The sequence below is a fragment of the Saccharopolyspora spinosa NRRL 18395 genome, assembly GCF_000194155.1.
GTDB lineage: Bacteria > Actinomycetota > Actinomycetes > Mycobacteriales > Pseudonocardiaceae > Saccharopolyspora > Saccharopolyspora spinosa.
This window is the reverse complement of the sequence record NZ_GL877878.1, coordinates 2,606,783-2,722,125: the sequence shown is the minus strand read 5'-3', so window position 1 is coordinate 2,722,125 and position 115,343 is coordinate 2,606,783. Positions and strand designations below refer to the sequence as shown.

Here is a 115,343-nt window from a genome sequence, read left to right as displayed (position 1 = left end):
CGGTGACTTCGCGTCGTGCGCGAAGAGCCGGAAGCCGAGCTGCGCATAGAGCTGGCGGTTCGGCTAGCTCAACGATGGCTGGGCGATCATCAGCTTCTCCGCAGCCCTCGTGAAGTTCGCGGGTTTCGGCGACGGCCACGAAAGCCCGCAGATTCCGGAGCTCCACATTCATGGGCGACAGTCATGAAGTATACGGATTCCGGGCTTTCTGCGGGCAGCCCCAGCGCTCCTACGCTAGGCGCGCAACGAGGAATGCCGTGACGAGCATCGTGACCCCGCTGACTGGTCGCCACGCCCTCGGGCGCGAAGCCCTGCTCCACGAGCCGCGTGGCGGCGACCCGGACAAGCTCACCCTGGTGCGGGCGCTTGGCTCGCCGGTGTGGGAGGAGCACGGCTGCGAGTACATCGACTGCACCGCGCAAGCCTGGTCCAACAACCTCGGTGCGGGCCACTCGCGCTTGATCGAGGCAGTCATCGAGCAAACCCGCGCGATCGCCCACGCGCGACCGACGTTCCACACCCCAGCCCTGCCAGCACTGTGTGACGAACTGGACATCATGTTGATCACGCTCGCCGCGGTTCAGCCGATCCTCGACGACGACCTGCCCGCCGTCGCCGCGCACGGCCGGTACGCGACCGAGCGGCTGCGCGAGATGCAGACCCGCCACCCGCTGATCGGCGAGGTCCGTTCGTCCGGCCTCATGGTGACCATCGAGCTGGTCCGCGACCGCGCCACGAAAGAGCCGGCGGTCACCGAAGCCCACGAGGTCTTCCTGCGAGCACAGGAAAAGGGCTTGATTTTCAGCGAAAGCCGCTATGCCAACCTCGGCAGCCTGATTAAGATTAAGCCGCCGTTCGACATCCCCCAGGCGCTGCTCTCGCGGGCCCCTGGACGTGCTCGACGAAACGCTCACCGAAGTCGAGGCCGGGATGAGGGTAAGATGAGTAAGCCGATCACCACGCGTCCACTATCGGACGCCGACGACCTCGCCACCCTGGGCTACCGCCAGCGGCTACGCCGTCCGATGAGCCCTTTCATGGCGTTCGCGCTGGCCTTCTCGATGGTGTCGATCAACACCGGGATCGTCACGCTCTTCACCGACCCCTACAAGTACCTCGGTGGCTCGGCGGTGTTCCGCTGGCTGCCGGTGCTGCTGCTCGTGGTCACGCTCGTCGCCGTGTACGCCCGCCTCGCCGGCCGAATGCCCATCACCGGCTACGCCTACCAGTGGTCAAGCCGGCTAGTCGGGCCGAGCTTCGGCTGGTGCACCGGTTGGATCGCGCTCATCTCGGTCCTCGCAGGCACGGCGGGCACAGCCACGGCCATCGGCACCGTATTCGCGCCGAAGGTCAGGGCGGACCCGACTCCGCGGCAAGTACAGGTTCTGTCCATCGGCTGCACCATGGTGGTCGTGATCCTCAACGTCGTCGGCGTCAGGGTGGCCACGCGGATCAACAACGTTGGCGCGTCGATCGAACTGATCGGCACCGTGGTAGTCGGCGTCGTGCTGATCGCGGGGCTGCTGGTGTTCTTCGGCCACACCGGCCCGCCGGTCCTCACCGACACCCGCGCGCTGAGCGGGGAAACCGTTTCGCTTACAGGGTTTTCACCAGCAGCGAGCTATCGTTCGCCTCCGATCCTCTGGAGCAGCTTCAAAAGCTGAAATCTGACCGGATGGATGATCAGATCTGTTCGGTCGGACCACTGACTTGGGAGAGGGCCTGAGCGGTGGCGTGGTGCCAGTCGCCTCGGCTTCAGCATGGTCCACAAGAAATGAATGCTGTATCGCCACCACCGCAACAACCGGTCCCGCCAGGCCCTGGGACTGATCGACCCTCTCCGTTAGCGCTCCCAGTAAGCGACGAATGTCAAGGATTGATGCTCAGCGCCTGCGTTGTGGAAGGGCGCTGACGCAGGAGGTACCACGATGGAGACTGCAACGATGACAAAGATCCGCGTAGCGATTGTTAGCGCGGACGCCATGACTCGCGCCGGGCTTCAACACTACCTGCACAGCGACCGGTGCCTGGTGGAAACCAGCATCGATCGACGGGATGCCGACATCGTGGTGATGGCAGTGGACACGATCAATTCGTCCACAATGGACCTCATTGGGGAACTGTCACCCGGCAATTCGACCCGATTCCTGCTCATCGTGGACAAGCATGGGCATGCCGACTTCCACCTAGCTGTTGAGCGTGGTGTCCGGGGAGTGCTGCGACGGCACCAGTGCTCCCGGGACGCATTTGTGCAGGCATTGTTAGCCATCGCCGACGGGGCCGGGTTCCTGCCCCCGTCGCTGCAAGGGGTGTTGATGGATCAGGTCCGGCGGATGACTCGTGAGGTCCTTGTCCCGAGGGGGCTTACGGTGCCCGAACTGGCCGATAGGGAAGTCGATGTCCTGCGACTGCTGTCCTACGGTTTCAATGTTCAGGAAATATCCAATAAGCTTTCCTACTCCGAGCGGACTATCAAGAACATCATCCACTCCGTCATGAAGAACCACAACTTCCGGAACCGGACGCATGCAGTTTCCTTCGCACTGCGGTCAGGCCTCATCTGATGGATATTTTCATCAGGCACCCGTGGTGGCCATCTATAGTTGACTTCGCCGAGTTGGAGAACAGGCCTACACCCAACGCGCTCACCGATGCCGATATCTACGCCATGATCGAGCTAGACGAGTTCGCTACGACCCGGCCGATTCGAGTCGCCGAAACACTATTCACCGGGCGAGCCGGGTAAAAAGACCATCTTCTACGTGGCTTGACGCTGACCTGGGAAAACGCCGGTCGCACCCGGTCCGACCGGCGGTTGATGCCGACGACCGGCACGCTTTCCCGGCTGCTTACCCCTTGATCAATGAGCCGGAAGTATTCCTCCCGCTCACGGCTCAGCTTCCTGCGTCCCTGCGGTGTACGGATCTTGCGGATCTCGAAGCCCATCGCGTCCCCGAACCTCGGGTGTTACGACGACCGCTAGAACTCAAGACCCGTGTTGCTGCTCGCTTCGCGAATGCGGGTGCGTGTTGGGGCGCTTCTGCGCGTCCGGGTCTCTGATCATGCCGGGGGTGCCTGACAATCCCGCCTGATTCCGTCCGGGACTCGACCCCGGGGCGAGGGCTCGACGTCGGGTTCGCGTCGCGTTCGCGGAAGCCTTTCTTTTTGTCGTTTTCGCTGTGGGAAGCGCTGACCACGTCATTGGTTGCCGGCGTAGTTCTGCGGGCCTGCGGATGTTGAGGCTTCTCGGGATGCTGCTTTGAGCCAGGGTTTCACCGATTCGTCGTTCGAGTGGTTGACCGCCATTGCTTGGGCCACGACCACGTAGCGGTGGTTCTGCTGGACGAACTGCCACTTGGCGGCCGATTCGGGATTTCCCGCGCATGCCTGCGAGCCGGCGCCGTTGTTCGGGTCCCAGCAGCCGAGGTCCAGGAAATCGAGGGGATCCAGGTCGGAGTATGCGCTGCTCGCGCTGTCGTAGTCGGCGAACGGGTACACCCAGACCGTGACCATCACCGCGTTGTTGTTCGAGAGGAAGTTGCCCACGAGCATTTCCGGGCAGCCATTGCCGTTCAGCGCCGTTCGGATGGCACTGGACGACACGGCTTTCGTGCAGTCGTCCCACGTGCCACTTGCGACGAGCCGGTATCGCACGTCTTTGCCGTCGACGAAGTCCTGCGGCAGCAGAGCGCCCGTGGTGAAGGGGGTTTCGTCGGTCGAGGCGTCGTTGAGGGTGTCCGGGTCGAAGGCCGTCGTGGTCGGTTCCGCCGGTTCTTCGCTGGTCGTGGTCGGCTCGTGGTCGGTGGTCGTCGAGGTGTCCGAGTCGTAGGTGCTGTCCGGGTAGTCGTCGGTGGTGGTCGCCGATGTCGTTGGCTGCTCGGCGAGCGAGTCGGACTCGTCCGAACCGCTGTTGGCGAAGATGATGATCAACAGCACCACCAGGGCGAGCCCGCCGAACACCCAGCCGTTCCCGCCGCCGGGCCCTTGCCCCTGAGCAGGCGGAGGCGTGGGGGGATCATCAGGCGTGTTTCCGCGTGCGCCGGCGCTGTTATTGCGCGGGATGGGATCTGGCATTGGCGGCCTCTGCTGCGGCATTCGACGCGACCGAGAATTCCCGCGGCGATTCGGCGGCCTGCAGCGGCGCCAGGTCCGCGACCCCGGCGACACCGTCGACGCCGCAGGTCGGGCAGTCCGGCCGGTCTGGTTCCGACGCGGCGAACGCCTTCTGCGCCGTCCCGTCGTAGATCACCAGCCTCGGCACCTCGCGGCCCGGCGTCGGCCCCAGGATCCGCACCGCCTCGGCCACCTGCATGGACCCGACGATGCCGTTGAGGAAGATCACCGACGGCGCCGGTTCCTCGGTCCCGTACCCGTGCGCGCGCTCGTACGCCCGCGTTTCCGGCGTCGCGAGGTCGAATGCCGCGCGTCGCGGGTCGATGAAACCGCGGCATTCCAGGCAGCCGGTGCCGGGCACCACGAGTTGCACCTGTCCGCCGAAGTGCGCGCCTTCCGGCGCGAGCCGGACCCCGGTTCCGGCGTCGAGGAACGGGATGAGGTACCGGACGGCCAGGTGGTTCAGCGTGAGGCGGGCGCCGTGGTTGTCGACGCAGCCCAGCAGCAGGTCGACGGCCTTCAGCTGTTCGAGGGCGTCGGGCGCCAGCATCGGCGCGGTCACCGCATCGATGGCCGTGGCGGGTGCCGCCCGTTCGAGGACCTCGCGGAAGACGTCCACCTTGGGGCGGCCCACATCGTCGTGCCGGGCACCGATCAACCGGTTGAGGTTGTGCTCCTCCACCCGATCGGGGTCGACGAGGACGAGCCGGCCGACGCCCAGGTACGCGAGCTCCGACGCGACGAAGGAACCGAGCCCGCCCAACCCGACGACCGCCACCGCGGCCTTCGCCAGCGCGTCCTGGACCTCCGCACCGAGGAGCGGAAGCTGGCGCGCATGGCGTTCGTCCGGCCGCGCCGGGCGCGGCGCCGGCTGGCTCGTCACCGCATGGTGCCGGAGGAGCGGGCTCCCGTCGGAGGCGTCGCCGACGACCGTGACGCGCTCGATCGGCGCTATCGTCTCCGATTCACGCTCGTAGTAGTGGGCGTCGAGGCTCCGCTGCCCGACGACCATCGTCGCGTGCTGGAACGGCGCGGGGAGCATGGCCGCCAGCTGCGGCATCTTGGCCCGGTCGTTGCCCCAGTCGATGCTGCTGAACGTGCTCGCGTCGCTGGCGTCGAACGGGTGGGAGTGCACCTCGATGAGGCTCCATCCCTCCTGCCTGCACCGGGTCAGGGCGCGCGCGACGAACTCCGCGGTCGGTCCGATCCCGACCGGTGACTGGTGCGCCAGGTCGCCCGGCCCCGCGGCGATGATCTCGCGGGCGACCATCCGGACGCGCCGCCTGGAAACGTTGTGCGACGCCAGCACGAACGCGAGTTGCTCGTTGCCGTCCGGGCCGATCAGGTGGCCGTGCAGCTCTCGCCACAGGCCGGCGCCGAAGACGATGTCCTGAATTCGCGCCATGCCGTCACCGCCCGCCCAAGGTGCGGTGGTCGTGGAAGATCGCGCCGATCAGGTTCAGGTAGGTGATGAGGCTGTGGCCGTTGAGCAGGTTGGCGCCGTTGGACGGGCGCCACTTGTCCAGGTGGACGCAGAAGTGTCCCCACCCCTGGTCGAGGTAGCGCTCGTCCTCGCGGCCGAGGCCCTGGGCGAAGAAGTGGCCGATGGACCGGCCGTCGTCCGTCCGGAGGTCGTGGTCTACCCAGAACCATTGCGGCGCCACCGACGGATAGCCGGGCGTGCCGTGCGGGACGTCGATCAGGATCTCGACCTGCGTCTTGTTCCAGCCGGGAGGAATCGGGAACTTCTCGACGTGCAGCCAAGATCCGTCGGTGCTGTCGTACGCGACCCGGCCGTAGCGCTGGGTGAGCAGCAGGACTTCGGACTTCAGGCGGCTGAGCCGCCGCCGGCGCTCGAGGTCGTCAGCCATCGCAGACCTCGGGCTCCGCCAGGCCGTAGGTGAACGGGGTGACGATCGAGTAGTCGACGGCGTTGGCGGGCAGCGGATCCCTGTCGTCCAGCTTGACGACCTCGCCGCCGGGCATGTTCGCCATGACCCAGTCGCCCGGCACGCTCTGTGTCTGGGCCTTGAGCTGCTTCGCCGTCGGCTGATCCTCTCGAACGTCGATGACCTCACCGTTGACGATGTACCGTCCCAACTCGATCTCCTCTGCAACGAGGGAACGCCGGCGGCCGGCGCTCGTGGCGTTCCAACGGCTGAAGCGGCTCGCGGGCACCGGCGCAGCCCGAGAGCGGTCGTCCCCTTGATCAGTCCCCAGAAAAATGAGTGTGACCCAGAGCACCAGATCGCGGGGCCGGAATCGTCCGCAAGATTGCTGATTCGCTCCACGCTCACCCTGGTGGCCGAATGCCGTGTCGTTCCCGGCGTTTCCCGGCTGGATGATGGGGGCGTGGATGTTGGTCAGCGGGATGAGGTTCTCGGGGTTGCTGAGTCGCTTGAGCGGCTTGCCGCCGTTTCGACGCCGGGTGATTGGCGGGTTGGTGGTTTGCTCGCCACTCGGCCGGAGGTCGTCGCTCACCTCGATGGCGGGGGTACCGAGCACGTTGCCGAGGCTCGGGCCGGGAGCGCTCGGTGGATCGCTGCTCTTTCGCCTGCTCTCGCGGGGCCGCTCGCCGCGTGGTTGCGGTCGGCCGCAGGGGAGGAGGAGGTCGATGCGGCGGCCCTGTCGTTCGCTCGGGCTCTCCGGCAGCGACTTCCCGAGTGATCGTCAACTTGAGGTTGACGATTTTCTGGCGTCAACTTATGGTTGACGTATGGCTGATTCAGTTGAGTTCTCCGGTCAGGTTCGGCTCGACGACCTGATCCAATCCATCAAGAAGGCGCACGGCGACGCCCTCGACCAGCTCACCGACGCCGTCATCGCGGCCGAGCACCTCGGGGAGGTCGCGGACCACCTGATCGGGCACTTCGTCGACCAGGCCCGGCGTTCGGGCGCTTCCTGGACCGAAATCGGGAAGAGCATGGGCGTCTCGAAGCAGGCCGCGCAGAAGCGGTTCGTGCCGAAGGGCGACGCGGCGGGTTTCGACCCCAGCCAGGGATTCGGCAAGTTCACCCCTCGGGCCCGCAGCGTCGTGGTGCTGGCGCAGAACGCGGCGCGCGACGCGGGCAACGTCGAGATCCTGCCCGAGCACCTAGTGCTGGGGCTGCTCGGCGAGCCTGATGGGATCGCCGCGAAGGTGATCGTCGCGCAAGGGGTGACGCTGGAGACCGTCCAGGAGGCCGTGACCGCCGCCCTGCCGCCGGCGGCCGACGAGGCCCCGCAGATCCTCCCGTTCGACGGGTCGGCGCGGAAGGTACTGGAGCTCACCTTCCGGGAGGCCCTGCGGCTCGGGCACAACTACATCGGCACCGAGCACATCTTGCTCGCGCTGCTGGAGAACGAGGACGGCGACGGCGTCCTCTCCGGGCTCGGCATCGACAAGGCCACCGCTGAGGCCAGCATCGCAGCCGCGCTCGCCGCCGTCGTTGCCCAGAAGAAGAAATGATCCACCGGCCCAGCCGCCGGTTTCGTGTCGCCCCGGCTCGGGCATCCGCTGAAGACGGCAGTTCGGTAGGCGGTCGTCTCCGGGCGGAAGGATCGAGTCATGGGTGGCGAGGAATCGGCGGTGGGTCGGGCTCGGTTGACCGAGGAGATCCGCACGTTGCGCGCTCGGCGGCAGCAGCTGGTCGACGAGTTGAGGCGCAGCGACACCCCCGGGGACCGTGGCGACGCCGCGCAGGAGTTGCAGGGCGGCGATGAGCTCGTCGCGATCGACGACCGCATCGCAGAGCTGGCGGGGCTGCTGGCCGGTGGGCAGCCCGACGTCGGGGGACTGGCGCCCGGTACCGAAGTGAGCTTGCGGCTGCCCGACGGCACGACGCAGGACTTCCGGGTGGTGGCCATCCCGGAGGAGATCCCACCGGGCGCGGAGGACGCCTCGCTGACCTCCGACAGTCCGCTGGGGCTGGCGCTGGCCGGCAGCCACCCGGGGGAGACGGTCGATTTCCCGGCCCCGGAAGGGAAAACCCGGGTCGAGGTGATCAGCATCCGGCCGCCGAGCTGACCTGCTCCGCGACTTGCCATTGTGGACAGTCGCAGGCGGGTTCCGCCACCGCAGTGGCGCGCCCGATGCGCTGGGCAGCGCCACCGCGGAATCGGGGGAGTCTCGTGCCGGGCAGGAGACTCCCCTTCTCACGATGCGGCGCCTACCGGCCTCGCCTCCAGGGACTTCAGCAGTTCCGACTGGCGTTCGCGGTAGGCCGCGACATTCGCGAGCTTGATCTCCTCGTAGCCGCGGACCATGTCCGGGAGCTCCGCGAGTTCCAGGAGCGCCGGGTGGTCCGGCGTTGCCAGCGCTTCCGAGATCATCTTCCGGTACTCGTCGATCAGTTCTCGCTCGACGCGGCGGACCTTGGCGTAGCCGAACGGGTCCAGGCGGGTGCCGCGGACCTTCCGCGCCGCGCGCAGCAGGCGCAGCACGTGGCGGAACCAGGGGCCGAGACTGATCTTCCGGTTCATGCCGAGCGCGCGCAGCACCGGCGGGTGCAGCCGGAAGGCGAACCGGGAGCCCGCACCGAACTGGGCTTCGACGTCGGCCAGCAGCTTCTCGTCGAGCGAGAGCCGGGCGACCTCGTACTCGTCCTTGTAAGCCATCAGCTTGTAGAGGTTGCGTGCTACGGCTTCGGTCACCTCATCGACTCCGCGCCCGCGCACCTCCTCGACGAACTCCGCGTACGTCCGCGCGTAGTCCTCGTCGTGGTAGTCGACTAGGTCCTGGATCCGGATGTCCAGCAGCCGCGCCAGTTCCGAGCCCTCCGTGGCCTTGACCAGCACCCGCACCCGGCGCGCCGCGGTGCTGGGCTCGCGGGGCTTCGCCGGCGGCGGGGTGATCTCGGCCTGCAGCGCGGCTGGGTCCGCGATCGCCTGGCGGCCGCGGCGGAACGCCTGGATGTTGGCCGCCACCGCCGTTGCGTTCAGCTCGATCGCCCGCTCGATGCTCTCCGCCGACAGCTGCAGCGAACCTGTCTGGTACGCCGCGCCGAGCTGCAGGATGTTGGCGAACTGGCCGTCGTCGAACAGCTTCTCGGCGAGACCGCGCGCATCCAGGTAGAACGCCCGCGCGGTCGCGTCGTCGAGGGCGGACCGGATGCTCGACTGCACCGGGAACGAGACGGCGGTGTCCACGACCATCCGGCCGGTCGGGACTTCGGTGGTCGACACCACCGCCGTCGTCCGGCCGGCGTCGGCCGCGGCGAGGTGCACTGGGTCGGCCGCCACCAGCAGGTCGCAACCCAGGTACAGGTCGCATTCGCCGGCGGCCAGTTTCGGCGCCTGCGCAACGGGTTCCAGGGTGATCTTGAGGTCGGAGACGACCGCGCCGCCCTTCTGCGCGAGGCCGATCTGGTCGAGCGTGCGGACCTGCCGACCGTCGATCACCGCCGCCGTCGCGAGGATCTGCGTGACGGTGACGACGCCGGTGCCGCCGATGCCGGCGATGCGGACGGTGAAGTCGCCCGCGCCGTGCTCCGGCCTGGGCAGTTCGCCAGCGCTGACCTCGCTGATCTCGCGGCGGGCCGTGCGGCCGCTGGGCACCACGGTCAGAAACGACGGGCAGTCGCCGGCCAGGCAGGAGTAGTCGACGTTGCACGAGGACTGGTGGATCTGGGTCTTGCGGCCGAACTCGGTGGCGACGGGCTGCACGGAAAGGCAGTTGGACTTGGCACCGCAATCCCCGCAGCCCTCGCACACCCGCTCGTTGATCAGCACCTTCTGCGCCGGCGTGGGCTGCTTGCCCCGGCGGCGCTTGCGGCGCTTCTCCGCCGCGCATTCCTGGTCGTGGACGAGCACCGTGACCCCGGGTACCGCGGCCAGTTCTTCCTGTGCGCGCAGCAGGTCATCGCGGTGCCGGATCTCGACTCCCCGGGGAAGCTTGCCGCTCAACCGCTTGGGCGCGTCGCTGGTGACGATGACCTTGGCGACACCTTCCAGCAGCAGCACCTCGACCAGCCGCGCCAACGGGAGCGCGCCCACCGCGTCCTGGCCGCCGGTCATCGCCACCGCGGAGTTGTGCAGCAGCTTGTAGGTGATGTTGACCCCGGCGGCGACCGCCGCGCGCACGGCGAGGCTGCCGGAGTGCGTGAAGGTGCCGTCGCCGATGTTCTGCACGAAGTGCTCGGTGCCGACGAACGGCGACATGCCGATCCACTGGGCGCCCTCGCCGCCCATCTGCGTGATGCCGACGACGTCGCCGACCTGGTCGGCGTCCATGAACAGCGCCATCGTGTGGCAGCCGATCCCGGCACCGACCACGCTGCCTTCCGGCACCTTCGTCGACGAGTTGTGCGGGCAGCCCGAGCAGAAGTACGGCGTGCGCGCCAGCAGCGGCACGGCGATGCGTTCGCGGCGGCGGCGCTGCCGCCAGGCGTTGATCGGCTCCACCTCGCCGTGCGCGGTCAGGCGCCCGGCCAGGCCCTTGGCGATGCGATCCGGGTCGAGCTCGCCGAGCTCGGTGAACAGGGTGCCGCCGGCCGGCCCCTTCTTGCCGTGGACGGCCGGGGCGTCTGGGCGGCCGTAGAGGATCTCCTTGATCGCCGTTTCGAGGAACGAGCGCTTCTCCTCGACCACCACGATCTCGCTCAATCCGGTCGCGAAGTCCCGGACCAGCTGCGGGTCGAGCGGGTAGATCGCGCCGAGCTTGAGTAGCCGGATCCCGTACCGGGCCAGGCCCGCGTCGTCGAGGCCGAGCGCGCGCAGCGCCTGCCGGATGTCCAAATAGGACTTCCCGGCCGCCGCGATGCCGATCCGGTCCGCCGGGCCAGAGCGCACCACCTGGTTGACGCCGCTGCGCCGGAGGTACTCGACCGCCAGCGGCAGGCGGAGGTTGTGCAGGCTTTGCTCCATCCCGGCTAGCTCGGGGCCGAGCAGGCGGGCGTTGGGGCGGTGCGAGTACGGCTTCAACTCGGCCGGGATCTCGGGTGCGGTCCAGGTCGGCGCCACGACCGCTGTCCCGGCCGCGTCCGCCACGTTCGCGACGACCTTCAGCGACGTCCACAACCCGCTGGCCCGCGACAGCTCCACCGCGTGCAGCCCGAAATCGAGCAGGTCTTGCGAGTCCGCCGGGAAGAACACCGGCATCGCCAGGTCCGCGAGCGCCGCCTCCGAGGCCGCCGGAACCGTCGAGGACTTCGCGTTCGGGTCGTCGCCGACGAGCGCGACCGCGCCGCCGCGCGGGTTCGCGCCCGCGAGGTTGGCGTGGCGCAGCGCGTCGCTGGCCCGGTCCAGGCCCGGCGCCTTGCCGTACCAGACGCCCACCACCCCGTCGGGGCGCTGCGTGCCGAGGCCTTCGGTGAGCTGGCTGCCCATCACCGACGTCGCGGCCAGCTCCTCGTTCAGGCCCGGCCGGTGGACCACGTCGTGGTCGGCGAGCAGCTTCGAGCGGCGGGCCAGCTCCAGGTCGAAGCCGGCCAGTGGCGAGCCCTCGTAACCGGAGACGAATGCCGCGGTGCGCTGCCCGGCGCGGCGGTCGTGGCGGATCCGGTCGAACAGCAGCCGCACCAGGGCCTGCACCCCGGTCACGTAGACGGTGCCCGATTCCTGGAGGTAGCGGTCGTCCAGGGTGAAGGCGGCCATGTCGAACTCCTTTGTCGCGGGCCCGAGGGCCGTGATCGACGCCACTCCAACCGAAGGCGGGCGTGGCGCACAACACCGCAACCCGAAACGGTAGTCAGCACGCAAACATCGGCGGTCCAGGGGCTTTTGCGCGCCCGAATTTTGCGTACCATCGCTGCTCATGGCCGAAGTGACGCTCGATGCGACAGATCACGAAATCCTGGGCCTGCTGCGCGAGGACGCGCGGCGGACGCTGTCGGACATCGCGACCCGGGTGACGCTGTCGACGGCGGCCGTGAAGCGGCGGATCGACCGGCTGCAGGAGATCGGGGTGATCCTCGGCTACACCGTGCAGGTGGATCACGCGAAGCTTGGTTGGGGCGTGGAAGCCTTCATCGAGCTGCGGTTCCTGGGCACCAGCGGCGTGGACGAAATCATCCAGACGACAACCCGGATGCCCGAGGCGCAGGCGGTGTTCACCATCGCGGGCGACCCCGACGCGCTGGTGTGGCTGCGCATCCGCGACATGGCGCACCTGCAACGCACCATCGACGAGATCCGCCGCAGCCACCGGGTCACCAGCACCAAGACCCTGATCGCGCTCGACTCCTGGCAACGCGGTCGCCGCTGAAGACCGGTTCCAGGCTCGTTTTGCGTGGCGGTGCGGGTGGCGGAACCGCAGCCGCCGCCTGGACTAGAACAACCTCCAGCGCAGTTTCTGGGGGAAGCGTGGCCGCAACCGGCAACAGCTGCGGTCAGCTCGCGACCGGTGGCCGGGTCAGGTCGTGGTGGGTGGTGCCGTAGGTGCCCTCGCCGAGGGTCCGTTCCGCGAGACTCCAGCGGAGTTCCCCGCGGTTGCGGCGACCGGCCTGGCGGAGCAGCTGGTCCAGGCGCTCTTGCGCGTCGTCGAAGCTGGCGTGCAGCGAGATGTGCCGGCGTTGCCCGTCAAACAGCGGGACGCGCGTGCCTTCGCCGTCCACCACGAGCACCCACACCGCCGCCGCGGCCCGGTCGGCGTTCATCCGGGCGCGGACCTCGGTGGTACTGCCCGGCGCGGCACCGAGGTGCTCGACGACCTCGGTCACCGACGCGGCCAAGCCGAGACGGCAGAGTTGCCGCGCCACCTGGAAATCCGAAGCGCGCAGCTGGTCCGCGAGCGCTGGCAGGAACGTTCGCCGCCGCCAGCCCGCGATGAGCTCGCGTTCGTCGGTCGCGGTCCAGTACCGCCGTTCCTCGGCGGCGTAGTTCCGCAGCGCGACGGCACGCCAGTCGTAGTCGGGTTCGTTAGCGAGCTTCGCGCGCAACCAGCTTTCCCGAGCCCGCGCGCCGCGCACGGCATCGCCCGGGATCAGGTACTTGAGCCTGCCCTCGACAGCGCCGACACTGCGCTGCAACTCCGCGGCGATGTCCCCCAGCTCGTCACCTTGCCGCAACGCGTCGATCAACTGGGCGTAGTCACTGTCGAACCAGTACTCCTGCTCGCGCCCGCCCGCCTGCGGTAATTCGCTCATGCATTCGAAGCTAGCTTCCGCGAAGCGCGTCGAGTAAGGCCCAACAGTGCGACGAGATACCGCTGATCAGGCGTTTCTGCGTTGCGCCCACTGGGGTACCGGAGCGGATCAGGAAGCCGAGCAGCACCAGGCCCAGCAGCAATGCGCCGCCATCGGTGATGACGGACCGCAGCACACCGGCGTCTTCCCGTGGCGGTACCCGCCGCCCGCAAATTGCCGGTCATGTGTGGGTTTCCATCGGGCTCGTTTTCCGTCGCCCGCAACTCGGGGAGGACGTCGTGGCCTCAACGAGGTCGGTGCGGCTGCACGCCGGAGGCGCTTGGCCCACCCTCGCAGCTTGCGCTGCCGTGGAACCGCAGATGTCGCCTGAGGTTCCGCTACCCGTACCGCCGCGCGGAAACGCGTTTGGAAACAGTCCCTGCAGATCAGGCGGGCTCGAGGAGCGCGTGGACCGGCAGGTGGTCGGACGGGAAGTAGCCGTCCTTGCGGTAGGTGTTGATCGCCGCCTTCAGCACCCGGACGCGATCGTTGTGCAGCAGCCAGTCGATCCGCTCCTTGCCCTCGACCGGCTCCTTGTAGCCGGCGAAGGTGCCCCATGCGGGGGTGACCCGCTCGGCGGCGGTCGCCCAGCTGTCGGCCAGGCCGCCGCCGGTCAGGATCCGGTACGACTCCGACGTCTCGGCCGCGGTGTTGAAGTCGCCGGTGAGCACCACCGGCAGCGCCGGGTCGAAACCGGCGATGCGGTCGCGCACCAACTGGGCGCTGCGCTGCCGCGATGGCTCCGACTGGTGGTCGAAGTGCGTGTTGGCGTGGACGAATTCGCGGCCGCTCCGGCGGTCCAGGAATCGCACCCAGGTGACCATCCGGACCACGTTGTTGCCCCAGCTCTTCGAACCGATCACGTTCGGGGTGTCGGAGAGCCAGAAATGGTCGTAGTCCAGCGGCTCCACCCGGCGGGTGTCGTAGTAAATCGACATGAACTCGCCTCGACCGCCGCCTTCCCGGCCTAGCCCGATCCAGTCGTAGTGCCGCGGAACGTCCGACAGTACCTCCTTGACCTGGCTGTACAACGCTTCCTGCACGCCGAGCAGGGTGGGCTGCTCGGCGTTTAACAGCTCGGCGAGGATCGGGCGGCGGGTAGTCCAGGCGTCGGGGCTGGGCGGGGCGGCCTTGGTGTCGACGCGGATGTTGAAGGTCATCACGTGCAGCGAATTGCCGCGCGCGGGACCGATCAACGCGTTGCCGCTCGGCCGCTCTGCCGCCGCACCGGTGCCGAACACGCCTGCCGCGCCGGCCACTGCCGCGGCTCCGGCCATGCCGAGAACTCCCCGTCGGGTAAATCCGGACACATCTGCCTCCTCGATTGACGCGTCAAGATCCTCACGCGCAGCAGCACGGGAGTGGTTGACCGCCATGCGAACATTGCCGGAATTTCGCAACGGGCCGGATGTGACCTGGTCGGCGGCGGCGGCGCGGTGTCGGTGCCCGTGGCTAGGCTCCGTTCCCATGAGCGATCGTCGCCTGCTGCTGGTTCACGCCCACCCCGATGACGAGTCCACCGCCACCGGCGCCACGATGGCCCGTTACTGCGCGGACGGCGCATCGGTGTCGTTGGTGACCTGCACCAGTGGGGAGCTCGGCGAGGTCATCGCCGATGATCTGGCGCACCTGCGCGGAAATCCCGACGCGCTGGGAGAGTACCGGCGCGGGGAGATCGGCGCGGCGCTGGCCGAGTACGGCGACGTCCGGCACCACTGGCTCGGCGGCCCGGGGCGCTGGCGCGACAGCGGCATGGCCGGCGAGGCGGGCAACGGCGTGGACGGGGCCTTCGCGAAGGCCGACCCGGCCGAGGTCACCGGTGCGATGGTCGAGATCCTTCGCGCGGAACGGCCCCACGTGGTGATCACCTACGACGAATTCGGCGGCTACGGCCACCCGGACCACATCGGCGCGCACCGCGCGGTGATGACCTCCCTCGACCCGGCGGCGGACCCCGGCTACGCGCCGGAACTCGGCGAGCCGTGGCAGGTGCCGAAGGTGTACTGGACGACCCTGCCGCGCTCGGTCCTCAAGCGCATCGAGGAGGCGGGTGTCGAGGGCTTCGAGCCGTACACGGTGCCCGACGAGGAGCTGACCGCGATGGTCGACGGCCGTGCCTTCCACGCCGCCAAGATCGCCGCGCTGCGGCACTACCGCAGCCAGGTCAACCTCGATGACGGCGGGTTTTTCGCCCAGATGGTGGCCCGCCCGGAGTTCGCGATGGAGCACTACCTGCTGGTCCGCGGCGACCGGGGCCGCGGAACCGGCCCCTACGACTGGGAATCCGACCTGTTCGCGGGCCTCGTCTGACCCGACCGGTCAACGGACGGACAGGCGCTGTTCGTCCGGGATCGGCGTGGGGTGGGCGGGCCAGGGCAGGAGGTCCGGGAGCGCACCGGTCGGGATCCGCTGCGGCGTCCGGCCGGCGAGCCAGGCCGCTAGGTCGCGGGCCCGGCCGGTGATCTCGATGCCGTCGACGTCGGCTGGCCACCGGCGCGGGCCGTCGGTCTGCCGCAGCGTGATGCCGTCCGGCAGCCGGGGCAGCAGGAAATCGACGGCGTGGCAGGAGAATTCGTCGCTCCATTCCTGCGGGCCGACGCCGAGGTCGAGGTCGACCAGGTGGATCCAGACCTCCCGCCACCGCATGTGCACGAGCCCGCTGAGGTCGCCGTTGCGGAACCGCACCGGCCGTTCCCAATCGTCGGCGGCGGCCTGCGACCACACCGCTTCCAGGGCGGCCGAGTGCCGGGCGATGGAGTCGCGGTGCTCGTCGGCGCTGCGGTCGGCGAGCCCTTCGATGATCGCGTCGCGCTCGGTCTGCCCGCCTTCGTAGGCGTCGACCAGTTCGCCGCGCAACGCGAGCGCGGACACCCGGGCGAAGGCACGGGCGTTGTCGGTCAGGTGAGCCAGCACGTGGCCCCGGCTCCAGCCGGGCAGCAGCGACGGCTCGGCGACGTGATCGTCGGTCAGCGCGGAAAGCACCTCTAGAAGTCGCCGATGGCCCTGCGCAACAACATTCAACGGAGGCATCACGCGCCAGGATCCTAGACCCACGCCACCCGGCCCCACTCCGGGATGCCGAATGCGGGGTTTCAATGAAACCAGCGAGTTGATTTCCGTGGAGTCTCTTCATCCTGGATGATCCGCAGCCGCGACGCCTGAAGTCCTGCGGTACGGGGCTATCCGCAAGCGGCGTAGCGGCCTTGGCCCACCCGCGCAGCTCGCACCGCCACGGGTTCTCAGCCGTCTTCCCGCGAGGACAGCCCGGACGCCGCGTATTTGGTCATGCACAAGTCGGGGATTCCGGAGTCGAGAAGGCCGTTGAGGTTCCGCTAGCCGCACCGCAACGCAAGAAGAGGGGTTCGGAAACGCTCATTGAAATCGCCACCCGGCCCGATCAACCCGTGTTGTAGGTCCGGTATGCCGCGACGAGCTGGGTCTCGGCGGCGTCGAAGTACTCGTCGAGGCGTTCGGCCGCCGCGTCCATCGAGCCGTTGGTGATCAGGTCCGCGATCTCCCGGTTGAGCTCCAGGTACGGCTCGTGGAACTCCCGGGGGCGCGACATCACGTGGAACGCCAGGCGCAGCTCGGCCAGCAGCTGCCGCATCGTCTCGTTCACCCGGGGGCTGGCGGCCAGCGCCGCGAGCGCCTCGTGGAAGCGCATGTTCGCGGTGCCGACGTCTCCCCAGCGCTCGTTCTCGGCCGCGCGCTCGCCGTCGGCCACCGCGCCGTCCACGGCCGCCACCAGCTCCGGTGCGGCCTCGCCTGCCCGGCGCACTGCGCTGGTCTCCAGCAGCCGGCGGACGCGGTAGAGGTCGATCACGTCGTCGGCGCTGAGCACCCGGACGAACACGCCGCGGTGGAACTCGTGCGCCAGCAGCCGCTCATGCACCAGCAGCCGGAAGGCCTCGCGCAGCGTGTTGCGGGAGACCGCCAACGCCTTGCCCGCGCTTTCCTCGGACAGCCGGGTGCCGGGGGCGAGTGCGCCATCGATGACGCGCTGTCGCAGCACATCGGCGACGCGCTCGGCCGTGCTCGTGCGGTCCAGGAGCGCCCGGTCGGCCGTGAGCAGGTCCACCCACGGATCCGAGGTGGTCAATCGAGCTCCTAACAACGTGCAGCAGTTGATCGCAGTCTAACGAGAAAGGTGCGCGTGGGGTATTGCAGAATTGTTCAACAATTCACTATGTTGGCCAGAACCGCTCAACGGCCCGATCCTGCCGGTCGGTTTCGGGGTGCTGCTGTTCGTGGCGGCCAAGCGGCGGGACCTGCTCGGCAGGTGCCGGTACCCGAGCTGGTTGCCGATCGTGGGTGTGGCCGCCTGGTTGCTGACATTGGACTTGGGATACAACTCGCTCGGCGGCATCGCCGCGCTGTGGAAGTGAGGTGGGCATGGATCTCAACTCGGACCTCGCGGAAGGCTTCGGGCGCTGGGAGCTCAGCGACGACGAGGCGCTGCTGCGCATCGTCACCAGCGCCAACGTGGCCTGCGGATACCACGCGGGCGACGCCACGGTGATCCGCCAGGCCGTCGAGCGGGCCGCGAAGCTGGGCGTCGTGGTCGGCGCCCAGGTCAGCTACCGGGACCTGGCCGGGTTCGGCCGCCGGTTCATCGACGTGCCGCCGGTGGAGCTGGCCAACGACGTGATCTACCAGATCGGCGCGCTGGCCGGCTTCGCCAGCGTCGCGGGCACCGAGGTCGGCTATGTCAAGCCGCACGGAGCGCTGTACAACGCGATCGTGCACCACGCCGAACAGGCGTCCGCCGTGGTCGAGGCGGTGCGCAGCTACGATCCGGCGCTGGCCGTGCTCGGTCTGGCGGGCTCCGAGTGGCTGACCCAGGCCGAGCGGGCCGGGCTGCAGGTGTTCCGCGAGGCCTTCGCCGACCGCGCCTACACCCCGGAGGGCACCCTCGTGTCGCGCCGCGAGCCCGGCGCGGTGCTGCACGACCCGGAGGTCATCGCTGACCGCTGTCTGAAGCTGGCCGCAGGAGAGCCGATCGAGGCCGTCGACGGGTCCAAGATCAAGATCGACGCCCCCGACTCGATCTGCGTGCACGGGGACAGCCCAGGCGCGGTGGCCATCGCCGAGGCCGTGCGGGCCCGGCTGGTGGCCGGGGGAGTGGCGCTGGAGCCGTTCACCTCGCGAGGCCTGTGATGCGTTTCCTGCGGTGCGCCGACTCCGGGCTGCTCATCGAGCTGGCCGATCTCGAAGCTGTGCAAGCGCTTTACGCGGTGCTCGCCGAGGATCCGCCGGAGGGCGTCACGGACCTCGTCCCGGCTGCCCGCACGTTGCTGCTGCACTTGGGCCCGCGCGCCAATGCTGGGGCGGTCGAGGCGGCGGTGCGTGCGGTCGAGCCGCGCGACGGCGCACGCGCCAGCGGCGACCTGCTGCGGGTGCCAGTGGTCTACGACGGCGCGGATCTGGCTGAGGTTGCGGCCCTGACCGGGCTGACCGAGCGCGAGGTCGTGCACCGGCACACGGGGGCGGAGTGGACGGTCGCCTTCGGCGGGTTCGCCCCCGGTTTCGGCTACCTCGTCGGCGGCCCGCCGGAGCTGGTGGTGCCGCGCCGCACCGAGTCGCGGACCAAGGTGCCGCCCGGCTCCGTCGGCCTCGCCGGTGCGTTCAGCGGCATCTACCCGCGCGAATCGCCCGGCGGCTGGCAGCTGATCGGGCGCACGGACCTGGAGATCTGGCGGGTCGACCGGGAACCGCCGGCGCTGCTGCGGCCCGGCGTGCGGGTGCAGTTCCGGGAGGTCCCATGAGCTGCCTGGAAGTCCTCGCCGCGGGTCCGCTGTCGACGATTCAGGACCTGGGCCGGCCAGGCCTGGCCGGGATCGGCGTGGGTCGCTCCGGTGCGGCCGACGTCGGCGCGTTCCGGCTGGCCAACCGGCTGGTCGGCAACGACGAGGCAGCGGCGGCCATCGAGGTCACGCTGGGCGGGCTCGCGGTCCGCGCGACCCGCGACCTCACCGCCGCGGTGACCGGCGCCCCCTGTCCGACCACTGTGGATGGTCGGGTGGTGGCGGTGAACTCGGTGCTGCGGATCCGGGCCGGTGCCGAGCTGAGGTTGGGCGTGCCCGGCTGCGGACTCCGCAGTTACCTCGCGGTGCGCGGCGGCATCGCCGTGCCACCGGTGCTCGGTTCCCGAGCCACCGACGTGCTCGCCGGACTTGGCCCGGAGCCGCTGACCCCCGGCGCGCTGTTGCCGGTCGGCCCGGCACCAGCGCGGTTCCCGCTGGTGGACCTGGCACCGGTGGCGATGTGCGCGGCCGCCGTGATCGTGCTGCGCGTGGAGCCCGGACCGCGCCACGACTGGTTCGCCGACGACGCCCTGGCCACCCTGGTCAGCCGTCCGTACGAGGTCACCCCGGACAGCAACCGGATCGGCATGCGGCTGGACGGACCGGCGTTGGAGCGCAGCCGCACCGAGGAACTGCCCAGCGAAGGCATGGTCGCCGGTGCGGTGCAGGTTCCGCCGTCGGCGCGCCCCACGCTGTTCCTCGCCGACCACCCGGTGACCGGCGGCTACCCGGTGATCGCGGTGGTCACCGCGACGGACGTGGACAAGGCGGCGCAGGCCAGGCCGGGCCAGCGAATCCGCTTCCGGTTGAAAAACGGCTTCCAAGCTCGTTCCGCATAGCAGGACCGCAGACACCGCCCGGTGCGCTGGATCCCGGATCGTGCGGTGCGCGTCGCGGGGGCGGCTGAGCTGCTGCGCCGTCGTCAGAACAAAAGAGCAGATCGGCTTCAACAGCAGAGGTAGGGAGATTTCGATGACGCAGCCGAAAGCGATGTCGCCGGAGCAGGCCCGCGCAGCGTTTCGCGCCGGACTGCGCGTGCCCACCTCGGGTTACAGCGCGGGTTGGACCCAGGCGAACCTCATCGCGCTGCCCCGCGAGTACGCCTACGACTTCTTGCTGTTCGCGCAACGCAATCCGCGCTCGTGCCCGGTGCTCGACGTGACCGAGCCCGGCGAGACCAGCGCCTCGATCTTCGCCGGCGACCTGCGCACCGACCTGCCCGCCTACACGGTCTACCGGGACGGCGAGCTGGCCGGGGAGCGCGCCGAGGTCACTGACCTGTGGCGGGACGACCTGGTGTCGTTCCTTGTGGGCTGCAGCTTCACCTTCGAGGCGGCGCTGCTGGAGGCCGAGGTCCCGGTGCGCCACGTCGAGGCGGGCAGCAACGTGCCGATGTACCGGTCGAATCGGGAATGCCGCCCAGCCGGCCGGTTGTCGGGGCCGATGGTGGTGTCGATGCGGCCGATTCCGGCGGACCTGGTGTCCACCGCGGTTCGCGTGACCTCCCGGTACCCGGCGGTGCACGGTGCCCCGGTGCACGTCGGCGCACCAGAAGCGTTGGGGATCCAGGACATCGCCCGGCCCGACTTCGGCGACGCGGTGGAGATCCGGCCCGGCGAGGTCCCGGTGTTCTGGGCCTGCGGGGTGACGCCGCAGGCGGCCGTGATGCAGTCCAAGCCGCCGTTCGCCATCGGCCACGCGCCCGGCTACATGGCGATCACCGACGCCCGCGACAGCCGCTTCCTCGTCCCGTAAGAAGCCTCCCGGACTCGGAGAAGTGCCGATTTCGCGTACCCGGTTACGGTTTTTACACGCAAGTCGGGATAGATCGTAGGTCTCAGACCACGGCCGTCCGGCCAGTATCTGACCAGGCCGGAGGCCACCCGAAGACCAGGCGTAGGACCCTCGCCGGACCGCCCGGGGTAACGGTCAGGTTATGCAAGAACGCGGGTAGAACCTTGTCCGTGCCGATCAGCTGGCCGAAGCTGTGACCATGAAGCTACGCAAGGTGTCCGGCTGTGAGGACAAGACCTGTCCGGCCGTCTACGTGTCCGGCCGAGGGACGGCCGTTGTCCAGGGGGACCACGTGCACGCCGAGGGGCTGATGCTTGGAGAGGGGGAAACAGCCGTCGAATTGCCCCTGAGGTCGTCCTAAACGCGGTTTCCGCACTAGTCGAGTCCGGTGGTGCTAGCCCGGACACCGTTCAGCGGATCAGGGCGGCTCGGAATTATTCCTGACCGGGGACCAGTTCGGCGATCGGTTCAACGACTGCCAGCGATCCGCATGGCGCTTCGAGTGCCAACCGTCGTACGCCATGCCAAGGGAAATCGGCATCCGGGGTACCCCCGAGATCCGGCGCTTAGTCCGAAAGCAGACCTCTTGTCCTGGAGGTTCGTGCATTCTGCGGTGTCCTCCCTCCTCTTCGGACTGTTGACTCCAGCTCGGAGTTTTCAGGCGAAGCGAGGAGGTTCGGGTGGGGGCGCTTTCCGGGCGGTTAGGCCGAGCGTTGGCCATCGCGTCGAGTGCACTGGTCGCGGGTACGGCGGTGGTGGCGGGAACTCCGGCGGTGGCAGAACCGTCCAGGGCCGCGCCGGTTTCCTGGGGCAAGTGCGACGAGGACGTGCTGAACGGGGTGCCGGTCACCGAGCGGCACCTCTATCGGTGCGCGATGTATCCGGTGCCGATCGATCACGACGACCCGGGCAGGGGCGCCGTCGAACTGGCGATGATGCGCCGGGCGGCGGCCGATCCGAACGCGAAGATCGGTTCGTTGTTCCTGAATCCGGGTGGGCCAGGTGGCGCGGGGTTCAGGCGGCCGGTGACCGCGCTCAGCATGTTCGAGCCGGAGGTGCTGAACCGCTTCGACATCATCGGCTTCGACCCGCGCGGGGTGGCCCGGAGCACGCCGCTGCGCTGCTTCAAGTCCGCTGAGCAGGCCGAGGAGGTGCTGGGCCGGATCTCGTCGGTACCGGTGACCGACCAGCAGATCGGCACCACGATGGCCGCCTACGCGGAGTACGGCGAGGCCTGCGACAAGAACGCGGGCGAGCTGCTGGGCCACCTGTCCACGAAAGACGTCGCGCGGGACCTCGACCTGATGCGCCAGGGCGTGGGCGACGAACAGCTCAACTACGTCGGCTTCTCCTACGGAACGCTGCTCGGCGCGACCTACGTGAACCTGTTCCCGGAGCGCAGCCGCGCGATCATCCTGGACGGCAACGTGGATCCGGCGCTGCGGACCGCCAACGGCGTCCAGTACGACCGGGAGCGGGCGCGGGGCTTCGAGCTGGCGTTGGACTCGTTCCTCAAGCTCTGCGCCGAGAAGGCGCAGGGGTGCGCCTTCGGCGAGGGCGACCCGCGGGCGAAGTTCGACGAGATCCGGGACCGCCTGCGGCCGGGCCCGATCGCGATGCCGGGCGGTTCGCAGATCACGCTCGACCAGTTCACCGTCAGCGTGAGCAGCGCGCTGTACTCCCCGGACCGGTTCCGGCAGCTCGCCACCGACCTCCAGTCGCTGCACCGCCAGTTGCACCCCGAGCCGGGGTTGGCCCCGGAACTGCTGGGACTGCTGGGCAGGCCGACCTCGATCGGCCGATTTGACGCCCCGGCCGACGCCGCGGCGTCGACCTACGTGGACGACAGTTACTTCGGGGTGAACTGCTCGGACAAGCCGATCCCCAAGGAACCCGCGAAGGTGCCGGGCATCGCCGCGCAGTGGGAGGCGGAGTCGCCGACCTTCGGCCGCTCGCAGGCGTTCAGCGACGTGGCCGGGTGCTCGACCTGGCCGTCGATCGACCCGGACGTGCACGCCGGCCCGTGGCAGAACCGGGCGGCCAACCCGGTCCTGCTGTTCGGCAACTTCTACGACCCGGCAACCCAGTACGAGTTCTCCCGCCGGATGGAGCAGGAGCTGGGCAACGCCCGGCTGGTGAGCGTCGATTCGTTCGGCCACTGCATCCTGGGCAACAGCTCGTGCACCGACAAGATCGCGGCCGATTTCCTGACGGACCTGAAGGTCCCGGAACCAGGCCAGGTCTGCCAGCCGGACAAACAACCCTTCGCCTAGCCACCGCGTTCGAGGCTCACCCTTCTCAGTGGTGCGGGTGGCGGGACCTCACAGGCCTTCTCGACTCCGGATCCCCGGCGCACATAAGACGAGTACGTCGCGTCGGGGCGGCCCTCGCGAGAAAGGCTTGGGGTGCAGGGTGTCCCCGGCTAAGCGGCTGCGCTGCTTGCAGCGGCTCGGGACGGCCAGATTTGGCTGGCGCGGTGGCTGTTTCGAACGCGGAGCAAAGGCCCAAGAGACGAAATGACCCTCGCCCCGAGGAGAGGGGCGGGGGTCCGTTTCGCTTGGCGGCCGATGCGCCGGTCGCCTCTGCGGCGAATGGCGCGACGCGGCTCCAGCCGAACGGTATTCCGCGAAGGCGGTGATTGAGGCCCGGGGGACACGGGCGCACCGACCGGATTGTTCAACGTCCGGACCCGAGGCGGTGTTCCGGCTTCCGGTATGCGTCACACCTCACTCGATCGAGAAATCGTCCCGACACGCGTCGGTTCGATGCTTGACTCCCGGGATTCGGCCGCCGCGGCTCTTAGCTTCGGGGCATGGATTTCAGCAACGAAGTACGAGTCGGACAACACACCTACGGAGTCACCGCCAAGGGCGAACCGGGCATTGCGGACCAGCCGGCCACCGTCGCGATGGAGTTCACCGGAGCGGACGCCGACGGCCGCGTCGTGGCCGAAGGCAACCTACTGATCGCCGTCGACGGACTGGGCGACGTGAACGCGTTCCTGGCCCAGACCTTGGGCGGGCTGGCCGCACTGCACGCGCCTTGGACGCCCGGGCGCGGGCGGAGCCGACCACGCCCGCCCAACGCCGGTCGACCGTGGACCGAAACCGACGGTGAGCGGCTCCGGGAGCGGTGGCTGGGTTCGGTGGGTGAGACCGCGAACCGGCTGATCGGGGAATTGGCCGAGGAGTTCGGCCGCACCCGCGGAGCGGTCCGCGCACAGTTGCCCCGACTGGGCTGCGACCCGGACGTCCCGGGCCGGGTGCTCGCCGAGACCTGACCCGCGACCCGGTGCGGCGATCGGTGGGAATGGCGAATCGACGTTCGCCGGGTGCCGAAGAATTGGTTGAACCTGGAATCGATTCCCGCTCGATGCGCGGTCGCGGGAATTGCCGTTCTGTAGAAATTGGGAGGTGGGTTCGCGGGGTGAGAAGGCGAGTGGTTCCGATATCGCAGTTGTTTCGCCCGCGCCAGTCGGCAAAAAGAAGGCACCGCCTCGCCGGAGGGCCCCGAATGCACGCTGTCGGGGAGGTCCGCGCGAGGCGGTGCAGGGGGGATCTGCAGGATCGTCGCCGGGTATCGTCCTCCGGCTGTCCCGTTCAGATCCGGGTCAGCACTTCTCGAAGGTGCTCGTCGGGGAGTGGGCGATTGCGCCGGTGGAGCTGATCGTCTCGGTGTGCACCTTGACGGTCGCGCCGGAGTTGCACGGTGCCTTCGTGGCCAGGTTGATCTCGGTGCCGCTCTGCGCCAGCTCGCCGATCACCCTGGGCGTCGCGTCTTTCTGCTCGACGACGATCCGCACGGTGACCGTCGCGCTGTTCAGGCAACCGGTGCGCCCGCCGGTGGCGGTCAGGGTGTTGCCCTCGCGCGTGGGCTGATAGGCGAACAGCGCGCACGCCGGGGCGGACGCGGTGGCGACCGCGGGGGCGGCGGGCGCGACCGCGAACGCCGCGAGCGTCAACGCGGTGCTGAACAGGACGGGCGAGTGGCGCATTCGGGGCCTTCTTCCGTGTACCGAATTGCTGACGGATACAACGCGGAGTCGATCACCCGCCACGATGGCTGTCAATTTGGAATTGGTCGGAGCGCAGTTTTTCACCCGGGTGAGGCTCGTTATTAGTAGTTGTTCAGAGGATGGAGGTTTGCCCCGCCGGCTTGGCCGGACGCCAGGAGAGGAGGATGGATTGGACGCTTTTCTGAACGCGATTTGAGGTCGGTTCGCGGCGTCCGGGTGATCTCCGACGGGCAACCGTCGCGCGTTCCTGCAATATTTGCAATGCCTCTGTTAATATCGCAGCCCGATCGAGGGAGTGTGGATGTCGAAGACGGTTGCCAAGGCGGTCCACGTGCTCGAAACCCTCGCCAGCGCGCCCAAAACCGTCGCGGAGCTGGCGCGCGAGCTCGGGGTGCACGGCTCGACCGCGCTGCGGATGCTGCAGCCGCTAGCCGACGGCGGCCTGATCACCCGCGGACCGGACGGCCGCTACCGCCTCGGGTTCCGGCTGGTCGAGCTCGGCCAGCAGGTGCTGGACGAGATGGACCTGCGCGCGGTCGCCAGGCCGCACCTGACCTCGCTCGCGGACGCCACGCGCTTGACGGTGCACCTGGCGCAGCTGGTGGACGACCAGATCGTCTACGTCGACAAGATCGAGGGCGCCGCGTCGATCCGCACCTGGTCGCGGATCGGACGGGCGGTGCCGCTGCACACCGCCGCCGCCAGCAAGGTGATCCTGGCCGCGCTGCCGGCTGATCACCGGGATCGTCTGCTGTCCGCGCACGCCTTCACCCGCTACACCGAGCGCACCATCACCGGCGAAGCCGAGTTCCGGGCCCACCTGGTCGAGGTCGCGCGGCTCGGCTACGCCACCGACCAGGCCGAATTCGAGCGGCTGGTGCACTGCATCGGCGTCGGGATCCCGGACGTCACCGGGCAGCTTCTGGCGGCCGTGTCGCTGACGACAGTGCGCGCCGACACCGATCTGCCCGAGCTCGGCTGCCTCCTCGGCCAGGTCCGGGACACGGCCACCGCGATCGCCGTTGCCCTAGGCCACCAGGCGAGTTGAAGACCGGTCGGGGTGTGCCGGGTCCGCAGGGGGCCGCGGCTTTCCTGGTTCGCGATGTCGGGTGATCGGAACAACGCGGGGCAACCCGTGACCGTTCCCAGCGGTGTTCGTTACCAGGATGTTCGGTGTTACCCGGGAGGATCGCGATGACCTGGATGATCTACGGAGCGAGCGGCTACACGGGTCGGCTGGTCGCCGACCTGGCGCTCGACCGCGGGGAGCGGCCGGTGCTGGCCGGTCGTTCCCCGGCGAAGATCGCGGCCTTCGCCACGCCCAGGGGCCTGCCGTACCGGGTCTTCGACCTCGGCGACCCCGACGCGGTCGCCGAGGGGCTGCGGGGCATCGACGTAGTCGCGCACTGCGCCGGTCCGTTTTCCGTGACGTCGGCGCCGATGGTCGAAGGCTGCCTCCGAGCCGGCGCGCACTACCTCGACATCACCGGCGAAATCGACGTTTTCGAGGCGGTCTTCGCGCGCCACGAGGACGCTCGCCGCGCCGGTGTGGTGCTCCTGCCGGGCTCGGGCTTCGACGTGGTGCCCACCGACTGCCTGGCCGCGATGGTCGCGGCCGGCCTGCCCACCGCGACCCACCTGGACCTCGCCTTCCACACCAGCGGCGGGATCAGCGGCGGAACATTGAAGAGCGCGCTGGAGGGTGCCGCGCTGGGCGGCCGGGCGCGCGTGGACGGCGAGGTGTGCGCCGTGCCGCTGGCGTGGCGTCGGCGTGAGATCCCGTTCCCGTCCGGGCCGCGACGGGTCACCTCGCTGCCCTGGGGTGATGTCAGCACGGCCTACCGCAGCACCGGGATCGGCAACATCACCACCTTCGCCCAGCTACCCGGACTCGACCGGACCGGTCGTCGTTCGACCCGGTTGTCGCAGGTCGTGATGGGGTCGCACGTCGTGCAGCGGCTCGGGAAGGCGGCGATCGGCGCGGTCGTGCGCGGCCCCGGCCGGGTCACCCGCTCGCGCAGCTGGGTCGAGGTCTACGCGGAGGCGACGGCACCGGACGGCACGAACGTGACGGCGGCCCTGATCGGCCCGGACACCTACGACCTCACGGCGGACGCGGTGCTCCGGGCGGTCCACTCCCTGAGCGCGGAACCCCCGACGCCTGGTGCTCACACCCCGTCCACGGCGTTCGGCGCGGACTTCGTCCGCCGCCTCCACGGGGTCAAGATCATCGAGCCGACCCGCCGCTGACACCATCCACAATGCACGAAAGTTGACAAGATCGAGGGCACCACGAGGGAACCGGCGGCACGGCGCGAGGCATCAGTTCGCCCAGGACCGGTGCGGAGAACTGAGCATGGCGCATGCATGTTCTGGGTGGAACCGGCATGCTTGACAGCCCGCTCCGCAAGGTGGAATCGGAACATCCACTGTGGAGTCCTGCACCGGCGCGAGGACTTGCTAGCCGAGGCCCCGAGGGGTTACTCCACGAGGACGCGGAGCATGCCTTCCGGTCCGGACTCGCTCTCCAGGAACTCCAGGAACGGCCCTTCGCCGGACGGCGGGCGCAGCGACGCGAACTCGGAACGTTCGCCCGCCAGTTCCATACCGGTCGCCGTCGCCATAGTCCGGGCGTCCGAGCGCGGGTCCGAGGTGTCGATCACGACTGCGGCGACCGGCCCGGTGTCGGCGTACACCTTCCGGGGTTCCAGCACGCACAGCTCGTTGCCCTCGACGTCGGCCATTACCACCCACGGCACGTCGCTGCTCTGGTCGATGTCGGCGAACCGGGCGCCGGCGTTGAACAACCTCTCCACGATCGTGTTCTGGTCGTCGTGCGACTCGCTGCGCAGGTCCAGGTGCACGCCGTTCTTCCGGGCCTTGGCGCGGGCGCTCACGACGAACCGCAGCGGCACTCCGGGGCCGGTCGGCTGGACGACGGTCCCGGAGCGCGTGTCGAGGTGCCATCCGAGCACGTCGGCCCACCACCGCGCGAGCCGCTCCGGCTCCTGCGCCGAGAACTCCACGACGACCGATGCCATGCCGCGAAAGTACGGGCACCCCACCGGTGCGCACAACTGCACAACTTCGCCTCGGCAGCCAACGGCCAGGTGACGAACATGTACCAGCAGTTCTGAAACCGTGGCCTCTCACGGCTGCGTGCCGGTGCTGGCCCAGTGTTCGTTGATCCGGTTGATGGCCTGCTCCTTGGTCATGGCCATGACCTCGTTCTCCGGCACGCCCACGCGGTTGATCAACAGGTATACGAGGTCGGTCGGAAGCGAGTCGGTGGCGCTCTTTCGGACCCCGCGATCAGGCGTGATGTTGTCACGTACGCAGGCCCAGAACCCCGCATCCGTGATCTGAAGGTGGTCGCGGATGACGTGCTGCCAAAGGCTCGGACCGTAGCTGGTGTGATCGGGTGGGTGCGAGATGCGGGTTCTCAGGATGCGGCCGTCAGGAAGCGCGAGCTCGTAGGTGATGTGATGAGTCCCGGTCCGACCGCGTGCGGTCCTAACTGTCCAGCCTTCAAGTGCGCAGAACCGCTCGTGATCTTTGCGCGTCGGCTGCGGGTGTGTCACTCGGCGGCTCCGATCAGCCATTCGCGGAGTAGTTCATCGCTGCTGAGCTCGATCAACTGGACCAGGCCCCAGTTTTCGCGGTGGTTCGGTGTGGCGCGCAGGCGGTCCTGCCAATCCTCCGCGTACTCGCGCAGCGCCATCACCATCTCGTCGATCGCGTCGTCGAAGTCTGGGCCGTCGGCCGCGACCGGGACGCCGGGCAGGAAGATCGACCAACCACCTGCCTCTGAGACGACCTGCGCTTGCAGTGCCCTGGTGCCAGCGAGGAAGTGCCGCAGCCGCTCACTGTCGACGACCGCCGCGGTGCTCGTGTCGCGTCGAATGGTCGCAGCCTGTCCGTTGGCTGCTGCGTCGAGCAGTTCTTTCAGATGCGCGCGTGCCTCTGTGTAGCTGTCGAAATGCACTGCGGACATGGGTGGCTCCCCTCGTTGAAGCCAGCTTCCCGGGTGGTTTAAGTACGTCAAGTACTTGACGTACTTAACCCGGTGCGGAGGTCGCTCAGGAGGGTGGGGAGGACCGCTTCCTCTTCGATGGCTCTGGCCGTCGTGGCCATCAGCTCCGCAAGCTGGGGATCCCAGGGGGTTTCGAGCGGGGTGCCGACGAGGTTCGGCAGGTCGGTGCGGGTTGCCGTGGCCTGGTCGAGGGCTTCGCGGTAGTCGGCGGCGGACATCCGCCAAGGACGCGCGTTGTGGTGCGTCAAGAGAGATCGGGTGATGCCGATGCCGGGCCAGTCGAAATCGCCGTGGTAGTGCAGCGTGGCGCCGCAGTCGGTGAGGCGCTGCAGCAGCGTCACGGCAACCGTTGTGGGATGGCCGGACACGCACACCACGGGGTGCGCGATGCGTTCTTCCACCGCCGATTCGAGGACTCGCGGGTTCTCGCACACGGCGATCGTCGTGCCCGCCTCGACGAGCGCGGACGGGGCGGCGCGCAGGTCGAGGTGGGTAAGGTGCGTCGGCAGACCCAGCGCGGTGCGCTGCCGGACGCCGCGCGACCAGTCGTCCGAGCCGACCAGTGGCAAGGCCCAGCACAGAACGGTCGCGGACACGGCATCGAGCGTGACTCCGCAGCGCTCCCACAAGGCCCGGCGCTCGCGCTCGTTTCCTGGTGTCTCGGCCCCGTGCGCCAGCGCAGCGGCCTTGAGCACAACCCGGCTCAACGCCGTGCCGTTGTCGAGCTGATGCGCGCCGCCAACGCTCGCCGCGAGCTCGCTACGCGACGTCCACGCCTCCGGCGGCTCCGCCAGCGCTAGCGCGCTCAGAGCCTTCGCCGCGCGCCGCGCGACGTCCGGGAGCTCGTCGTCGCCGACTCGCCCGTACTGCTGAAGCCACTGCGTCCACGGCTCCGCCCATGCGGCCGTCGCGAGTCCTCGCTCGGCCAGCGCCGCTCGCAGCGTCCCTGCGGTCCGCTCGCGCCGTTCGTCCCGCTCCGCGGTTTGGCGCCGCACCAGCGGCCGCTCGTGCAGAATCTCCAGAACTTCCGCCAGCCCCAACGCGAACCGGCTGCGCCGGACCGCTTCGTCCAATTTGGACACGCTGATCCGCGTGCCCTGGCCCCACATCGGACGGCCGTAGAGCTCGCCGACGGCTCGCTGGGTCTCGGCATCGGGCAGCTCCAACCGGAACGTCTCCGGGGGCTTCGCGGCCTCCAGCGCGTCCCGCGCCTGCGCCCACAAACCGCGCAGCGGCTCAACGCCCCACACGGCACGGACGTCGTCCTCGACACCCACGTCAGATCGTCCCCATTCGCTCAGAAGTGTGCCGCGTGAAAAGGCACCTTTCAGCAGCGCAGTTGGCAAGAGATGGCCTCCAGTCTCGCACTTGATGCTGAGCTGGGAAACGCTGGTCCAGGATAGACGCCGCTGATCCCTGGTCCCGCCATCCCAGCAACCCGACGACTTGGGGGGACGGACCGTTGCCCAAACGAACGTTTGCACCGAACTACACAGTCCTGTGGCGATGTTCTGCCACGCGGTGCCTGTTCTCCCACCTGCGCAGGGACATCGTCGCGCAGCATGAACACGACGCTCACGGCCCGGCGCGCATGGCGGAAAGCAGCGTCACGACCCGCGAGGCGGTGACCGGAAGGTGGGCACGGCGATGACCACCGCCAAGGTTCTGAAACTGGTCCCCGGCAACAACGTTGCCCACTACGTCCAGCATGGCGCGGATGCCGCGTTGTGCGGTGTTCCCTTGGGCTCTTTGGCCGAGATTGATCCGTGCCGGCGTGTTCCCGCACCGTGTTCGCTCTGCCCATCCGAGCTGGCACGCCTGAAGAAAAGGGTGGTGCTTGCCGGATGAGTGCCACCGCGACGGCGGCCGGCATGTGGTTCGCCGACACAACCACCGACTTCAGCACCGACCACGCCGACACGTGGATTGATCACCATCGGGTAGCCCATGAGCGTGACCCTGGCGACGGCCTAGGACTCGGTGGCCGTGTCGCTGCACAGCACCTTGCCCCCCGAGCGGCACGGCCACCGGCTTCCAGTTTTGCCGCGATCGATGAAGGGAGGTGAACACGCAAATGTCGCTGGTCGAAACCAACCGGGAAATCCAAGGACCGCACCGAGGTGCACGCCTCTGACGGGTCTGTCGGTGACGGTTCGGAGGGGCAAGGTCACTAAGGCGAAAGATCACGTGCACCGCGCACCACTCGCTCACCACCGTCTCCACGTCGCCGAACCCGGACGTGATCAGCCGCGTAATGCGCTCCTGCGTCAACAGCGCAGTGTGCTGAGTGGCTGAGTGGTCCGGGCGATGCGCGCGAAGTGCGTTCATCGAGTGGTTGAACGTCTCCCACCATGTCGCCCAAGCACAGGCATGGCCCCTACTCCCGCCCCGGTCGGACACCGGACGAGTAGTGATCAGCTCAGTCTCGTCCGCCCGCCACGGAGGCGTCACGGGCGCGGCCCCCGGTAGCGACGGCGAAGCAACGCCAAGAACCGGCAATTTTCTAGCCTCGCAAGGATGAATCCTTGATCGAAATCTTGGGATACACCCGCACGTCGAGTTCCCAGACCGTTCCCCAGACAGATCCCCAGTTTCAACGCTAGCGATGAAATGGGTCTCGCCACGGCCGGACCTGATCGCAAACGAGGTGGCCGATTCCGCGTAGCCTATTTGATCATGGTGTTGAGCTGGGTTTCTGTGGATATCTCCGGAAAGATCACGTGTCGGCGCGGTCGAGGGCTGCGCCGTCCCACGTCGTGTGGGTGCAGGCGATGCCGTGGCCGCTGCGGGGCCGGAGCACGTCGTAGATGTGCATCTTCGGGATCTTCGGGGACACGCCCCAGCCGCTGGGCCAGGTGATCAGCCAGTCCATGTCGAGGTCCACCAGCAGGCCGAGCATCCGCGCGATCGTCGGATCGTCCAGCCGCTCGAACGCCTCGTCCAGCAGCACCAACCGCAGCGGCCCGCGCCCGTCCGACGACACGCTGACCGCGTCGTAGAACGCCGCCGCCGCCGCGAACAGCGTCACGTACGAGATCAGCCGCGTCTCGCCGGAGGACAGCTGCCGCAGGCGGCGCACGCGGGGCTTGCCGTCCGGTCCGGTGTCGCGGACCCGCACGGTGAACGCGAACCACGACCGGTAGTCCAGCGCTCGCGCCAGGATTTCCGCGTAGCCGCCCGAGGTGCTGTCCCGCTCGGACTCGATCAGATCGGTGAACACCCGGCGCAGCAGCGCGTCCTGGTCGTCGCTGCGGTTGGCGAACGGGGTGCGGACCAGCTCGATGGCCTGCTTGATGTCGTCGCCGAGCGCCGCCGACGGCTGCCATTCCAGCTGGACGTGCACGCCCTGGCTGGAGCGGGCACCGTCGAGCACCTCGTTCATCCGCTTGCACAGGTCCCCGGCGATGCCGACCTGGCCGCGCAGCCGCTCCGCGAGGTCGCGGATCAGGTAGTCGGCGAAGATCGACTGGTAGCGCTCGTTGAGATAACCGCGCTGCTCGGCAAGCCGTTCGCCGACCCGGCGCGCGGCCTCGGCCACCGGCTGCGGGCCTTCCTCGCCGGTGACGGTCACGGTGAGCAGGCCGTGCTGGTCGGCGGCCGTGATGTCGTAGTTGCCGCTCAACGAGTGCTGAAGGGTTTGCAGGCGGTTGAGCACCGTGGATTCCGTCGAGCCCCGGCGGTCCGCCTCGGCGAGCATGCCCGTCGCCTCGTCGAGGTCCTCCGGCGTGGTGTCGGCGATGCCCGCGGCCGACCACAGGCCAGGGATGCGCAGTACCTGCCGGAACGTGTCGGCCGCCGCCGTCGCGTCATGCTCCCGGGCCGCGAGCTGGGACTGCTTGTGCTCCAGCTGGGTTTCCAGTCGCGCCGAAGACTCCCGCAGCGAGCTGATCTTTTCCCGCGCCTGCGGCAACTCCTTGCGCAGGTCGGCGCGCTCCCGCTCGAAAGCGCCGACCTTGTCGGCGATCTGCTGCGCCTCGCCGCCGACGGCGGAGGTGAGCTCCGCGAGCCCGGTGGCCTGCTCCGCGTACTCGGCGCAGCGCCGCTCGGCCTGCGCCTCGGCCTCCATCCGATCGGCCACCGCCGCGTCGTGATGCAGCGAGAGATCCCGCAGGTCCGTGAGGGTCGGCAGACAGCGCGATTCGATCGCCTCGCGCAGCGCATCGATGCCAGCGCGGGCGTCAACGGTAGCCCGGTGGGCGGTGTCGAGCGCCTGCGTCTCGGCCGGCAGGTCGGCCTCGCCCGCGGCGCGCACCAGTTCGGCCTGCGACGCCTGCCAGCGCTGATCGGCGCTCTTGTGCTGCTCGCGCAGCTGCACGGCCTTCTGGTCGGCATCCGCCGCGGCCTCGATCGCCGTGGCCAGCTTGGCGTGCGAGGTCAGCAGGTCGCTGTCGTCCGGGTACGACTCGAGGTGCTGATCGAGGGCCGCTGCGTGCTCGCCCGCTTCGCGGTGTCGCCGCTCGGCTTCGCCGATCTCGGCGCGCAGCCGCGAAAGATCCTCCTCCAGCTCCGCGATGCGCCGGGCTCGGGCCGCTTCGCGGGCCCCCGCGCCGACGTACTCCGCCGTCTCCTTGCGCCAGGCTCCGGACAGCACCCCGGCGCTCCATGCACCGGTGACCGACACCGAGAGTCCGGCGCCGCCGTCGATCGACACAGAGGCCAGCAGGGCGGCAACCCGCTCCGGCGGTACCGGGCAGTCGGCCTCGGCGGCTGGGGACAGCAGCTCGGCCAGCGTGCCGCCGGAGCCGGACTCGGCGGGGGCGGCCAGGAGGTCGGCGAGGCCGGGCACTGCGCCGTCGGCGGTGACCCAGGCGTTGAGCAGCCCGCTGGCCTGCAGCGCCGCCTCCAGCCCGGCCCGGTCGGCTTCGCCCAGCGACGGCTGGAAGTCCACCAGCTCGTAGAAGGCCCGTCCCTGGCTGGTGTCCCGCTCGGCGTCGGCCCAGGTGGGGCGGCTCGGGGTCTGCTCGTGCCCGGCGCGGAGCTCGGCGAGTTCCTGTTCGCGGGACCGGGATCGCTCGCGCAGCTCGGCGATTTCCTGCTCGACCTCGGACACCTGCCGACGAGCCTCGTGCAGCTGCGGTTTCGCCCAGCGGCGTGCCTGTTCGCGTGCCTGCCGGATCGCCGAGCGGCCCCCGACCAGCTCCTCGGCAGCGGGCGGCTCCGGCAGCAGGTCATCCACAGTGGACGGCCACTCGGTGGCCCACTTCTGCGCGCGTTCCACCCACACCGCTGCGGCGTCGGAGAGTTCCTGCTGCGCCTGGTTGCGCCGCCCGGCCGCTTCCGTCGAGGTCAGCTGTGCCTGCCGCGCCTGCCGCTGGAGCTCGGTGACCTTGTCCTGCTCCGCGTCCAGCTCCCGGGACTGCTGGTGCAGCGCGAGCGTCAGCGCCGAACGCTGCCGGGCGACCGACGAGACCTGCTCTGAAGTTCGCACCGCCGCGCGGAATTCCGCGGCGAGCGCATCGGTGTCCAGTTGGGGCGCGGCGGAGCGCTCCACGGGCACCGGCTCAGCGTCCGGTTCCGGCGAGGTGCGCACCCGCTCCTGCTCTGCCTGCACCTCGGCGGCCGGAATCACCGGTGGTCGCGGCACCAGCGACCCGTCCAGCCCAGCCGTCGAAAGCTGCTGCGCCGCGCGGGCCGCGGCCTGCTCGGCCGCCTCGGTGTCACCGGTCAACCGGCGCAGCATGCCCACCACCGACTCCGTCGAGCGGTGCTCCTGCGCGCGGTGCTTTTCCGCCGTGTCGAGCGCGGAAACCGCTGCGGTGCGGGAGCTTTCCACCAGCCGCTCGCGGTCGCGCAGGTTCTGCAGCTCGGAATACGCCGGGTGGGAGCGCAACGCGTCGATGCTGGATTCCAGCTCGGCCTCGCGCTGTTCTAGTTCGGCGATCGTCTGCTGCGCGGTCTCGCGATCGTGCCGCTTGCCGGCCACCTGCTTCTCCAGGCCGGTCAGCTCCTTGCGCAGCGCCCGAAGCTTCTCCTGCGCGGTGCGCATCGCCTCGGCGCGGTCGCGCAGCGCGCCGAACGCGTAGCCGGAATAGGTGGACAGGAACGCGGTGAGCGCCTTGTCCGCGCCGGTCAACCGGACGATGTTCTCCCGGATCGACTCCAGGTCGTCGAACGAGGTCGCCAGCCGCTCGATCAGGCCCGGGTCCAGCGGCGGCAGCGCGTCCGACAGGATCTGCTCCAGCTGCCCTTCCAGGACCTTCAGGCCGACGTCGGGGTTGCGCAGCGTCCGCTGCAGGTGCAGCAGGTCGCCGTAGCGCGCGGCGGGCACGCCGTAGACCGAGGCGGCGACCTTCACGCGGAACGCCTGGTCGTCGAGGACGCAGTCGGCGCCGAGCAGCTCGCGCAGCTGCGCCGAACCCAGCGGCACCCGGTCCGTGCCGACCAAGTGGAGGTTGATGCCGACCCGGCGGCCGGTGATGAACCGCCACGAATCGCTGATCGACTGCGAGGTCTTGGACGCCTTCACCCCGATGCCGCAGGTGAGGAATTCCTCGCCGCCGCCCGGGGTTTCGCGGTGCAGCTCGATCCAGGCGTAGCCGATCCGGTTCGGCCCGCCCGGGTACTCGTCGAGCATCAGGCGCCGGATGCTGACCGTGTCGAAGCCCTTCGAACCCAGCTGCCGCAGGTCGCCGTCCAGGCAAAGCGGCAGCAGCAGCTCCAGGGTGCGGGACTTGCCAGAACCGTTGGTGCCCTGGAAGATCGCCCGGCCGCCGCCCAGGTCGAAGGTCGTCTCGGCGTACTGCCAGATGTTGACGATCCCGCCGCGGTGCAGCCGCCAGCGGTTGGCGGTGGGCACCGATGCCGTGCTGTCTGCGCTCACCGTGGACCGTCCTCTTGCATCTCGTCGAACACCGTCATCTCGTCAAACAACGACCAGCCCGGTGGCTCCGGGGCCGGTTCCGGTTCCCGGCCCGGGGCCGGGGTGGCGTCCGGCTGCGGCAGCCAGCGGTGCGCCGCCGGGCTGAGCAGCCATCGGCCGTCGTGGTCCTGCAGCAGGCCGAGCCGGCGGAGCAGCGCGACGACCGAGTGCACCAGGTCCTGGTGGTCGTCGGTGGCCTGCCGGGACCACGCGGCAGGGTAGGAGTCGACCAGGTCCTGGCAGACGTCAGTGAAGTCCTGCCAGGTCACCGGGTGCTTGCCGGACCCGTCCGGTTCCGCGTGGCCGAGCAGTTCCGGCAGCGCCAGCAGCGCGATGCGCGCGACCGTGCCGGGACCGGGGAAGACCAGGTCGGTGAGATAGTCCTCCGGATCGCAGACCACCACGCCCTCCGCGCGGCACTCGCCGACCAAGCCGAAGAACTTCTCCAGCAGCCGGGATTCATTCGTCACGTGCTCGCGCAGCCAGGCGGCCTGCTCGGTCGGCAGGTCGTCGTAGAGCACGACCGGATCCTCGACGAGCCGACGCCGCACCGCGTGCTCCAGGTGCCGCGGCCCGGCCGCGGCGGCCAGCTCGACCAGCTGCTCGGGGCTGCCAGCCTCGGCGAGCGGCCCGGCGATGAGCTGGCCGAGCAGATCGGTGTCGATGGTGATCAGTGCCTCGGCGGTGGACTCAGCGGTCACCGAGCCCTCGGTTTCGGTGATCACACCGAGCGCCACCAGCTGCCGCAGCGCCGCCGTGAGCGCGCGCCGATCCGCCGGGTCGTCGACCACCTGGACATCGGCCTCCACGGCGGCTGCGCGGACGTCGCTCACCAGCCGCGACAGCAGGACCTGGCGGCCGATGCCGGTCAGCGCGGCCAGCGTAAGCGCCAGGTACGCGTAGCCGCGGGGTGACAGCGACGCCTCGCCGCGGGTGGCGTCCGGGCCCGGCCCGGACTTGTAGAGCCGTGCGAAACGCCGCTCCACCACCAGGCGGTATCCCAGCAGCGAGGAGAACAACTCCTGGAGCACGACTCGCTGGCGGTAGATCATCGGCAGCAGGTCGCCATCCGGTCCGCCGGGGCGCAGCAGCGGCCGACGCAGCAGCACGCGCGCGCAGCGAACCACGTTCGCCGCGTCGATGTCGGGGAGTTCTTCGAAGGTTGCGATCATCGAGCGGCTCCCCGCACGTTTTCCGGGGTTTCGGGGATGGCTCCGTCGCCGGAAACCTCCAGCACGGTATCGCGCAGCGTCAAAGTGCCTGCGGCGCTGGAGATCCTGGTTTCCCGACCGGCCTCGGGGCGCACCGTGACGCGCAGCCGGTGCACCGGGTCGAGCGCCGTGCCAGAGTCGTCGGAACCTTCGCGCTGCGCCATCGCCAGCGTCAACAGCTCGCACAGCACGCCGAGCGCATCGCCAGAAAGCTTCCGCTCGGCCAGTTGCGAACTCGCCGCGGCCAGCTCGGCGACCGCTGCGGAGCGCCGCTCGTCGGCCTGACGTGCTTGCGCCAGCAGGGTTTCCTCGGTCATCGGGTCGTCGAGCACCCGTGAAGTCCGGCCGCGCGCCCCGCGATCACCCCGGCTGCGCACGCTGACCGTCACGTCGAGGACCGGGCCGTCGCGCCACGCGACCTTGTCGTTGTCGCTGTCGTAATCCGGCGCGGGCAGCAGGTGCCGCGCGGAATGCAGGCCGAATGCGGCCGAATAGACCTGGTGGGCGGTGGTTTCATCGGCCCCATCGAACCACTTCGCCAGCTTCAGCAGCTCGCCCCGGCGCCCCGGCACCAGCCCACCGCCGGAGGTGGCGCGCTTGACGCTGGCCAGCAGCGAGCCGATCGCGCGGGCGGTGGCCTCGCGCAGCGCGGCGACCTGGCTCGGCCGACCCGGCGAGTCGACGAACCAGTCGGTCAGCTCCTGCCAGTCCGCGATGGTGCGGCCCCGGGCGCGCTCCACGTCGACGCCCAACTGGTCGGCCGGGCCAAGCAGCCGGAGCAGCTCGCTGCGGACCCCGGCCAGCCCGGCCAGCGAACCGGCGATCGTCGCGGTGTGCCGCAGCACGTCCTCTACGACCATCTGGATGTACTCGACCAGCAGGTTCCGGAACCCGGAGATCTCGTCGGGCGCCAGCTGGTGGCGGGTCACGACCTGGCCCAGGTACGCGTAGAAGTCGCGGACGGTGGCGGCGAGCTCGGCGTGCTGCAGGAACACCGTGGTGACCTGCTCGGCGAGCCGTTCCCGGGCCTTCCGGGCGGGTTTCGCCTTCGGGTCGCGGCGTTCCACTGCCAACGCCTCCGAAAGCGCCACGCCGATCCCGGACAACCCGCGGTCGATGGCGGGCAGCAACTCGCGCGAGACCTCGCGGGCGCCCTCGGGAACCCGCAGGAGCGCGTCGACGTCCCGCTGCACCCGGACCGCGAGCTTGCTGACCTGGTAGCGGACGCTGCCGTGCTGGAACTCGGCGATGCTCGACGCGATCGTCTCGCGGCGGCCCGCCACCAGGTTGCCCCACTTGACCAGCTGCTTTAGTCGGTCGATGACGGTGTCCACATCGGACTCTCCGGCCGCCACCCGGCCCTCGCGCTCGGCCGCGGCCAGCGCCGCGCCGACCTCGCCGGCGGACAGGTCGGCGAGCAGCGTCGAGGTGAACAACCGCATGATCGCAAGATAGGTGCGGTGCTCGGGTGCCTGCAGGTAGGCGAAGAGCTGCAGGCGCTGCCCGCCGTCGCGGGTCTGCTCGGGAGCCTGCGTGGCCGGCACGTCCGTCGCGGTGGTTCCCGCGACGCCCGCGCGCAGCACGTCGGCATCGTGGTCCGGGGCCGTCACGGTCCGCCACGATATCCGGTCGTGCCGACACGGCCGGTCACCTGGCATGCGGTGGCCGGTCCGACCGGCCCCACGGGTAGCGTGCCGGGGAGATTTGCGAGGTGCGAGGGGCACCTACGAACCCTTGGTGCGTCCGGACCCGGGAGTCGCCCGGGCGGTGGTATCCGCTCGACGACTCACGGCCGATCACCAGGGAGAACGCCTATCTGATGGGGATGTTGCCGCGGGCTTCCGGAGAGGTTCGCTCGCACCAGATCGATTTGGAGGAAGGGCACCGGTGAGCGCGGGACGGGCGGTCGGACTGCTACTCGGAGTGGCCGCGGACGCGGCGATCGGCGACCCGAAGCGCGGGCACCCGGTCGCGATCTTCGGCAAGGTCGCGCAGGCCGCCGAGCGGGCGCTGCACCGGGACCAGCGGATCGCCGGCGTCGCCTACACCGGCCTCCTGGTCGGCGGCACGGTCGGGATCGGGGTCCTCGCGCAGCGGCTGTCGCGGTGCAGCCCCGTGCTGGAAGCCGCAGTCACCGGCCTGGCCACCTGGGCGGTGCTCGGCGGCTCGTCGCTGGCCGACGAGGGCACCGCGATGGCCCGGATGCTCGACGCCGGGGAGATCGACGCGGCGCGAGCGCGGCTGCGCAACCTGTGCGGGCGAGACTCGGCGGTGCTGGACGGGCAAGGCCTGGCCCGCGCCACCGTCGAATCAGTGGCCGAGAACACCTCCGACGCGGTGGTCGCGCCGCTGGTGTGGGGAGCGATCGCCGGGATCCCAGGCCTGATCGGCTACCGCGCGGCCAACACCCTCGACGCGATGGTCGGACACCGCTCACCGCGCTACCGCGACTTCGGTTGGGCCTCGGCGCGCCTGGACGACGTGCTGAACCTGGTGCCGTCCCGGCTCGCGGCGGTGCTGACCGCGGCGTGCGCGCCGGTGGTCGGCGGATCGGCGAGCGGGGCGTGGCGGACGTGGCGGCAGGACGCCTCGGCGCACCCGAGCCCGAATGCCGGGCAGGTCGAGGCGGCGTTCGCTGGCGCCCTGCAGATCCGCCTGGGCGGCCGGACGGTGTACGGCCACGTGGTGGAGCAGCGCCCAGTGCTGGGAGAGGGCCGCACAGCGGACGCGGGCGACGTGACCCGAAGCGTCGAGCTCTCGCGGGTGATCGGCACGGTGACGGGAGTCCTGACGGCGGCCTTCGCCCTAATCCGAGCCCTCCGCCGAGACCGCCGCTCCCGCTGAACCCCGGACCCCACCCGGGCTCGCACGCGACGCATCCGGGGCGACGCCAGCACCCCCAACGCCTCGCGGCCCGAACGACCGGAAGCGCCACACGCCCGAACAACCGGAAGCGCCACCGCCAGACCAGTCTGCGGCCAACCGTCCCACGCCGCTCACACCCACCATTCGCCCCAAAATCCCTGGTCAGCTATTGGGCGCTATAGATGCTGCCCGGGATGTGGTGGTGTGGCACCGCGGTGGGGCCGCTGGCGCCTTCGAAAGCGCCGAGGCCCTTACCGCGACCTCACGCGGGCCAGGGTGCCCGACTTACCGGGGCAAGGCCCGCCGCTTGCTGAATGAGGTGAACGGCCCGTTTGTGCCGTCTTTTGGCGTGGATGGTCCGTTCGCTTCACATTGGTTGTTTGGTGTGTGGGTGGGCTGAATGAGGTGAACGGCCCGTTTGTGCCGTCTATTGGCGTGGATGGTCCGTTCGCTCCACACCAGCGACGTACAGATGGACCACCGCCGCAGAGAGAGCTCCCGAACGGCCTCTATCGCCCGCAAAAATGCACTCATGGATCTTGACCAGCGGTAACGCAATCTCCTGGGCTGGGAAGATCGCGGTGAGGCTTCCGGCGCAGTGGCCAGCTCAAGGCCGGAGTGCTGTTTTCCCTGGTCAGTGCCCATTAGTCTTTTGGGCTGCGATAGCGAACCAAAGACTTTCGGCCTTGGGCGGCTGGAACGTGGGGCCGCGGAGTTGGCTGCGAGTGGAACTCCTGCGGGTTCGCAACCTCGGGGAGCTCCGAAGTCCTGGTCAGTGCCTGTGAGGGTTTTGAGCGCCATAGCGCGCCATAGCGCCTGAAGCGTGCGCGGCTATTGACCGAGTTTGGTGGGTTTGCCGGTGCGTACGGTGGCTGGGCCGGAACTTGGGCCACGGCGGGACCGATCTCGGTCGCGGGGCGTTCCCAATGCCTAGGCGACATTGGGGCGCGTTGCTCGTGGCAGGGCTTCCCGGCTGGGGGGAGCCGGGGACCGGGCTGACGCCGCGTCTTGGGTCAGGCTTGGCGGGTTGATTCGGTTTTGGGGGCTTCGCCGCTGGTGGTGGCGGTTTCGCCAGCCGTCTCGCCGGATTCTCGGGCCGCTGCTTCTTCGCGTTCGCGGCGTTCTTCCTCCGCGATCGCCTCGGCCACCGACACCTTGCGGCGGCCGCTCCTCTTGCCCCGGCCACCCGGTGCCGGTCCGTCGGCGGGCTCGTCCGCCGTGCTATCCGCGTCGGTCCGGTTTCGCCAGGCCGGGCGGGCATCGGTGCGCAGCTCCGAGTAAACCAGGTAGCCGATCGCGATGATCGCCATGATGCCGAACGCGATCCACTGCAGCGCGTACGAGAAGTACGGTCCCGACTCCAGACGCGGCAGCGGCAATGGCTCCAGCACGCCCGGCTGGCCCTCGTTGAGCGCGAGGTAGCCCGGCCGCAGTGCGATTCCGGTGCCGTTCGCGATGGTCTCCGCGTTCACCGCGTAGGCCCAGCGGTGCCCGTCGTGGTCGAACATCGGGCGCTGCTTGCTGTCCTGCTCGTCGGTGCGGACTCGGGCGGTGAGCGTGAGGTCACCGGCCGGCGCGGCCGCGTAGTCCGGCGCCTGGGTGCCGTTGACGGGGCGGATGAAGCCCCGGTCGACCAGCACCGTCGTGCCGTCGTCGAGCCGGAACGGCGTCAGCACTTCGAAGGCGGGCTCGCCGAGCACCGTGCGCTGCCAGGCCAGCGTCTCGCCCTCCGCCAGGTACCGGCCGTGCATCACGACCTGCGACCACTCGGTCCGCTGGTCCGGCACCTGCCCAATGGGCAGCACCTCCGCCAGCGGTTTCGGGGACGCGTGGAACGACTCGGAGATGGCGTTGTTGCGCGCCTGGGCCTCGTCGCTGCGGCTGAACTGCCAGGGAGCAAGCAGCGTGAAGCAGAGCGACGCGAACACCACGACCAGCGCGATCAGGCCGAGCCAACCGGGGCGTAGCAAGAACTTCAGGCGCACCCTTCTACGGTAAGCGGCCAGCCCGGAGCCCCGCCGCCACCCCCACCGCCACACTGGCCGCTCCTGGCCAGCGCGATCACCAACCGTCACCTGGGCGAACCTCATTCGCGCGAGAAGCCGCAGCTGCCTTGAGCGCCGGGAGGTTTGTGCAGGTTGTCACCTTCGTGTGGTTCAGACGTCTAGGGCGGAGCGGGCCGCGGCGACTGCCTGGGACGCGTAGCCCCCGCCGAAGAGCACCGTGTGCACCAGCAGCGGGAAGAGCTGGTGGAGTCCGATCCGCTGCCGCCAGCCGTCGGCCAGCGAACTGACCTCCTGGTACGCCGCCAGGACGCGGTCCAGGTGGGGGCAGCCGAAGAGATGCAGCATCGCGAGGTCGGTCTCGCGGTGCCCGCCGTGCGCGGCCGGGTCGATCAACCAGGCCCGCTGCGTGCCCCAGTGCACGTTGCCGCTCCACAGGTCGCCGTGCAGCCGGGCGGGCGGCTCGGCAGGCCCGGCGAGATCGTCGATCTGCGCGCACACCCGCGAGATCACCGCGCTGGCCTCGGCGCTGAGCGTTCCGGAGTCGACGGCACGCCGCAGGTACGGCTCGACCCGGTGCCGGGCGTAGAAGGACGGCCACTGCTGCCCGCTCGGTTCGTTGCGCATCGGGGCGAGGCCGATCCACGCGTCCGCGGGGCCACCCGGAGGCGCTGCGCCGAAGGCAGGTGCGCCAGCCGCGTGCAGCGCGGCGAGCTCGCGGCCAAGCCGCTCGGCGGCCCCCGGGCTCGGAGCCGCCTCTGGAACGTGCTCGGTGACCAGCCAGCTCTCGGTATGCCCGCGCAGGGCGGGTACGGCGACCGCGCCGGGCTCGGCGAGCCAGGCCAGTGATGCCGCCTCGGCCTCGATGGCGCCGGACATCGTCGCGGGCGCGGTCTTGGCGAAGACCGTCTCGCCGTTGTCGAGGCGCACCGCGAACGCGGCAGCGGTGTCGCCACCGCCGAGTCGGCGCACATCATCCGCTGCACGGCCGGTGATCTCCGCGACAGCCGCCCGGACTTGATCGAGCATCGTCGTCACAACCGTTCGCGGACCCAGTCGAGCAGACCCGGTGTGGCGGCCTCGACCATCGCCAGCACATCGTCGAACCCGTTCGGGCCTCCGTAGTACGGGTCCGGGACCTCGGCGCCGTCGGCGGAGTCCGGGTCGAAGGAACGCAGCAGCCGCACCTCGGCCGAGCTGTCGACGAGGCGGCGCACCGCCCGGAGGTGCCCGGCGTCCATTGCGATCAGCAGGTCGGCGGCCAGGTGCTCGTCGTCGATCTGGGCGGCGACATGCTCGGTGGGGTAGCCGTGGTCGGCGAGCACCTTCGTGGTGCGCGGGTCGGCTGGTTCGCCGACGTGCCACGGCCCGGTTCCGGCACTGGTGACCTCGACCTGACCGTCCAACCCGGCCCGCCGCAGCTGCTCGCGGAACACCAGCGCGGCCATCGGGGAACGGCAGATGTTGCCGGTACAGACGAAAGAGATGTGCACGTTTCCCGAGGGTACGGCCCAACCTGCCTCGCCTCCGGGCGCGGGGAGGGGAGCGAACGGACTGTTCGTCTCACCTACCGAGGCGAACAGGCCGTTCGCATCGAACTGCGGTTGACGCGAACGGACCGTTGACTCCGCCTGGTGGGGTGAGTAGTTCGTTCGCGTCGCTTGGGGGCGGCCGGTTGTTTCGTGCGGGCGGGTTTTGGAGCGAATGGGCCGTTCGTTCCTGCTTGCTGGCGTGAACGGGCCGTTCGCTTCGAACAGCGGTTGACGCGAACGGACCGTTGACGCCACCTAGTGGGATGAGCGGTCCGTTCACTTCGGCGGGACGCGGGGCAGCTGGTTTTGCTCGGTGTGAACGGGGGCGTTCGCGCGTTCTGGTGAGGCCGTGGTCCGGCTCGACATCACGAGGGGGTCACCGCGGCCCTTCGCGGCGCACGGGCCGGGCTCCGCCCTGGTTAGACTGCCCGGGATGAACAGCGGGCACGATCAGGATTCGTTGCGGCACCACGGCGATGTCGACGCCGAGCACGGCCTGCTCGACTTCGCGGTCAACGTCCGCCTGGACCGCCCGCCGGCGTGGCTCCGCCACCGCCTCACGGCGGCGCTCGACCGCCTCGGCCGCTACCCGTCCGCCGCCGACAACCTCGCCGCTCGGGCGGCTGCCGCCGCCCGCCACGGCCGCGACGCCTCCGAGGTGCTGCTGCTGGCCGGCGCGGCGGAAGGCTTCGCGCTCCTGCCGTCGCTGCGCCCCCGCCTCGCGGCGCTGGTGCACCCCTCGTTCACCGAGCCTGAGTTGGCGCTTCGCACCGCTGATGTTGAGGTGGCGCGGGTGCAGCTGGATCCGGCGGACGGCTTTCGGCTGGACGCGGGCGCGGTGCCGGAGCAGGCGGACTTGGTGGTGCTCGGCAATCCGACCAACCCGACGTCGGTGCTGCACCAGGCGGCGGAGATCCGGCGGCTGCTTCGGCCCGGCCGGGTGGTGGTCGTCGATGAGGCGTTCAGCGACACCGTGCCCGGCGAGCCGGAGTCGCTGGCCGGGTGCCGGGAACCGGGGCTGCTGGTGTTCCGCAGCCTGACGAAGATGTGGGGCCTTCCCGGGTTGCGCGCCGGGTATGCGCTGGGCGACCCGGACCTGTTGCGGCGGCTGGGCCGGTACCGTCCACATTGGCCGATCAACGCGCTGGTTCTGGAGGCCGTGGTCGCCTGCTGCGAGCCGGATGCGTTGGCCGAGTCGGAGCAGGCGGCGGTCGAGTTCGAGGAGCACCGCGCCGGGTTGGTCGCGGAGCTGGACGGGATTGCCGGGATACAGGTCGCGATGCCCGCACGTGCCCCGTTCCTGCTGCTTCGGGTGGATGGCGGGGCCGAGGTGCGGGATGCGTTGCGGCAGCACGGTATCGCGGTCCGCCGGGGCGACACGTTCCCCGGTCTGGGGCCGGATCATTTGCGGGTCGCCGTGCGCGATCCGGCGCAGAACGCTTTGCTGGTAAAGGCTTTACGCGACATTTTGGGATGGGGGTGAGCCGGTGGTGGTTCGGCTTAAAGAGGTGATCGGCGCGTTGGAAGTGGCATATCCGACCGATCTGGCGGAGAGCTGGGACGCGGTCGGCCTGGTGTGCGGCGATCCCGAGTCGGTCGTGCAGCGGGTGCTGTTCTGCGTGGACCCAGTTGAGGCCACTGTGGACGAAGCGGTGGATTTCGGCGCGCAGCTGGTGGTTTCGCACCACCCGTTGCTGCTGCGCGGGGTGCACGGCGTGCCCGCCGACGATCCCAAGGGGCGGATCGTGCACCGGCTGATCCGTTCCGGGATCGGCTTGTACTGCGCGCACACCAACGCCGACAGCGCTGTGCAGGGCGTGTCGGATGCGCTGGCCGAGGCCATCGGCCTCACCGTGACCGGGCCGCTGGTCCCGCACGCGGAAGGCGCCCGAACCGGGCTAGGGCGCGTCGGCGAGCTGTCCGAGACCGAGCCGTTCCACGAGTTCGTGCGCCGCGTCGCGCACAACCTGCCCACCACGGCCTGGGGGGTGCGCGGTGCCGGTGATCCGGACCGCCCGATCCGCACGGTCGCGGTGTGCGGCGGCGCCGGCGACTCCTACCTGGCGACCGCGGCGGCCGCTGGTGTTGACGCCTACGTGACCGCAGACCTGCGGCATCACCCGGCCGGCGAGCACCTGGCCCGGGCCGCCGTCCCCGGCGCCGAGGTGCCGGCCCTGGTGGACGTGGCGCACTGGGCCAGCGAATGGCCGTGGTGCCAACAGGCCGCGGACACCGTCGCCGCCGCGTTGCCGGATACAGTCGAAGTCCTCGTTTCCACCCGCCGCACCGACCCGTGGACCGTTCACGCTGGCGCGGCATCAGACCCAGGGAGGGCGCTCGCGTGAAAGCCGACCCCGCCGTTCAGCGACGGCTGCTCGATCTCGCGGAGGCGGACGCGGAACTCAACCGCGTCGAGCACCGCCGACGCACGCTGCCCGAGCTGGAGCAGATCGGCCGGGCCGAGGGCGAGGCGCGGGCCAAGCGCGACGAGCTGGTGGTCGCCCAGACCGCGTTCAGCGACCTGGACCGCGAGGTCAAGCGGCTGGAAAACGAGGTCGACCAGGTGCGCGCCCGGGAGCAGCGGGACCGCGATTTGATGGCCGCCGGGGCGTCCGCGAAGCAGCTCGAAGACCTGGAACACGAACTGCAGACGCTTTCCCGCCGACAGGGCATCCTCGAAGACGAGCAGCTCGAGGTCATGGAGCAGCGCGAGGCACTCGAAACGAACGTGACGAAGTCGCGAGAGGCCCTCGCCGCGGCAGAGGAGCGGCTCGCGGACATCCAGTCGCGCCGCGACGAGGCGCTCGCCGACCTCGAAGTGGCGGAGGCGCGCCGCCGGGGCGAGCGGGACCTGATTGTCAAGGCGTTGCCGGCGGACCTCGCCGCTCTCTACGACCGGATCCGAGCGCAGCGCGGTGTCGCCGCCGGGCTGCTGCAGGGCGCCCGGTGCAGCGCGTGCCGGATCGAGCTGGACCGCACCGCGTTGACCGAGGTGCGCGAGGCGGCGGCCGATGACGTGGTCCGCTGCGAGGAGTGCGGCGCGATCCTGGTGCGGGCAGGGGACAGCCGGTGAGTTTGCGGGTTGTCGTCGAGGCCGATGGTGGGTCGCGGGGCAACCCCGGCCCGGCCGGATGCGGTGCCGTGGTCCGCGACGCCGGGTCCGGGGAGGTGCTCGCGGAGCGCTCGATCGGTCTGGGCGTCACGACCAACAATGTGGCCGAGTATCAGGGCGTGATCGCGGGCCTGCTGGCGGCGGCAGAGCTCGGGGCTGCCGCGGTCGAGGTGCGGATGGACTCCAAGCTGATCATCGAGCAGCTGGCCGGCCGCTGGAAGGTCAAGCACGCGAACCTGCAGCCGCTGGCTGCCGAGGCGAGGCAGCTGATCGCCGGATTCGAGCAGGTGAGCCTGGAGTGGGTGCCCCGCGCCCAGAACGCCCACGCCGACCGCCTGGCCAACGAGGCGATGGACCAGCAGGCGAGCGGCGACCAGTCCGGCGGCGGTGCCCGGCCGGTCGGGGATCCCGCTGCCGGGGAGGGGTCCGGCGGCGAAGCGGATGCGGCGCGATCCAGTGGCGCCGGTAGCGATGCCGGGGCGAGCAGCGCGCGGATCCGCCCGTCCGGGTGGCTCGGCGCCAACGGCACGCCGACGAAGATGCTGTTGCTGCGCCACGGCCAGACCCCGATGTCGGTGGACCGGCGCTATTCCGGGCGGGGCGATGTCGCGCTGACCCCGCTGGGGGAACGCCAGGTGCGCGCGGCGGGCAAGCGGGTGGCCGCGATGGACGGGGTGATCACCCCGGATGGCGTCGCGCCGGTGATCGCCTCGCCGCTGACCCGGACCCGGCAGACCGCGCAGGCGGTGGTCGACGCCATCGGCGGCGAACTGCACTTCCACGACGGCCTGCTGGAAACCGACTTCGGTGACTGGGAGGGCCTCACCTTCGGCGAGGCCTCCGAGCAGTACCCGCAGCTGCACCGCAAGTGGCTCGGCGACCCGAGCGTCCTGCCGCCGGGCGGCGAAAGCCTCGACGAGGTCTACCAGCGGGTCACGCGGGCCCGCGATGATCTCCTGGAGCAGTACGCGGGTCAGACGATCATCGTGGTCAGCCATGTGACCCCGATCAAGGCCTTGCTGCGGCTGGGCTTGGACGTCGGCCCGTCGATGTTCTACCGCCTCCACCTGGACCTGGCATCGCTGTCCATCGTGGAGTTCTACCCGGACGGCAACGCCTCGGTCCGCCTGGTGAACGACATCTCCCACTGGTCCTGACGCCCGTTCGGGCTTCGAGTGAAGGGCACCATCGACCGGCACGGTCGACAACCGGCATGGTCGGTCAAGGGTGCCCTTCACCTGTGTTCGCTGGCTTGATCGGGGTTCAGGTGAGGGGCACTTTTTGCCGAGCACGGCGGGGAAGGGTGTCCGTCGCCTGAACAGATCCGTCTGGTGTGGACGTTTTCGGCGTCTCCGATGCAGCGGCTTGGGGCGGCCTGGGTGGCGCCGCGAGGTGCTCGCGGTGCTGGGTTGGTCGGGCGTTCGGATCGGGTTTGGTGCGGACGTTGGATTCGCTGGTTCAGACCATTGGCGTGTGTGAGGTGGGTGACTAGCTTGCCCTGAAACCGTATGCAGAGTTAACGAATAGCGGTTTCGGTGGCGCGGGAAGTGGGGGCGGCTCGGGACGGAACAAGCGTCAGCGCGAAATCGAGCCAGACGCCCCGGACGATCATCACCCACATCATCACTGCACGAAATCGCCATCCCGCTGCTGCTCGGGCGACCACCCGGGTTGCGGGAGGCGTGCACGGACTAGAATCAGATCGGCGGATGAGCCGGCTGGGTGACTGCGGCGGGAGCGATCCCGTCGAGGAAAGTCCGGACTCCACAGAGCAGGGTGGTTGTCAACGGCAACCCGGGGCGACCCGCGGGACAGTGCCACAGAGAACAGACCGCCCGGCGAACTTTCGCCGGGTAAGGGTGAAACGGTGGTGTAAGAGACCACCAGCACCCCGGGTGACCGGGGTGGCTAGGTAAACCCCACCCGGAGCAAGGCCAAGAGGACGCCGTTCAGGCGTCTGCGCGGACGTTCGAGGGCTGCTCGCCCGAGGTCCGCGGGTAGGCCGCACGAGCCTGTCGGCGACGGCAGGCCCAGATGGATGGTCACCGACCGGGAAGGCCGCAAGGCCCCCGAGAACAGAATCCGGCTTACAGGCCGACTCATCCGCCCTTCTTGCTTCCAGGTTCGTTAGCGGACGTCGTCTGGTCTGGTGATCGGCCCGGAGATGGTCTGGTGCGCCGCACGGGCTAATCTCTTCATACGCACGATGGGCGTTTTGTGAGGTTTCTCAGCGTGTGCGTTCAGTTGCGGAGGGTGACGTCGTTGGGTTCTTGAGGTCGGGGCGATCGGTGCCGGGAGGCATCGGTTTCTCAGGAGTCCGCAACGCCGCGCCGATCTTCGCCGCCGCCGGTCGGCAACTTCTTTCTTCCTGCGCGTTGAAACGCGCTGATCCACCTTCGGAGCCAGAATGACGAGATTCGTGGCGCCCAGCGCCGACGAACACGACGAGTTACCCGCCGAAACCCCGGGCGAGCGAACCACCGCGGCGGCGGTCGCGGACGGTTCGCGATCTGCCGGATGTCCCTTCCGGGACGCCGCCGCGTGGTCGATCGGCGGGCTGTCGTTCCTCGTCAGCGCGTTGTTCCTGGTCGTGAACCTGGCTTACAACCAGTGGAACTTCATCCCCCCGGTCGACGACGCCTACATCCACCTCCAGTACGCGCGCCAGCTCGGTACCGGGCACTTCCTGCAGTACAACACCGGTGACCCGATCAGCACCGGCGCGAGCAGCCTCCTCTACGTGCTGATCCTCGGCGGCGCCTACGCGCTGGGCGTCCAGGGCGCGGCCTTCCTGCCGTTCGCGATGACGTTCGGCGCGCTGTGCCTGGCGTTGACCGCCGCAGGCACCTACCGGCTCGGCGCCCGGCTCGTCGGCCGCCAGGTCGGCATCTTCGCCGGGCTGCTTGTCTCGCTCAGCGGCCCGCTGGCCTGGGGAGCCACCAGCGGCATGGAGATCGCGTTCGTCGCCTTCCTGCTCGTCTCGCTGCTGCTGGTGTTCACCGGCGAGCGCACGCAGAGCCGGTTCGTGTGGACTCCGCTGGTCGCGGTGGCGGCCGCGCTGACCCGGACCGAAGCGCTGCTGTTCGCCGCGATGCTCGGCCTGGCGATGATCTGGCATGTGATCGCGCACGCCCGCGGCACCCGCGCCGCCTGGCCGCGCGTGATCGGCCGGATCCTCTGGATCGGCCTGCCGGTGTACGCCGCCGGGGCCCAGTATCTGTATTACTGGTCCGCGACGGGTTCGGCGGAGCAGAACGGCGTGCTGGCCAAGTCGCTGCTGCACATGCCAGCGGTGTACCCGCTGGAAGTCGCGGACAAGGTGCTCAGCAATTTCCGCATCTTCCTAAGCGCTTTCGCCGGACTGTCCACTCAGGACTACATCTTCCCCGGCGCGCTGCTGCTCGCGGTGGCGGGCGTGATCGGGCTGTTCCGGCGGTTCCCGCAGTGGCGCGGCCTGGCGCTGGCCGCCGGGGTTGGGGTCGTGCTGGTGCTCGCTTCGGTGTCGACGCTGGAGTACTCCGACATCCACCACATGCGCTACGTGCAGCCGCTGATGCCGATCCTGCTGCTGTTCGGCGTCGTCGGGATCCACTCGGCGGCGCAGCTGTTCACCGGTGGCGCGCGGCGGTCCGTGCTGGTCGGCGGGGTCGTGGTGGCCTTGCTGTTCACCGTCTCCCAACTGCCGGCATGGAGCCTGCGGCAGGCTCAGCAGGCCGCCGGGATCCGGGACCAGCAGGTGACCATCAGCCACTGGATCAAGGGGCACCTGCCGCGCGGGGCGAGCGTCGCGGTCAACGACGTCGGCGCGATCGCCTACTTCTCGGACCGCTACGTGGTCGACCTGATCGGGCTGGCCACCACCGGGTTCGCCACCCCGAACCTGCACGGTGCGGGCAGCCTCTACGAGGAATTGCGGCACCTGCCGCAGCAGCGGCGACCGGACTACTTCGCCATCTTCGACTCGTGGAGCGTGCACGGCCTCGGTGAGGGCGGGCTGTTCGGCCGCGAGCTGATCACCTTCGAGCTGAAGTCGCCGACCTTCTCGTACACCACGATCGGCGGGCTGTCGGCGTGCCAGGCGGCGCGGACTTGCAACAAGGTGACCATCTACCAGGCCGACTGGAACGCGCTGGGTTCCGGCGACGAGCCGCTGCAGGCGCCGAGCGGGCAGATCCGCGACCGCCTCAACGTCGCCGACCTGCGCGACGAGGAAACGCATGACTACCAGGTGATCCCGGCGCACCAGGGCTTCCAGCCGGAAACCCACGTCAAGACCGTCACCGGGCCCGACGGCGGCGACGTGGTCGACAGCGGTCGGCACGTCATCGGCGGCGAGAGCTTCACCTTCCACGACCTGATCCCGCACCAGCCGCTGACGATCACGGCGCGCATCGACGCGACCGAGCCGGAGGCCGCCGAGCTGACCGGTTCCCGGGCCGTCCAGGTCGAGGTGAACGGGGAGGTCGCGGGAATCTGGCAGTTCGACGCCGATCCGCGCGGCTGGGTGGAGACCACCTTCGAGATCCCGGCCGAGTTGGTCACCGATTCGGCCCTGACCATCGAACTAGGCCCGTTGCAGGAATTCCTCGGCCCCTATCCGGATTACCAGTCCTACGCCTACTGGGCGAGCCAGTGACCGCTCCAGTCCCGAATACCCCGGCCGATGCCGGGCGTTCGGCTTTCCGGGCCGCCCGCCGGAATCACGGATCGTCCACTGTGCACCAGGTCGGTCTCCGTCGGGGGACGGCCCTGCCCGCCGGTCGCTGTACCCGAACCGCTACCCTGAGTTGGCGCGCCAAGATCACCTTGTTCCGATCCGGCCTCGCGATTTCACATTCGCGTGATCCGGTCGGGTGCATCATGACGCGATGTGCGGAAATCCACTGGCTCACCGGAAACGTGCACGGTGTGTTACGAAGGGGCTCGCAAGCGGGTGAACAGCCACACTGATCCAGACCAGAATCGGCCTGGTGAGCGTCTTTTTCCCGGTGGTGTGCCGAAAGTGGCTTGCCCGAACGGCCTATTCACGGCGTGACGGCGACAGCTCCGCGCGACCGATTCCGCCACACCGGAACTGGCAACCACTACTTCTGGTGACCATGTCATGTTCTACTCGTACCTGCGTGCCGGGGCCGGCCCGGAACGCTGAGGTACCGACCCGACCACACTCCGCGCAATCAGGGGTAAAGAGATGACCGCCATGCCACTGGAAACACTGGCGCAACTGGACGTACTGGCGCAGCAGACACAGGTGGGCACGGGAGGCATTCAGGGCTGGATCCTCGAAAACCTGCTCCCGCTGCTGCTGCTCACCGTCGCGATCCTGCTGCTGTGGCTGGGCGGTGGCAAGGGCGACAACGCGGGCGTCATGCGCCGCGTCGGTGGGGTGATCGTCGCGCTCGCGATCATCGGTCTTGCCGTCAACGGGGCGGGCGTCAACATCGGCACGTTCATCGCTGGCCTGTTCAGCACCAGCGGCGGGTGATTCGGCGTGCGAATACGGACCGACGACGAGATCTACCGGGTCGACGCCGTCTGGCTCGGCCCACCCAAGGCGACCTTCCCGTGGCGGGCCCGCTACGTCGCCTGGGGCGTGGGGCTCGTGGTGTTCCTGATCGTGCTCGCGGTGGAGCGCCGGATGAACATCGGCTTCGGCTTCTTCTCCACCGGGTGGGCAGTGGTCACCACGGTCGTCGTCACCCGGATCATCTGCTCCCGGATCGGGCACGAACGCCCGCTGGGTGCGGTGCTGGTGATGTGGCTCCGCGAGCTCACCGCGCCCCGCGAGAAGACGTCCGGCACGGGCGGCGCCGCCAGCGCGGCGCGGATCAGGGTGAAGGCGCAGCGGCCTCGGCCCAGGAAGAAGTCCAAGCGGGTTCGCCCGCAGCAGCCGCAGCAGCCGCAGCAGCGGCCCGCCCGGTCCAGGCAGCCAGCGGCCCGCGGCACGGTTACCAGCAGGCGCACGCGTAGCAAGGAGGTTCGCGGTGTTCGGTCGCCGGCGAGGCCGTGAGCGCAACACGCACCAGGTTCCGGGTCCCCGCGGTTCGAACGGCAAGGTCCGCAGTGCCAGCGGCAAGCAGGCCAAACGCACCCGCGGCCCCGGCGACGAGCAGTCCATCCCGAACTACACGCCGTCGATCGCCGTGCGGTCGATCGAAGGCCACGTGCTGCGCACCGGCCAGGACGTGTTCGCCTGGTACCGGCTTTCGCCGCAGCGCTGGTCCTTCCGCTCCGATTCGCAGCGCCAGGATCTGATCGCCGCGATCGCCGGCCAGTACGCCGAGCTGCAGGGCCGCTGGATGCACCTGCGCGTGACGAACCGGCCCTACCCGATCCGGATGTGGGCCGAGGCGCACGTGTACAACGCGCGCAACCCCATGCCGGACACGCCCGGTGCGCTGTCCTTCGACGACTACATGGTCGGCGAGCAGCAGCAGCTGATGGGCCGCTCAATGGCGGAGAAAGAGGTCTACCTGGGTGTCCAGGTGCAGACCCGCAACGTGGTGGACCGCGCCGTTGAACGCGCCGCGCCGCTGCTGCGCCGGGTGTTCCCGGAAGCGGTGGACGCCGAACTCATCGCGCTGGACAGCGAGATCGAGCACCTGGACCAGGTGATCGGCTCGGCCGGGCTGGACGGGCGTCCGGTGACCGCCGAGGAGATCTCCTGGCTGATGCACCGTTCGTGCTCGCTGGGCCTGCCCGCGCCGCGCAACCTGCCCGCGGTGCCCGGCGCTCCGTGGGAACCGGAGGATCTCGCGTCCTTCACCGACGCCTCCGACATGCACCAGGACCCGTACGCGCCGACCGTGACGGTGCGCGGCCGCACCGGCTCGAACGCGGGCGTCACCCGGCACCTCGCGGTGCTCACCGTCGGGCAGACCCACGGCCTGCAGATCCCGGAGATCGACGACCCCTGGGTGCAGCACTCCGACCGGCTGCCCGCGCCCGTCGAGTGGTCCGCGCGGATCTACGTGCGGCGCCCCGAAGACGTCGGCGGCGAGCTGCAGCGGCAGATGAACAAGGTGCGCTCCCAGGTGCGGCACTACACCGAGGAGCACGGCCTGGAGCCGCCGACCTCGCTGGCCCGGCAGGCGGGCCGGGTGCTGGAGGTCGACGACGAGATGACCTCCGGCTTCACCGCGCTGGCCACCCGGGTCAAGTCCTGGTGGCGGCTGGCGGTTTCCGGCCCCACCGAGCGGGATGCGCTGCGGTTGGCGCAGCAGATCCTCGACCTGTACAAGCCGAAGATCGCCATCGAGCACCCCGAAGCGCAGTACGCGATGGCCCGCGAATTCATCCCCGGCGAGCCGCTGGCCAACAGCGCCTACCTGCGCCGCGGATCGGTGGTCTGGGCCGCTTCCGCGGTGCCGCAGGCGACCGCGGAGGTCGGTGACCGGCGCGGCGTCCTGCTCGGCGAGACCTGCACCGCGACCCGCCGCCCGGTGGCCTGGGATCCGTGGATGGCGCAGGAAATCCGCGACGCCTCCGGCCTGACCGCAATAGTCGCCGGGTTGGGCGGGGGCAAGGCGCTTGCCCTCGACACCCCGCTGCCCACACCGACTGGCTGGACCACGATGGGTGAGGTCAAGGTCGGCGATCAACTGCTGGGAATGAATGGCCAGCCGACTCGCGTGATCGCGGCGACCGACGTTTTGCTCGACCGTCCGTGTTATGACGTGGTGTTCTCGGATGGATCCGTGATCCGCGCCGACGCGCAGCATCAATGGCTGACCCGGACTAGGAAGGACTGGAAGGCCCAGAACCGTCTAGCGGAACGACTCCGCCGGGCCGCTGCCACGATGCCGAGCCCGGAACCGCCTCCGGGTAGCTGCGCCTGCGGCTGTGGCCAGCCGACGAAGATGTGGACTTACCGGCGTACCCCTGACGCCCGAAGCGACGGCACGGTCTACTATTCGCGTTTCGTTCGCGGGCACCAGCGCCGTGGTGAGATCTCGCTGGAGATCAATCAGCGCCCCACGATCCATACGACCGCTGAGATCGCTGCGACGCTAAGTTCCGGCAGGCAGCGAAACCACGCGGTTCCGGTCGCAGCGGCGTTCGACCTGCCGGAAGCCGACTTGCCCGTCGAGCCGTACCTACTTGGGGCGTGGCTCGGCGACGGAACCTCCTGCGGAGCGGCCATCACGGTCTTCGATCGTGAGCTCATCGACGAGATCGAGGCTGCTGGCCAGGAATGCGCTGGCCAGGAATGCCGGTATCGCCCGTCGCAACGGGATTACAGCTTGCCGGTTGCGGTGCAGCAGAATTTGCGGCGGATGGGGCTGCTGGACAACAAGCACATCCCGGCCGGCTATCTACGAGCGTCCGAAGGGCAACGCCGCGCGTTGCTCGCCGGTCTGCTCGATACGGATGGGTACTGCAAGCCGTCGGGTGGCATCGAATTCTCCGTGACGAGCCAGAGACTGGCCCGGGATGTTCACGAGTTGGTGCTGGGACTGGGATATCAGGCTCGGTTGCGCACGAAGCAGGTAAAGGGGCGGCATCCGCACACCTCGACCGCCTACATCATCTCGTTTACCACCTCGGACAAGGTGTTCCGGCTCACGCGGAAGCTGGCGCAGCTCAATCCGAGCATTCGGGACACGAACCGCTATCGCTACATCGCCGATGTAGTGCCAGTGGAATCTGTTCCGGTGCGTTGTGTCCAGGTGGATAACGCGGACCACATGTATCTGGCCGGGGAGACGTGCATCCCCACGCACAACTCCTTCCTCGGCGGCGGCACCGTCTACAAGACGCTGCGCTCCGGGGCGCACTGGACGTTGCTGGACCCGTCCGGTCCACTGGCCGCGCTGTGCACCCTGCCCGAGCTGCGGCCCTACGCCCGGCCGATCAACCTGCTCAACGCCCAGCCCGGCATCCTCAACCCGTACCGGGTGGTCGCCGAGCCGGAACTGGAGCACTTCGTCGACGAGGAAGACCCGGAGCGCAGCTGGCGCCGCGAGCGCGCGCTGGCCGCGGCCACCCGCCGCCGCCTGGTGCTCGACGTGCTGACCGGTCTGCTGCCGTACGAGGTGGCGCGGCTGCCGCAGACCCGGATCGTGCTGCTGCGCGCGGTCCGCGCCGTCGGCGGCCGACCCGACGCCCACCCGGGCATGGTCTTCGAGGCGCTGCGCCGCGACGCGAGCGAACACCACGAGCACGCCGTGGTGGTGGCCGACTTCCTCGACGAGATCCGGGAGCGGATGTCGCTGCTGATCCCCGAGATCAACGCCGACCCGTACTCCGAGCGCCGCGAGGACCGGCTCACAGTGTTGACTATGGCGGGCCTGACGCTGCCGAAGGACGGCGTCGGCCGGGAGCACTGGACCGACGCGGAGGCGCTTGGCGTCGAGATGCTCAACCTGGCCGCGTGGCTGACGCAGCGGTCGATCTACGAGCGGCCCAAGAACGAGCGCAAGGGCGTGTGGATCGACGAGGCGTTCTTCCTCTCCGAGGTGCCGACCGGCCGGGTGCTGATGAACCGGTTCGCCCGCGACTCCCGTAAGTGGAACGTCCGAGTCCTGCTGTCCAGCCAAATCCCGGCGGACTTCCTGCGCATCCAGGGCTTCGTTTCCCTGCTGGACTCGGTGTTCATCGGGCGGCTGGACGACGAGCAGGCGCAGGCCGACGCGCTGCGGCTGCTCAAGGTGCCCGTCGGCGCCGGGTACGAGCAGGTGGTGGCGGCGCTGGGCCGCCGCCCCGGCCCGGCCCGCAACGCCACCGAGCGGGACCGTTCGCCGCGCCAGTTCATCTTCGGCGACGGGGCCGGCGGGGTGGAGAAGATCCGCATCGACTTCTCCGGCCCGCACCTGGACCACCTGCGCGACGCGCTGAACACCACCCCGGCCGCCGACGACCACGTCGAACGCCGGGCCCTGCAGCCGGTCGACAACGGCGCGAACTCCGATTCCAGCGTCCCGGCGCTGCGCTCGGCCGAGGAGTACGCGGACGACTTCGAATCGTTCGACGAATTCGAGCTCGAAACGGTCGGCATCGGCTACACCGATGACGGCAGCGAGCGCTCGACCGGTCGGCCGGGCGAGCGGGGTGGGGAAGACGCGCGGTGAGCGGCGCAGTTCTGGTGACCGTGCTGGCCGCGGTGATCGTCATGGCCCTGCGAAGTCGGCGGCGACGTGAGGCCCGAACGCAATTTCGGACCTTCGATTTCCATTGAAATTGCGCACCGCACCCAAGCGCACCGCACCCAAGCGCCGCGCTTTCGCGCTCGTCGCCGGGCTGATCGCGATCCAGGCGTTGATCGGCGCCCCGGCCTGGGGTCAGGGCTTCGACTGCAAGGAAGCGCCCAACCCTGAGCGACCGGGCTCGGGCATGGTCGGAGCGCTGGACCCCGCGCCGATGGGCGTCGGGAACCCGGGCAGCGCCTACGACGAGGTCGGCTACGCCGGGCTGGTCTGGCACACCTACGACCTCGGCTGCGGCCCGCAGGGCGTGACCAATCCGAACGCGCTGGTCGACACGTGGCTCGGCAACGAGATGTTCAACGTCGCCAAGAACCTCGTCGGCGCCACCAACGGCCTGCACTACGCGCTGCTCAACGGCGACCTGATGGACCCGCTCGACGACGTCATCGCCACCGGCACCGTCGCGCTCTACGACAGCGTGTTCACCCCGTGGTTCGGGCTGGTCGCGCTGGTGCTGGCGGTAGTGCTGTTCCGCTACATCTGGCAGGGCGACCTGGCCACGATCGGCAAGCGGGGCATGTGGGCGCTGGCGGGGCTCTGGTTCGCCTCCGCGACCTACCTGACGCCGCTGGTCTACACGCACGCGCTGGACGACGTGGTGATCACCGGGACCTCGGCTGTGCAGGCGGGGTTCCTGCGGGAGGTCGGCGTCGACGAGGCCAACGCGCTGCCGACGCTGCTGCACGACCAGGTCATCTACCGCAACTGGCTGCGCGGCGAGTTCGGCTCGCCCGACTCCCCGCAGGCCCAGCAGCTCGGCCGGGACCTGCTGCGCGCGCAGGCGTGGACGAAGCAGGAGGTCAACGACGCGGCCGATGCCGGTTCACCGGAGCCGAAGAAGCAGGCTTTCGAGGACGTCGCCGGCAAGATGGGCAGTTCCTACGGCTACTTCCAGGGTGTCGACGGCAGCCGCGTCGGCGGTGGCGTGCTGGCGCTGGTGCAGGGCCTGTCCTACGCGGCGTTCCAGCTGCTGGCGAAAGCGACGATCCTGCTCGCCCAGGTGTTGCTTCGGGTGCTGATCCTGGCCGGGCCGCTGATCGGGCTCGTTGCGCTGATCTACCACCAGGTGCTGCGCGTCATCGGCCGGGTGGCCGGTGCCGCAGTGCTCAACGTGGTCATGATCTCGGCGCTGGCTGGACTGCACACCCTGATCCTGACCTGGATCTTCGACCCGCTGCGCGGATTCTCGGCGCTGACCCAGATCCTGCTCGCCGCGCTGGTCACGGTGGTGTTCCTGCTGGTCGCCAAGCCGGTCCGGCGGATCGGCCAGATGGTCCAGCTGTCGGTGGGCACCGTCGGCCGCGCCATGCCGCGCGCCCCGCAGGGCTTGTTCGCCAAGTTCCGCGGGCGCGGGCGGTCGGAGGAAGAGGGCGGCAACTTCTGGGACCAGGTGCGCGACTCGGATCCCGACGACGAGTACGCGACGCCGCAGCGCGGCCGCCGGCGGAGCCGGCCGGAGGCGCAGCACATGTCGGTCCGGACGCGGGAACCGCGCTGCCTGCCGGCGGCGCGGCGCGCCGACCTGGCGGCGCGGCGGCGCTGCCGGAGGCGCGGAGCACAAGCCGAGTGGTCGATACCAACCCGGTGGCGGATGCCAAATGGGATGGAATGGACGAAGATCCGGTGCTGGTCCCGTCGCGCACGGCCGGTTCCCCGGTCCCCGGACCGCCGGAACAACCGGCACCGCGCCGAGCGGAGATGGAGGTCGTGGCCGGCCGTCCGGTCTACGTGGTGTACCGGCCTTCCCGAGGGCTGGAGGTAGCCGATGGCTGAGCGGAAGAGGGGTAGCTGATGCCGATCCGGACGCATCGCGGGCGGGCCGCGGTGTACCGCAGGCTGTGGGGCTGGCCGTTGCGCTCGCCGAAGCACCTTGCGACTGCGGTGATCGTGCTCGCCGTGGTGGCTACAGCCATCGGTTTCCTGCTGCCCGAGCCGCCGCCGACCCAGAACATGGCCGCCCCCCGCACCTCGGCGCCCCGGCACTCGGCAGTGGTGCCGCCGCTGACCCGGACGAAGTCGCCGCCGACGATCTCGGTGCCACAGGCCGTCCCGACACCGGTCGCCCCGGACCCGGCCGGGCTGGCCGTTGTCGAGCAGTGGGGCAAGGCGTGGGTGGACCACCCGGTCGGCGCCGACCGCCAGCAGTGGCTGGACAAGCTGCGCCCGTACACGACTGACGAGTTCCTCACCGAGATGGCGTCGGTGGACCCGAGCAACGCGGGCAACGTGATCACCGGTGCGACCACCGCGGTCAGTTCCACCGCGGGCTCGATGGTGGTGCGGTTGCCGACCGACGTCGGCGCGCTCTCGGTGACCGTGAACAAGACCCCTGCCGGTTGGCGAGTCGCCCAGTACGACAAGGAAGGTTGACATGCGGAAGCTCGTGGTTGCCTTCGTCGTGCTCGCGGGTTTCGCAGGTCTGATCGGCGTCGGCGCGGTGACCGCCCTGCTGGTCGGCAGCGGTGGGCGGGGTGCGGGTTGGTCCAACTGCAGCGCAGACCTGGGGCCGTGGGGCGATGGCGCGGGCCGCGGCGAGCGGGACGCCGTGACGCTGTCCGCCGAATCGGTCGCCATCGCCAAGCGCATCATCGAAATCGGCGAGCAGCGCGGCCTGCCGCCGCGGGCCTGGCAGATCGCGATCCAGGCGGGCAAAACCGAGTCGAACCTGGTCAACGTGTTCCACGGCGACCGGGACTCGCTGGGCATCTTCCAGATGCGGCCGTCGATGGGCTGGGGTTCGGTCCAGCAGGTCACCGACGTGGACTACGCGATCAACAAGTTCTACGACGTGCTGCTCGCGGTGCCTCGCTGGGAGGAGATGCGACCCGGCGACGCCGCCCAGCGGGTGGAGCGGTCGGCGTTCCCGCTGCGCTACCACAAGTGGGAGCCGATGGCCGCGCACCTGGTGAGCGTGGAGGGCAACGTCGAGGGCGTCAGCGCCTGCCAGGAGCTGCCCAGCGCCGGCGTGCTGGCCAGCCAGGCGATCCAGTACGCCCAGAGCCAGCTCGGCAAGCCGTACGTGTGGGGCGCGGCGGGGCCGAACGCCTTCGACTGCTCGGGCTTGACGCAGCAGGCCTGGAAGGCGGCCGGGGTGGAGATCCCGAAGTACTCGCAGACCCAGTACTCCCAGGGCGGCGTGCACGTCCCGCTGGCCCAGGCGCAGCCCGGTGACCTCGTGTTCTGGGGTTACGGCCGGGATCCGAACGGAATCCACCACGTGGCGCTGTACCTGGGCGACAACGAGGTCCTGCACGCGCCGCAGCCTGGCGAGTCCGTCGAGACGACGAAGCTGTGGGACGGCGGCCAGCTGCTGCCCACGGTGGTCCGCCCGGCCGCCGATCCGGCGCAGTCGAGCGGGGCTGGATCTTCGACGAGCGAGCCCGCCCCGCCTGCTGGGATCGCGCCGCGCGAGCCCGGTGCGCCCGCCGACACGCCGTCGCCGGGCGCGCCCGCTCCTGCCGCTTGGGGTGCGCGGTAGGTAAGAATGGCGGCGGCTTGCTGACCTTCGGAAAGGGTTGATCATGTTCACGCCGGACCCGATTCCGCGGCCATCTCGTCCGCCCGCATCGAGCACGCCGCTCGGGGACTACCTGACCCGGCAGCCCCTGCCCGGGGTGGACGGCGGGTACGCGGTGCTGCCGCGATCGCTGGCCGAGGCCATGCCGCTGCCGTGGCAGCAGCAGATGAGCAACCTGCTGGCGGAGTTCCACCAGGCCTTCGGGCACCTGCAGTGGCCCGTGTACCGGGTGGTGCCGTCCCGCTACGAGCGCCTGGTGGACCTCGACGACGACCAGCTCGCCGAGGTCGGATGCACTGTGGAGGTCGGCGACAACGGCGACCTGGAGTACCGGATGCGGGATGGTCGCCGCATCGACAACCCGGAGACCCATCAGGTGCTGGTGTCCTGCTTGGACCCGATCCCGCGGCAGGACCCCGGCGGCCAGCAGCCGATGCCGGCCGCGCCGCCCCCACCGGCCTGGTGAGGTTGGGACATACCGGTCGTGTCGCGACCCGGCGCGTGACAGGTGCGCGCTGTCGTGCGAGGCTCGAGGCATGGGCGGCGGAAGTTGGTACTTCTGTTTGACGCATCGGCAGGTGGAGCCGAAGGCTGGTTGCCGGGCTGCTGAGCGCCTGGGGCCGTACCCGGATCGGGAGACCGCGGCTCGTGCGCTGGAGATAGCCGAGGAGCGGACCAAAGCGGCCGACGACGCCGACCGGCGCTGGAACAGCGAGGACTGAGCTCGTGGCGGCGGCGGGGATCCCACCGGGTGGCACCGGAGCTGCCGCCGCCTTACCGACCGGTCGGAGTCGGCCGGAACTGGGCTTGGACTTCTCGGCGATCCGCGCCGAGCTCGGGCTGCCTGTCGACTATCCGACCGCCGCGCTCGTCGAGGTGGAGCAGACCGTCGCGCAGCCGGTGCCCAACGGGGCGCGGGTGGACGCCACCGACCTGCCGCTGGTGACGGTCGACCCGCCCGGCTCCAAGGACCTCGACCAAGCGGTGCTGGTCCGCCGTCGGCGCAACGGCTTCCGCATCCACTACGCGATCGCCGATGTCGCCGCTTTCGTGCTGCCCGGTGGCGCGCTGGACATCGAGGCGCGGCGACGTGGGCAGACCCTCTACCTGCCGGACGGCAACGTTCCGCTGCACCCGACGCGGTTGTCCGAAGACGCCGCGAGTCTGTTGCCGGACCAGGTGCGCGCGGCCGTGCTGTGGACGATCGACCTGGATTCCGACGGGCTGCCGGTGCGCGTCGACGTCCGGCGGGCGCTGGTGCGGTCGGTCGCGCAGCTGGACTACGACGGAGTGCAGCGTTCGCTGCGGCTCGGCGACCCGCATCCTTCGATCGCGCTGCTTCCCGAGGTCGGGCGGCTGCGCCGGGAGCAGGCGGTGCTGCGCGGCGCGATAGAGCTCGGCCTGCCGGAGCAGCAGGTGGAATCCGACGGTGCGGGCGGCTGGCGGCTGGTGCTGCGGCCGCGCCTCGTGGTCGAGGAGTGGAACGCGGAGATCTCCCTGCTCACCGGCATGTGCGCGGCGGAGATGATGCTGTCGGCCGGGATCGGTGTGCTGCGCACGGTGCCCGACCCGGAGCCCGAAACGGTCGCCGGGCTGCGCCGATCGGCGACCAGGCTTGGCGTGCACTGGCCGATGGACACCCCACCCGCAGCCGCGCTCGCGAGGCTCAACCCGATCAAGCCGGAGGCGCTGGCCGTGCACGTGGCTGCGACCCGCTTGCTGCGCGGCGCGGGCTACACGGCCTTCGGCGACGGGGCGCCTGCGAAGGCCAACCACGCGGGCATCGGAGCCTCGTACGCGCACGTGACGGCCCCGCTGCGACGGTTGGTCGACCGCTACAGCGCCGAGGTGTGCCTGGCGGTGGCATCGGACCGGGAAGTACCGGAATGGGTGCGGGTGGCGTTGGCGGAACTGCCGTCGGCGATGGGCAGCTCTGACCGGATGGCCGGGCAGGTGGAGCGCGCCTGCATCGCCCAGGCGCAGGCCTGGTCGCTGGCGTCGCGGGTCGGTGAGGAGTTCGCCGCGACGGTGCTGCGCGTGCCCAACGGTTCGGCGGGCGAGGTGTTCGTGGCCGATCCGCCGGTCATCGCGCGGTGCACCGGTACCGGGCTCGGCGAGGGCCAGCAGGTCAGGGTGCGGCTCGTCGAGGCCGACCCGGCGCGCCGCGACGTCGCGTTCGAAGTGGCTTGACGCACATGCCGTGGCGCTTTTCTGTCTCCGGGTCGATTGTGGAATTCGCATGGTCGACGGAGACGAAAGGGGTCCGGCGTGGCTGAGGTGCGGGAGATGACGGTCGGGGTGCTGGGCGGCACCGGCGCGCAGGGGCGTGGGCTGGCGATCCGGTGGGCGAAGGCGGGCCTGAAGGTCGTGATCGGCTCGCGCAACGCCGAGCGGGCCCAGCAGGCGGCGGCCGAGATCGTCGAGATCGCTGGTGGCGACGTTTCGGGCCAGGACAACGCCAGGTGCGCGGCGGCCTCGGACATCGTGCTGGCCGCGGTGCCCTGGGAGGGCCACGCGGACCTGCTCAAGTCCCTGCAGGCGGAGCTTGCCGGCAAGATCGTGATCGACTGTGTCAACCCGCTCGGCTTCGACAAGACGGGCCCGTACGCGCTGCCGGTGCTGGAAGGCAGCGCGGCGCAGCAGGCGGCGCAGCTGCTGCCGGAGTCGCGGGTGACGGCGGCGTTCCACCACGTCTCCGCGGTGATCCTGGCCGATCTCGCGGTCAGCCACGTGGACTTGGACGTCCTGGTGCTCGGCGACGACCGCGAGGCCACCGACGTGGTCCGCGAGTTGGCCCGCGTGATTCCGGGCGTGCGCGGCATCTACGGCGGACGCCTGCGCAACGCCCACCAAGTGGAGGCGTTCACGGCGAACCTGATCGCGATCAACCGCCGCTACAGGGCCCACGCGGGCCTCCGCATCACCGACGTGTGAGCCGTTCGGGAGCGGATTCTCCGGTAGCGCTGGGCGTTGGTCCTCGCGAAATTGTCCCCAGCGCCCCACGGCGGCACCCTGAGCGGCGGAGGTGGTCGTTGTGCTGCCGGACGAGGCGAGCAGTTGGAGCGATGACGAGCGAGAGAGGGCGGATGCCCTGCTCGACGGGCATGCCGTCGTGGTCAACGTGCGCATGGGCGGCCCGCACAAGCACCTGGTGCCGTGGCTGGAGGAGCAGGGCCTGCTGACCTACGTCGGGCACGCTGGGCCGCGGCACCACTGGCCGGCTTCAGAGTTCGCCAGCCCGTTCTTGAAGGAGGCCAAGGTCGATCGCGAGGCGATGGTCCGGCACTACGAGAAGTGGCTGGACGAGCAGCCGAACCTGCTCGCGAAGCTGCGCGAGGGTGAGTTGAGCGGGCGCGCGCTGGGCTGCTGGTGCGCGCCCAAGCCCTGCCACGCCGACGTCCTCGCCCGACGCGCGGGCTGAGCAGGGCTCGGCGAGGAGCGAGCGGCGATTTCACGCGGGCGCGTGCCCGCTCGGTTGGCCTTTCACCTAGGTCAAGGCCTAACTTCGGCCGACTTTGTCGTACAAGGGTCGGAGATCGCCGGAACCAGGCTGACCGCAATTTCAATTGAAACTGCGCGGGAACCCCGCTGACCGTGCTCGTCCATTTGCTGGGAAACCCCAGTTTCAATTGAAACTGGGCTTCTCGCCGGGCCTACGGTGGGGGTATGGCCGAAGCACAGTTCGGGGCGGAGACCTCGACGCGGGGCGCGTGGGTGCGGCAGGTGAACCGGTTCACCGAGCGGATCACCGCGGACGGCTCGTCCGGGTGGAAGGTGCAGCCGGACCGGTACCGGCTGGTGGTGAGCCTGGCCTGCCCGTGGGCGCACCGGTCGGTGATCGTCCGCCGCCTGCTGGGGCTGGAGGACGTGCTGTCGCTGGGGGTCGTCGATCCGATCCGCGACGAACGCGGCTGGCGCTTCACCCTCGACCCGCAGGGCGTGGACCCGGTGACCGGGATTGCCTTCCTGTCCGAGGCGTACCTGGCCGCCGATCCCGAGTTCATCAGCCGCTACACGGTTCCTGCCGTCCTGGACGTCGCCGAGCGCAAGGTCGTCACCAACGACTACCCGCAGCTCACCCTCGACCTGTTCACGGAATGGGCCGCGTACCACCGCGACGGCGCACCGCAGCTGTACCCGGAGCACCTGCGCGCGGAGATCGACGAGGTCAACGCGGTGGTGTACGCCGATGTCAACAACGGCGTCTACCGCTGCGGTTTCGCTACCTCGCAGCAGGCGTATGAGGAGGCCTTCGAGCGGCTCTTCGCCCGCCTGGACTGGCTTTCCGAGCGCTTGGCGGACCGCCGCTACCTGGTCGGCGACGCGATCACCGAGGCCGACGTCCGGTTGTTCACCACGCTGGTCCGCTTCGACGCCGCCTACCACGGTCACTTCAAGTGCAACCGCCAGAAACTCACCGAGATGCCGGTCCTGTGGGCGTACGCGCGGGACCTGTTCCAGACGCCGGGGTTCGGCGACACGGTCGACTTCGACCACATCAAGCGCCACTATTACGCGACACACCACCAGATCAACCCAACCGGAATCGTTCCGGTAGGCCCGGATCTCGCGGGCTGGGGCACCCCGCACGGCCGAGAGGCCCTGGGGGGCAAGCCGTTCGGCAACGGCACCGCGCCTGCCTAGCGGCCGATCGAGGTGATCTGGAGCCCGGATACCGGTTCGCGGCCATTCTGCGGTCGAGAACGTGCCCGGGCAAAGCACCGGGCACCCCGCTTCGATCTTGCTGCGCGAGTCTTCAGAGCACGGGCTGGAGGTGCGCGTGAGCCCAGGCGGCAAGAGTGGTCGGCGTTACTCCGAACGCGGCGTCGAGCCCTACGGAATGGCTGTCCGGCACCCTCGCCACGGTCGGCGTGCCTTGCACCATCGAAGCTCCGCCCGAGCTCATCAGCTACTCGCGGACGCTGGCCGATCGCATCTCCCGGGCCGCCGCCGGCTGACCCTTTCCGGCAAGCGGCGATTTCGCGCGAAATCGCCGCTCGCCCGCTCCCCGGTGACACGCCCGATCTGCGCGCCCCTGCTAGTCGAAGGAGTGCTCTGCGGCCGGGAAGGTGTGGCCGCGAACCTCATCCGCGAAGCGGCTGGCCGCATCGGCTAGGACCCCGCCGACGTTGGCGTAGCGCTTCACGAACTTCGCCGTGCGACCGGTGTTCATGCCCGCCATATCGGTCCAGACCAGCACCTGGGCGTCGCAGTCCGGTCCAGCCCCGATGCCGACAGTCGGGATCCGCAGCTCCCCGGTCACCCGCTTCGCCGCCTCCGCCGACACCATTTCCAGCACCACCGAGAACGCGCCCGCCTCCTGGACCGCGAGCGCGTCCGCCAGCAGTTCGTCGGCCTTGTCGCCGCGACCCTGCACCCGGTAGCCGCCGAGGCCGTGCTCGCTCTGCGGTGTGAAGCCGATGTGGGCCATCACCGGGATGCCCGCCGACACCAGCGCCTCGATCTGCGGGGCGTAGCGGCGGCCGCCTTCGAGCTTGACGGCGTGCGCGCGGCCTTCCTTCATGAACCGCGTCGCGGTGGCCAGCGCCTGCTCCGGCGACGCCTGGTAGGAGCCGAACGGCAGGTCGGCCACGACCAGCGCCTGCTCGACGGACCGGGTCACGGCGCGGACCAGCGGCAGCAGTTCGTCCACGGTCACCGGCAGTGACGACTCGTAGCCGTAGACGTTGTTGGCGGCCGAGTCGCCGACCAGCAGCACCGGGATTCCGGCCTGGTCGAAGATCCGCGCGGTGTACATGTCGTACGAGGTGAGCATCGGCCAGGGCTCGCCGCGCTCCTTCAGCTGCTGGAGGTGGTGGATACGGACTCGTCGCTTGGTCGGCGTGGAGCCGTACGGCGCGGCCGTCTCGCCCTGATTTTGCGCAGAAATCATCGTTGACCGTCCTATTCCTCGAAGCCCGCATCGCAGGTCCCCGGGTCGTAACGGATGGTTGCGCAGGAAAGCGTCGCATGCGCTCAACTCCGCCGACACACTTCGAGGGCCAACATCACAGTTCCAGGTCAGCCAATCCAGGGCTCGGCGATGCGCGCGTAGGTGCCGTCGTGCAGCGCGAGGCTCAGCCACTGGTTCACGTACTGCTGGAACACCACGTCGCCCTTGGGCAGCAGGTACGCCTTCTCGCTGAAGGTGAACGGCTGCTCCGGGTGCACCGAGCACAACTCGGGGTGCTGCCTGGCCTGCCACTTGGTCTCGGCGGCGTCGGTCATCATCAGGTCGGCCTTGCCGTCGAGGATCTGCTGGAAGATCGTGTTGTTGTCCGGGTGCTCGACGATGGTGGCCTGCTTGAGGTTCTGCTTGGCGAACTGCTCGTTGGTGCCGCCGGGGTTGACGATGGCGCGGACGCCGGGCTGGTCGATCTGCTGCAACGTCTGGAACCGCGCCGCGTGCTCGCAGCGGGTGATCGGGGTCTTGCCGTCGACCACGTAGGCGGCGCTGAAGAACGTCTGCTTCGCGCGCTCCAGAGTGATCGACACGCCTCCGACGGCGATGTCGCACTTCGCGTTGAAGTCGGTGACCAGCGTCTTCCACGTGGTGGGGACGATCGTCGCCTTGACGCCGAGCTTGCTGGCGAGGTCGTGCGCCATGTCGATGTCGATCCCGCTCCAGGCACCCGCCGCGTTCCGGTAGGTGAACGGCCGGTAGTCCCCGGTGCTGCAAACCCGCAGCTCACCGCGCTGAACGACGTCGTCCACCCGGCTTGCCGCGGCCTTCGGGGGCTCGACCAGTGGCGCGGCGCACGCCGCACTCAGCGCGACGACACCCGCCGCGACCAACCCGAAGCCGAACTTCTTCCAATGCATGCCGCCTGCCTTTCGATCTTCGCGGAACATGCATATCCGCTCGAACCAGGGAAGGCCAGAGCGATGAGTTTCCGGGCCGCCAGCGGTCTGCACGTTCAGGAGGCGGTTCGCGAGAGGAGGCGACTATGGACGAGCAGTTCGACGCGACGCTGCAGAAGAGCCCCAACCGGGGCGGCTGGACCTACGTGGTCTGGCCGAGGTCGGTCGAGTACTTCGGCACCCGGGGCCTGGTGAAGGTCCGGGGGACGATCGACGGCCACCCGTTCCGGAGCTCATTCATGGCCCTGGGCGATGGCACCCACAAGCTGCCGGTGAAGGCGGATGTCCGCAAAGCGATCGGAAAGGAAGCCGGCGCCGAAGTGACCGTCCGCCTGTTGGAGCGGATCGTCGACTGATGCGGGTCGGTGCAACCGCACCGAGCCGCGCGTCCCGGCAACTCGACTGCGGAACAGCAGAGAAGACCGGTGAAGATCGGCCTGGGCCTGCGCGGGATTCGTGACGCTCGGGCATTCCCGGTGGAGATCGTGATGGTTTGGTACGACCTACAAGCCGTTGGCCGCTTGTGGCGGAAGTGAAACCTCGTCGAGGCCAGCGGCAGGGTCGTGATCACGTTCATCGTGCTGCCGTTGGCGCTGCTGCTGTACTTCGCCGTGCTGCCGATCTGCGCGGCGCTGTTCGCCGGCTGCCGTTGCGTCGCCGCGACGCTGATGGTCGAGAAGCAGTGGCGCGATGGCGCGGTGCTGGGATTGGTGATCCCGGTCGGCGGCGGTGCTCGCATTGGTCGTTGTCATCGCGTTGCGAAAGCCCAGATCCCGCCCGGACCTGCAGCGAATTCGGCAACGGCGGTGCCTGAGCCTCGACCTCCGGCAATAACGGGAAAACAACGAAGCAACCAAACGGCGTCCCGGGCGTCTAATAACCGGGAGCGCGTGGGAGCGCGGGAGGGGGGCAACTGGGGGTGTCCCCCTCCCGTCAGCCGACGGCCACTCCGGGGAGAAGGGGATACTGCCCCGGTGACTGCCTTCTACCACGTGTGCTTCGTCGTGCCCGACCTCGAGAAGGCGATGCTCGATTTCGAGGGGACGCGGGCGTCGAGTGGAACGAACCGCAGACCAGCCGACTCGCGCCGCCTGGCGGACCGGGGCCTGCCGGAGGTCTTCTCCGGCTGGCCCTACGGCCGAGCGTTCGCATACCACCGGATGGACTCGATCGGAGCCCGAATAGAACTGGTCAACTAGTCCCGCCAGTCCCATTTCCTGCAAACCTGGAATTCGGGCGGCGCGTCGATGCCCGCAATACCGGAACAAACCAACTGATCTCCGACGATGAGGGGCCGATCGCTGCGAGCGAGCGTCAGGAGGTGACGGGTGGGGATAGTCGCGTGCCAGCCCGGTTTCCGGCATGAGCCCGGGTCGAAGGCGTTGGCCTGGCCGTGATATTTCGACCACGCTGCCGCCGCGCCAGCTCGTATGCGATGTGGATGTTCGCCAGCGCGAGTGTCTCTCGTTGCTGTGGCACCCAAAACCGATCACGGGCTGAGCAGGCCGAACGCCTGCCCCGGGTGTTCGCATGGTGTTCGGCGGTGGGACAGCGGATCGCGGCTTGGTGATCTTCTCGTTCCGGCCTTAGCCGCCCACCCCAAGGCGCCCGCCATGCAAATCGCCCGCGCAGGTATGACCGCCGCAGCCGTAGCCGTTTGCGTCGGCCTGCTGGTGTCCGCCGCGCGATGACCTGCGGATGAACCAGATCCAGTTCATCTTCCCGGCACCGGGTCTGGCGGCCCGCTACGGCGCCGACTACGTCGCAGACCTCGGCGCCCCGGTGCACTGCACCCCGGTGAACGCGCCCCGATCCCGCCGGTCCGACCACCTGGACCGGTAACCGGGCGAACGGCTGAATCCGGCACGAACGGCCCGTTCGTGCCGTCTATCGAGGTGAACGGTCCGTTCGCAGCAGTTGTGGTGTGTTTCGGGGTTTGGAGCGAACGGCCCGTTCGTGCCGTCTATTGCGGTGGACGGTCCGTTCGCGGCAGTTGTGGTGTGTTTCGGGGTTTGGAGTGAACGGCCTGTTTGTGCCGTCTATTGCGGTGGACGGTCCGTTCGCGCCATCGCCCGGTAGGCGGGGCGCAGGAACTCGACGGCGGATTCGCCCTGGATCTTCACCGGCAGCGGCTCGAGCTCGTCGAGCAGCGCGTCCGGCGGGGTCGGTTCCGGGGCGGGCGTGGCCGACGCCGCCGGGGATTCCGGGGCGGTCCAGAATGTTCCCAAGCATTCCGACAGCGGTGCGGCATCGTCGGGTTCCTCCGCCGCCGAGGCCGACACGTTGCCACGCAACGCCCGCAACCCGTCCAGCAGCTCCTCGCGCCCCCGGCCGCGCCAGGCGAGGATCTGGAACGGGTCCTCGTCGAAGGATTCGGCCAGCAGGTAGCAGGCCGCCGCCAGGTGCTTGCACGGGATTTCCCAGTCTGGGCAGGAACAATCCATCGTCAGTTCCCGCATCGTCGTCGGGAACAGTTGCAATCCGAGCTCGTCGAAGACCCGCTCGATGTCCGTCGGCATCTCCCCGGCCAGCAGCTTCGCCGCGTACAGCGCCTGCCCGGCCAGTGCCCGCTCGATCCGCTCCCAGTCGGCCGCGGGGAACGCCTTGATCGCGATCCGCGCCCGGTACGGCTCCGGGCGCGAACCCTGCACCAGCCCGATCGCCAGGCTGGTCGACAGCGTCAGGCTGAGCACCTGCCCGGCTCGCGCATAGCGCTTGCCGCGCTGCAGCCGGCCGCCCATGCCGAACGACTCCAGGACCTCGATGAACCGCCGCGACCACCAGGTCTGCGCGATTTCGCCGCGCTTGCTGCGCGCCTTGATGCCGCCCTCGACCCGGATCGGCTTCGCGGACGGGGGGAATCCGCGCCACTCATTCACCGATGGCCTCCGCTTCCAGGGAGACCAGGTCACGTAGCTCGCGGGTGGACAACTCGGTCAGCCAGTTCTCGCCGGAGCCGACCACCAGCTGAGCCAACGCCTTCTTGTCCTCGATCATCCGGTCGATCTTCTCCTCCAGGGTGCCGATGCAGGTCAGCTTGCGGACCTGCACGTCCCGGCGTTGGCCGATGCGGAACGCCCGGTCGGTGGCCTGGTCCTCGACCGCCGGGTTCCACCACCGGTCCAGGTGGATGACGTGGTTGGCGGCGGTGAGCGTCAGCCCGGTGCCGCCGGCCTTCAGCGACAGCAGGAAGATCGACGGCCCGTCCTCGGACTGGAACCGCCGGACCATCTCGTCGCGGGCCTTCTTCGTCGTGCCGCCGTGCAGGAACTGCACCTCGGTGTCGAACCGCGCCGACAGGTGCGGAACCAGCATCCCGCCGAACCCGGCGAATTGCGTGAAGCACAGTGCCTTGTCGCCGTCGGCCAGCACCGATTCGAGGATTTCTTCCAGCCGCAGCAACTTCCCGGACCGGCCGGGCAGCGGGGAGCCGTCGCCGAGCAGCTGCGCAGGGTGGTTGCACACCTGCTTCAGCTTGGACATCGTCGCCAGCACCAGCCCGCGGCGCTCCATGCCTTCGCTGTTGTCGATGCGCGCCAGCATGTCGTCGACGACCGCCTGGTAAAGCGAAGCCTGCTCGGCGGTGAGGTTGCACAGCTGCTTCATCTCGATCTTGTCCGGCAGATCGCTGATGATCGCCGGATCGGTCTTCACCCGGCGCAGCACGAAAGGACCGGTGATGCGCCGCAATCGGGCCGCCGCGTCGGTGTCGGCGTCGCGTTCCACCGGCACCGCGAACCGCGCGCGGAACGTGCTCAGCGAGCCCAGCACACCGGGATTCGCGAAGTCCATGATGGACCAGAGCTCGGCGAGCCGGTTCTCCACCGGCGTGCCGGTCAGCGCGATCCGCTGCCGGGCCGGCAGACCGCGCACCGCCTTCGCCTGGCGGGAGGCGCTGTTCTTGATGTTCTGCGCTTCGTCGAGCACTACCCGGTCCCAGCGGATCTCCCGCAGCACGGCGGAATCCCGCGCGGCCAGCGGATAGGTCGTGATGACCAGGTCGTGCCCGCCGACCTCTTCCATGAGGTCCTCACCGATGAGCCGACCGCCGCCGTGGTGGACGTGCACCTTCAGCGTTGGCGCGAACCGGGCCGCCTCCCGTTGCCAGTTGCCGACCACCGACATCGGGCAGATCAGCAGCGTCGGGGCGCGCGAACCGTGCGATCGGGCCAGCGCCTCCAACGCCAGCAGCTGCACGGTCTTGCCCAGACCCATGTCGTCGGCGAGGCATGCGCCCAGCCCCAGCCGGTCCAGGAACGCCAGCCAGGCCAGGCCGCGGCGCTGGTACGGGCGCAGCGTCGCGGTGAATCCCTCCGGCGGATCCACCGGCTCCAGGTACTGCTCGGCCTGCCCGGAGAGCAGATCCCCGAGCCACCCGTGCCCGCTGACCTCGACCACCGGCAGCGGCCGGTCGCCGTCCTCGGGGTGCACCCCGGCCTGCAGCAGCACTTCGCCGGCGGTCATCTGCCCGGTCCCGGAGCGCTCCAAATAGGCCAGTCCGGCGGCCAGCCGCTTGCGGTCGACCTGGACCCACTTGCCGCGCAGTCGAACCAGCGGAACCTTCGCGGCGGCAAGCTCCGCCAGCTCTGACTCGGTCAGCCGCTCGTTGCCGAGCGCGAGGTCCCAGCGGTAGTCGACCACGGCGTCCATGCCGAGCCCGGACTTCTTGGCCACCGTGCCCGCGGTGCCGGAACTGGTGGCTGTCAGCTTCAACCCGAGCTGCTGGGTGCGTCCCCACCAGGACGGCAGCAGCACCCCGAACCCGGCCTGGTCCAGCAGCGCCGCATGGGTGAGGAATTCGTACGCGCCGTCGGCGTCCAGGAACAACTCCGTGGGATGCGGTACGAGCAGCGCCGCATCGAGCGCCGGGAAGACCCGGCCCGCCTTCCCGAGGTCGGCGAGCAGCAACTCCTGCGGTTGCGCGACCCAGCGCTGCAGTACCCGGCTCTCCTCCCGCCACACCTCGTTCGCGGACACCAGAACGCTCGGGTCGTCCACGGCCTGCAGCATGAACTCCAGCCGCCAGTCCGCGTCGTCGCCCGCCGGTTCGTGCAGCCGGAAGCAGGTGCGCACGGGGCTCTCACCTGCGCCGCTGGCGCGCCAGGCGTCCAACTGCCCGGCCAGCTTCCGCGTCTTCTTGGGATCGCCGTCGAACCGCGGCTCGTGGGCCAGCGCGTTGAGCCACGCCGCGGCCGCGGTCCGGCCGCCGGGCATCTTGACGTCTGCGACCCGGGCGCGGGCGATGCCGTCGACCAGCGTGTCCAGCGCCGCGCGCAGGACCTCGGCGGGCGGGTCGCCGCGCTCGCAGCGGAAGGCCGGCGGCATGGATTCGCGCAGCGCCACGAACCGAGCCGAATCAGTGCCGGACAACGACGGCCGCCAGCGCGCCGTCGGCCGGTCCGCCTCGAAGACCAGCGAGGGCAGCACCCGCCCCTGCGACACCACCTGCTCGGCGAATCCGGCGACGCTGCGCAGGAAATGCGCGGATGCGCCCAACCGACATCCGGGCACGCCTTCATCGAGCAGGGCGATCACGGCTGCGGGGCTGCAAGACACGGCAGGTACCAGCCATTCGCGCAGCCGAAGCTTGCCGCGTGGCGCCGGCCCCGCGGTCAGCGGATCCCGCACCAGTTCGGGCGATGCGGCGGGAGCGGAGGGGTGGGAGGGCAGCTGGAGGCGTACGGAGTCGGCTTTCAGCTGCTCACCCGCCAGGGCGTCCCGAAGAGCCTCACCCGGCACGGCGAAGGGGTGCGACACGGGACCGCGCGGAGCACGCCCGGCCACGCGAGCCGGGAGCTCGGAATCTTCCGCCCACAGCACCAGACGCCCGTCCACAGCGCACAATCCGTGCACGGCCCACACGGCCGAACCTCCTTCGGTGGTCGCGCGCGAGTACTCAGACCACGACCACAGTTTCAATTGAAGCTGTGCTCAGGACCCAGGGGGTCCCAGTTTCAATTGAAACTGGGACCCGCCGCTCCTCACGGCGCGATCTCGCGCCACCGGTTGGTCAGCGGCAGCCGCCGGTCCCGGCCGAACGCCTTGAACGTGATCTTGGTACCCGGCGGGTACTGCCGACGCTTGTACTCGGCGCGGTCCACCATCTGCAGCACCCGCTCGACCAGCGTGGCGTCGAACCCGTCCGCGATCAGGTCCGCGTAACTGCGGTCGCCCTCCACGTAGCCGTCCAGCACCACGTCCAGGACGTCGTACTCCGGCAGCGAATCCTGGTCCACCTGGTCCGGCCGCAGCTCCGCCGATGGAGCCTTGGTGATCGAGTTCTCCGGGATCGGCGGCACCTCGCCGCGTTTCTCCGCATCGGCGTTGCGCCATTTCGCCAGCTTCCACACCAGCGTCTTCGGCACGTCCTTGATCGGCGCGAACGCGCCCACCGCGTCGCCGTAGATCGTCGAGTACCCCACTGCCAGCTCGGTCTTGTTCCCAGTGGCCAGCACCAGGTGCCCGCGCTGGTTCGACAACGCCATCAGCAGCACGCCCCGGGCGCGGGCCTGCACGTTCTCCTCGGCCAGCCCGGTCAGCTCCAGCTGCCGCACGTACACGTCGACCATGTCAGCGATCGGGTGAACCTCGAAGTGGCAACCGATCCGCCGCGCCAGCTCAGCGGCGTCCGACCGCGAGTGCTCCGACGAGTAGTTCGACGGCATCGACACGCCGTGCACCGCGTCCGCGCCGAGCGCGTCGGCAGCCAGCGCGGCACACACCGCCGAGTCGATGCCGCCGGAGAGGCCGAAAGTCACCGACCGGAACCCATTCTTCTGCACGTAGTCGCGCAGCCCGGTGACCAGCGCCGACCACACCTCGGCCACGTCGTCCAGCGGCTCCGCCGGTGGCAGCGCGGACACCGGCTCGTAGCGCGGCTGCGGCTCCGGCTGCAGCACGATCCGCTGCACGTCGAAGGCGGGCAGCCGCATCGGGCCCGGCTCGGCGGTCACCGTGGTCGAGGTGTGCCCACCCGCGGTCAGGTCCATGTCCAGCACCACCAGGTGCTCGGTGAACTGTGGTGCTCGTGCGAGGATCTCGCCGTCCGGCGTGGCAACCGTGGAGTCGCCGTCGAAGACCAGCTCGTCCTGCGCGCCGACCAGGTTCACGTAAGCCATCGGCGCACCCGCCTCGGCGGCCCGCCGGATGACGAGCGGGGTGCGCACGTCGTCCTTGGCGCGCTCGTACGGCGAACCGTTGATGCACACCACGAGATCGACGCCGACCTCGCCCAACGCAGCCACCGGGCCGCCGTTTTGCCAGATGTCCTCGCAGATGACCACCCCGACATCCAAGCCGTGCAACCGCACGATCGGCAGGTCGAAGCCCGGCGCGAAGTAGCGCGCCTCGTCGAACACGCCGTAGTTCGGCAGGTGGTGCTTGTGGTAGGTCGTGACGACCTCGCCGCCGTAGAGCAGCGACGCGGAGTTGCGCGGGCCTGCGTCGTCGCGGCCGAGGTGCCCGACCACGACCAGTGCGTCACCGCAGCCGTTGTCCTGCAATCGCCGCGCCAGCGCGTCCAGCTCGGCGAGGTTCGCGGCGGCGAACGACTTGCGCAGCGCGAGGTCCTCGACCGGATAGCCGGAGAGCACCATCTCCGGGAAGGCCACGAGGTGAGCGCCGTCCTGTACGGCGCGGCGGGTCCAGTCCAGGATCATCGAACTGTTGCCGGCGACGTCGCCGACGCATGCGTTTACCTGTGCGAGTGCGATGCGCAGCTGGGGCATGCACCCATCTTCGCGCACACCACAGGCGTACGTCGTTTCTGCCCGGCGTGAGCCGCGCCTCTCCGCTCGTGTCACGATTCGTGAGTGACCCGTCTACTGACCGTGCTGTTCGCGGTGGCCCTGCTGGGCGCGACCGCGTGCAGCGCGCCGACGCGAGAGGCGGCGCCGCTGCAGCCGCACACCGAGCACAAGGGCCCGGTCGGGCCGGTTCCAGCAGGTCTGGAGCGGTTCTACGGGCAAGCGCTGGCCTGGGGGCCGTGCGGACCGTACGCGACGACCGACAGCGATCGCGATGCGTACCAGAAGGCAGGCCTGGAATGCGCGCGCCTGGAGGTCCCGATGGACTACGCCGACCCCCAGGGGCAGACGATCACCCTCGGGCTCCTCCGCAAACCGGTGACCGACCCGGTACAGCGGATCGGTTCGCTGGTGGTGAACCCGGGTGGCCCGGGCGCATCCGGCATGAGCACGGCCGCGAGCCTCGCCTCGTCGGTCTCGGACAGCGCGCTGGGCCAGCGGTTCGACCTCGTCGGCTTCGACCCGCGCGGAGTCGGCGCCTCCGAACCAGCCGTGCACTGCCTGACCGGCCCGGAACGCGACGCCGAGCGGCTGGACTCCGACGCGGACACCTCGCCCGCCGGGGTCGCTCAGACCGAGCAGGAAGAACGCGACCACGTGGCGAAGTGCTCGGAGCGCACCGGCCTCAAGATGCTGGCCAACGTCGGCACCCGCGAGGTCGCCAGGGACATGGACGTGCTGCGTTCGGCGCTCGGCGACGAGAAGCTGAACTACCTCGGCTACTCCTACGGCACCCTGATCGGCGCGGAGTACGCGGAGACCTTCCCCACCAACGTGCGGACGATGGTGCTCGACGGCGCGATCGACCCCGGGCAGTCCACGGTCGACCAGCTGGTCGCCCAAGGCGCCGGTTTCCAACGCGCCTTCAACGACTTCGCGGCCTGGTGCGCCAAGCGCCAGCGGTGCGCACTGGGCACCGACCCTTCGCACGCGGTCGTCGCGTTCCAACAGCTCACTCGCCCGTTGGTGGACCACCCGGCCCCGGCGGGCGACAGCCGCGAACTGTCGTACAAGGACGCCTCCATCGCAGCGATCCAGGCGTTGTACACGCCCAGCCTCTGGGAGAACCTGGACAGCGGGCTGGCCGAGCTCCGGCAGGGCAGTGGCCGCACGCTGCTGGCCCTCGCCGACAACTACTACAACCGCGACGGCGGCGGCCAGTACAGCAACACCAGCGACGCGTTCGACGCTGTGCACTGCGTCGACGACCAGCGCGTCGAGGACCCGAACATCGTCCGCGAGGCGGACCGCCGCTACCGCGAGGCGGCGCCGTTCCTGGACAGCGGGCACCCGCCGAGCGCGGCGCGGGATAAGTGCGCGTTCTGGCCGGTCCCGGTCACGGGCGAGACCACCGAACCGGAGGTGGGCGCGCTGCCGCCGATCCTGGTCATCTCCACCACCGGCGACCCCGCCACGCCCTACCAGGCCGGGGTGCGGCTCGCGCAGGCCCTGCACGGCCGCCTGCTGACCTTCGAGGGCACCCAGCACACGGTCTTCCTGCAGGGCGTCTCCTGCGTGGACGACGCGACCACGAAGTACCTGGTGGACCTGACGCTCCCGCCCGAAGGCAAACGCTGCACCGCGAGCTGAACACCACCAGGTGAAGGGCACCTCCGAGCTTCCCACCCGTCGCCCGGCGGTGCCCTCCCGCGTTCATCCGGTGGGGGAGTCCAGGTCCGGGTGGTGCCGGCTTCATGGACCAGTTACGCAGTTGGTCGGTGGAACTCTTAGGCTGCGTGCATGAACCGCCAGCAGGAGTTCGTGCTCCGCACCTTGGAGGAACGTGACATCCGCTTCGTGCGGCTGTGGTTCACCGACGTCCTTGGCATGCTCAAGTCGGTGGCGATCTCGCCCGCCGAACTCGAAGGCGCCTTCGCCGAAGGCATCGGGTTCGACGGCTCGGCCATCGAGGGCTTCGCCCGGGTCTACGAATCGGACATGGTCGCCAAGCCGGACCCCGCCACCTTCCAGGTGCTGCCCTGGGAGACCCCCGACGGCGAGCACTACTCGGCACGGATGCTTTGCGACATCCACATGCCCGACGGCTCGCCCTGCTGGGCCGACCCGCGGCACGTGCTGCGCCGCACCCTGGCCCGCGCCACCGAGTCCGGCTTCACCTGCTACGTGCACCCCGAGATCGAGTTCTTCCTGCTTTGGGGTGCCGCACTTCCGGCGCAACGCCATCGAGCGAGCCGGTGCCCGCCGACTCCGGCGGCTACTTCGACCAGGCCAGTCACGACGCGGCGCCGCACTTCCGGCGCAACGCCATCGAGACCCTGGAGGCGATGGGGATCTCGGTGGAGTTCAGCCACCACGAGGGCGCCCCCGGCCAGCAGGAGATCGACCTGCGCTACGCCGACGCGCTGACTATGGCCGACAACGTGATGACGTTCCGGTACGTGGTCAAGGAGGTCGCGATCACGCAGGGCGTGCGCGCCTCGTTCATGCCGAAGCCGTTCAGCGCGCAGCCCGGCTCGGGCATGCACACCCACTTCAGCCTGTTCGAGGGCGACCAGAACGCCTTCTACCACCCGGAGAACCCGTTCGAGCTGTCCGATATCGGCCGGGCGTTCGTGGCCGGGATCCTGCATCATGCCCGCGAGATCAGCGCCGTGACGAACCAGTGGGTGAACTCCTACAAGCGGCTGGTCGTCGGCGGCGAGGCCCCGACCGCGGTCTGCTGGGGCCACGCAAACCGGTCCGCCCTGGTCCGGGTGCCGATGTACTCGCCGGGCAAGGCCTCGTCCCGCCGAGTCGAGGTCCGAAACCTCGACTCGGCCTGCAACCCGTACTTGGCGTACGCGGTGATCCTCGCGGCCGGGCTGCGCGGTGTGCAGAAGGGCTACGAGCTGCCGCCTGCCACCGAGGACGACGTGTGGGGCCTGACGGAGCGGGAGCGGAAGGCAGCCGGCTACGCCAACCTGCCGCAGAACCTCAACGAGGCGCTGTCCGAGATGGAGTCCTCCGAGCTGGTCGCGGAAACCCTCGGCGAGCACGTGTTCGACTTCTTCCTGCGCAACAAGCGCGAGGAGTGGAACGCCTACCGGAGCCACGTCACCCCGTACGAGCTCCGCACCCTCATGCCGATGCTCTGAGCCCGGGCGTTCGGCCTGGTCAGGCCCCGTGAGCACGTTGGGGCGCTGCCGCGTCTCAACGTGCTCGCGGCCGTTGACGTGCGAAAACACCCGCCCAGTCCGCATCGATCGGGGTCGGGGGGCTAAGGCGGCACGTCCCGGCCCGCGCACTCATGGGGTTGGGCGTGTCGCTGTGGCGCGTGGAGCGATAGGTTTCGCCCGTGACTGATTCGCAGGCGCAGCCCGAACCCGTGGCAGCCGGGAGTTCCGACGGCGAGGCCGCCGCGGAATCCACCTTGCAGTCCGGCGTGCTGGCGCAATCGGCCAAGCTGTTCGGCGAGCCGGAGTGGCCGGCGGAAACCCCGGAAAACCTCGGTGCCCGCACCCTGCTCGGCTGCACGCTCGCGTGCCGCAACCAGCTCCCGGCCGCCCGCGTCTTACGCGAAACGTTCCGCCGCCACCACCCGAACGCGCAGTTCGCGCTGCTCGTGGTCGACCTGCCCGGCGCGGCCCGTTCGGAGCCGGACGGCCTGACCTTCGCCGACATCGGGCTCGACGAGCAGGAGTACGCCCGGCTGGCGATGGGCTGCACCGCGGAGCAGTTGCGCAACGTGCTGCGCCCCAGGTTCCTGCAGCACCTGCTGAAGTCCGGCTCGACGGTGCTGTACTTCGAACCGGCTGTGCAGATCTTCGGCCGCTTCGACGACCTCGTCGCGGGCCTGACCCACGAGCGCCCGGTCGCCCTGGTGCCGCGGGTGCTGCGCCCGCTGGCCGTGGACGGCCTGCGCCCGAGCCCCTCCGACCTCGCCGAATCGGGCACCTTCGACGCCAGCGCGTTCGCCGTCCGCCCGGGCGCCGAGCAGCTCCTCGCCACGTGGGTGGAGCAGCTGCGCGCCGACCCCGGCGCGGCGACGCCGGTGCTGGACGGGGCGCCCGCGCTGGTCGATCACCAAGTGATCCGCGACCCCGGTGTGGGGCTGTCGGTGTGGAACGCGGCCCAGCGCGAGCTGGTGGTGGCGGGCGACGGTCGGCACACGGTGGACGGCGCCGCGCTGCGCAGTGTCCATTTCGACGGCTTCCAACCGCAGCGGCCCTGGCTGCTGTCCACGGACTACGCCGACCGGCCGCGGATACTGCTCTCCGAGAACCCGGCGTTCGCCGGGCTGTGCGCGGGCTACCGGAACGCGCTGGTCGGAGCCGGATACACCCGCGAACAGCCGCACCCGTTCGACGTCCTGCCCGACGGCATCGTGCTGCCCGAGACGCTGCGACGCGAGTACCTCGACGCCTGGCTCGCGGATGGAGAACCACCGCCGAGCCCCTTCGAACCGGATGGCCCGCTGGCGGAGTTCCGGGAGTGGTCGTGCGTCCCGGCCGACGGCAGGCAACGCGCGGCCGGCGGCTCCCGCTGGACCGCGGCCGTGTGGGCGGATGACCCGATCCTGCAGTGCGACTACCCGGACCCGTTCGGCAGCAATGCTGAGGCCTTCCACGAGTGGTGCGTCGGCGTCGGCGTGGCCAGCGGCCGAGTCCCCGCCGAGGCGGTGCACCGCAGGATCGACAACCGGGCGGCCCTTGTCGATCAGCTCGGTGTCGCGGTGCTCGGCGACGGGCAACTCGCAGAGCTGATGCGCACCGCCGTGGGAGCGTCCGGGCTGCCCTCGGCCGATACCGCGTACTACCCGGTCGTCCTGCGCTGCGAACCGGGCCTGTCGGTGCCCGCAGGCAGGTACGTGATCGACATCCACACCGGCACCCCCGACACCGTCGACGTGGCGGAGACCTGGGCGTTGTCGGAGAGCGGCCGCGCCGCAGCCCGCCGGAGCGGCACGAAGACACGGGTCGTCGCGCTGCCCGCACCGGAGCGCAGCCGGGTCGATTTGCCGACCAGGAAGGGCGCACGGGCCAGGTTCGGGCTGTCCGACGAGTTCGTGTTCGGAACGTTCGTGGACCACGCGGCCGAGCGCGGGGACAACGCGCTGGGCGTGGTCAGCGCGTTCCTGGCGGCATTCCCGGGACGCGATGAGGTGCGCCTGCTCGTCGGCGTCGTCGGTGCGGTCGAGCACCCGGAGGCCGCCGAGCGCCTGCGCTTGGCGACCGCGACGGATCACCGCATCCTGCTGGTCGAAGAGGACCTCGACATCAATCCGCTGCTGTCCGCATCGGACGGCTTCGTGTCGCTGCACCGCGGCGAAGCCGGTGATGGCCACGTCCTGCGGCTACTCGAAGTGGCGGCGCACGGAGTTCCGGTGATCGCGGGGGAGCACGGCGCGGTCGCCGAGTTCTTCGGCGACGAAGCGGCACGCCTCGTGCCCTGCACGGGGCCTGGCGAACCGGACATCGACTCGGCCGCAGAACTCCTGCGGGCCGCTGCCGACGACCCGGAAGGCACGGCGGCTTTCGGCGCAGCAGCGAGGGAGAACCTGCTTGCGGCGCACACCGTCGCGCGGGCGGGCGCGCGCCTGCGCGAGCGCGTCGAGCAGGCCTACCGGAACTGGCGCACGAAGTGGTCGCGGGACAGCCACGGCCAGTTCGACGACCCGCTGCGCCCGCTGCTGGTGGCACGTCACGCGTTGCACCGGACGCCGGAGGTGGGGGCGAGCAGCCGGAACTCGATGGCACCGGCGCTGCGCAAGGCCGTCCTCAAAGCGCTGAGCCACTACGACGAGCACATCCGCGACGTGATGCGCTCGCTGGTCGACGGCGTCGAGCAGACCGCCTCCGAACTGCTCCGCCGCCAGTACGAGGCGGACGGCGAAGGCGACCTGGAGGCGATGCGGGCGGAACTCGTCCAGCTGATCCGCCGCCAGGACCAGCTCGGTGCCCAGCTGCTGGGCACCGACGACGGCATGGTCCGAGCCCGGGCGGACCTGGCCGAACAGCACCGCAGGCTCCTGAAGCTCGAAGACGGCGGGGTCGGCGATCAACGGGTGGACGCCCTGGCGGAACGCCTGGATAGCCTGACCGGAGCTGTCGAGCGAATCCTCGACCGAATGGACTCCCTGGAGCAAAGCCAGGGAAGTGATCGCGGGGTTGAGGCGGGCCTGCGCGCAGCGTCCCTCGATGCCGCGAACGCCTTGCAGCGCACCGACGTCCTGCAACGCATCCTGCTGAGGGAGCACGAGCGCAACACCGGTGGTGGGGACGGCACGACGACGCCCGTGCTCTGCGATGCCGGACTGCTGCGACTGCCGGCGGACGACAGCTTCATGCTCCCGTGGCTGTCGTCGCACCCCAACTGGGACGTCGACGTGTCGACGCTGATCGACTCCTTGCTAGAACCTGACGGCGTATTCATGGATGTCGGTGCCTACGTGGGCTACCAGACCGTGCGCGTCCTGAACAGGCTGGGCAACACCGGCGCGGTCGTCGCGGTCGAACCGTGCCCGCGAAGCGGCGCACTGCTCAAGCACAACGTGGAAGTCAACGTGCCCGCTGCATGGGGCCACCGGCTCGTGGTGGTGGAAGGCGCGGCGTGGGACGGGTCCTGTCAATTAGCAGCCGAATCGTCGCTCGCAGGTGGGCTGTCGGTCAGCCCTGCGGATGGCGGGAAAGCGCCGTCCGTGCGCGGAGTCCGGCTCGACCGCGAGCTGGAGAACCACGACGCGCTGCAAAGCCTGAAGCTCTCGGTCGTGCACGTGGACGTGGGCGGGCGTGTGCATCGGGTGCTCGGTGGCCTGGTCCGGCTCCTGCGCCGCGACCGTCCTTCGATCGTGTGCTCTTTCACACCGGATGCGATCCGGCAGCTGGGTGACGATCCGGCGGCGGCGCTGAGGGAGTTCGGCACGTGGGGTTACGACCTGGTCCCGATCGGCCGAACCCATGCGGTCACCGCCTCTGACCTGCTGGAAGCGATCGACGCGGCGGGTTCGGCGAGCACCGTGAAGCTCTGGCTGCGGCCGAAGCAGAAGTGACCCAAGATCCCCCGAAGGAGCGCCGTCAAGAGTTTGACCAGGCGATTTGACTTTCACGTAGGGTGTGCGTAACTTTCCCTTCGCCGCATGGAAAGCCGGACGAAACAGGACACAAGAGCCTGACGAGGACGGCCTGGGGAGCGCCCCGGAGATCGGAAACGAACTCCGCGGAGCGCACACCAACCGGGGCACGCGGTTTGACACCGCGAAGTGCACCGGGTAACGTAAAGCGGTCGCCAAGTAGACGTCAAGGCTACGAGGCGCGTTGATAACTCAAGCAACGGGCTCGATCTTCGGAGCGATCAGCGCGGGGTTGACCCCCCTGAAAACGCCGAAATGAGCGCCTGCTACAGTTACCGACACAAGAAAGCGAAGAGGAAATGCTCCCCCGGTAGCTAAGCTCCCCAGCGCTGATGGTACTGCACTCGACAGGGTGTGGGAGAGTAAGACACCGCCGACACACTATTTGAAGGGGCCCCTTCTTCCATTCCGGAAGAAGGGGCCCCTTCCCATTTCCAAGGCGATCCGTCGGGTCGGCCTGCAGAAGTCGGTGGGCGTTCGGATTGCCGGCACGTACCCTCACAGGCATGGGTGGTGTGCGGATTCTCGTTGTCCAGCCGTCGAAGTTGGATTCCCCGGGCGAGCTCGGCGAATGGCTTCTCGCCGCGGGTGCGGAACTCGACGTTGTGCTTCCGTCGGAGCAGCAGCTCCCGGACGGCTTCGACGGCCATCAGGGCGTGGTCGTGCTCGGCAGTGAAATCGGTGCGTACGACGACGCGGAACACCCTTGGCTGGCTGGCGTTCGCGCGTTGCTGAGCAAGGCCGTGGGCGAGCGAGTTCCGGTGTTGGCGATCTGCTTGGGCGCGCAGTTGCTCGCCGCCGCTACCGGTGGCCAGGTTCGAGCCGCTCGGAAGGGGCCGGAGGTCGGCACCCTGTTGGTGGCGAAGCGGGATGCCGCGGCCGAGGATCCGCTACTCGGCCCAGCGCCGCTGACGCCTGACGTGTTGCAGTTCCACACCGACGAGATCACGGCCCTGCCGCCGTCTGCGCGGCTGCTCGCTTCCTCGCCAAAGTGCGACAACCAGGCCTTCCGGGTCGGGGACTGCGCGTACGGATTGCAGTTCCACATCGAGACCACCCCGGAAATGGTGTTGGAGTGGGCCAGGTTGTCGCCGGATGTCGCCGCCGCAGCCCGTCCGGGGCAGCTGGAACCCGAGCACCTGCGGGAGTTCCATGCCGATCTCGCCGAGACGTGGCAGCCGGTCGCCGAACGCTTCGTGCGGATGGTCGCCACTCCCCCGGAGGAGCGCAGTACCAGCAGGTTCTTGCCCCTGGCGTGATTGTCGTCAGGTTGGGTCTTCACCGGCATCGGATGCGGACTACGGTTCGGACATGGCGAACAGCAACTCGTCCCGATCGGGTTCGGTGCCGTCCACCGCGCGTTACGGGTTCAGCGACGCGTCACGTGCCGAGGCCCAGCTGAGGCGAGTCGGCTGGTGGTCGGATGCCGGCCCGGCGCAAGCGGAGCCGATCGTCGCCGCGCTTTCCCGCGCACCGGATCCGGATCTCGCGCTGCTCGCCATCGACCGCTTCCAGGAGTTCGCAGGCCCTGCCTGGACGGAGTTGTCGCAGGCACTCGCGGACGACGTGGGGCTGCGCGGGCGCTTGTTCGGTGTGCTCGGCGATTCCACGGCGTTCGCCGATCACCTGGTGGCGAATCCGGCGGACTGGCGTCGGCTGCGGTCGGATGCCGTCCAGCCGAGCACCCTGGAGGAGCGCACTTCGGTGCTGCTGGCTTCGGTCGGAGCGGACGGCGACGGGGTGCCGGGCACACCGGGAGGCCCGGTTGCGGAGCTGCGCGGACCCGACGCGGTTAGCGCTCTGCGGAGCACCTACCGGGGGTTGTTGCTGGACGTCGCCGGCAACGACATGGCTAGCGTTGCGGAGCCGTCGTTGCCGACGATGTCGTATGAGGGCGTTGCTGCCGACCTGTCCGACGTGGCGGTCGCGGCGCTGCGGGCGGCGCTGGCGGTCGCCGTCGCGGAGCTGAAGCGGTCCGGCGTGGACGAGGTGCCGGTCCTCGCGGTGATAGCGATGGGCAAGTGCGGTGGGCAGGAGCTGAATTACGTCAGCGACGTCGACGTCGTGTTCGTCGCCGACAGCGAGTCGGACATCCCGGCCGCGACACGGTTGGCCAGCCTCATGATGCGTGTGGCGAGCCCAGCGTTCTTCGAGGTCGATGCAGCGCTGCGCCCGGAGGGCAAGGCCGGGGCCTTGGTGCGGACGCTTGATGGCCACCTCAGCTACTACCGGCGGTGGGCCCGAACCTGGGAGTTCCAGGCGTTGTTGAAGGCGCGCCCGGTGGCCGGGGACGAGGAGCTCGGTGCCCGCTACCTCGAAGCGGTGCAGCCGCTGGTGTGGACCGCTGCGGAGCGCGAGGGTTTCGTCTCGGATGTGCGGTCGATGCGGCGGCGGGTCGAGGACCACGTTCCGTCGGAGTTGGTCGAGCGCGAGCTGAAGCTCGGCCGCGGGGGCTTGCGGGACGTCGAGTTCGCCGTGCAGTTGCTGCAAATGGTGCACGGTCGCAGCGACGACTCGCTCCGTTCGAAGTCCACATTGGATGCTTTGCTGGCGTTGGGCGAGGGCGGATACGTGGCCCGCACCGACGCCGCAGACCTGGTGGACTCCTACCGCTTCCTGCGCACCGTGGAGCACCGGCTACAGCTGCGACAGCTGCGCCGCACCCATCTGTTCCCGCCCTTCGACGACACCGACGCGCTGACCGTGCTCGCCCGCGCGGTCGGCCTTCGCTCCAGCGGCCGGAACACCGCGGCACAGGCTTTGGTCGCGGAGTTCCGCAGGCACGGCAACAGGGTTCGCCGCCTGCACGAGAAGCTCTTCTACCGCCCGCTGCTGGAAGCGGTCGCGAAGGTCCCCACCGCGGCACTGCGGTTGACCACCTCGGCCGCCGTCGAGCGACTGGCCGCGCTCGGCTACACCTCCCCGGAAGGGGCGTTGCGGCACATCGGGGCGTTGACGTCCGGGGTGTCGCGGCGGGCCAGCATCCAGGGCACTTTGCTGCCGATGTTGTTGGATCTGCTGGCGAACACGCCGGATCCCGATGGCGGGCTGCTCGCCTACCGCAAGGTGTCGGAGGCGTTGGCCGAAACCCCTTGGTACCTGCGGTTGCTGCGGGACGAGGGCGTGGTCGCCGAACGGCTGGCCCAGCTGCTGGGCACTTCGAAACTGGTTCCGGAATTGCTGGTGCGGGCGCCGGAAGTGCTGCGACTGCTTTCGGATACCGCAGCACTCGCCGAGCGCGATCCGATGGAGGCAGCAGCATCGTTGCGCAGCGCGGTGGCGCGGTACTCGGAGCCGCAGCGGGCGGTATCCGCGGCGCGTTCATTGCGGCGGCACGAACTGCTGCGCATCGCTTGCGGTGACCTGCTCGGCCTAATGGAACCGACCACCGTTTTCCGGGCGCTGTCGAACATCTGGGTCGCAGTGCTGGAATCCGCGTTGGACGTGTCCATGCGGGACGTGGCCAGCCGGTCGGAAGACGAGATCCCGGCGCGGATCGCCGTGATCGGGATGGGACGCCTGGGCGGTGCCGAGCTGGGTTATGGCTCCGATGCCGACGTGATGTTCGTGTGTGAACCCATCGACGGGGCCGACGAGCGGGCTGCCGTCCGGTTCGCCACTTCCGTCGTCGAGCAGGTTCGCCGGTTGCTCGGTGCACCGAGCCAGGATCCGCCGTTGGAGGTCGACATCGACCTGCGGCCGGAGGGGCGGCAGGGCGCGCTGGTGCGGACCCTGGACTCCTACCAGGCGTACTACCGGCGTTGGGGCGAGGCATGGGAGGCGCAAGCCCTGCTGCGGGCGCGGGTCGTTGCGGGCGATCACGACCTGGGGCAGCGGTTCTGCCGCGCCATCGACCCGATCCGCTATCCGGAGGGCGGGCTGGACGAGGCAAAGGTCCGGGAGATCCGCCGGATCAAGGCGAGGGTCGATTCAGAGCGGTTGCCGCGGGGGGCCGATCCCGCCACCCACACCAAGCTCGGGCGCGGTGGCCTGGCCGACGTGGAGTGGACGCTTCAGTTGCTTCAGTTGCAGCATGCGCACGAGTTCGCCGAACTTCGAACCACATCGACGGTGGACGGGTTAGGCGCCGCAGCCTCGGTCGGTGTGCTGGAGGCCAGTGATACCGATGAGCTCGTCGAGGCGTGGACGCTGGCGATGCGCGTGCGCAACGCGGTGATGCTGGTGCGCGGCAAGCCCGATGACCAGCTTCCCAAGCACATCCGGGAATTGAGCGCGGTGGCGGCGGCGTTGGGCTATCCGGCCGGAGTGGACGCCGGTGAGGTCGTCGACGACTACTTGCGGGTGACGCGGCGCGCTCGCACCGTCGTGGAACGGGTCTTCTATGGTTCCTGATCGTTGCGCCAAGGGTGGTGTCATGCCCGATGAGTTGCGCCAGGCCGAAGAGACCGACCATCCTCGGATTGTGGCGGCGATCGAGTCGTGGTGGACGGATTCCAGAAGTCCGGCCGCAGCCCGCGAATTGTCCTTGTTGGCGCCACGGTTGTTCTTGCAGCATTTCTCCGGTACGAGCCTCGTGACCGAGCGGGGTGGTGAAATGGCGGGATTCCTGATCGGATTTCTGTCCGCCGACCGCCCCGAGGACGCCTACATCCACTTCGTCGGTGTCGATCCGGCGCTGCGCCGGGGCGGGCTCGCGCGCCGGTTGTACGCCGAATTCTTCGATACCGCGTCCTGCGCCGGGCGCAGCCGGGTCCGCTGCATCACCTCCCCGGCCAACACCGGTTCTATCGCGTTTCACCGGCGCATGGGGTTCGAGCTCGTTCCCGGCGACACCGAAATTGACGGGATTCCGGTGCACCGCGATTACGACGGGCGCGGGCACGACCGGGTTTGCTTCGTCCGGGAAATCTCGCCCTCTTCCGGTAGCTGACCGGACGACATATGCAATGTGGACTATTCGGCCACGCCGGCAGATTGTTCGATTGCGTGAATCGGCGGTAATCGAATAGTCCGGATGACGTATCGCGGCGCAACGCGATCCGGCATCCTCATTGGACTTTTTCGGGAAACCCGGTCGGCGGTCCCGAATTGCCGAATTCGCCAGTAGCCTCGGCGACCAGGGCAGGCGTGGTTCGGAATGGGGGACTGTCGATGTCCGAGGACTTCGAGCTGCTCGTCGACCGGCAGGCGCTGTGCGGGACGGGCCTGCTGTGGATGTCGGCGCTCAATTGCGTGCATTGGGTGGACTTGCTGCGCCGCGAATTGCACACCTATCACCGGGATTCCGGTGTCGACGAAGTGCGGGTGCTACCGGGCGCGGTGACGGCGCTGGGTGCTACTCGGCACGGGCAGTTGATCGCTGCCGCGGGGAACGGTTTCGCACGGGTGTACCTGGGGCGTGCCGCGCTGGAGCCGGTCGTGCAGGTGCGCAACGGCGACCGGATGAGCGTCGGTGCCTGCGACCCGGCCGGGCGATTCGTGGCCGGAACCCTGACGCACGCCCGCGACCTGCGCGCAAGCGCGCTGTACGTGCTCGACGGCGACCGGGCGCGGTTGCTGGTCGAGGGGGTGACCGGAGTCGGCGGCCTGGCGTGGAGCCCGGACGGTACCCGGATGTACCTGGTCGACACGCGCACCATCTGGGTCTACGACTACGACGTGGACGGCGCGCGGGCGGTGTCCGGGCGGCAGTGGGTGGTGTGCGCGGAGTCCGAGGGCAGCCCGGAGGGCATCGCGGTGGACGCCGAGGGATGCGTGTGGGTGGCGATGCACTGGACCGGGCGGATCCACCGGTACGCGCCCAGCGGGGACCTCGAAACCGTGCTGTGGGCACCGACCCGGCGGATCACCAGCCTCGCCTTCGGTGGTTCGCGGCTGGAGGAGATGTACGTGACTTCGGCGTGCTTCGGCTACGACGAACTCGGGCTGCGCGACGACCCCTACGCGGGCGCGCTGCTGCGTTTCAAGCCCGGCACCGCTGGCGTGCAACTCCCGCCCTGGCAGGGAATCTGACCCCGGTCGCTAATAACAGCGGTTGCTACGGCTCGGTGGGCGAAGCGAAGCGGGGTGGGGACCGAAGTCCCCACCCCGCTCGACCGGGCTGTCAGTCGATCACACGTCGAAGTACAGCGAGAACTCGTGCGGGTGCGGACGCAGGCGGATCGGGTCGATCTCGTCCTCCCGCTTCAGGCTGATCCAGGTCTCGATCAGGTCGGGGGTGAACACGCCACCCTCCAGCAGGAAGTCGTGGTCGGCTTCCAGGTTGTCGATGACCTTGGCCAGGCTGTCCGGCACCTGCGGGACGTTCTTTGCCTCTTCCGGCGGGAGCTCGTAGAGGTCCTTGTCGATCGGCTCGGCCGGCTCGATCTTGTTCTTGATGCCGTCCAGGCCGGCCATCATCATCGCGGCGAACGCCAGGTACGGGTTGCCGGACGGGTCCGGGCAGCGGAACTCGACGCGCTTGGCCTTGGGGTTCGCACCGGTGATCGGGATCCGCATGCAGGCCGAGCGGTTGCGCTGCGAGTACACCAAGTTCACCGGGGCCTCGTAGCCCGGCACTAGGCGGTGGTAGGAGTTCACCGTCGGGTTGGTGAAGGCCAGCAGGCTCGGCGCGTGGTGCAGGATGCCGCCGATGTAGTAGCGCGCCATGTCCGACAGGCCGGCGTAGCCCGACTCGTCGTAGAACAGCGGGCTGCCGTCCTTCCACAGCGACATGTGGCTGTGCATGCCGGAACCGTTGTCACCGAACAGCGGCTTGGGCATGAACGTCACGGTCTTGCCGTGCTGCCAGGCGGTGTTCTTGATGACGTACTTGAACAGCTGCAAGTCGTCCGCCGCGTGCAGCAGGGTGTTGAACTTGTAGTTGATCTCGGCTTGGCCGCCGGTACCGACCTCGTGGTGCGCCCGCTCGATGGTGAAGCCCGAGCCGATCAGCTGCTTGACCATCTGGTCGCGCAGGTCCGCGAAGTGGTCGTACGGGGAGACCGGGAAGTAGCCGCCCTTCAGCCGGGTCTTGTAGCCCCGGTTGCCGCCCTCCTCGTCGCGGCCGGTGTTCCACCAGCCCTCGATCGAGTCGACCTCGGCGAAGCTCTTGTTGGGGGCCTCGCCGAACTTGACCGAGTCGAAGATGTAGAACTCGGCCTCGGCGCCGAAGAACGCGGTGTCGGCGATGCCGGACTCGTTCAGGTACTGCTCGGCCTTGCGCGCGATGTTGCGCGGGTCGCGGCTGTACGGCTCCAGCGTGAACGGGTCGTGCACGAAGAAGTTGAGGATCAACGTCTTCTCCGCGCGGAACGGGTCCAGCCGGGCGGTGTAGGGGTCCGGAAGCAGCAGCATGTCCGACTCGTGGATCGACTGGAAGCCGCGCACGGACGAGCCGTCGAAGGCCAGTCCCTCGGTGAATGCATCCTGGTCGAACGCGGTGGCGGGCACCGTGAAGTGCTGCATCACGCCCGGTAGGTCGCAGAACCGGACATCTACGAACTTCACGTCCTCATCGGCGATGAAGCGCAGGACCTCGTCAGGATTCTTGAACAACCTCGGTGGCTCCTTCACGCACTCGTACAGCTCACCGACGCAACGCCAAAGGTTCCACCGCCGGCTCGTAGTCCACGTTATGTTAGGGGTGTTGCCCTGTCGTCACCTGAATGTTTCGTGGGCGTTAACTGCCGCCCGTTTGGGTGGTCGGGGTTGCGCGCACCGGCCGAGCGTGATGCTCCGCTGGCCGTATGGCAGGGGCACGTACCCTGGATGACGTGCGAAGAGTCATCGGTTCGTGGCTGGACGGCCCGAAGAGCGCATTCAACCACGCGCGCGAGCAGGCCGCCGAGGCGCGGCCCGACTGGCGCGGCGAGAAGCTGGGCCTGCCCAAGGACGGCCCGGGTTCGGCGGCGCCGCCGGGCAAGCGCCTGCTGGCGTTCGTCGTCGACATCCTGCTGGCGGCGTTGATCACCGCCGCGTTCACCGCGCCGGAGTTCCCGGGCGACTGGAGCCTGCTGACCTGGTTCCTGATCACCGTCATCCCGGTGAGCTTCTTCGGCTTCACACCGGGTATGGCGATGATGCGGATCTGGGTCGCCCGGATCGACGGCGCGGGGATGGTTGGGCCGCTGCGCGCGGTGCTGCGCTGCGGGCTGACGCTGCTGGTCATCCCGGCGGTGATGTGGAACTTCGACGGCCGCTCCTGGCACGACCGCGCGAGCAAGACCATCGTTATCCGGCGCTGAGGACGACTGCGGACGAAGAACGCGGGCCCGGGTTGCGCACCCGGGCCCGCGTTCTTCGTCTTGGTTACTTCGCGCGGCGGACGGAGCGTTGCACGTTCCGCATCTTGGCGCCCTGCGGCATGGGGCCCTTGGGGAGCGAGTTGCCGCGGCTGGCCAGCGCCGCGAGCCGGTTCTCGATCGCGTCGACCTGGCCCGGGCCGATGTTGCGCGGCAGCTTCATGATGCGCTGCTGCAGCTTGCTCAGCGGCACCTGGTCCTTCTCGTTGCCGACGGTGATCTCGTAGATCGGCGTCTCCCCGATCAGGCGGGAGACGCGCTTCTTCTCCTGCGCCATCAGCGACTTGACCCGGTGCGAGGCACCCTCTCCGACCAGCACGACCCCGGGCCGCCCGATCAGCCGGTGCACGGCGTCGAGCTGGGCGGTGCCAGCCACGGCCTGGTTCAGCACCCAGCGGCCGCGGAGGTTGTCCAGGGCCCACCCGGCGGCACCGGGCTGGCCGTCGGCCTTGCGGTAGACGGTCGCCTGCACCCGTCGACCGAAGATGATCACTGCGGCCAGCAGGCCGAAGGCCAGGCCGACCGGGAGGAACACCCAGTGCATACCCCAGATCATGCCCAGCAGGAACACCACGACTGTCACGCCGAGGAACGCCCCGAGCATCAGCGGGAGGAGCAGCTTGTCCTCCCGGCGTTGCATCTTGAACGCCTCGAAGATCTGCTTGATGCGGCCCAGGGTTGCCTGGCGCCTTGCTTTGGCCGCCGCTTTCTTGGCGGTCTTGTCCTGCTTGGCCATGTTTTTCAGGATACGGCGCGGCCTCTACCAGGTGCAGGTGCGGTCCGGGATGCGTGACCGACCCGTGAATTCCGCCCCGAAAACGCGGTCGAGCGAAGCGCGAGGGGCGCCCTCGACCGAGCAACTCGATCGACGGCGCCCCTCACTCGGAGAGCATCAGCGGGAGAGCAGGCTGGTGGCCTCTTGGGCGGCGGTGCCGGCTTTGGCCAGGTGGGCCAGGTTGTCCGGCAGCGGCATACCGCGGTGCACCGTGGCCTTGGCGTACAGGCGGCCGGCGCGGTAGCTGGAGCGCACCAGCGGGCCCGCCATCACGCCGGGGAAGCCGATTTCCTCGGCGGCCTTGGTGTGCTCCACGAACTCCTCCGGCTTGACCCACCGGTCCACCGGGTGGTGCCGCGGGCTGGGCCGCAGGTATTGGGTGATGGTGATGATGTCGCAGCCCGCGTCGTGCAGGTCCTGCAGCGCGGGGCGGACCTCCTCCGGGGTCTCGCCCATGCCCAGGATCAGGTTCGACTTCGTCACCAGGCCCGCCTCGCGGGCCTCGGTGATCACCTTCAGCGACCGCTCGTAGCGGAAGCCCGGCCGGATCCGGCGGAACACGCTCGGCACCGTCTCCAGGTTGTGCGCGAGCACCTCCGGTCGGGAGCTGAAGACCTCGGCCAGCTGGTCCGGCTTGGCGTTGAAGTCCGGGATGAGCAACTCAACCCCGGTACCGGGGTTGAGTGCGTGGATCTGCCGGACCGTCTCCGCGTACAGCCACGCGCCGCCGTCGGGCAGGTCATCGCGGGCGACGCCGGTGACGGTCGAGTAGCGCAGGCCCATCGCCTGCACCGACTCGGCGACACGGCGCGGCTCCTCAACGTCCAGCTCGGCCGGCTTTCCGGTGTCGATCTGGCAGAAGTCGCAGCGACGCGTGCACTGGTCGCCACCGATGAGGAACGTGGCCTCCCGGTCCTCCCAGCACTCGAAGATGTTGGGGCACCCCGCCTCTTCGCAGACGGTGTGCAGGCCCTCGCGGCGAACGAGGCCCTTCAGCTCCGTGTATTCGGGTCCCATCCGTGCGCGGGTCTTGATCCACGACGGCTTCTTCTCGATCGGTGTCTGGCTGTTGCGGGCCTCCAGCCGCAGCAGCTTCCGACCCTCCGGCGCGACAGTCACGACGACAGGCTACGCCCCTGATCCCAGCGGTCCGAAATGGTGAGAAGCGGTGCGGATTTGCCCAGTGGTAGCCCGGTCGGGGGAGGCATACTGCACAGCCGTGTCGAAAGAATCTTGGTCGGTCCACCTCCGTTGGGCGCCGTGGTTCCGGGTCGTCCGGTTGCGCCTCGCCAGGGACCGCTGGCCGCGGCTGAGCGAGGGGCCGATCTCGGTGGTGCTCCGGTTCGCCTGGCTGCTGCTGCTCGTGCCGGTGCTGCTGGGTTGCTGGCTGGAACTGCTGGTGGTCCTGTTGCTGCTGCCGTTCGTTCTGGTGGGCCGGGTGATGGGGCTGGGGTGGTGGTTGGAGATCCGCACCCGGGGCTGCCGGGCGGGGGTCGTTCGGGTCGGCAGCCTGGCCGCGGCCCGCCGAGTGCGCCGGGCGCTGCGCGAGCACCTGGGCACCCATCCTGGGGTGGCCGATGCGCGGTGGAGGTCAGCGTGCGGCGGTGGCGGCTGGTGACGCACCAGCTCAGCCCGTACGGGCGTCGGCGCTGGTTCCTCTGGCGCCGACGGCTTTCGTTCGCGACAGCCGTGGACAGCTTGCCCAGCGGGCTCGGCGACGACCCGATCTCGGCGATCATCGCCATCCCGTTCCTGCTGTTGTTCGCCGTGCTGTTCACCGGGGCGATGCTGGAGCTGCTGGCGGAGATCGCGTTGCTGCCGCTCGTGTTCCTGCTCAAGCTCTGCCACCTGCTGCCGTGGCCGGTGGAGCTCGTGCGGCAGGGCTCCGCGGAGTTGCAGGCGGAGGTGCGCGGCATGTTCGCCTCCGTGCGTGCCCGGCGTGAGCTGACCGCCGGGCACGCGCTCCAGTTGCCGCTGCCCAGCCTGGTCCGGCGGGTGCCGCAGCCCGTCAGCTGAGCTCGTGACCTCTGGTTCGGGCGTTTTTGCTGGTCAATGCCGGTGAGTGCGTCGCGGTGCTATGGCACCCGGAAGTGCTCACGAGTGCTGCTGCGGGGTGATGCGCACCAGCTGCGGGAATGCGCGGTCGACGCGGCCTCGGCATCGGCGAGTGCGTGGACCGGGTCCGTAACGGGTTACGACCCGCTTCGGCGGGCCGTCGGCACAGCCCGGACCCTGCTACTAGCCTCGGGGACCGTGCGCGAATACTTCAAGTTACGGATCTTCACGGAGCCCCAGCAGGGCGCGACCTACGACGACTTGCTGCGCGTGGCCAAGCACGCGGAGGCGACCGGCTACGACGCGTTCTTCCGCTCCGACCACTACCTGAGGATGGGGTCGGTGTCGGGCGAGCCCGGCCCGACCGACGCCTGGGTGACGCTGGCCGGGTTGGCCCGCGAGACCAGCCGGGTGCGGCTGGGCACCCTGATGACGGCGGGCACGTTCCGGCTGCCCGGGCCGTTGGCGATCGCGGTCGCGCAGGTCGACCAGATGTCTGGCGGGCGCGTCGAACTCGGCCTCGGCACCGGCTGGTACGAGGCGGAGCACACCGCCTACGGCATCCCGTTCCCGTCGCTGAAGGAGCGGTTCGACCGCTACGCCGAGCAGTTGGAGATCATCACCGGGCTGTGGGGCACCCCGGCCGGTGAGCACTTCCGGTACGACGGCGAGCACTACCAGCTGGTGGATTCGCCGGCGCTGCCCAAGCCGGTGCAGCAGCCCCGGCCGCCGCTGCTGATCGGAGGGCAGGGCAAGAAGCGGACGCCGGAGCTTGCCGCTCGCTTCGCCGACGAGTTCAACCTGCCGTTCGTCGACGTGGACACGGCCGCGAAGCAGTTCGAGCGGGTCGCCGAGGCGTGCACCGCGATCGGTCGGCCGCACCAGGAGATCGTGCGGTCCGCGGCTCTTGTGCTGTGCGTCGGCAAGAGCGACGCGGAACTCACGCGCCGGGCCGATGCCATCGGCCGGGACGTCGAGGAGCTGCGTCTCAACGGTTTGGCCGGGACGCCGGACGAGGTCGTCGCCAAGATCGGGACGTGGCGGGAGCTCACCGGCATCACCCGCCTCTACCTCCAGGTCCTCGACCTCTCCGACCTGGACCACCTCGACTTGGTCGCCGCCGAGGTGGCGCCCCAGCTCTGACCTTCGCGGCGGAACGGCGTCCAGGCTCACACCCCCCGACGGGGGGGTTCTGCCGCGATGCGCAGTGCGGCCTCGCCGAGGCGGTTGCGCAGGAAGTCGGGGGCCGCGCCGTCGCTGAACATGATCATGGCCGAGGCCACGTCGTCGAGCGTCACCGGTGGGTCGGGGTCCGCCGCCCGATCAGCGCAGGCTCGGGTCCAGCGAGAGCGTCACCCCGGCGGCGCTCGGCTGCTCGCGCGGGATGTTGCGCTCGCTGACCGGCAACTCGCCCTCAAGCGCGTCCAGCACGCCCTGCTGGACCAGCGGCATCGCCTCGGCGATGGTGACCGTCCGACCGATCTCCGCGGTCAGCGAAGTGGTGCCCACGTCCCTGATGCCGCACGGCACGATCCGGTCGAAGTGGCTGAGGTCGGCGTTGCAGTTCAGCTCCAGCCCGTGCATCGTGATGCCCCGCTGCACCCGGATGCCGATCGCGGCGATCTTGCGCTCCGGAAGTCCGTCCGCGGCGGATAGCCAGACGCCGCTGCGTCCCTCGACGCGGCCCGCCTCCAGCCCGAACTGGTCGCACACCCAGATCAGCGCCTGCTCCAGGCGGCGGACGTAGTCGACGACGTCGATCGGGTCGGCCAGTTTCAGAATCGGGTAGCCGACGATCTGCCCCGGGCCGTGCCAGGTGATCTTGCCGCCGCGGTCGACGTCGATGACCGGCGTCCCGTCCGTCGGCCGGTCCTCCGGCGAGGTGCGCTTGCCCGCCGTGTAGACCGACGGGTGCTCCAGCAGCAGCAGGGTGTCCGGGTTCTGCTCCTCGGCGCGGCCGGTGGCCAGCTCGCGCTGCAGGTCCCAGGCGGAGAGGTAATCGATGGTTCCCAGGTCGCGCACGGCCATCGGATCGGCGGATGCGCGGCAGGTAGTATTGGCACGACTCACGCGGCCAGGCTACGCCCCGGGCCCAGCGACAACGGCCCAAGGCTCACTCCGAGACGGCCGCCGCCAGCGCCGCCCCGATCGACGGGTGCTGGAAGGTGAACCCCTGCGCCTCCAGGACTGTCGGCACCGCGCGTTGGCCCCCGAGGATCTGGTCGGCGAGCTCCCCGAGGACGATCCGGAGCGCGAAGCCCGGCACGATCCACGGCGCGGGTCGGCCCAGCGCCTCGCCTAGTGCGCGGGTGAACTCCGCGTTGGTGACCGGTGCTGGCCCGGTCAGGTTCACCGGACCGGAAACCTCGGGCCGCTCCAGCACGAACCGGATCGCGGCGACCTCGTCGTCCAGCGAGATCCACGGGAAGTACTGGCTGCCGTCGCCGAGCCGGCCACCGAGCAGCAGCGAGAACAGCGGCCGGAGCTGCCCGAGCAGCCCACCGGACGGGGCGAGCACCAGCCCGCTGCGCAGCAGCACCACCCGGGCACCGGCCCGCGCGGCCGCGCCGGTGGCAGCCTCCCATTGGCGGCATAGGTCGGCCAGGAAGTCCGTGCCTGGAGCGGAGGTCTCGGTCACCGGTTTCGGGCCGCTGTCGCCGTAGAAACCCACCGCAGACCCGTTCGCAAGCACCGGGACGCCCTTCGCGGCGACGGCCTCGGCGAGCACCTGCGTCGGCCGCACCCGGGAATGCACGAGCAGCCGCTTGCGCTCCGGCGTCCACCGCTTGTCGCCGATGCCGGCTCCGCAGAGGTTCACGACCGCGTCGGCACCGTCCAGCGCATCCGCGTCGAGCTGCCCGGTCTCCGGATCCCAGCCCCGCTCGTCGGGGGCTTGGGGGAGGCGGCGGACCAGCCGGACCACGTCGTGCCCGGCCTGCCGCAACCCGACGACCAGGGACGTGCCGATCAAACCGGACGAACCGGCGACAACCACGTGCATGCCCGGCATCGTCCCGCACCGGTCGGCGCGGTGCTAGCGGTCTGGAGCCGGAACGAGCGAAAGGGGTCGCCCACCGATCGGTGGGCGACCCCTTTCACCTTTCGCTAGGTCACAGACCCAGGTCGGCCTCGAACGCGCCTTCCTCCAGCCGCTGCTTGAGCGTGGCCAGGAAGCGGGCGGCGTCCGCGCCGTCGACCAGCCGGTGGTCGTAGGACAGCGCCAGGTAGACCATCGAGCGGATCGCGATGGTGTCGCCACCGTTCTCGTCGGCGACCACCACCGGGCGCTTCACCACCGCGCCGGTGCCGAGCATGCCCACCTGCGGCGGGTTCAGGATCGGCGTGTCGAACAACGCGCCGCGGCTACCGGTGTTGGTGATGGTGAAGGTGCCACCGGACAGCTCGTCCGGCTTGATCTTGTTGTTGCGGGTCCGCGCAGCCAGGTCGGCGATCTTGCGGGCCAGCCCGCCGAGGTTGAGGTCCCCGGCGTCGTGGATCACCGGCGAGACCAGGCCGCGCTCGGTGTCCACCGCGATCGACAGGTGCTCGGCACCGTGGTAAGTGACCTGCTTGTTCTCGTCGTCGATCGAGGCATTCAGCTTCGGGTGCAGCTTCAGCGCTTCGGCGGCGGCCTTCGCGAAGAACGGCAGGAATGAGAGCTTGACGCCCTCGGACGCCTCGAAGTTCGCCTTGGCGCGCTCTCGCAGCCGGGCGATCCGGGTCACGTCGACCTCGATCACCGTCGTCAGCTGCGCCGCGGTCTGCAGCGACTCCACCATCCGGCGGGCCAGCAGCTGGCGCAGGCGCGACATCTTCTCCGTGGTGCCGCGCAGCGCCTTGGCCTCCGCCGACGGCACCGGAGCGCTCGGCGCGGCCGCAGCGGGAGCGGCCGGGGTGGTGGGCGCCGGTGCCTGCTTCGCCTCGATCGCTGCCTGCACGTCCTGCTTGCGGATCCGGCCGCCGACACCGCTGCCCCTGATCGCGGACAGGTCGATGCCGTGCTCGTTGGCCAGCTTGCGGACCAGCGGCGTCACGTACGGCGTGCCGACGGTCGCCGCCGGCTCTTCCGGGGCCGCCGGGGCCGGAGCTGCGGGCGGGGCCGGAGCTGCGGGCGGGGCAGCCGGAGCAGCGGGGGCCGGCGGAGCTGCGGGCGGGGCAGCGGGGGCAGCCGGGGCGGGAGGCGCGTCGGCCGAGCCGATCACGGCCAGCTTGGCGCCGACCTCGACGGTGTCGTCCTCACCTGCGGTGATCTCCAGCAGGGTGCCGGCCACCGGCGACGGGATCTCGGTGTCGACCTTGTCGGTGGAGACCTCCAGCAGGGGCTCGTCGACCTCGACGGTCTCGCCGACCTGCTTGAGCCACCGGGTCACGGTGCCCTCGGTGACGCTCTCGCCGAGCGCCGGCATGTTGATATCCGTGCCTGCCGCGCCACCGGCCGGAGCGGCGGGGGCTGGAGCCTCCGGCTGCGGCGGGGCGGGCTGCTCGGCCGCGGGCTCGGCCGGGGCCGCGGGTGCGGCCGCGGCCGGAGCGGGGGCCGCTGCTTCGCCGCTGTCGGCGATCACGGCGAGCTCGGCACCGATTTCGACGGTGTCGTCCTCCTGGGCGATGATGTGCTGGAGCACACCGGCGGCGGGCGACGGGATCTCGGTGTCGACCTTGTCGGTGGAGACCTCCAGCAGGGGCTCGTCGACCTCGACGGTCTCGCCCTCCTGCTTGAGCCACCTGGTGATCGTTCCCTCGGTGACGCTCTCGCCGAGTGCCGGCATTTGAACGGAGAAGGCCATGTGCTGCTGACTCCTCGTGGTGTGGCGGGGTGCTGGCTGACTGCGGAGCCGACGTCAGCCGTGCACGTGCAGCGGCTTGCCGGCCAGGGCGAGGTGCGCCTCGCCCAGGGCTTCGGTCTGGGTGGGGTGGGCGTGCACCAGCGGAGCGACGTCCTCCGGCAGCGCCTCCCAGTTGTAGATCAGCTGCGCCTCGCCGATGAGCTCACCGACGCGGTCGCCGACCAGGTGCAGGCCGACCACCGGGCCGTCCGTGGCGCGGACCAGCTTGACCGCGCCCTGGGTCTTGAGGATCTGGCTCTTGCCGTTGCCGGCCAGGTCGTAGGTGAAGGTCTCCACCGAGCCGTACTGCTCCTTAGCCGCGGCCTCCGTCAGGCCCACCGAGGCGACCTCGGGGTGGCAGTAGGTCACGCGCGGGATGCCGGCCTCGTCGATCGGCTGCGGGTTGAGCCCGGCGATGTCCTCGGCGATGAAGATGCCCTGCTGGAAACCGCGGTGCGCCAGCTGCAGGCCGGGCACGATGTCGCCGACGGCGTAGACGCCCGGCAGATTGGTGCGCAGCCGCTCGTCGGTGGGGACGAAGCCGCGCTCCATGCGCACCCCGGCGGCCTCGAAGCCGTGCCCGGCGGTGTTCGGGCCGCGGCCGACGGCGACCAGCAGCAGGTCGGCGTCGTGGGTCTCGCCGTTCTCCAGGCTCACCGAGACGCCGGAGGCGGTCTGGGTCGCGCCGGTGAACTTGACGCCGGTCTTGAACTTGATGCCGCGCTTGCGGAAGGCGCGCTCCAAGCGCTTGGAGGCGAACTCGTCCTCGTTGGGCACCAGGTGCGGGAGGGCTTCGACGATGGTCACGTCGGCGCCGAAAGAACGCCAAACGCTGGCGAACTCCACGCCGATCACGCCGCCGCCGAGCACCACGACCTTCTCCGGGATGAAGTCGAGGTTCAGCGCCTGCTCGCTGGCGATGACCTTGCCGCCCAGCTCCAGGCCCGGCAGCGTCTTGGAGTAGGACCCGGTGGCCAGGACGACGTTCTTGCCGGTGTACCGGGTGCCGTTGACCTCGACGGTGTTGGCGTCGACCAGCGTGCCGGCCCCCTCGACCAGGGTTACCTTGTGCGCCTTGGCCAGGCCCTGCAGGCCCTTGTACAGGCCTGCGACGATGCCGTCCTTGTACTTGTTGACGCCGTCGATGTCGATGCCTTCGAGGGCGGCGCGGACGCCGAACTGGTCGGCGTCACGGGTGGAGTCGGCGACCTCGGCGGCGTGCAGCAGTGCCTTGGTCGGGATGCAGCCTCGGTGCAGGCACGTCCCACCGAGCTTGTCCTTTTCGATAAGGACGACGGACAGGCCTAGCTCGGCTGCGCGGAAGGCGCAGGCGTAGCCGCCCGAACCGCCGCCGAGAATGACCAGATCGGCGGACGTGTCGGTCACTTCGCACTCCTCGACAGGCGTCGTTTACTAGCTGATGGCGTCGCCGGAACAGGGGTTCACGGTCGCCTGACAGCCATCTTGTCACCACACGACGGGCGTATGCGACGTGGGCTGGGTGATCTGTGCTGCACTGCCGAGGATCACAGCGGCGCCGTTCGAGCCGAGTGGCTGGAGTGACCGTTTTTCACACGCACCCGATGTTGCCGGTGGCATCATCGGAAACAGCTGCTGTTCGACATCCTCTGCGACGGGAGGCGAGTCCGGTGGGCCTGTTCGGTCGGTTCCGCGGGAAGCGCTCCGGTGGATTGCGCGGCGCGAGTTCGGCGGACGCCGAGCACTTGATCAACTGGGCTGCGCAGCACAGCGGCGTCGAGGGATACCTGGAACCGCGCACGACGGTGACCGAGACGACACTGATGCTCATCGCGCACGACGGCGAGTGGACCCGGCGGCGGGTGGACGGCCCGTCGGCCGCGTACCGGCTGACCCGCAGGATCGGCATCCCGCTCTACGAGGTGTCGAAGGTCGGTTACCCGCAGCGGATGCGGGACTACCAGGCCCGCCAGCGCATCCTCCGCGACCGGGCCCGCAGGGCAGCCGACGGCTAGGAGCGGCTCGAAGCCGCCGGTGTTCGGTTGTGTCTTTGGAGCGGCGAAGCCGCTAGCCCATCCGCGCGGCGGTGCGAGGTGAGCCCGGAACAGCGTCGAATCGTCAGTTCGCGATGCGGGTGGTCGGGGTGCAGTTGACCGGGAAGGTCACCGACTTCGCGATGTAGCAGAGCTCGTGGGCGCGTTCGTGCAGGGCTTCCGCCACGTCCACGCTCGCCCGGTCGGCCACCGTGACCTGGGGCGCGAGCTGCACCTCTTCGAACTGGCCGGAGCCGTCCGGGTTCTCGGTGAGGATGCCGCGCGCCTGGTCGTGGTAGCCGGTGACCACGACGCCGCAGTCCGCGGCCAGGTGCAGGAACCAGAGCATGTGGCATTGCGACAGCGATGCGACCAGCAGTTCTTCCGGGTTGTAGCGGTCCGCGTCGCCGAGGAAGACCGGGTCCGCGGAGGCGTCGATGGCGTCCTTGCCCGCTGCGCGCACCTCGTGGGTGCGCTCGTAGCTGCGGTACGAGCTGGTGCCCTGCCCGGTGTTGCCGGTCCACACCACGTCGACCTTGTATCCGTGCCGTGCCGCGCTGGGCGCGGTCGGTGTCGTTTCGGTCATCGACCCATCGTGGCACTCCGGCGCCGTGCTGTGGTGCTCTTTTTGAGGTTCAGATCACAAATACGCCACCTCGGCGTAGTAGAACTACACACCGAGCGGGGCCGTGAATCCGGCGGGCGGCTGTTGCAGCGCGAAGGACTCACGGCCCCGACGCGTCAGGAAATTGCGCTCAGCCCCGGTCGGCGATGTCGGCCAGCACCGCCGCCAAGGTGCGGACCGGGACGCCGGTGCCGCCCTTCGGGGTGTAGCCCCACGGCGCGCTCGTGTTGTAGGACGGGCCCGCGATGTCCAGGTGCGCCCACTGCACGTCGTCGGCGACGAACTCCTCGATGAAGATGCCTGCCGCGAGCATGCCGCCCCAGCGGTGCCCGGTGATGTTGGCGAGGTCGGCGAGCTTGGAGTCCAGGTCGCCGCGCAGCTCCTCCGGCAGCGGCATCGGCCAGCCGCCCTCGCCGACGGCCTGCGACAGCCGCGCCACCCGGTCGCGGAACTCCTCGCTGCCCATCACGCCGGGGGTGCGCTTGCCCAGCGCCACGACCTGCGCACCCGTCAGCGTGGACGTCTCGATCAGGTAGTCCGGCTCGTCCTCGCAGGCCCGCGTGATGGCGTCGACAAGGATCAGCCGGCCCTCGGCATCGGTGTTGAGCACCTCGACGGTCTTGCCGCCGTACATGGTCAGCACGTCGCCCGGGCGGTAGGCGGTGCCCGACGGCATGTTCTCGGCCATTGGGACGGTCGCGGTGATGTCCAGCGGGTAGTTGAGCCGCGCGGCCAGCAGCATGGTCGCGATCACGGCGGCGGCCCCGGACATGTCCGAGGTCATGTCCTCCATGCTCGCGGCGGGCTTGATCGAGATGCCGCCGGTGTCGAACGTGATGCCTTTGCCGATCAGCGCGACCTTCTTGGCCGCCTTCGGGCCCTTGTGCCGCAGGCGCACCAGGCGCGGCGGGCGAGCGGAACCGGCGCCGACGCCGAGGATGCCGCCGAAGCCCTGCTTGCGCAGCGCGTTGTCGTCGAGGACCTCGACCTCCAGGCCCGCGGTGCGCCCGAATTCGGCGGCGCGCTCGGCGAAGGAGGCCGGGTACAGGTCGTTGGGCGGGGTGTTGATCAGGTCGCGGGCGGTGTTAACCGCCTCGCCGATCGCGGCGGCGCCCTTCAGCGCGTGCGCGTTCGCATCCGCCTTGGCGTCGCCGACCACGAAGTCCACCTTGGACACCGGACCGTCGCCGGACTGCGACTTGTACGAGGTGAACGCGTAGGCGCCCATCACCGTGCCCTGCACCGCCGCCGACAAGTCCACAGTGGACATCGTGGTGGCGGCCTGCTCGACGCCGCTCAGCGACCGGGCCACAGCGCCGGAGGCCCGGCGCACCGCCTCGCCGGACACCCCGCCGTTCGCCGCGGGCTTGCCCAGCCCGACTGCGACCAGCACGTCGGCGCGCAGCTTTCCGCCAGCGGGCAGCTTGACGACCTCGTCCGCTTTGCCCGTCGCGCCCAGCGAGGTGAGCACCTTCGCAAGGTCTCCGTCGTACGCGGCGGCGACCTGATCGGCACCGGGTGCGAGCTGCAGGCCGTCGGCGCCCTGGACGGTTCCGACGACGAGCGCGTCCGCGGTCAGCTTGGCCACCGCCGTGTCGGTCAGGGCGAGTTTCGGGGTCGTCACGTGGTCATCCTCCGGGTCACTGCGTCAACGCTGCGGTGTAAGCAAAGCTCCTTCGCACTCTAGAACGCTCGGCAACTGCGAATTCGCTCGGAGTGGCGGTCCGGTCGGGCTCTCCGCCCCGGCCTGCACCGTGCGTCAGCCGACAGGCGGCTGCACGCATCGACATTCGTCTGTAAGGGTGGTGCCGTGCCCCAAGAGGTTGAATCGAGCGGTCGGCTCGCGTCCGGCAGTGGCGGGATCCCGCTCGCCCTCGGCGGGATGCTCGGTGCCGGCGTGTTCGTTGCGCCCGCACCCGCCGCTGCGGCAGCCGGGCCGTGGCTGCCACTCGGGCTGCTGGTCGCGTTCTTGGCCGCGGCATGTGCCGCGTCGGCGACCGCGCACCAGTCCGAGGCCTACTGGGGCCCAGGCGCGGCTTACGCGTGCGTGCGGGCGTGGGTGGGCGTACTGCCGGCGCGGATCGGGGCCAGCGCGCACCTCGCCGGACAGGTCGCCGGGATGGCCGTGATCGCGCGGGTGCTGGGCGATTTCTTCCTGCCGACCGCTGCTCCGCAGGTCGCCGCGGTGGCGCTGCTGCTGGTCGTGCTCGCGGCGACGGTGGGGTTGCGGATCAGGGGCGGTGCCGCCTGGATCTGGCTCGCGCTGACCGTCGCGGTGCTCGGGCTCGTGGTGGTCACCTGCTTCGCGATAGATCCGGTGCCGCCGATCCCGACCGGGCGCCCGCTGGCCGACAGCGCGGTGGGCATCACCGGGGCGGCCGGCGTGCTGTTCTTCGCTTTCATCGGCTTCGAGCGGCTGACCGCGCCTGCCGTCGAGCAGGACCGGTTCGCCTGGTCGGCGATGAAGCGCGGCACCGTGGTCTCGCTGGTCGCCCTCGCCGTGGCGTTATCGGTCGTGACCGCGGCGTTGGTCTACCAGCTGGGATGGTCGCGGCTGGCGCTTTCACCAACGCCGATCCGCGAGGTGCTGACCGCCGCTGCGGCCGCGAACCTCGCGCCGCTGGTGGGCGTCGGCGCGGCGGTGGCGCTGCTGCCGGTGCTGCTGGGTGCGCTGGAGTCGTTCCGGTCGACGGCGCTGGCGCTTGTGCGGGACCGGGACTTGCCGCGCTTAATGGGGCGCACCAGCAGTGCCGGGACGCCCTATCTGCTCGATGTGGCCGCTGGCGTCGCCGCTGTGGCGGTCGCGGTGCTGGTCGAGCCGGTTCCGGCGATGGCCTTCGCGGCCTGCTGCCTGCTCGTCCACTACGCATTCACTAATGCCGGTGCGCGACTGCTGCTTTCGGAGGGGCACATCTGGCCGATGCGCGCAGCGTGCCTGGGCATGGGTTTGTCGGTTTTACTCGCAATGAGCATGCCGATTTCTGCGATGCTTGCGACGCTTGTTGTCGTTGTTGTCGGTCCTTTGGCGACGGGAGGGGTGTCCCGTCGCTGGAGATGAGGCGGGTCATGCTCAAAACGAGTGTTGCCAACATTCCCCTGAAATCCACTGGCGAGTCCCTGGCGTGGGAGCCCGGTGAGGAAGTGCTCTACAGCTTCTGGAGGCTGGACGGTTCGCTCGGCACCGTCCACCCAGCACGGGTGGTCGAGGACGATGGAGACCACCTGCTCTGTTGGGTCCTGGACGGCACGCCGATCCGGATCACCACCTCCCCGGACGGCCGGTCGCCGCGCCAGATGCCGTTGTCCGAACGCTTCAACGGGCCCCGAATCCCCGCGAAGTCGACCTGGCGCGGTACCTCGACGCTGCGCCTGGTGTTCGAGCACCGCTGGGTGTCGGTCTGGTGGTTCTTCGAGCCCGACGGCACTTTCCGCAACTGGTACGTCAACCTCGAAGTCCCGCTGGGCAGGGATGCGACCGGCGTCCGGCGCGTGGACGGGGTGCTCGACATCGAGGTGTTCCCCGACGGGTGCTGGTCCTGGAAGGACGAGAACGAGGTGGCCGATGCGTTGGCCGCCGGCCGGTTCGACGAGCGCCACCTGAGCAGACTGCAGGCCGAGGGCGAACGCATGATCGCGCTGGCCGAGGCGCGTCGGTTCCCGTTCGACGGCACCTACTGCGATGCCCAGCCCGATCCGAAGTGGGCACTTCCGTCCCTCCCGGAGGGACTGCTGCTCAGCTGACGAGCCGGGGTCGTGAGTCCGTCGGCTGCCCGAAGGACTCACGACCCCGTGCCGCCAGGGTCAAAGCGAGACGAAAAGCAGGAAGGCGATGACGGCGACGAGCGCGCCGATCCCGCCGACCGAGCCACCGCGCAGGTCCTTGGGGAAGAACGTCTTGTGCTTGTTGCGCCACCAGAACGCCCATCCGACGGCGCCAGCCAGGCCCAGGATCGCGCCGAAGATGCCGATCCACGCGTAACCGACCATCACCAGCAGGCCGCCCCCCAGCGGCATGAGCGCCGCTAGGGTTGCGGCCAGCGCATCCTGCGACGTCGTCGTGGGTGTCCCCGCCGGGACCGGGGTGTTGTGGGCGTGCGTCATGGTCACATCATAGGCGGCGAATCGTCCGGATCCACCCGCTTCGGGTCACGAACGGTGGCGTTCGTTCAACGTTGAGTAAGCGGACGACGGATATTTGGACGACCAAGTTCTGGAGATCGGGTTTCAACTGCTCCGAAGCGCGCGATACGGTACGCGCATGACTGGAGCGCTGTCTTTCACCCGGACCCCCAACCCGCAACCGGCCAGCGAGGAGCGCCGTGCGGAGGTATTGGCGAATCCGGGCTTCGGACGGTACTTCACCGACCACATGGTGACCATCAAGTGGACCGATGACCGCGGCTGGCATGACGCCGCGGTGGAGGCCTACCACTCGCTGGAGCTGGACCCGGCGACCTCGGTTCTGCACTACGCGCAGGCGATCTTCGAGGGACTCAAGGCGTACCGTCAGCCCGACGGCTCGATCGCCGCGTTCCGGCCGGAGGCGAACGCACGGCGGTTCCAGCGCTCGGCGCAGCGGATCGCGATGGCCCAGCTGCCGGAGGAACTGTTCATCGAGTCGCTGCGCGAGCTGATCGCGGTGGACACCCACTGGGTGCCGAGCGCCGAGGAGAGCTCGCTGTACCTGCGCCCGTTCATGATCTCCACCCAGATCGGGCTCGGCGTCAACCACCCGTCCAACGCCTACCTGTACGCGCTGATCGCCTCCCCAGCTGGCTCGTACTTCGCCAGCGGCATCAAGCCGGTCACCGTGTGGCTGAGCCACGAGTACGTGCGGGCGGCGCCCGGCGGCACCGGTGCGGCGAAGTTCGCGGGCAACTACGCCGCATCGTTCCTGGCGCAGGCCGAGGCCGTGGAGCAGGGCTGCGACCAGGTCGTGTGGCTGGACGCGTGCGAGCGGCACGTGGTCGAAGAAATGGGCGGCATGAACCTGTTCTTCGTGTTCGGCTCCGGTTCGGACGCGCGCTTGGTGACCCCGGCGCTCAGCGGCAGCCTGCTGCCGGGCGTGACCCGCTCGTCGCTGCTGGAGCTGGGCAAGGAGCTCGGCATGCAGGTCGAGGAGCGGCGGATCACCGTCGAGGAGTGGGAGAAGAGGGCCACCACCGGTGAGCTCACCGAGGTCTTCGCCTGCGGCACCGCCGCGGTGATCACCCCGGTTGGCCACGTCAAGCACCGCGACGGGGAGTTCGGCATCGCCGACGGCCAGCCGGGCGAGGTGACGATGAAGCTGCGCGAGCGCCTCACCGGCATCCAGCACGGCACGGTCGCCGACACCCACGGCTGGATGACCAAGCTCAGCTGACCGCCAGGGGTGTCCGCAATTTCAATGGAAATTGCGGAAGTTATCCACAGCCTTCGGCGTGCCGGGATGCCGACACGCCGAAGGTTCGCAATTTCCATTGAAATCGAACCTCAGGTTTCAATGGAAATTGCGGTGGACTTGGTCAGGCGATGGCCGTGGTGGCGAGGACCGCCGTGGTCGCGAGGACTGTTGTGGTCGCGAGTTCGGAGGCGGCGCCTAGGACGTCTCCGGTGATTCCGCCGAAGCGGCGTCGGGTGTGCCAGGTGAGGGCGAGTAGCAGGGCTGCGGCGAGGACCACGGCGATCGCCGCGTGCCAGCCGAAGCCGACGGCGGCCACCGCGAGCAGGGCGAGCCACCAGGCGGCGACGAGCCAGGTCGGTTGGCTGCCCGCTACCAGCGCACCCATGCCTTCCGGGCGTGCCGCCGGCAGTCCGGCTCGGCAGCACAGCACGAATCCCGCGCGGCCCACCGCACATGCGAGGACGACCGTTAGCGGCATGTTCGCCAGTTCGGCGAGGCTTGCCGCCTGGATGCCGAGCACGAGGATCAAAGCGGCCACCGCGAACGGCCCCGCGCCGCCGTCGCGCATCACGCTCAGCGCGCGCTCCGGTGGCCCGTAGCAACCGAGACCGTCCACCGTGTCCGCCAGGCCGTCGACGTGCATACCCCGTGTGACCAGCACCAACACGGCGACGGTGAGCAGCCCGGCCAACAGCGGGGGAGAGCCGAGCGCGGTCAGTGCCCAGAGCGCGGCGGCACCGAAGGCACCGACCAGCGCGCCGACCAGGGGCGCGAACGAGATCGCCTGGCGGCAGGTGCGGTCGTCGACGCGCCGCGCGGGCACCGGTAGCACGCTCAGCCACGACACCGCCAGGCGCAGACCGTCCAGCACCGTCACGCCGTCGGGCCGCTCGCGTCGGGTTCGGTCGGGCCGCTCGCGCCGGGTTCGGTCGGGCCGCTCGCGCCGGGTTCGGTCGGGCCGCCGACACCGGCTTCGGCGAAGGTCGCCATCTCACCGAGCACCCGCACCGCGGCGGTGACCACCGGCAGTGCGGTGAGTGCCCCGGAGCCCTCGCCGAGCCGCATCCCCAGGTCGAGAACCGGGGTGAGATCGAGGTGGTCGAGCACCAGCGGCCCGCCAGGTTCGGCGGAGCGGTGACCGGCTAGCCACCACTGCCGGGCGCCGGGCGCGAGTTCCTCGGCGACCAGCGCCGCCGCACCCACCACCACCCCGTCCAGCAGCACCGGGGTGCGCCGAACCGCGGCCTGCGCGAGGAACGCGGTCAGCGCGGCGATGTCGGCTCCCGCCGAGGTCCGCAGCAGTGCCACCGGGTCGTTCAGCACCTTGCGGGCACGGCGCAACGCATCCCGGACCGCGGCGGTCTTGCGCATCCAGGCGTTGTCGTCGATGCCGGTGCCGCGGCCGACCACCGCCACCGGTTCGGTCCCGGTCAGCGCGGCGATCAGCACCGCCGCCGGGGTGGTGTTGCCGATGCCCATGTCGCCGGCGATGAGCAGGTCGGCGCCGGAGTCCACTTCCTCGTCGGCGATGGTGCGCCCGGCGTTGATAGCGGCGTCTACCTCGTCGGTGGTGAGGGCGTCCTCCCGGTCGATCGCACCCGACCCGCGCCGCACCTTGTGCGCGCTGACCACCGGCGGGGTGTCGGTGTTGACCGACATGTCCACCACTCGCACCGTCGCGCTGGCGTTGGTGGCCAGCACGTTCACCGCCGCGCCGCCGCTTAGGAAGTTGCTGACCATCTGGCCGGTCACGTCGCTGGGGTAGGCCGAGACGCCGTGCGCCGCGATGCCGTGGTCCCCGGCGAAGACGACCACGCGGGGGCGGGTGAAGGGGCGCGGGGGGCAGTTGCCCTGCCGGGATGCGACCCAGACGCCGATTTCTTCCAGCCGCCCCAGCGATCCGGCGGGCTTGGTCAACTGCTCGTGCCGGGCGACCGCCTGCCGCAGGGCCTGCTCGTCGGGTGCCGGTACCGCCGGGAACCCGATCGGGCCGGACTGGTTCTGGTCGGTGGACAAGCGACAACCTCCGTTTGTTCGGCGCGTCTGGGGTCAGCGGATGCGGAGCGGAAGTCCGGCCACGAGCAGGACTACCTCGTCGGATACGTCGGCCAGCCGGGCGTTGAGCGAACCGAGCTCGTCCCGGAACAGCCTTCCAGACCTGGTCGCCGGGACGACGCCGAGGCCGACTTCGGCGGAAACGACCACCAACCGGGCCCGGCACCCGGCGACGGCCTCGACCAACCGGGAACAGTGCCCGGCCACCACGTCGAGCGCGCCGGGGTCGCGATCCCACGCGCCGGCGTCTTCGAGCACGCCGGTCAGCCAGGTGGCCAGGTCATCCACCAGCACGGTAGCCCCGGGGTCGGCATCGGCCAGCACACGGAGCAGCGAATCGGCGTCGCCGGCTTCCACGGTCCGCCAGGTGCCGGGGCGCCGGGAGACGTGCAGGGCGATCCGCTCGGCCCACTCGGCGTCGTCGGGATCGCGCCGCGCGGTCGCGACGTAGGTGACAGGGGAGGATTCCGAGACCAAACCCTCGGCGTGCGCGGACTTGCCGGAACGAGCCCCACCGAGCACCAACGTGCGCACAGCCACCCGACGAAACCTCCGGTCCACTTACCTACGACGTCGCAGTGACGCTACCCGGATCGATCAGATGACCGCGGTCGGTGTGACAGCCGTCGACGAGCGCTGGGATCAGCCGATCTTGGCGATGTCCTTGGGGGTGTAGCGGGGGCGGGGAACCCGGAGCTTGCGGATCTGCATGGCCCGGGTGAAGGCGTACCAGCCCAGGGAGAGCGGGCGGTCCTTGTGATCCGGGTACTTCGCGCGCACGCGCTTGTTCACATACCGGCCCAGCAGGGTGCCCTCGACGACCATCATCACCAGCAGCGCCATGCACGCCAGCGTCGCGTACTGCTGGACCACCAGGTTCTGCGCCAGCGTGGTGGCGAACACGATCAGCACCAGCGGCATGAACAGGCCCATCAGGTGCCGCCGGGTGTCGACCAGGTCGCGCACGTAAGCACGGACCGGACCCTTGTCGCGGGGCATCAGGTAGCGGTCGTCGCCCTGCATCATCCGCTCGCGGCGCTCCCGCGCGGCCTGCCGGCGCTCATCCTTGTTGCCACGGGACCGTTTGATCGCCTCGCGCTGGTTCTTCGGCGGCGGCGGGACCGGGCCGCGCCGCTTGCCCTCCGCGTCCCGGCGCTTCGGCGTCGGCTTCCCCTTCTTCGGGGTGTGGTTGTGGTTGGCGGCATGTTCCGCCGCAGCCTGACCGGTCTCCGCGTCGGACTCGGTGGTGGCGGTCTGCTCAGCGCTGCTACGGCGAAGGAACCTCACTCCTCCAGGGTATTCGACGCCCCGGTCGGGGCTGCAGCAGACCGGACACCAGCGGGCGGATCCGACATCGGGAGGCCACATCACACCAGCTAGGCGGGTAACTGTGCCACCATAGGCGGAGGAGACAAGACGTAGCTCCCCCGGGCGGCGCCCGCGGGAATAGCGCGACTCCGGCTGTGGTTGCACCTCACGCCGGAATCGGACGAGCGAGACCTCTAGGGAGAGTCCATGACCGCCCCGAACACCACGACCGAGGCCGAGGCGCCTGCCCACGGTGTCACGTTGACCGACGCGGCGGCCCAGAAGGCCAAGGCCCTGCTCGACCAGGAGGGCCGTGACGACATGCACCTGCGCATCGCCGTCCAGCCGGGTGGCTGCGCGGGCCTGCGCTACCAGCTCTTCTTCGACGAGCGCAGCCTCGACGGCGACGCTCGGCGGGACTTCGAGGGCCTGGGCGTGGTCGTCGACCGGATGAGCGCTCCCTACCTGCAGGGCGCGGTGATCGACTTCGTCGACTCCATCGAGAAGCAGGGCTTCACCATCGACAACCCGAACGCGGGCGGGTCGTGCGCCTGCGGCGACTCGTTCCACTGATCGAGCAAGCCGATCTGGCATGAGGCCGGTGCCCGCGGGTGCCGGCCTTCTTGCTGTCCGGGGTCGGGGCAGCGCTCATTCCGTGGGCGGGCCTCCACCGCCGGTTTCCGTCGGGGTCGCGCAGTCCGATTCACGCGCCCACGGAGCGTCTTCGGCCCGGACGCCGAACGCGTCCGCGATGGCATCGACGTCTCGCACGCGGAGGTAGACCAATGGCGGAGCGGCAAGCGAAACTGCGCGGGGAGAGCGCCCGGCTGGGGCGCGGCGAATGCCTGATTGAGCGCGGCCCGCAGTACAACGCGTTCGTCCCGGATTGGCTGCACCGCCAGCACATCGACGAAGCGATCGGTGACCACCCGGCGTACCTCTTGATGATCGACGCGCAAACCGCGCTGATGAACACACGTGAGCTCCAACGGGCCGGGATCACTGGTGCGGTGGAGTCCGCCGACCGCTCGGCGGTCGCCGGTCGACGCAGACGGCACGCCGACCGGCGAGCTGCACGAGACATCGGCCGTGATGCTCGGCAGCGCCGCAATGCCGTCGCTGGAACTCGACGAACTCGCCAGGCGGGTCGCCGACCTGCACCGCGCCCAGAACGCGGTGGGCATCACCGGCGCGCACATGCTGGGACCTGGCGTACTGGCCGGGCACCGACAAGGTCTTCGAACAGCTCGACGAGCGCGGTGACCTCACGGGTGCGGACCGTCCTCGCGCCGTGGTGCCTGCCTGGGACGGTCGACGACACGATCGGCATCGTCGGCTCGTTGAGCGACGCTATCGCGACATCCTCGCCGCGGGCGGTCACGTCGCGCTCGGCGCGGACTGGCCGATTGCCGCCTTCGACCCGCGGAAGATCATGGCGCAGGCCCGGTTACGGCGCCCCGTCTCCGAGCCGGGCGCTCTGACGCGAACCGGTGTCAAGTGAGGGACCACCGGTTACTCGGGCACGGTGCCCCTCACTCTGCACCCCACCCGGGGTTGGGTCTGCGGGCGAGGTTCAGTGGGTGACCACTCGGACGACCTCGTTTCCGAGGACCACCTCGTCGCCTTCGACCAGTTGCTTGCCGCGGCGGGTTTCGACCGCGCCGTTGACCTCGACCTGGCCGTCCTCCAGCAGCGACTTCGCCTCCGCTCCGTGTTCGACGAGGCCCGCCAGCTTCAACAGTTGCCCGAGCCGGATCATGTCGTCCCGGATCTCCACTTCGCGCATACCGTCATTGTCCGCCGCGCGCCTGGCAAGCCGCCGAACCGGGCAGGGTGGTGCCGCTCGGTGCGCGCGTGGTCACCCGCAGCCACGTTCGGCGGGTCGCGAGGACCGTTCCGCCGTGCTGTATTGGCTGCGGCCCAGCCGCGCGAACCACCAGGAGTTGTGCCGTGCCAGTCGCCGTCACCGGAAGCATCGCCACCGACCACCTGATGCACTTCCCCGGCCGGTTCACCGAGCAGCTCGTCGCCGACAGTCTGGAGCAGGTGTCGCTGAGCTTCCTGGTGGACGGGCTCGTGGTCCGGCGCGGCGGCGCCGCGGCCAACATCGCCTTCGCGATGGGCGTCCTGCGGCAACGGCCGGTGCTGGTCGGCGCGGTCGGCGACGACTTCGCCGACTACCGATCCTGGCTGGAGCGCAACGGCGTGGACTGCTCGGGCGTGCACGTTTCGGAGGTCGCGCACACCGCTCGGTTCGTGTGCACCACCGACGACGAGTTCAACCAGATCGCGTCCTTCTACGCAGGTGCGATGTCGGAGGCCCGCAACATCGAGCTGGCCCCGGTGATCAGCTCCACCGGTGCCGACCTGGTGCTGATCAGCCCCAACGACCCGCAGGCCATGCTGCGGCACGCCGACGAGTGCCGGCACCGCGGCTACCGGTTCGCCAGCGACCCGTCGCAGCAGCTCGCCCGGCTCAGCGGGGAGCAGGTGCGCCGGGTGGTCGAAGGCGCGGACTACCTGTTCACCAACGAGTACGAATGGGGCCTGCTACGGCAGAAGACCGGTTGGACCGATGCGGACGTGCGGCAGCTGGTCGGCACCCGGCTCACCACCCTCGGCGCGAGCGGGGTGGAGGTCGTCACCGGCGACGAGCGGCTGCTCGTGCCCGCACTCGCGGAGCGGGAGAAGGTCGACCCGACCGGGGTGGGCGACGGTTTCCGGGCGGGCTTCCTCGCTGGTGTCCAAACAGGACTGTCTTTGGAACGTGCCGCGCAGCTGGGGTCGTTGATAGCCGTGCATGTCCTGGAGGTGACCGGGACGCAGGAGTGGACCCTCGACCACGGCCGCGCCCGGCGGCGCTTCGCCGACGCCTTCGGCGCCGAAGCGGCGGCGGAGGTCGCTCCGCTCCTCGGTTGAGCGATGCTTCGGCTAGTCAGGCCCGTGAGTGCTGCTCACGGCTGTAGAGCCTGTTTAGGACCTCGTTCTGCCTCAAGGTTCTGGTGGCGGACCGGCGGGAACGAGGTGGTTCCGCCTTGCCAATTGGTGTGAAGCGAACGGCCTGTACACCCGGTCCGTTCGCTTCAACCAGCGCATTCCAGAACAGGCTCTGCGGCACCCGAAGGCGCTCCCGGGCGATCAGCTGCGGAAAACGTCATCCAGGGCGGCGCGGCACTGGTGCCCGTCGTGACGGGCGCTCCGGAGGCACCGGCCACGGCCCCGGTCAACGGGCCGATCATCCAGATGTTCCAGTGGCCGTGGGAATCCATCGGACAGGAATGCACAATTCCCTCGGCCCCAAGGGTTTCGGCGCGGTCCAGTTGTCGCCGCCGCAGGAGCACGTGGTGCCCGCCGAAAGGGCTACTGCTGGTACCAGGACTACCAATCGGTGAGCTACCAGCTGGAATCCCGTGCGGCGACCGGGAGCAGTTCGCCGCGACGGTGCAGACCTGCAGCGCCGCAGGCGTGGAGATTACATCGATGCCGTGGTGAACCACATGAGCGGCACCGGCTCCGTCGGGAGCGGGCCGGGGCAGCGGCGGCTCGACCTACGAGAAGCACTCCTACCCGGGCGTCCACTCGGACGCCGATTTCCACGGCTGCCGCTGGGAAATCAGCAATTAAGGCGACAAGTGGGAGGTGCGCAACTGCGAGCTCGTCGGGCTGGCGGACCTGGCGACCGCGTCCGAGTACGTGCGCAACACCGAGATCGCCTACCTCAACGACCTGGTGAGCCGGGGTGTTTCCGGGTTCCGGGTGGACGGCGTCAAGCGCATGCCGCCGGAGGACGTCGGCGCGATCTTCGGGGCTTTGCGGACCGTGCCTGGACGGGCGCGAAGCCGTACGTCTTCCAGGAGGTGATCGCGGACGGCACGGCGACGGCGGGGGAGTACACCGGCAACCGTGACGCGACCGAGTTCGCCTAACTACGGCACTGTCGCCAACGCGTTCAAGAGCGGAAGCCTCGCCGGATTGGCGAATCTGCCGAGCCAGACGCCGCTGCCGAGCGAGTAGGCCGTGGTATCGCCGCCGTCATCGCTGAAGACCATCCCAGCGCCTCACGCCGCTACCGCCTTCGAAGTGATGCCCGCAGCCATCCGGTTCACGTGGTCGCCGCGGGTCATCTGCAGGCCGTGGCCCGGTCCCTTGGCGTACCAGGTGTTCCTCTCCGGCTTCTTCAGCTGCGGCTGCGCCACCGGTTTGGTCCACTGCGTACCTTGCAGGTTCGTGCTGTGCTGTAGGAAAGGTGTCTTGGTGCAGCCATTGCCGGAGCAATCCGGGCCAGGGTTGTGCCTCGTCAGCAACGTGATCCGGACGGTGGCCCGGTCCACGATCGGCACCGGGTTGCCCCGGGTGTCCCCGGGTCCGTCGGTGACGAGTTCCAGCGGTCGCCATGTCTTCCCGTCGAACGCTTGAACACGACGTCGATGTTGCTGGCGTCGTCGCAGTTGTTGTGGCGGCCCTCCGCGAACGCCAGCAGAGTGCTGCGTCCTGGGTGCGCACCAGGGCGGGGATGCGGAAGCAGTTGTAGCCGCCCTCGCCCTTGGTGAAGATCGTCGTTCCGCTGATCGCCATTGGTTCGTTGGTCGCGGATGCCTCGGGCGCGCCCAGGCACAGCTGCGCCGCTCCGGCGGCCGCCCCCACGAGTTTGGTCATCCCGCGCATGCCCCGTCCGTTCGCCGACGAACGGATGAGGCATTGCACCGCAGATCCGGTATGTCGGATAAGAAACTTGTCGCTTAACTGTCCGGTAAATGCTTGGCCTCGGTGGCGGACGGCCCACCGCCCGATCAGGCCGCCGGATCAGTCAGCGCGTCCGCCACCGCCGTGATGTCCTCCGGGCGCACCCGGCAGCAGCCGCCGATCACGTGGGCGCCCGCCGCGCGCCAGCTGCGGGCCTGCTCCGCCGACAGCCGGGCGCGGCCCGTCCATGCGCGCCGCTGCGCGTCCCAGCCCTCTCCGCTGTTGGGGTAGACGACGATCGGCTTTTCCACCGTGGCGCTGGCGATCTCGATCGCGGTCAGCACGTCGTCCGGCGCCGAGCAGTTGACCCCGACCGCGATGATCGCGTCGCTGTCCGCCGCCACGGCGAACGCTTCTGCCAGGGGCTGGCCGGCCCGGGTCTGCTCGCCGCTGATCGTGAACGACAGCCAGGCCGGGACGTCCAGGTCCGCGACCGCGTCCACCAGCGCTTCCGCCTCGTCTATGTCCGGGACGGTCTCCAGGGCGAAGATGTCCGGGCGGGACTCCGCGAGCACCTCCAGCCGCGGCCGGTGGAAGTCGTGCAGCTCGCGCTTCGTCAGGCCGTACCGGCCCCGGTACTCCGAGCCGTCTGCGAGCATCGCGCCGTACGGGCCGATCGACGCCGCCACCCAGCGGTGCCGGCCCGGCTCCACTTCCCCGGCCAGCCGGGCCAGTTCCACGCTCCGCCGCATCAGCTTCGCCGCTTCGGCGCGCTCGATGCCGCGCTCCGCGAACCCCTCGAAACTCGCCTGGTAGCTCGCGGTCGTCGCGATCTCCGCGCCCGCCCGGAAGAACGCGGCATGCGCCGCGACGATCTCCTCCGGCGCATCCGCCAGCAGACGCGCCGACCACAACGCATCGGAGAGGTCGTGGCCCTGCGCTTCCAGCTCGGTGGCCAGGCCGCCGTCCAGGATCATCGGTGCGCCGCTGAGGCTGAACGCGTTCATGCGCTCAGCGTAGTCGTGCGCAGTGGTGGCCGGTCATCTGAAGCGGACCGTTCATCTGGTCACAGGAGGCGTGAACGGATGCTCCTATAGATGTCAAGCGGCGGGTGCAAGGTCGTTTTGGGTGACTTGTGTGGTGGTCAGGGCGTGGTAGACCTCGCGGGCGACGAATCGTTTGAGGCAGCGCATGATCTCTTTCTTCGAGAGTCCTTCCTTGGTGCGGCGTTGGACGTAGGCGCGGGTGCGTTCGTCGTGGCGCATGCGGACCAGGACGATGGTGTGCAGGGCGTTGTTGGCGGCGCGGTCGCCGCCGCGGTTGAGGCGGTGGCGGTGGGTGCGGCCGGAGGACGCGGGGATCGGTGCGGCCGCGGTCAGGTGCGCGAACGCTGCTTCGGAGCGCATGCGTTCGGGGTTGTCCCCGGCGGAGGTCAGCAGCTGGCCGGCGGTTTCGGGGCCGACGCCGAACAGCTCCAGCAGT

103 protein-coding genes, 1 other RNA gene and 1 pseudogene (1 of these 105 cut by a window edge) are annotated in these 115,343 nt (G+C 69.6%); 58 read left to right on the top strand and 47 right to left on the bottom strand.

The genetic code is table 11. The features are described 5' to 3' along the window. Positions 1–47, bottom strand: partial view of a transposase gene (locus SSPN_RS62565; protein ID WP_083821704.1) — the beginning only. Its footprint begins 379 nt before the window's first position; only the first 47 of its 426 coding nucleotides appear in the window; the start codon lies at positions 45–47; the stop codon falls past the left edge of the window. A 411-nt stretch (positions 48–458) separates the two neighbouring features. Between SSPN_RS62565 and SSPN_RS58350 the strand changes: the two genes are divergently transcribed. Then, entirely contained in the window at positions 459–1,664 is a 1,206-nt protein-coding gene (locus SSPN_RS58350) for an amino acid permease (RefSeq protein WP_237710538.1), read from the top strand. A gap of 264 nt (positions 1,665–1,928) precedes the next feature. Then, the gene (locus tag SSPN_RS0113580; protein ID WP_010695500.1) at positions 1,929–2,564 is read left to right on the top strand and encodes a response regulator transcription factor; all 636 of its coding nucleotides are present in this window, start codon (positions 1,929–1,931) and stop codon (positions 2,562–2,564) included. 97 nt (positions 2,565–2,661) lie between these two features. Here SSPN_RS0113580 and SSPN_RS59660 read toward each other — a convergent pair whose 3' ends face one another. From SSPN_RS59660 to SSPN_RS50920, 5 genes are all read right to left on the bottom strand, one after another. Further along, positions 2,662–2,946 (bottom strand): hypothetical protein, encoded by a 285-nt coding sequence (locus SSPN_RS59660; RefSeq protein ID WP_148271954.1) that lies wholly within the window; start codon positions 2,944–2,946, stop codon positions 2,662–2,664. A gap of 252 nt (positions 2,947–3,198) precedes the next feature. Beyond that, positions 3,199–3,960, bottom strand: a complete 762-nt coding sequence (locus tag SSPN_RS0113570; RefSeq protein ID WP_010695498.1) for a hypothetical protein — start codon at positions 3,958–3,960, stop codon at positions 3,199–3,201. Positions 3,961–4,048: 88 nt separating this feature from the next. Next, entirely contained in the window at positions 4,049–5,518 is a 1,470-nt protein-coding gene (locus SSPN_RS48835) for a HesA/MoeB/ThiF family protein (RefSeq protein WP_010695497.1), read from the bottom strand. A 4-nt stretch (positions 5,519–5,522) separates the two neighbouring features. Then, the gene (locus SSPN_RS0113560; protein ID WP_010695496.1) at positions 5,523–5,984 is read right to left on the bottom strand and encodes an E2/UBC family protein; all 462 of its coding nucleotides are present in this window, start codon (positions 5,982–5,984) and stop codon (positions 5,523–5,525) included. Further along, a complete protein-coding gene (locus SSPN_RS50920; protein ID WP_143539510.1) occupies positions 5,977–6,213 on the bottom strand; it encodes a hypothetical protein in 237 nt (78 codons plus the stop codon). Before SSPN_RS50920 ends, SSPN_RS0113560 begins: the two co-directional genes overlap by 8 nt. A 616-nt stretch (positions 6,214–6,829) precedes the next feature. Here SSPN_RS50920 and SSPN_RS0113550 point away from each other — a divergent pair. Both SSPN_RS0113550 and SSPN_RS0113545 read left to right on the top strand, forming a co-directional pair. After that, on the top strand, positions 6,830–7,561 hold the full coding sequence (locus SSPN_RS0113550; protein ID WP_010695494.1) for a Clp protease N-terminal domain-containing protein: 732 nt from the start codon (positions 6,830–6,832) through the stop codon (positions 7,559–7,561). Positions 7,562–7,660: 99 nt separating this feature from the next. Further along, a complete protein-coding gene (locus SSPN_RS0113545) occupies positions 7,661–8,119 on the top strand; it encodes a GreA/GreB family elongation factor (RefSeq protein WP_010695493.1) in 459 nt (152 codons plus the stop codon). A 128-nt stretch (positions 8,120–8,247) separates the two neighbouring features. On the opposite strand, the gene SSPN_RS0113540 is transcribed toward SSPN_RS0113545, so the two are convergent. Continuing rightward, the gene (locus SSPN_RS0113540; protein WP_010695492.1) at positions 8,248–11,685 is read right to left on the bottom strand and encodes an indolepyruvate ferredoxin oxidoreductase family protein; all 3,438 of its coding nucleotides are present in this window, start codon (positions 11,683–11,685) and stop codon (positions 8,248–8,250) included. Positions 11,686–11,845: 160 nt separating this feature from the next. Here SSPN_RS0113540 and SSPN_RS0113535 point away from each other — a divergent pair, with 160 nt between their 5' ends. Next, a complete protein-coding gene (locus SSPN_RS0113535) occupies positions 11,846–12,295 on the top strand; it encodes an Lrp/AsnC family transcriptional regulator (protein WP_010695491.1) in 450 nt (149 codons plus the stop codon). A gap of 124 nt (positions 12,296–12,419) precedes the next feature. Here SSPN_RS0113535 and SSPN_RS0113530 read toward each other — a convergent pair whose 3' ends face one another. From SSPN_RS0113530 to SSPN_RS0113520, 3 genes are all read right to left on the bottom strand, one after another. After that, the gene (locus SSPN_RS0113530; protein WP_010695490.1) at positions 12,420–13,175 is read right to left on the bottom strand and encodes a hypothetical protein; all 756 of its coding nucleotides are present in this window, start codon (positions 13,173–13,175) and stop codon (positions 12,420–12,422) included. A 10-nt stretch (positions 13,176–13,185) separates the two neighbouring features. Further along, positions 13,186–13,350 carry a hypothetical protein gene (locus SSPN_RS56665; protein WP_010695489.1) on the bottom strand — a complete coding sequence of 55 codons (165 nt, stop codon included), beginning with the start codon at positions 13,348–13,350 and terminating at the stop codon, positions 13,186–13,188. Positions 13,351–13,600: 250 nt separating this feature from the next. Next, positions 13,601–14,491 (bottom strand): endonuclease/exonuclease/phosphatase family protein, encoded by an 891-nt coding sequence (locus SSPN_RS0113520; protein ID WP_010695488.1) that lies wholly within the window; start codon positions 14,489–14,491, stop codon positions 13,601–13,603. A 208-nt stretch (positions 14,492–14,699) separates the two neighbouring features. On the opposite strand from SSPN_RS0113520, the gene mshB reads away from it, so the two are divergent. Next, complete coding sequence (gene mshB / locus SSPN_RS0113515; protein ID WP_083821889.1) at positions 14,700–15,524, top strand: N-acetyl-1-D-myo-inositol-2-amino-2-deoxy-alpha-D-glucopyranoside deacetylase; 825 nt, start codon at positions 14,700–14,702, stop codon at positions 15,522–15,524. Positions 15,525–15,533: 9 nt separating this feature from the next. Here mshB and SSPN_RS43700 read toward each other — a convergent pair whose 3' ends face one another. After that, on the bottom strand, positions 15,534–16,244 hold the full coding sequence (locus tag SSPN_RS43700; RefSeq protein ID WP_044572905.1) for a maleylpyruvate isomerase family mycothiol-dependent enzyme: 711 nt from the start codon (positions 16,242–16,244) through the stop codon (positions 15,534–15,536). A gap of 367 nt (positions 16,245–16,611) precedes the next feature. Beyond that, positions 16,612–17,313: a GntR family transcriptional regulator gene (locus SSPN_RS0113505; protein WP_010695485.1), complete on the bottom strand. Its 702-nt coding sequence runs from the start codon at positions 17,311–17,313 to the stop codon at positions 16,612–16,614. 70 nt (positions 17,314–17,383) lie between these two features. Between SSPN_RS0113505 and SSPN_RS0113500 the strand changes: the two genes are divergently transcribed. From SSPN_RS0113500 to SSPN_RS48830, 7 genes are all read left to right on the top strand, one after another. Next, on the top strand, positions 17,384–17,599 hold the full coding sequence (locus SSPN_RS0113500) for a hypothetical protein (protein WP_010695484.1): 216 nt from the start codon (positions 17,384–17,386) through the stop codon (positions 17,597–17,599). 7 nt (positions 17,600–17,606) lie between these two features. After that, positions 17,607–18,371, top strand: a complete 765-nt coding sequence (locus SSPN_RS0113495) for a LamB/YcsF family protein (RefSeq protein WP_010695483.1) — start codon at positions 17,607–17,609, stop codon at positions 18,369–18,371. After that, positions 18,371–18,979 (top strand): 5-oxoprolinase subunit B family protein, encoded by a 609-nt coding sequence (locus SSPN_RS0113490; RefSeq protein ID WP_029535301.1) that lies wholly within the window; start codon positions 18,371–18,373, stop codon positions 18,977–18,979. Before SSPN_RS0113495 ends, SSPN_RS0113490 begins: the two co-directional genes overlap by 1 nt. Continuing rightward, positions 18,976–19,857 carry a 5-oxoprolinase subunit C family protein gene (locus tag SSPN_RS0113485; RefSeq protein WP_010695481.1) on the top strand — a complete coding sequence of 294 codons (882 nt, stop codon included), beginning with the start codon at positions 18,976–18,978 and terminating at the stop codon, positions 19,855–19,857. The genes SSPN_RS0113490 and SSPN_RS0113485 overlap by 4 nt, the downstream gene beginning before the upstream one ends. A 133-nt stretch (positions 19,858–19,990) precedes the next feature. After that, entirely contained in the window at positions 19,991–20,773 is a 783-nt protein-coding gene (locus SSPN_RS0113480; protein WP_010695480.1) for a putative hydro-lyase, read from the top strand. Between the two features lie 719 nt (positions 20,774–21,492). Continuing rightward, positions 21,493–23,085 carry an alpha/beta hydrolase gene (locus SSPN_RS0113470; protein WP_029535300.1) on the top strand — a complete coding sequence of 531 codons (1,593 nt, stop codon included), beginning with the start codon at positions 21,493–21,495 and terminating at the stop codon, positions 23,083–23,085. Positions 23,086–23,624: 539 nt separating this feature from the next. Next, positions 23,625–24,092, top strand: a complete 468-nt coding sequence (locus SSPN_RS48830) for a hypothetical protein (RefSeq protein ID WP_010695477.1) — start codon at positions 23,625–23,627, stop codon at positions 24,090–24,092. A 330-nt stretch (positions 24,093–24,422) separates the two neighbouring features. Here SSPN_RS48830 and SSPN_RS0113460 read toward each other — a convergent pair whose 3' ends face one another. Further along, entirely contained in the window at positions 24,423–24,806 is a 384-nt protein-coding gene (locus SSPN_RS0113460; RefSeq protein ID WP_010695475.1) for a hypothetical protein, read from the bottom strand. A 322-nt stretch (positions 24,807–25,128) separates the two neighbouring features. On the opposite strand from SSPN_RS0113460, the gene SSPN_RS0113455 reads away from it, so the two are divergent. Together SSPN_RS0113455 and SSPN_RS0113450 are read left to right on the top strand one after the other, a co-directional pair. After that, positions 25,129–25,875 carry an IclR family transcriptional regulator gene (locus SSPN_RS0113455; RefSeq protein ID WP_010695474.1) on the top strand — a complete coding sequence of 249 codons (747 nt, stop codon included), beginning with the start codon at positions 25,129–25,131 and terminating at the stop codon, positions 25,873–25,875. Positions 25,876–26,021: 146 nt separating this feature from the next. Continuing rightward, positions 26,022–27,077 carry a saccharopine dehydrogenase family protein gene (locus SSPN_RS0113450; protein WP_010695473.1) on the top strand — a complete coding sequence of 352 codons (1,056 nt, stop codon included), beginning with the start codon at positions 26,022–26,024 and terminating at the stop codon, positions 27,075–27,077. Between the two features lie 230 nt (positions 27,078–27,307). Here the strand turns inward: SSPN_RS0113450 and SSPN_RS0113445 are convergent, their stop codons facing one another. From SSPN_RS0113445 to SSPN_RS0113430, 4 genes are all read right to left on the bottom strand, one after another. Further along, positions 27,308–27,868 carry a VOC family protein gene (locus SSPN_RS0113445; protein ID WP_010695472.1) on the bottom strand — a complete coding sequence of 187 codons (561 nt, stop codon included), beginning with the start codon at positions 27,866–27,868 and terminating at the stop codon, positions 27,308–27,310. Positions 27,869–27,976: 108 nt separating this feature from the next. Then, a complete protein-coding gene (locus SSPN_RS0113440; protein ID WP_010695471.1) occupies positions 27,977–28,408 on the bottom strand; it encodes a hypothetical protein in 432 nt (143 codons plus the stop codon). Then, positions 28,405–28,821, bottom strand: a complete 417-nt coding sequence (locus tag SSPN_RS0113435; protein ID WP_010695466.1) for a prevent-host-death protein — start codon at positions 28,819–28,821, stop codon at positions 28,405–28,407. The genes SSPN_RS0113440 and SSPN_RS0113435 overlap by 4 nt, the downstream gene beginning before the upstream one ends. Positions 28,822–28,868: 47 nt before the next feature. Then, on the bottom strand, positions 28,869–30,137 hold the full coding sequence (locus SSPN_RS0113430) for a TIGR02679 family protein (protein WP_010695465.1): 1,269 nt from the start codon (positions 30,135–30,137) through the stop codon (positions 28,869–28,871). Positions 30,138–30,507: 370 nt separating this feature from the next. On the opposite strand from SSPN_RS0113430, the gene SSPN_RS54645 reads away from it, so the two are divergent. Further along, positions 30,508–30,708, top strand: a complete 201-nt coding sequence (locus SSPN_RS54645) for a hypothetical protein (RefSeq protein WP_143539511.1) — start codon at positions 30,508–30,510, stop codon at positions 30,706–30,708. Between the two features lie 868 nt (positions 30,709–31,576). On the opposite strand, the gene SSPN_RS0113425 is transcribed toward SSPN_RS54645, so the two are convergent. Genes SSPN_RS0113425 through SSPN_RS0113415 form a run of 3 tightly spaced genes read right to left on the bottom strand, consistent with a single transcriptional unit; the run spans position 31,577 to position 38,540 of the window. Next, entirely contained in the window at positions 31,577–35,680 is a 4,104-nt protein-coding gene (locus SSPN_RS0113425) for a TIGR02680 family protein (protein ID WP_010695464.1), read from the bottom strand. Further along, on the bottom strand, positions 35,677–36,891 hold the full coding sequence (locus SSPN_RS0113420; RefSeq protein WP_010695457.1) for a TIGR02678 family protein: 1,215 nt from the start codon (positions 36,889–36,891) through the stop codon (positions 35,677–35,679). Before SSPN_RS0113420 ends, SSPN_RS0113425 begins: the two co-directional genes overlap by 4 nt. Beyond that, on the bottom strand, positions 36,888–38,540 hold the full coding sequence (locus SSPN_RS0113415; protein WP_010695455.1) for a TIGR02677 family protein: 1,653 nt from the start codon (positions 38,538–38,540) through the stop codon (positions 36,888–36,890). The genes SSPN_RS0113420 and SSPN_RS0113415 overlap by 4 nt, the downstream gene beginning before the upstream one ends. 277 nt (positions 38,541–38,817) lie before the next feature. Here SSPN_RS0113415 and SSPN_RS0113410 point away from each other — a divergent pair, with 277 nt between their 5' ends. Beyond that, on the top strand, positions 38,818–39,774 hold the full coding sequence (locus SSPN_RS0113410; RefSeq protein WP_010695453.1) for a cobalamin biosynthesis protein: 957 nt from the start codon (positions 38,818–38,820) through the stop codon (positions 39,772–39,774). Between the two features lie 1,034 nt (positions 39,775–40,808). Here SSPN_RS0113410 and SSPN_RS0113405 read toward each other — a convergent pair. From SSPN_RS0113405 to SSPN_RS0113395, 3 genes are all read right to left on the bottom strand, one after another. Beyond that, positions 40,809–41,780: an SURF1 family cytochrome oxidase biogenesis protein gene (locus tag SSPN_RS0113405; protein WP_010695452.1), complete on the bottom strand. Its 972-nt coding sequence runs from the start codon at positions 41,778–41,780 to the stop codon at positions 40,809–40,811. Positions 41,781–41,951: 171 nt separating this feature from the next. Continuing rightward, positions 41,952–42,827 (bottom strand): fructosamine kinase family protein, encoded by an 876-nt coding sequence (locus tag SSPN_RS0113400; RefSeq protein ID WP_010695450.1) that lies wholly within the window; start codon positions 42,825–42,827, stop codon positions 41,952–41,954. Positions 42,828–42,832: 5 nt separating this feature from the next. Beyond that, on the bottom strand, positions 42,833–43,291 hold the full coding sequence (locus SSPN_RS0113395; RefSeq protein ID WP_010695448.1) for a low molecular weight protein-tyrosine-phosphatase: 459 nt from the start codon (positions 43,289–43,291) through the stop codon (positions 42,833–42,835). A gap of 472 nt (positions 43,292–43,763) precedes the next feature. On the opposite strand from SSPN_RS0113395, the gene cobC reads away from it, so the two are divergent. From cobC to SSPN_RS54635, 19 genes are all read left to right on the top strand, one after another. Continuing rightward, entirely contained in the window at positions 43,764–44,813 is a 1,050-nt protein-coding gene (gene cobC / locus SSPN_RS0113390) for an Rv2231c family histidinol phosphate aminotransferase CobC (RefSeq protein ID WP_010695446.1), read from the top strand. 7 nt (positions 44,814–44,820) lie between these two features. Further along, on the top strand, positions 44,821–45,675 hold the full coding sequence (locus tag SSPN_RS0113385; RefSeq protein WP_044573931.1) for a Nif3-like dinuclear metal center hexameric protein: 855 nt from the start codon (positions 44,821–44,823) through the stop codon (positions 45,673–45,675). Further along, entirely contained in the window at positions 45,672–46,403 is a 732-nt protein-coding gene (locus SSPN_RS0113380; RefSeq protein ID WP_010695443.1) for a zinc ribbon domain-containing protein, read from the top strand. Before SSPN_RS0113385 ends, SSPN_RS0113380 begins: the two co-directional genes overlap by 4 nt. After that, a complete protein-coding gene (locus tag SSPN_RS0113375) occupies positions 46,400–47,599 on the top strand; it encodes a bifunctional RNase H/acid phosphatase (RefSeq protein ID WP_010695441.1) in 1,200 nt (399 codons plus the stop codon). The genes SSPN_RS0113380 and SSPN_RS0113375 overlap by 4 nt, the downstream gene beginning before the upstream one ends. Positions 47,600–48,152: 553 nt before the next feature. Then, positions 48,153–48,548, top strand: an RNA gene (gene rnpB / locus SSPN_RS49065) — RNase P RNA component class A. Positions 48,549–48,849: 301 nt separating this feature from the next. Continuing rightward, positions 48,850–51,078: an ArnT family glycosyltransferase gene (locus SSPN_RS43690; protein ID WP_044572898.1), complete on the top strand. Its 2,229-nt coding sequence runs from the start codon at positions 48,850–48,852 to the stop codon at positions 51,076–51,078. Positions 51,079–51,633: 555 nt separating this feature from the next. Next, on the top strand, positions 51,634–51,927 hold the full coding sequence (locus SSPN_RS0113365) for a hypothetical protein (protein WP_010695437.1): 294 nt from the start codon (positions 51,634–51,636) through the stop codon (positions 51,925–51,927). Positions 51,928–51,933: 6 nt separating this feature from the next. Further along, positions 51,934–52,452, top strand: a complete 519-nt coding sequence (locus SSPN_RS0113360; protein WP_010695435.1) for a hypothetical protein — start codon at positions 51,934–51,936, stop codon at positions 52,450–52,452. Further along, positions 52,427–56,512, top strand: a complete 4,086-nt coding sequence (locus SSPN_RS59655; protein WP_010695433.1) for an ATP-binding protein — start codon at positions 52,427–52,429, stop codon at positions 56,510–56,512. The genes SSPN_RS0113360 and SSPN_RS59655 overlap by 26 nt, the downstream gene beginning before the upstream one ends. Positions 56,513–56,615: 103 nt before the next feature. Further along, positions 56,616–58,409 carry a type IV secretion system protein gene (locus SSPN_RS43675; protein WP_148271953.1) on the top strand — a complete coding sequence of 598 codons (1,794 nt, stop codon included), beginning with the start codon at positions 56,616–56,618 and terminating at the stop codon, positions 58,407–58,409. 29 nt (positions 58,410–58,438) lie between these two features. Next, on the top strand, positions 58,439–59,017 hold the full coding sequence (locus SSPN_RS0113345; protein ID WP_010695431.1) for a hypothetical protein: 579 nt from the start codon (positions 58,439–58,441) through the stop codon (positions 59,015–59,017). 1 nt (position 59,018) lies between these two features. Then, entirely contained in the window at positions 59,019–60,125 is a 1,107-nt protein-coding gene (locus SSPN_RS0113340) for a C40 family peptidase (protein ID WP_010695429.1), read from the top strand. 43 nt (positions 60,126–60,168) lie between these two features. Beyond that, positions 60,169–60,630 carry a hypothetical protein gene (locus SSPN_RS0113335; RefSeq protein ID WP_010695427.1) on the top strand — a complete coding sequence of 154 codons (462 nt, stop codon included), beginning with the start codon at positions 60,169–60,171 and terminating at the stop codon, positions 60,628–60,630. A gap of 70 nt (positions 60,631–60,700) precedes the next feature. Continuing rightward, positions 60,701–60,886: a hypothetical protein gene (locus SSPN_RS54640; protein WP_029535296.1), complete on the top strand. Its 186-nt coding sequence runs from the start codon at positions 60,701–60,703 to the stop codon at positions 60,884–60,886. A gap of 4 nt (positions 60,887–60,890) precedes the next feature. After that, entirely contained in the window at positions 60,891–62,354 is a 1,464-nt protein-coding gene (locus SSPN_RS0113325; RefSeq protein WP_010695423.1) for an RNB domain-containing ribonuclease, read from the top strand. Positions 62,355–62,432: 78 nt separating this feature from the next. Then, positions 62,433–63,098, top strand: a complete 666-nt coding sequence (npdG, locus tag SSPN_RS0113320; RefSeq protein WP_010695421.1) for an NADPH-dependent F420 reductase — start codon at positions 62,433–62,435, stop codon at positions 63,096–63,098. A gap of 100 nt (positions 63,099–63,198) precedes the next feature. Beyond that, on the top strand, positions 63,199–63,585 hold the full coding sequence (locus tag SSPN_RS0113315; protein WP_010695419.1) for a DUF4326 domain-containing protein: 387 nt from the start codon (positions 63,199–63,201) through the stop codon (positions 63,583–63,585). Between the two features lie 245 nt (positions 63,586–63,830). Further along, on the top strand, positions 63,831–64,808 hold the full coding sequence (locus SSPN_RS0113310) for a glutathione S-transferase family protein (RefSeq protein WP_010695417.1): 978 nt from the start codon (positions 63,831–63,833) through the stop codon (positions 64,806–64,808). A gap of 155 nt (positions 64,809–64,963) precedes the next feature. Then, positions 64,964–65,122, top strand: a complete 159-nt coding sequence (locus SSPN_RS54635; protein WP_010695415.1) for a hypothetical protein — start codon at positions 64,964–64,966, stop codon at positions 65,120–65,122. Between the two features lie 80 nt (positions 65,123–65,202). On the opposite strand, the gene panB is transcribed toward SSPN_RS54635, so the two are convergent. Continuing rightward, positions 65,203–66,057: a 3-methyl-2-oxobutanoate hydroxymethyltransferase gene (panB, locus tag SSPN_RS0113300; protein ID WP_010695413.1), complete on the bottom strand. Its 855-nt coding sequence runs from the start codon at positions 66,055–66,057 to the stop codon at positions 65,203–65,205. A gap of 128 nt (positions 66,058–66,185) precedes the next feature. After that, the gene (locus tag SSPN_RS0113295) at positions 66,186–66,986 is read right to left on the bottom strand and encodes a transporter substrate-binding domain-containing protein (RefSeq protein WP_083821888.1); all 801 of its coding nucleotides are present in this window, start codon (positions 66,984–66,986) and stop codon (positions 66,186–66,188) included. A gap of 125 nt (positions 66,987–67,111) precedes the next feature. On the opposite strand from SSPN_RS0113295, the gene SSPN_RS0113290 reads away from it, so the two are divergent. The 3 genes from SSPN_RS0113290 to SSPN_RS56660 all read left to right on the top strand — a co-directional run bounded on the left by SSPN_RS0113290 (position 67,112) and on the right by SSPN_RS56660 (position 68,867). After that, positions 67,112–67,381, top strand: coding sequence for a DUF1905 domain-containing protein (locus tag SSPN_RS0113290; RefSeq protein WP_010695410.1), 270 nt, complete (start codon positions 67,112–67,114; stop codon positions 67,379–67,381). Between the two features lie 618 nt (positions 67,382–67,999). Beyond that, on the top strand, positions 68,000–68,224 hold the full coding sequence (locus tag SSPN_RS48820) for a hypothetical protein (protein ID WP_010695407.1): 225 nt from the start codon (positions 68,000–68,002) through the stop codon (positions 68,222–68,224). Positions 68,225–68,723: 499 nt separating this feature from the next. After that, complete coding sequence (locus SSPN_RS56660; protein WP_010695405.1) at positions 68,724–68,867, top strand: hypothetical protein; 144 nt, start codon at positions 68,724–68,726, stop codon at positions 68,865–68,867. Between the two features lie 197 nt (positions 68,868–69,064). Here the strand turns inward: SSPN_RS56660 and SSPN_RS0113270 are convergent, their stop codons facing one another. The 3 genes from SSPN_RS0113270 to SSPN_RS0113260 all read right to left on the bottom strand — a co-directional run bounded on the left by SSPN_RS0113270 (position 69,065) and on the right by SSPN_RS0113260 (position 74,752). Beyond that, complete coding sequence (locus tag SSPN_RS0113270; protein ID WP_010695403.1) at positions 69,065–69,904, bottom strand: SWIM zinc finger family protein; 840 nt, start codon at positions 69,902–69,904, stop codon at positions 69,065–69,067. After that, positions 69,897–72,887, bottom strand: a complete 2,991-nt coding sequence (locus SSPN_RS0113265) for a DEAD/DEAH box helicase (protein ID WP_010695396.1) — start codon at positions 72,885–72,887, stop codon at positions 69,897–69,899. The genes SSPN_RS0113270 and SSPN_RS0113265 overlap by 8 nt, the downstream gene beginning before the upstream one ends. Before the next feature lie 119 nt (positions 72,888–73,006). Next, positions 73,007–74,752, bottom strand: coding sequence for an NAD+ synthase (locus SSPN_RS0113260; protein WP_010695394.1), 1,746 nt, complete (start codon positions 74,750–74,752; stop codon positions 73,007–73,009). An 84-nt stretch (positions 74,753–74,836) separates the two neighbouring features. Here SSPN_RS0113260 and SSPN_RS0113255 point away from each other — a divergent pair, with 84 nt between their 5' ends. The 7 genes and pseudogenes from SSPN_RS0113255 to SSPN_RS0113220 all read left to right on the top strand — a co-directional run bounded on the left by SSPN_RS0113255 (position 74,837) and on the right by SSPN_RS0113220 (position 87,872). Then, positions 74,837–76,420 (top strand): alpha/beta hydrolase, encoded by a 1,584-nt coding sequence (locus tag SSPN_RS0113255; RefSeq protein ID WP_010695392.1) that lies wholly within the window; start codon positions 74,837–74,839, stop codon positions 76,418–76,420. Between the two features lie 150 nt (positions 76,421–76,570). Beyond that, a pseudogene (glnA, locus tag SSPN_RS43665) lies at positions 76,571–77,925 on the top strand (type I glutamate--ammonia ligase). 200 nt (positions 77,926–78,125) lie between these two features. Further along, on the top strand, positions 78,126–81,818 hold the full coding sequence (locus SSPN_RS0113245) for an FkbM family methyltransferase (protein WP_010695390.1): 3,693 nt from the start codon (positions 78,126–78,128) through the stop codon (positions 81,816–81,818). A 587-nt stretch (positions 81,819–82,405) separates the two neighbouring features. Next, complete coding sequence (locus tag SSPN_RS0113235) at positions 82,406–83,158, top strand: type 1 glutamine amidotransferase (protein WP_010695388.1); 753 nt, start codon at positions 82,406–82,408, stop codon at positions 83,156–83,158. Between the two features lie 52 nt (positions 83,159–83,210). Further along, on the top strand, positions 83,211–86,252 hold the full coding sequence (locus SSPN_RS0113230; RefSeq protein ID WP_044572895.1) for a bifunctional [glutamine synthetase] adenylyltransferase/[glutamine synthetase]-adenylyl-L-tyrosine phosphorylase: 3,042 nt from the start codon (positions 83,211–83,213) through the stop codon (positions 86,250–86,252). 22 nt (positions 86,253–86,274) lie between these two features. Continuing rightward, positions 86,275–86,790: a GNAT family N-acetyltransferase gene (locus SSPN_RS0113225; RefSeq protein WP_010695383.1), complete on the top strand. Its 516-nt coding sequence runs from the start codon at positions 86,275–86,277 to the stop codon at positions 86,788–86,790. Positions 86,791–87,011: 221 nt separating this feature from the next. Then, positions 87,012–87,872, top strand: a complete 861-nt coding sequence (locus tag SSPN_RS0113220; RefSeq protein ID WP_010695381.1) for an SMP-30/gluconolactonase/LRE family protein — start codon at positions 87,012–87,014, stop codon at positions 87,870–87,872. A gap of 99 nt (positions 87,873–87,971) precedes the next feature. Here the strand turns inward: SSPN_RS0113220 and glnA (SSPN_RS0113215) are convergent, their stop codons facing one another. Continuing rightward, on the bottom strand, positions 87,972–89,396 hold the full coding sequence (gene glnA, locus SSPN_RS0113215) for a type I glutamate--ammonia ligase (RefSeq protein WP_010695379.1): 1,425 nt from the start codon (positions 89,394–89,396) through the stop codon (positions 87,972–87,974). A gap of 218 nt (positions 89,397–89,614) precedes the next feature. Between glnA (SSPN_RS0113215) and SSPN_RS0113210 the strand changes: the two genes are divergently transcribed. Then, positions 89,615–90,085, top strand: coding sequence for an RDD family protein (locus tag SSPN_RS0113210; protein WP_010695377.1), 471 nt, complete (start codon positions 89,615–89,617; stop codon positions 90,083–90,085). A gap of 64 nt (positions 90,086–90,149) precedes the next feature. Here the strand turns inward: SSPN_RS0113210 and SSPN_RS0113205 are convergent, their stop codons facing one another. Beyond that, positions 90,150–90,878 (bottom strand): DUF4191 domain-containing protein, encoded by a 729-nt coding sequence (locus tag SSPN_RS0113205; RefSeq protein WP_010695375.1) that lies wholly within the window; start codon positions 90,876–90,878, stop codon positions 90,150–90,152. 156 nt (positions 90,879–91,034) lie between these two features. After that, positions 91,035–92,036: a lipoyl synthase gene (gene lipA / locus SSPN_RS0113200; RefSeq protein WP_010695373.1), complete on the bottom strand. Its 1,002-nt coding sequence runs from the start codon at positions 92,034–92,036 to the stop codon at positions 91,035–91,037. A gap of 100 nt (positions 92,037–92,136) precedes the next feature. Here lipA and SSPN_RS53690 point away from each other — a divergent pair, with 100 nt between their 5' ends. The 3 genes from SSPN_RS53690 to SSPN_RS0113190 all read left to right on the top strand — a co-directional run bounded on the left by SSPN_RS53690 (position 92,137) and on the right by SSPN_RS0113190 (position 94,115). Beyond that, on the top strand, positions 92,137–92,535 hold the full coding sequence (locus tag SSPN_RS53690) for a hypothetical protein (RefSeq protein WP_010695370.1): 399 nt from the start codon (positions 92,137–92,139) through the stop codon (positions 92,533–92,535). After that, positions 92,514–92,933 carry a hypothetical protein gene (locus SSPN_RS53685; RefSeq protein ID WP_085982073.1) on the top strand — a complete coding sequence of 140 codons (420 nt, stop codon included), beginning with the start codon at positions 92,514–92,516 and terminating at the stop codon, positions 92,931–92,933. The genes SSPN_RS53690 and SSPN_RS53685 overlap by 22 nt, the downstream gene beginning before the upstream one ends. A gap of 237 nt (positions 92,934–93,170) precedes the next feature. Then, positions 93,171–94,115: an LLM class F420-dependent oxidoreductase gene (locus SSPN_RS0113190; RefSeq protein WP_029535294.1), complete on the top strand. Its 945-nt coding sequence runs from the start codon at positions 93,171–93,173 to the stop codon at positions 94,113–94,115. Positions 94,116–94,141: 26 nt separating this feature from the next. Here SSPN_RS0113190 and SSPN_RS61570 read toward each other — a convergent pair whose 3' ends face one another. The 5 genes from SSPN_RS61570 to lpdA form a co-directional block, all read right to left on the bottom strand. Further along, complete coding sequence (locus tag SSPN_RS61570; RefSeq protein WP_010695364.1) at positions 94,142–94,270, bottom strand: hypothetical protein; 129 nt, start codon at positions 94,268–94,270, stop codon at positions 94,142–94,144. A 25-nt stretch (positions 94,271–94,295) separates the two neighbouring features. After that, on the bottom strand, positions 94,296–95,042 hold the full coding sequence (lipB, locus tag SSPN_RS0113180) for a lipoyl(octanoyl) transferase LipB (protein ID WP_029535293.1): 747 nt from the start codon (positions 95,040–95,042) through the stop codon (positions 94,296–94,298). 43 nt (positions 95,043–95,085) lie between these two features. Then, a complete protein-coding gene (locus SSPN_RS0113175; RefSeq protein WP_010695360.1) occupies positions 95,086–95,973 on the bottom strand; it encodes a TIGR01777 family oxidoreductase in 888 nt (295 codons plus the stop codon). 109 nt (positions 95,974–96,082) lie between these two features. Further along, positions 96,083–97,756, bottom strand: a complete 1,674-nt coding sequence (gene sucB / locus SSPN_RS0113170; RefSeq protein ID WP_010695358.1) for a 2-oxoglutarate dehydrogenase, E2 component, dihydrolipoamide succinyltransferase — start codon at positions 97,754–97,756, stop codon at positions 96,083–96,085. A gap of 54 nt (positions 97,757–97,810) precedes the next feature. Further along, positions 97,811–99,181, bottom strand: coding sequence for a dihydrolipoyl dehydrogenase (lpdA, locus tag SSPN_RS0113165; RefSeq protein WP_010695356.1), 1,371 nt, complete (start codon positions 99,179–99,181; stop codon positions 97,811–97,813). A gap of 263 nt (positions 99,182–99,444) precedes the next feature. On the opposite strand from lpdA, the gene SSPN_RS0113160 reads away from it, so the two are divergent. Continuing rightward, positions 99,445–99,789, top strand: a complete 345-nt coding sequence (locus SSPN_RS0113160) for a hypothetical protein (RefSeq protein WP_010695355.1) — start codon at positions 99,445–99,447, stop codon at positions 99,787–99,789. A 103-nt stretch (positions 99,790–99,892) separates the two neighbouring features. Here the strand turns inward: SSPN_RS0113160 and SSPN_RS0113155 are convergent, their stop codons facing one another. Both SSPN_RS0113155 and SSPN_RS0113150 read right to left on the bottom strand, forming a co-directional pair. Next, positions 99,893–100,393 carry an OsmC family protein gene (locus tag SSPN_RS0113155; RefSeq protein ID WP_010695353.1) on the bottom strand — a complete coding sequence of 167 codons (501 nt, stop codon included), beginning with the start codon at positions 100,391–100,393 and terminating at the stop codon, positions 99,893–99,895. A 169-nt stretch (positions 100,394–100,562) separates the two neighbouring features. After that, positions 100,563–102,056: a leucyl aminopeptidase gene (locus tag SSPN_RS0113150; protein ID WP_010695351.1), complete on the bottom strand. Its 1,494-nt coding sequence runs from the start codon at positions 102,054–102,056 to the stop codon at positions 100,563–100,565. Between the two features lie 186 nt (positions 102,057–102,242). Between SSPN_RS0113150 and SSPN_RS0113145 the strand changes: the two genes are divergently transcribed. Next, positions 102,243–103,490 (top strand): APC family permease, encoded by a 1,248-nt coding sequence (locus SSPN_RS0113145; protein ID WP_010695349.1) that lies wholly within the window; start codon positions 102,243–102,245, stop codon positions 103,488–103,490. Between the two features lie 8 nt (positions 103,491–103,498). Then, on the top strand, positions 103,499–104,173 hold the full coding sequence (locus SSPN_RS0113140) for a ribonuclease FAU-1 family protein (protein WP_010695347.1): 675 nt from the start codon (positions 103,499–103,501) through the stop codon (positions 104,171–104,173). 60 nt (positions 104,174–104,233) lie between these two features. On the opposite strand, the gene SSPN_RS0113135 is transcribed toward SSPN_RS0113140, so the two are convergent. Beyond that, a complete protein-coding gene (locus SSPN_RS0113135; protein WP_029535291.1) occupies positions 104,234–104,533 on the bottom strand; it encodes a hypothetical protein in 300 nt (99 codons plus the stop codon). 157 nt (positions 104,534–104,690) lie between these two features. On the opposite strand from SSPN_RS0113135, the gene SSPN_RS0113130 reads away from it, so the two are divergent. Next, the gene (locus SSPN_RS0113130; RefSeq protein ID WP_010695344.1) at positions 104,691–105,794 is read left to right on the top strand and encodes a branched-chain amino acid aminotransferase; all 1,104 of its coding nucleotides are present in this window, start codon (positions 104,691–104,693) and stop codon (positions 105,792–105,794) included. A 142-nt stretch (positions 105,795–105,936) separates the two neighbouring features. On the opposite strand, the gene cobS is transcribed toward SSPN_RS0113130, so the two are convergent. From cobS to SSPN_RS0113110, 4 genes are all read right to left on the bottom strand, one after another. Beyond that, complete coding sequence (cobS, locus tag SSPN_RS0113125; protein WP_010695343.1) at positions 105,937–106,692, bottom strand: adenosylcobinamide-GDP ribazoletransferase; 756 nt, start codon at positions 106,690–106,692, stop codon at positions 105,937–105,939. Next, the gene (gene cobT, locus SSPN_RS0113120) at positions 106,689–107,831 is read right to left on the bottom strand and encodes a nicotinate-nucleotide--dimethylbenzimidazole phosphoribosyltransferase (protein ID WP_010695342.1); all 1,143 of its coding nucleotides are present in this window, start codon (positions 107,829–107,831) and stop codon (positions 106,689–106,691) included. The genes cobS and cobT overlap by 4 nt, the downstream gene beginning before the upstream one ends. 33 nt (positions 107,832–107,864) lie before the next feature. Next, on the bottom strand, positions 107,865–108,410 hold the full coding sequence (gene cobU, locus SSPN_RS0113115; protein WP_010695341.1) for a bifunctional adenosylcobinamide kinase/adenosylcobinamide-phosphate guanylyltransferase: 546 nt from the start codon (positions 108,408–108,410) through the stop codon (positions 107,865–107,867). A gap of 102 nt (positions 108,411–108,512) precedes the next feature. Continuing rightward, a complete protein-coding gene (locus SSPN_RS0113110; protein WP_010695339.1) occupies positions 108,513–109,157 on the bottom strand; it encodes a DUF3043 domain-containing protein in 645 nt (214 codons plus the stop codon). Positions 109,158–109,385: 228 nt separating this feature from the next. Here SSPN_RS0113110 and SSPN_RS0113105 point away from each other — a divergent pair, with 228 nt between their 5' ends. Then, entirely contained in the window at positions 109,386–109,751 is a 366-nt protein-coding gene (locus SSPN_RS0113105) for a HesB/IscA family protein (protein ID WP_010695337.1), read from the top strand. Positions 109,752–110,156: 405 nt separating this feature from the next. Beyond that, on the top strand, positions 110,157–110,441 hold the full coding sequence (locus SSPN_RS0113100; RefSeq protein WP_010695333.1) for a hypothetical protein: 285 nt from the start codon (positions 110,157–110,159) through the stop codon (positions 110,439–110,441). A gap of 310 nt (positions 110,442–110,751) precedes the next feature. Here SSPN_RS0113100 and SSPN_RS0113090 read toward each other — a convergent pair whose 3' ends face one another. Beyond that, complete coding sequence (locus SSPN_RS0113090) at positions 110,752–110,964, bottom strand: RNA-binding S4 domain-containing protein (RefSeq protein ID WP_010695330.1); 213 nt, start codon at positions 110,962–110,964, stop codon at positions 110,752–110,754. 206 nt (positions 110,965–111,170) lie between these two features. Here SSPN_RS0113090 and SSPN_RS0113085 point away from each other — a divergent pair, with 206 nt between their 5' ends. Beyond that, the gene (locus SSPN_RS0113085; RefSeq protein WP_044573917.1) at positions 111,171–112,097 is read left to right on the top strand and encodes a carbohydrate kinase family protein; all 927 of its coding nucleotides are present in this window, start codon (positions 111,171–111,173) and stop codon (positions 112,095–112,097) included. A gap of 720 nt (positions 112,098–112,817) precedes the next feature. After that, complete coding sequence (locus SSPN_RS57650) at positions 112,818–113,039, top strand: hypothetical protein (RefSeq protein ID WP_010695326.1); 222 nt, start codon at positions 112,818–112,820, stop codon at positions 113,037–113,039. A 197-nt stretch (positions 113,040–113,236) separates the two neighbouring features. Here SSPN_RS57650 and SSPN_RS48815 read toward each other — a convergent pair whose 3' ends face one another. The 3 genes from SSPN_RS48815 to SSPN_RS0113060 form a co-directional block, all read right to left on the bottom strand. Then, complete coding sequence (locus SSPN_RS48815) at positions 113,237–113,509, bottom strand: sialidase family protein (protein ID WP_148271952.1); 273 nt, start codon at positions 113,507–113,509, stop codon at positions 113,237–113,239. A 459-nt stretch (positions 113,510–113,968) separates the two neighbouring features. After that, the gene (gene mmuM, locus SSPN_RS0113065) at positions 113,969–114,868 is read right to left on the bottom strand and encodes a homocysteine S-methyltransferase (RefSeq protein WP_010695323.1); all 900 of its coding nucleotides are present in this window, start codon (positions 114,866–114,868) and stop codon (positions 113,969–113,971) included. A 93-nt stretch (positions 114,869–114,961) separates the two neighbouring features. Then, the coding region (locus SSPN_RS0113060) for a transposase (RefSeq protein WP_148271994.1) at positions 114,962–115,343 on the bottom strand (382 nt) is incomplete at its 5' end.

Bases quoted from the DNA above. Each gene is read 5' to 3' on its own strand.
- SSPN_RS0113580 (WP_010695500.1), top strand. From the start codon at position 1,929: ATGGAGACTGCAACGATGACAAAGATCCGCGTAGCGATTGTTAGCGCG.
- SSPN_RS59660 (WP_148271954.1), bottom strand. From the start codon at position 2,946: ATGGGCTTCGAGATCCGCAAGATCCGTACACCGCAGGGACGCAGGAAG.
- SSPN_RS48835 (WP_010695497.1), bottom strand. From the start codon at position 5,518: ATGGCGCGAATTCAGGACATCGTCTTCGGCGCCGGCCTGTGGCGAGAG.
- SSPN_RS0113560 (WP_010695496.1), bottom strand. From the start codon at position 5,984: ATGGCTGACGACCTCGAGCGCCGGCGGCGGCTCAGCCGCCTGAAGTCC.
- SSPN_RS0113550 (WP_010695494.1), top strand. From the start codon at position 6,830: ATGGCTGATTCAGTTGAGTTCTCCGGTCAGGTTCGGCTCGACGACCTG.
- SSPN_RS0113545 (WP_010695493.1), top strand. From the start codon at position 7,661: ATGGGTGGCGAGGAATCGGCGGTGGGTCGGGCTCGGTTGACCGAGGAG.
- SSPN_RS0113540 (WP_010695492.1), bottom strand. From the start codon at position 11,685: ATGGCCGCCTTCACCCTGGACGACCGCTACCTCCAGGAATCGGGCACC.
- SSPN_RS0113535 (WP_010695491.1), top strand. From the start codon at position 11,846: ATGGCCGAAGTGACGCTCGATGCGACAGATCACGAAATCCTGGGCCTG.
- SSPN_RS0113530 (WP_010695490.1), bottom strand. From the start codon at position 13,175: ATGAGCGAATTACCGCAGGCGGGCGGGCGCGAGCAGGAGTACTGGTTC.
- SSPN_RS0113520 (WP_010695488.1), bottom strand. From the start codon at position 14,491: ATGGCCGGAGCCGCGGCAGTGGCCGGCGCGGCAGGCGTGTTCGGCACC.
- SSPN_RS43700 (WP_044572905.1), bottom strand. From the start codon at position 16,244: ATGCCTCCGTTGAATGTTGTTGCGCAGGGCCATCGGCGACTTCTAGAG.
- SSPN_RS0113495 (WP_010695483.1), top strand. From the start codon at position 17,607: ATGGATCTCAACTCGGACCTCGCGGAAGGCTTCGGGCGCTGGGAGCTC.
- SSPN_RS0113490 (WP_029535301.1), top strand. From the start codon at position 18,371: ATGCGTTTCCTGCGGTGCGCCGACTCCGGGCTGCTCATCGAGCTGGCC.
- SSPN_RS0113485 (WP_010695481.1), top strand. From the start codon at position 18,976: ATGAGCTGCCTGGAAGTCCTCGCCGCGGGTCCGCTGTCGACGATTCAG.
- SSPN_RS0113480 (WP_010695480.1), top strand. From the start codon at position 19,991: ATGACGCAGCCGAAAGCGATGTCGCCGGAGCAGGCCCGCGCAGCGTTT.
- SSPN_RS48830 (WP_010695477.1), top strand. From the start codon at position 23,625: ATGGATTTCAGCAACGAAGTACGAGTCGGACAACACACCTACGGAGTC.
- SSPN_RS0113460 (WP_010695475.1), bottom strand. From the start codon at position 24,806: ATGCGCCACTCGCCCGTCCTGTTCAGCACCGCGTTGACGCTCGCGGCG.
- SSPN_RS0113455 (WP_010695474.1), top strand. From the start codon at position 25,129: ATGTCGAAGACGGTTGCCAAGGCGGTCCACGTGCTCGAAACCCTCGCC.
- SSPN_RS0113450 (WP_010695473.1), top strand. From the start codon at position 26,022: ATGACCTGGATGATCTACGGAGCGAGCGGCTACACGGGTCGGCTGGTC.
- SSPN_RS0113445 (WP_010695472.1), bottom strand. From the start codon at position 27,868: ATGGCATCGGTCGTCGTGGAGTTCTCGGCGCAGGAGCCGGAGCGGCTC.
- SSPN_RS0113435 (WP_010695466.1), bottom strand. From the start codon at position 28,821: ATGTCCGCAGTGCATTTCGACAGCTACACAGAGGCACGCGCGCATCTG.
- SSPN_RS54645 (WP_143539511.1), top strand. From the start codon at position 30,508: ATGACCACCGCCAAGGTTCTGAAACTGGTCCCCGGCAACAACGTTGCC.
- SSPN_RS0113420 (WP_010695457.1), bottom strand. From the start codon at position 36,891: ATGATCGCAACCTTCGAAGAACTCCCCGACATCGACGCGGCGAACGTG.
- SSPN_RS0113400 (WP_010695450.1), bottom strand. From the start codon at position 42,827: ATGCTCGATCAAGTCCGGGCGGCTGTCGCGGAGATCACCGGCCGTGCA.
- cobC (WP_010695446.1), top strand. From the start codon at position 43,764: ATGAACAGCGGGCACGATCAGGATTCGTTGCGGCACCACGGCGATGTC.
- SSPN_RS43690 (WP_044572898.1), top strand. From the start codon at position 48,850: ATGACGAGATTCGTGGCGCCCAGCGCCGACGAACACGACGAGTTACCC.
- SSPN_RS0113365 (WP_010695437.1), top strand. From the start codon at position 51,634: ATGACCGCCATGCCACTGGAAACACTGGCGCAACTGGACGTACTGGCG.
- SSPN_RS0113345 (WP_010695431.1), top strand. From the start codon at position 58,439: ATGCCGATCCGGACGCATCGCGGGCGGGCCGCGGTGTACCGCAGGCTG.
- SSPN_RS0113340 (WP_010695429.1), top strand. From the start codon at position 59,019: ATGCGGAAGCTCGTGGTTGCCTTCGTCGTGCTCGCGGGTTTCGCAGGT.
- SSPN_RS0113335 (WP_010695427.1), top strand. From the start codon at position 60,169: ATGTTCACGCCGGACCCGATTCCGCGGCCATCTCGTCCGCCCGCATCG.
- SSPN_RS54640 (WP_029535296.1), top strand. From the start codon at position 60,701: ATGGGCGGCGGAAGTTGGTACTTCTGTTTGACGCATCGGCAGGTGGAG.
- SSPN_RS0113310 (WP_010695417.1), top strand. From the start codon at position 63,831: ATGGCCGAAGCACAGTTCGGGGCGGAGACCTCGACGCGGGGCGCGTGG.
- panB (WP_010695413.1), bottom strand. From the start codon at position 66,057: ATGATTTCTGCGCAAAATCAGGGCGAGACGGCCGCGCCGTACGGCTCC.
- SSPN_RS0113295 (WP_083821888.1), bottom strand. From the start codon at position 66,986: ATGCATTGGAAGAAGTTCGGCTTCGGGTTGGTCGCGGCGGGTGTCGTC.
- SSPN_RS0113290 (WP_010695410.1), top strand. From the start codon at position 67,112: ATGGACGAGCAGTTCGACGCGACGCTGCAGAAGAGCCCCAACCGGGGC.
- SSPN_RS56660 (WP_010695405.1), top strand. From the start codon at position 68,724: ATGAACCAGATCCAGTTCATCTTCCCGGCACCGGGTCTGGCGGCCCGC.
- SSPN_RS0113260 (WP_010695394.1), bottom strand. From the start codon at position 74,752: ATGCCCCAGCTGCGCATCGCACTCGCACAGGTAAACGCATGCGTCGGC.
- SSPN_RS0113235 (WP_010695388.1), top strand. From the start codon at position 82,406: ATGGGTGGTGTGCGGATTCTCGTTGTCCAGCCGTCGAAGTTGGATTCC.
- SSPN_RS0113230 (WP_044572895.1), top strand. From the start codon at position 83,211: ATGGCGAACAGCAACTCGTCCCGATCGGGTTCGGTGCCGTCCACCGCG.
- SSPN_RS0113225 (WP_010695383.1), top strand. From the start codon at position 86,275: ATGCCCGATGAGTTGCGCCAGGCCGAAGAGACCGACCATCCTCGGATT.
- SSPN_RS0113220 (WP_010695381.1), top strand. From the start codon at position 87,012: ATGTCCGAGGACTTCGAGCTGCTCGTCGACCGGCAGGCGCTGTGCGGG.
- SSPN_RS0113205 (WP_010695375.1), bottom strand. From the start codon at position 90,878: ATGGCCAAGCAGGACAAGACCGCCAAGAAAGCGGCGGCCAAAGCAAGG.
- SSPN_RS0113175 (WP_010695360.1), bottom strand. From the start codon at position 95,973: ATGCACGTGGTTGTCGCCGGTTCGTCCGGTTTGATCGGCACGTCCCTG.
- sucB (WP_010695358.1), bottom strand. From the start codon at position 97,756: ATGGCCTTCTCCGTTCAAATGCCGGCACTCGGCGAGAGCGTCACCGAG.
- SSPN_RS0113155 (WP_010695353.1), bottom strand. From the start codon at position 100,393: ATGACCGAAACGACACCGACCGCGCCCAGCGCGGCACGGCACGGATAC.
- SSPN_RS0113140 (WP_010695347.1), top strand. From the start codon at position 103,499: ATGCTCAAAACGAGTGTTGCCAACATTCCCCTGAAATCCACTGGCGAG.
- SSPN_RS0113135 (WP_029535291.1), bottom strand. From the start codon at position 104,533: ATGACGCACGCCCACAACACCCCGGTCCCGGCGGGGACACCCACGACG.
- SSPN_RS0113130 (WP_010695344.1), top strand. From the start codon at position 104,691: ATGACTGGAGCGCTGTCTTTCACCCGGACCCCCAACCCGCAACCGGCC.
- SSPN_RS0113105 (WP_010695337.1), top strand. From the start codon at position 109,386: ATGACCGCCCCGAACACCACGACCGAGGCCGAGGCGCCTGCCCACGGT.
- SSPN_RS0113090 (WP_010695330.1), bottom strand. From the start codon at position 110,964: ATGCGCGAAGTGGAGATCCGGGACGACATGATCCGGCTCGGGCAACTG.
- SSPN_RS0113085 (WP_044573917.1), top strand. From the start codon at position 111,171: ATGCACTTCCCCGGCCGGTTCACCGAGCAGCTCGTCGCCGACAGTCTG.
- mmuM (WP_010695323.1), bottom strand. From the start codon at position 114,868: ATGAACGCGTTCAGCCTCAGCGGCGCACCGATGATCCTGGACGGCGGC.